Here is a 115343-nt window from a genome sequence, read left to right as displayed (position 1 = left end):
ATCCGCGCCAGGTAGATAATCCCAAAGCACTTCAGATGCTACATAAAGAATTCTGCTATGGCTGTATGAAGACAGAGGGCTGGCCCTTTGATCCAGCGGTCGAAGCGAAACACGGTCCAAAACGGATTCCTGTTATCCCACGGGGGGTACTCTCGTAATGATTATGCCTTATCCGAAAACCTGAGTGAGCTTGTTACAACAAACGTCGACGCTGCCTGAACGGCAAGCTAGCGCGCACTCCTTTTTGAGCACCTGAGCGCTATAGCGCTAACCACGGCAGCGGCGTTGGTGCTCAGAATACATGGACGCGCTCAGATGTTTGCACAAAGAGTGCGCACCAGCCGCGAGAGCGGCGCCGTGCCCTCGTATGAGGGTTAGTTTTCGCATAAGGCCTTAGCGTCCGTTCGACAAGAGGAGGAACGTTGTGCGTGTATTTGTGATAGGCTCGGGCGCGCGTGAGCACGCGCTTGTTTGGAAGCTTTCTCAGGATCAGCGCGTCCATCATATCTATGTGGCTCCTGGGAATCCAGGTATGCAGCCGTACGCGGAATGCGTACCCATTAGTGTCGATAATCTAGAAGAACTTGCAGCCTTTGCCGAGCGCAATAACATCGATTATACGATTGTCGGCCCTGAAGCACCTCTGATTGAAGGTATTGTTGACCTGTTCCAGCGACGCGGCCTACGCGTCTTCGGCCCCACAAAGGCAGGCGCAGCTCTGGAGGGCAGCAAAGCCTTTACCAAGGAATTGCTGACCCAGGCAGGCATCCCCACGGCTCAACATCGGACTTTTACCACATATGACGGTGCTAGCGCCTATCTAGAAGAACATGGTGCGCCCGTCGTCGTCAAGGCCGATGGAAATGCTGCTGGCAAGGGTGCCATTGTCGCGCTAGATATAGAGACAGCACGCGAAGCACTCAAGCAAATGATGGTCGAGCACGTCTTCGGGGCGGCAGGCGATATCGTGGTCATTGAGGACTATCTACAAGGCGATGAAATTGGTGTAACTGCTATCTGCAACGGAACCGAGTTTCTGCCCCTGCCTTTGACGCAAGATCACAAGCGCGCGCTCGATAACGACGAGGGCTTGAACACAGGTGGCATGGGCGCATTTACACCTTTACCATTCGTCGACCAGCAGCGAGGCGAACAAATCCGCCAGCAGATCATCGAGACGACCTTGCAGGCCCTCAAGGTGCGTGGCATAGACTTCAAAGGCGTGCTCTACGCCAATGTCATGCTGACCGAGCGCGGCCCAATGGTACTGGAACATAACACACGCTTCGGTGACCCCGAGACCCAGGCCCTGATGCTCCTGCTCAAGGCTGATCTATTGGATCTGCTAGCCTTCGCCGATGGACAGGTAATCTCGCAAGAGGATCTCTGGTATCCTGGCTACGCGATAAGTCTTACCCTGGCGGCTGGCGGCTATCCAGGTCAGTATGAACGCGGTCTACCAATCAAGGGTATTGACGAGGCAAACAAGATGGAAGGGGTGCAGGTATTTCATGCGGGGACCCGCCTGCAAGATGGACAGCTGGTTACGGCTGGAGGGCGTGTGCTAAGCGTTGTGGCGCGCGGCACTACCCTGCGGGAAGCAACTTCGCGTGCCTACGCTGCCGCCCAATTCATCTCTTTTAAAGGCATGCAATACCGACGCGATATCGCACACCGTGGCCTAAAAGCTCTCGTGGATCAGGAGTAGGGGCACGTGACCAGCGAAATCAATACCAGTTTACAAGCATCTATGGAAACACAACAAACACAGATCAGCGAACGAGCACCGCTCCGCGTGGTGGTGCTCATCTCTGGCTCAGGTAGTAATCTTCAGGCTTTGATTGATGCTATTGAGAGCAATTCCTTGCCCGGCGTCGAGATCGCTCTGGTAGTAAGCAATAAGGCTGGCGCACTCGGCATGCAACGAGCACTCAAGCATAAGATTGCCGCGCTCTATCTTCCCTGGCGCACACGCGAGGAGTGGGAAGCCAAGCTCAGTGATCTTCTGCGCCTCTTCCAGGCTGATATGATTGTGCTGGCGGGCTTTATGCGCATCCTCTCAAGCAAGTTTATCGAGCGCTATCCCCAAGGCATCATCAATCTGCATCCTGCGCTAATCCCCGATGATGGCGCTGGTGAGACCTATACCACCAGCGATGGCAACATCATCCCAGTCTTTCGCGGAATGCACGCGCCACGCCAAGCCCTGGAAGCTGGCGTCGCCATTACGGGGAGCACAGTACATTATGTCGTGCCCGAGGTCGATGCCGGTCCACCAATCTGTCGCCGCGAAGTCATCATCGAGGATGGCGATACAGAAGACAGTCTTCAGGAGCGCATCAAGCTAGTAGAACACCACCTGATTGTCGAAGCAATCAGACTTCTCCAGCAACGCACCTCGTAACCGATACTTCCACAACAAGAAGAGGGTCAATGTTTCACGTGAAACATTGACCCTCTTCTTGTTTTTTAGAGCGATAGAAGCGTTAGCGAGGTAACATCATCGCTGCTGCCTGCTGCGCGAATTGTACAAGCCAGAAGGGGATAACCGTTCCTAGCGCGAGCGTCCCCAAAGCCGCGATGACCAACGAGGTCCAGGCGAACCAATTAAGGCCACGCGCTGAATCTTGCTCCTCGCTCGCGACCTCAACATTGGCAGGCGTCGTCGTGATAGTGGCGCGTGTCTCAGACTTGACGGCTACGGCGGTGCCTCCACCTGAAGCACTCCGCGCGGAAGTAGCACGCGTCGAACGGCGACCCGAGCCCGATCGGGGTGAGCTTGGAACTCCTGCCAGAGCAGGAGTCACTTCGGCTGTGCTCTGCTCCATGAACATGGTCGCGATCACGCGCAGGTAGTAGTACATACCAAGCACACTGGCTAGGACGCCAATGATTAACAATTCGGGATGCCCACCTGCGAGCGCAGCATAGAAGATGTAGTATTTGCCCGCGAAGCCCGCCATCGGCGGGAAACCCGCCAGAGCTAGCAGGAAGAAGGCCAGCAGACCTGCTACCACAGGGCGACGATACCAGAGACCACGCAGATCATTGGCGTCATTTCCCGTATTGTCCAGGCGCTCCAATAGCGAAATCGAGCCAAATGCCCCCAGATTCAGGAAGGTATAGCAGGCCAGATAGAAGAGTAGCGCGCTCATACCCAGCGTACCACCAACCACGATGCCAATCAGCAGGTAACCAGCGTGCGCGATGCTAGAGTAAGCGAGCAGGCGCTTGGCATTGGTTTGCACCACAGCCATCACGTTACCACCCACCATCGTCAAGATAGCGATAGCCCAGACAATCGGAGCCCAGGTGTCATGGAATGGCAAGAGGGCCAGTCCGAAGAGGCGCCCAAAGGCAATCATCGCCGCCGCCTTGGTCCCAACCGACATAAAGGCTGTTACTGGGGCTGGTGCCCCCTGGTAGACATCTGGTGTCCAGGCCTGGAAGGGAATAGCCGAGACCTTGAAGGCAAATCCGACAGCCAGCAGAGCCATCCCCGCCAGAAGTAGCATTGGAGCCTGAGCCGTACCGTTGGCAGCACCAGGCAAATGCGAGGCATAGAAGGCGATTTCCTTAAAGCCCGTACCCCCAGTCGCGCCATAGGTCAAGGCCAGACCATAGAGCAAGAAACCCGACGCGAAGGAGCTAAGCAGGAAGTATTTCATGCCTGCTTCCAACGAGGTCCGACGCCGTGCGATAAAGCCAGAGAGAATATAGAGGGCCAGTGAGAGCATCTCGATGCCCAGAAAGATCATTAGCAGGTTGGTAGCCGCAGCCATCAGCATCATACCAGCACTCGATAGCAGTAACAGGGCATAGTATTCGCCCTGGTGAACCAGTTGCAGGCGCTTGAGATATAGTGGTGAGAGCAGGATACCCAGCCCGGCGGCACTCAAGATAATCAGGTAGGACAGGAGGGTCCCCTGATCCGAACCGACCATGCCATTGAAAGCTGTCTTCTGATCGCCGACGAAGAGAAGGACGATGCTAGCAGCGATAGACCCAGCGATTCCTAAGAAAGCGAGAATCGGCAAAATGGTATAGTTGCTTGGTCCGCTCTCTTTGGTGCGTTTCCCCTCATACGGCAATATGGCATCAACCAGCATCACGATGAGGGCCATACCCGCCAGAACCACCAGCGGCGCGATGCGCCACCAATCATCGGCGGTGACTGTGAATGTAAATGTCGTCATATCAACCTCGGGAGAGGGAGGTCACCATAAAAGCGCCTCCCTCCACGCTCATTTGATGAAGGCATTGCCTAGATTTTGCATCGTATTGAGCACCGGCTGATGCAGCAAGAACGTTAGAGGTTCGGGCTGAAAGCCGATGTAGAAGATCAGAGCCAGCAGTGGCAGAAGCGCCAGGAATTCCCCCATGCGAATGTCGAGAAGGGCTCCACGCCGCTCTGCCTGAGCCACAAGACCCAACGTGGGCGATGGTCCCGTCATCACTCCCTGGAAGAAGCGCAACATATACCAGGCGGCAGGTACAACTACAAGCGTGCCCAGCGTGCCCAGTGTAACATTGTTACGGAAGGCTCCCAGCAACGAGAGGAACTCACCCGCGAAGCTGTTCAACCCTGGCAGGCCAAGCGACGAGAGGGCTGCGATCAGCATAACCGTCGCCAGGACCGGGACACGCTTGGCAATCCCACCGAAGTCGGCGATATTGCGTGTCCCCGCGCGCTCCTCGACATAGCCCGCAATCAGAAAGAGAGCTGCGGTCGTAATCCCGTGATTTACCATCTGCAAGACCGACCCCTCAACCCCTTGTGTATTGAAGGCAAACATCCCCAGCATGACGATGCCTAAATGGCTGATACTGGAATAACCAAGTAAGCGCTTGAGATCGCTCTGGACGAGGGCCAGAACCGCGCAGTACAGGATACCAATGACGGCCAGGATGCTAAAGAATGGTGCCAGAGTATGAATAGCTTGTGGAAAGAGCGGAATGCAAATGCGCAGGAAGCCATACGCGCCAGTCTTTGACATCGCTCCCGCCAGGATAGCAGTCACAGGCGCAGGAGCCTCACTATAGGTATCCGGCAGCCACGAATGGAACGGGACAAAGGGAATTTTCACCGCGAAAGCAGCGGCGAACGCCAGCAATAGCCAGAACTGGGTTGTGCTATCGAAGCGGGCCGCGCAGGTCGTAACGCTACCCGAAGCATCAGTCAGTCCACCGGTCAACGTACCGATATCGAGCGTCACCCCACAGCCAGAGCCAGCCGTGAGCGAGTAGAAGTAGCCCACAGCGATGATACCCGCAAGCATCAGTAGGCTACCCACCGAGGTATACAGCACGAACTTGAAGGCGGCGGCAATGCGCCTCTCTCCTCCCCAGGCTCCTACCAGGAAGTAGGCCGGAATCAACATGAGTTCCCAGAAAATGTAGAACAGAAAGAGATTCGCCGATAGGAAGACACCCAGGATACCACTCTGAAGGAGCAGCAGAAAGGCCATGTAGTTCTTGAACTTCTTTTCCTGACGGTATGAGGCCGCCATACAGACCATACTTAACAGTGAGGTCAGCACAACCAGTAACAGGCTGATACCATCTACGTCCAGGGTATAGTTAATGCCAATCGAGGGAATCCAGACGATATGTTCCTGAAAATTCGACTGGCTGAAGGCTCCAATGCTGGCCTGGGTGTAGAGCAAGGCCAGGATAAGTGCCAGGAGCAAGTTCGCTCCCGCGAAGGCCAGAGAGACCGCGCGAATCGTCTTGCGGCTCTCCTTTGGCAGGCAGAGCGTGACGGCTCCGCCGAGCAGCGGGAGGAAGATCAGTATGGAGAGAATGTATGACTGCATAGTGTTATCCTCTCACCGCGTAATAGAGAACGATCAACAGGACGCCCAGTAAAATCGCCAATGCGTAGTTACGCATGTAGCCAGTTTGCAGGCGACGCACCGAACCGCTGGTTCCCCGCACAAGTCCGGTAATTCCGGCGTTGATGCCACCAAGCAAGCTTCCATCCAGGAAGCGTGAGCCAAGACGTCCAATACCCTGAATTGGTTTGACAATAATCCAGGTCAACGCCTCATCGACATAATATTTATGGAAGAGCAATTGATAGAGCAGGTTACGGCTCTCCTTGTACTCAAACTGCTTGAAGTAGCGCGCGCGGGCGACGAAAAAGCCTAGTAAGGCCGCAACGATACTCAGACCAGCCGAGACCCATTCCAGATTCAGGGTCAATTCTGGAATGGTGACACCCTGAAAGACTGGCTCCAGGAAGTTGCTCAGCGGCGACCAGTTCGGCAGTCCGATCAACGAGAAGGACCCGAGCACGCCGCCAATAACCGAGAGCACAGCTAGGATCGTCAATGGCGACCACATAACGCTCGGCACTTCATAGACATCATAGAGGTTCGCGGGCACGCCATGTCCATGACCAGAGGTTACAGACTCCTCGTCCTCATCTTCCTCATGGTGAACCGGACGCGCTGCCTGTCCGCCGCGATACTCGCCATAGAAGATAGCGAAGAAGAGGCGGAACATATAGAACGAAGTCAGCCCAGCCGTCAGAATACCAATGCCCCATAGCACATAGTAGCCTGGGCTGGCACTACGTAGAGCCTGGGCAAAGATCGCGCCTAGGATCTCATCCTTACTCCAGAAGCCTGCGAAGGGTGGTAGGCCACTGATCGCCCAGGTCGCTGCCAGGAAGGTCCAGAAGGTAATCTTCAGGCGATGGCGCAGGCCACCCATATTGCGCATATCCTGTTCGCCGCCCAGAGCGTGAATAACCGCGCCCGCGCCCAGGAAGAGCAGCGCCTTAAAGAAGGCATGAGTTACCAGGTGAAAGATACCTGCTGAATAGTCATAGACTCCTTCAGCCATGAACATATAACCAAGCTGGCTGATCGTCGAATAAGCCAGAACGCGCTTGATATCAAGCTGTACCAGGGCAATCGTCGCGGCGAAGAGAGCCGTAGCGCCTCCGATACCCGCCACCACATTCAGGGCGACCGGAGCGATATCAAACAGCGGATGTGCGCGCGCGACCAGATAGACACCAGCCGTCACCATCGTCGCGGCATGAATCAGCGCGCTAACGGGCGTGGGACCCTCCATCGCGTCAGGAAGCCACATATAGAGCGGCAACTGAGCGGACTTGGCGGCACAGGCCACAAAGATCAACAATGTGATCGCGATAGCCGTAGCACTACCAGCAGACACGGCATTGACGTGCCCAAAAACGTCCTTGAAGTTGAGCGTGCCGTAGTTCAGGAAAATCAAAAAGATGGCAAGCATCAGGCCGAAGTCACCTATAATGTTGATGACGAAAGCCTTACGTGCGGCAGCCACAGGAGCCGTGCGCTGGTACCAGAAACCGATCAGCAGGAAGGAGGCCAAACCTACCAGCCCCCAGCCAACGAGCAGGAAGAGGAAGTTGTCCGCGCTAACCAGGAGCGCCATCGAGAAAATAAAGAAGTTCAGGTAAGCAAAGAAGCGCCAGAACCCGGGATCATCCTCCATGTAACCCGCTGAATATATATGAATGAGCAGACCTACGCCAGTCACGACGAGCAACATCGTCGCACTCAACGGATCGAGCAACAGCCCGAAATTGACACTGAACGCGCTATCCCCAGTACCCGACGTTATCCAATGATAGACGGCAATATCGCTCACGCGACCAGGGACAGGCGTGCCGATCATCGATAAGAAGTTGATCAGCGCGAAAAGAAAGGCCAGGCCACACGCTCCCCAGGCTATCGTCAGGATCGCGGCGCGCGACATGACTCTGCCAACCAACCCCAGCACAATAAAGCCTAGCAGGGGTGGTAGCAGTACCCATAGAGTAAGATTTATCATACTGCTCCCTCTAGCCTCGCAACATATTCATCTCGTCCACATCAATATTCCGGCGCGTGCGGAAGATGGAGACGATCAGCGCCAGACCCACAACCACCTCAGCGGCTGCCACGGTCAGCACCAGGAAGACGAACATCTGCCCATCCGCAGAGTCAAGAAATGTTGAGAAGGCCACAAGCGATAGATTGACAGCATTGAGCATTAATTCGATAGACATAAAGATTACCAGCGGATTGCGCCTGATCAACACACCCACAACGCCGATGCTAAAAAGTATGGCGCTCACGATCAGATACGCTGAGAGGGCTGGCAATGTAGAAACATCTGGCATATGCATTTACTCCTTAGAGGAGATGATTAGCAATATCAGGCCCTCCGACCAAAGACCAGAGCACCGAGAATAGCGACGACAATCAAGAGGCTGGTAACCTCAAAGGGAAAGAGAAAGCCATGAAAGAGCGACAGGCCAAAGGCTTCGACATTGCCATGAGCCGCTACAGCCTTACTATAACTCTCGGCTTTAATCAGGGCTGTGCCTGAAACATCTCTGAAGATCAGGTAGCTCAACGCGCCCGCCAGCACCACGCCCAGCAGACCACCAACATAGCGCTGCCAGGGAATACGATCCTTCTCCTCATCTCGCGCGTCAGGCGAGAGCATTGTTACCACAAAGAGGAAGAGAACCATGATCGCGCCCGCGTAAATCAGAATCTGCACGACAGCGATAAACATCGCGCCTAATTGCAAATAGAACATCGCCAGGAAGAAAAGTGTCAAAATCAGACTTAGCGCACTATAGACAGCGTTCCTAAAGGCGATGACCCCGATAGCGGATGCGATGGTGGCGATAGCCAGCACAGCGAATGCGAGTATCGTAGGTGTCATAATATGGTTCCTTCAAATCTACTTGCGGCGGTCCACATCCTGTTCGGGATTCTCAAACAGGACCGCGCGCTCAGCCTGATAGTTTCCCAATCCAACAGCGGCGGCGCTAGCATGTGAGCCATCGAAGACTTTGCTCTCCTGCGGCACTGGCTGCTCAGCCTCTTCCGGCGCGGGATCGGCCCAGACATCATTCGAGCCAACAGTCGCACTGCCTTCAGGCTCCAAAAGCTGCTCCTTGTGATAGACCAGATCTTCAGGATAGAAAGAGGCTAGCTTATAGTTTTTTTCCAGCGTAATCGCGCCCGTCGGGCAAGCAGCCTGACAATAGCCACAGAAGATGCAGCGCAGCATATTGACATCGAAGACTCTGGCATAGCGCTCACCCGGCGAGACGCGTTCCTCCTCACTGTTCTCCCCCGCCTCAATATAGATCGCGTCAGCGGGACACGCACCCGCGCAAAGGTAGCAGCCAACACAGCGCTCTAATCCGTTATCATAGCGGTGCAGCACATGACGACCGCGAAAGCGTGGTGCGAGGTCACGCTCTTGCTCCGGATAAGAAACTGTCGTCGGCTTCTTGCCCATATTTTTCAGGGTCGTTGTCATACCCTTGAGAATATCAAAAGACATGTTGTACTCCTTACGCCTCCACCACAGAGGGATCGGGCTTGGCTGTGTCACTCACCGGCGCGACCTTTGGCTCATACTTCACCAGACGAACCGACTCGGGAAGCCTGATACTACCCTTGCTCTCCTCGAAGCGCGTACCCTCGACAAAGCTCTGGCGGCGCACCACAAAGAACATGATGCCAATCACCACCAATCCCGCGAGTCCACTGACCCACCAGGGCCAGTCAAGCGCCACAACGAATCCAGTCATAACAGCGTTGAGCACTGCCAGGGGAAGCAGTAGCTTCCAACCCAGACCCATCAGGCGGTCATAGCGGATACGCGGCAGGGTGGCACGGAGCCACATAAAGATGAACAGGAAGATGGCAACCTTGACGACATAGAAGAGAATCGAGAGGCCGGGAACCAACGTCTCTAGCCCGAAGAGGCTCCAACCACCGAAGAAGAGGGTCGCAGCAATTGAGCTCACGGTAATCATGTTGATGTACTCGGCCATCTGGTACAGGCTCCAGCGCAAGCCCGCGTACTCCGTGAGGTAGCCAGCAGTCAACTCCTGTTCAGCTTCGGGCAGGTCGAAGGGCGCGCGGTTAACCTCCGCAATGCCAGCGATGATATAGACCAAGAAGCCCAGCGGTTGCGCCAGAATAAACCAGACCATATCACGCTGTGCGTCAATGATGTGGACCATGCTCATGCTCTGCGACCACATCAGCACACCACCCAGAGCTAGACCCAGGCTTGTCTCATAGGAAACCATCTGTGCGGCGGAACGCAATGCACCAAGCAAGGAGTAGCGGTTTCCCGATGCCCAGCCGCCAAGCACGATGCCATAGACAGCCAGCGATGACATCGCCAGCACCCAGAGCAGGCCAATATTCACATCGGCAATCAAGGGGTCCCAGATGCTTGTTACGCTGGTCTTCCCACTCCAATTGAGCCCGATAGGAATCACAGCAAAGGCCGAGAGCGCCACGATAACTGAGAGAATCGGCGCAATCATATAGATGCCCTTGCGGGCCTGCCCCGGCACAAACTGCTCTTTGAAAGCCATCTTAAGACCATCGGCGAGCGGTTGCAGCAGGCCAAAGGGGCCAACGCGATTAGGCCCCAGACGCCCCTGAATCTTTGCCAGCACACGCCGCTCAATCAGAGTCATATACGCGAAGACCGTGAGCAAGATGGCGATCACGATGGCACTTTTGATGATCGCGGCTACGATCTCGTTATTAAGGAAATCAAGCATGAGCCACCTCCTGCTCAAGCGAGCGAACGCCCTGCATTCCCAGGTCTTCATGAGTGAGACCGGCATAGAATGGATTCCGTGCCACGATATCGTCAAAGATATCGCGTGGGTGTGCATAGCTCCACTCAGCACCCAGGGCCTGTGCGAGCTGGATCAGAATCTCCCAGTCGGCTTTCGCGCCAGGAAGAGGACGTAACGCTTTGCGAATAAGCTGCACATGGTGGTCAAGGTTGGTCATCGTGCCATCCTTCTCGGCGAAGGTTACAGCGGGCAGCACCACATCAGCCTGCTGAGCAGTCTCAGTGAGCGCTACATCCTGCACAACCAGGAACTCAAGCTCCCGGGGTAGGGACGCCCCCTTGAGATGGCGTAGAGGGTTAGCTCCCATGACCAGTAGAGCCTTGAGCTGTGGGCTGCTCAACATCTCGGCATAGGTCATGCCAATATCAGTTGTGCTCTGATAGCCTGGTAGCGCATCGGGCAGCAGACCCATATCGCGCGCGCCAAGTGAGTTAGCGTCCTCGAAGAGTGGACCCACACCCGCGCCCACACGATTGATATTCCGGGTGACAAAGGCCAGCGCTTGCAGGTCCGAAGCCAGATCCTCACAACCTGGATCAAGCGTCGCCATCTCATCATAGAGAATGATCGCGCCCTTCTCAACGCCACCCGCGCTGACAATCTCCTGCGCCAGTTGGCGTAGCTGCGCTACGACCTCGGCCCCGAAGCTCTGTTCTGCCTCCGAGATCAGCTCACGTTCACGCTCGATCTTGGCATTAATATCCTCATGGCCACCTGTCTTGACTTCACTCGTCGCAAGCACATAGCTAAGCAACAGCTTGGCGACCTTGCCCGCGCCATACTGGGGAATGTCAACCTTGGCTGCTTTGTAAGCGCTATTGCTAAAGCGATCCAATTCGGTCGTCTCCGAATGCACGATACTGATCTTGGCACCAGCACGCATCGCCTTTTTAATCCGTAGATTGAGAACTGGCTGGCGCTGGTAGGGATCGGATGCGATGAGCACGATATGCCCGGCCTTCTCTAGCTCGGCAATACTATTAGTCATCATCCAAGGCTTACCTGTCAGGCGGTCGCGAGCTCCAAGAAATAGGCCATGGTGGTGATCAACATTGCGCGTACCAATAACGTCGCGCAGAAGCTTCTGGAAGAGATAGCTCTCCTCATTCGTCGTGCGTGTCGAGCCAATGCCCCCAATAGAGTTCGCACCATGCTGTGTGCTGATCTCCGTGAGGCGCTGAGCGATATGAGCTATGGCCTCAGGCCAGGAAGCAGGCGTGAGCTTGCCTTCACGGCGTACAAGTGGTGTGCGCAGGCGCTCGGGATTGTTCACAAAGTCGAACTCCCAGCGACCACGATTGCACAGCCAGCCATCATCGATCTCATCGTTGTTGCGTGACATCAGGCGCGTCACACGATCCACACGTACATCAACGCGTGCATTACAGCCAACACTACAGTTGTTGCACACACTGGGCACTCGCTTGAGCTCCCACGGACGAGCCTTAAAGCGATAGCTAGTCGCCGTCAGAGCGCCCACAGGACAGATCTCGACAGTATTGCCGGAGAAGGCGGAATCGAAAGCACTGCCCGGCGCGGTTCCGACCTCCATCTTGTATCCACGCGAGATCATGACCAATCCATTGTCCATCGAAATCTCGCTGCTAAAGCGTGTGCAGCGCTGACAGAGAATACAACGCTCACGGTCGAGGTTGATGTCCTGGCTCATGGGAATAGGCTTTTGATAATGGCGTTTGTTCAAGTCGAAGCGTGTCCCGCCGGGACCATGACGCAATGTGAAATCCTGCAAGTCGCACTCGCCCGCCTTGTCACAGATGGGGCAGTCCAGCGGGTGATTAATAAGCAGGAATTCGAGGGTTCCCTGGCGAGCCTTGAGAACCTTCTCGGTCTTGGTATGCACCACCATCCCCTCAGCAACAGGCGTCGTACACGCCGTCTGAGGAGGCTTGGGCATGTTCTCGACCTCGACGAAACACATGCGACAGGCTCCCAGCGGTGGCATCTTGGGATGATAGCAATAAATGGGCACCTCAATACCAGCCTTCTGCGCAGCGGCCCATACTAATGTTCCGGCTGGAACTTCGACAGGAGTCCCGTCGATAGTGAGGTGTATGAGTTCGTCCTTTTTCTCTTCTGGCATAATTACTACCTGGCTATGAAAGTAAGATAACTTCTTATCGTGTATCCAGGGAGAGCGGACGTAGCAATAAAAGGAATACAATGCTGAATATGTTGGATGATGCCTACGTGCCACTTCCCCGTGGTTACTACCTATCCGAAAACCTGAACGTTGGTTTTCGTATAAGACTTCAGTTGCTCAACATGAGCAGTCAGGTCGCCTAGTTCGCACCAGCAGTCAACGTCGCCTCTTCGGCGCTGATAGTGGCATGATGTTTGTCACCTACCATGCAATGGCCGTGCGTGACATGATATTCAAACTCTTCGCGGAAGAGTCGAATACCGCTAGTAATCAAGCTAGTTGCCGCATCGCCCAGAGGGCAGAACGATTTGCCGCTAATGTTGCCGCAGATATCCACTAGCAGATCGATATCCTTCATCTTGCCCTTACCATGCTCAAGACGCTCCAATAGTTCCGTGAGCCAGTAGGTTCCCTCGCGGCAGGGCGTACATTTACCACAAGACTCATCGCGGTAGAACTCGGCGGCTCGCGCAATGGCCCCAACAATGCAAGTGTCCTCATTAATGACAATCACGCCACCGGAACCCAGCATCGAACCCGCCGCCGCAACCGACTCATAGTCCATTGGGAGATCAAGCTTGTCAGGACCCAGGAAGAAGGTTGAAGAGCCACCAGGGATGACAGCCTTGACCTGCTTGTCATTGAGCACACCACCACCATAGCGCTCATCATAGATCAGAGTGCGTAGGGGAATACCCAGAGGTAACTCATAATTTCCTGGCTTCTTCACCTGTCCGCTGAGGCCAAAAATACGCGTCCCCTTACTCTTCTCTGTTCCAAAGGAGGCATAATAGTCGGCTCCATGCTGAATAATGGCAGGCACAGTACACAGCGTTTCACAGTTATTGATAACCGTGGGACCGCCATAGAGACCAATTACCGCTGGGAAAGGAGGCTTGAGGCGTGGATAGCCCCGCCGGCCCTCCAGCGACTCCATTAGCGCGCTCTCCTCACCGCAGATATAGGCACCAGCACCGCGATGCACAATGACATCGATGCTGTAATCGCTCCCCAGAATATTGCTTCCAATCAGTCCCGCTTCATATGCCTCATCAACTGCCTTCTGTACCTGGTCCGCCGCATAGGGCAGTTCGCCACGCACATAAATGAAGGCCGTTTTGACACGACAGGCATAGCTGGTGATGAGCACTCCCTCAACTAACAAATGCGGTAGGCGCTCCATCAACATGCGATCCTTAAAGGTTCCTGGCTCGCTCTCGTCTGAGTTGCAGCAGAGGTAACGCGGCTTATCATTCTTAGCCAGGAAACTCCACTTCAAACCCGTAGGAAAGCCCGCGCCTCCGCGTCCACGCAACCCCGACTTCTTCAGTTCTTCGACCAGTTGATCAGGATCGCTTTGCAGAGCCTTCGCCAGGGCCTCATAGCCCCCATGCTGCCGGTAAACCTCAATCCCATCAACCCCCGGCACATTGATATTCTTCAAAAGAAACTGTTCTGTTTCTGGCATTGCACATTCCCTCGTAACGGTTTGCTTGCCTTTCATTCGCTTGAGCAATAGCTAGCCGCCGATCAGGCGGCGTTGGCGAATGCTTAAGAACTTGCCTTTCATTCGCTTGAGCAATAGCTAGCCGCCGATCAGGCGGCGTTGGCGAATGTCTACCTAAGACAGTGAGCTGTGCGTGGGAGACTCGGTCTTCGGCCCTGCTTTCAACCCATTGCTCTCACTACGCGGCGGCTTTGTCTCCCGCTCAAGCTCATCAATCAGGGTGTCGGCCTTCTCTAGCGTAACGTTCTCCACGAACTGGCCATTGACCTGAATCACAGGGGCAGAACCGCAAGAGGCAAGGCACTCAGCACCTTGTAAGGTAATATTGCCATCTGGGGTCGTCTCACCACGTTTGATGCCTAACCGCGCTTCCAGGTGCTCCATCAGGCTATCGCAGTTACGCAGATAACATGAAATGCTGGTGCAGACCTTGACAATCTTCTTGCCAGGAGGTTGCGTATGATACATGGTATAGAAGGTCGCGACACTCTCAACATCATCGACTGTGATGCCCACGGCTTCGGCAACCGCCTCCAGACCTTCGCGTGTAATATAGCCCTCTTCCTCTTGCGCGATATAAAGTGAGGGCATAACCGCCGAACGTGCTGCCGGGTAACGCCGAGCTAGCGCACGCATCCGCTCTTTCGCCTTCTCTGAAATCATCTATCAACCTCCCCAAGCACAATATCAATGCTACCGATAGCCGCGACCACGTCTGAAAGGAAACTCCCTTCAACCATGCGTGGCAGTGCCTGCAAGTTGCCAAATGACGCGCTACGAACATGCATACGATAAGGATTGGGACTACCATCACTAACGAGGTAGTAGGCAAGCTCCCCCTTGGGAGACTCAGTGCGCACAAAAACCTCGCCTTTGGGTGGACGATATCCTTCAGTGAAGAGCTTGAAATGATGGATTAGAGCCTCCATGCTACCAGTGATCTGCCACTTGGGAGGTGGAGTGACCTTTTTATTCTGTACGCGATAGGGGCCGGTGGGTAGACCATCAAGGGCCTGCTGAATAATCTTGAGGCTTTCACTCATTTCCAGCATGCGAACCATATAGCGATCATAGACATCGCCTGCGCTACCAACAGGAATATCAAAATCAAACTGCTCATATCCACTATAGGGGAAGACCTTGCGGATATCCCAGACCACGCCGCTACCACGCAATGTCGGCCCGGAGGTTCCGAAAGCGATAGCATCTTCTTGAGTTAGAACAGCGACATTACGCGTGCGCTCCAACCAGAGCTGGTTATTGGTAAGCAAATCATGATATTCGCGCAAGCGGTCAGGGAAGAGTTTTAGGAAGGCACGCACCTGAGCCTCAAAGCCTGTGGGCAATTCAGCCTGCAAGCCACCTGGACAGATATAGCTTGTCATCATGCGCACACCCGAGACAAGCTCGAAGATATCGAGGATTATTTCGCGCTCGCGAAAACAATAGAGGAAGACGCTCTGCGCGCCCAAATCAAGCGCAGACGTTCCCAGCCAGACTAAATGACTGGCAATGCGCTGAAGCTCAGCCAGGATGACACGAGCGAACTTTATCTTCTCGTTGATCTCATCTTCTATACCCAGAAGTCGCTCCACAGCCAGGCTATAGCCCAGGTTATTATTGAGCGGCGCGAGATAATCCATGCGATCAGTTAAGACAAGTGCCTGATGGTAGGATTTGGCCTCGGCGGTCTTCTCTATGCCCGTGTGGAGAAAGCCGATATCAGGCACAGCCTTGACAACGGTCTCACCTTCAATAGTCAGAATGAGGCGCAACACGCCATGCGTGCTGGGATGCTGCGGACCCATATTGATAGTCATCGTATCTTTACGCTGACTATCCTCAAGCAACTGGCCTTCGTCAATAGTGTACGAATACCCGGCGATGGGTGTACTTGTTTTCTCTTTTTGCTGCATAGGCTGTCCTCTATAAGAGTCTGCCGATCAGACGAATGTTTTATCACTCATCTGAGTAAAGCCGCCTGGAGAGGCTACCCGAACACAATTCAAAAATAGAACGCTGTTCAGATAGTGAACACCGGCGGCGTTGACGAGTGTTTTCATTTATTATGCGTTTTATTAAGCTGTTAAAAATGTCAGATGATGCGCCTTTATGCCTTGTCTGGATTGGGCATTGTCCCCGGTTCCTGACTAGGATTTGCGCGGTCGCGATTGTCATTGAATTGACGGCCCTCAGAAGAGCGTAGCGTCTGCTGATAATAGTCGCCAACCCCTGGATCAACGGTATAGGGTACCTGCCCACCCCAATGTGGTTCAGGAAGCTCAAAGCCCGAGATAGGATAATCCTTACGCAGAGGATGCGTGCTCCAATCTTCCGGCATCAAGATGCGACGCAAGTCAGGATGTCCCTCAAAGGTAATACCAAATAGATCGTATATCTCGCGCTCATACCAGTTCGCGCCGGGCCAGATACTAGTAACGCTAGGAACCTCGGGATGCTCCTCACGCTTCTGCCCCACACGTATCTTTAAACGAACGAAGCATTGATGCTCCATAGAGAGAAGCTGGTATACAACGTCGAAGCGTGGTGTACGCTCCGGCCAGTCCACCGCTGTTACCGTTTCAAGGAAGCTATATTGCAGTTGGGTCTTCAAATGTCGACAGACATCCATCAGACACTCTGGCTCAATAATGATTGTTTGCTCGCCACGATGCTCAACGCTTTCAATCACGGCCTGGGGAAACTTCTCTCGCACCGCATCCGCTGTCGAAGCTGCTGTTATGACCATAAAATGAACTTCCTAATGAACTTCTTAGGTCTTATCCGAAAACCAACGCCGCTTGTCGCGGCTAGTGCTCTCGCGCTCTGGTTTTCGAAAGGCTCAGGTCTTATCCGAAAACCAACGCCGCTTGTCACGGCTAGTGCTGGCGCACTCAGGTTCCCGAAGAAAGATTTAATGTAAAAGGGGCTAACCCCCTGGTTGGCCCCACCGTCATAGCTTTCCCTGTTCATTTCTTCAATGTGCACCTACTTACCCTCATGAGCAAGCAGGAACTATTAGACTTACATCTCCACATGTGAACCTGAGGGCCCAGTCAGTTTGAGCCCGCTGTCCTTCAGTGGATCAGGAGGATTGGGAATGCCCTCGCGGATCTTGCGCTGCAACTCATTGAAGGCGAACAACAGCATATCGGGTGTAGGCGGGCAGCCAGGCACAAAGACGTCAACCGGGATGATCTTATCGACTCCCTGAACGATGGCATAATTGTTGAAAACACCACCGCACGATGCACAGGCGCCCATAGAGATGACCCACTTAGGTTCCGGCATCTGATCATAGATCTGGCGCAGGACAGGAGCCATCTTAACAGAACAACGACCTGCGACGATCATCAAGTCTGCCTGACGCGGTGAGGCACGGTAGACCTCAGCACCAAAGCGCGCAATGTCGAAGCGGCTACCACTGGCGGACATCATCTCGATAGCACAGCAGGCTAGTCCAAAGAGCGCAGGCCAGAGTGAGGAGCTCCGACTCCAGTCCAGGACCTTATTGACCTGAGTGGTAAGAACACCAAAGCTTCCGTCCTTCTCATGCATTGGTAGCGGCTGGCGCGGCGTCTGTGTGTTGGAGTAGGTCTGTACTGGCTCCCAGGGATTGGTTATTCCCATGAAAAAGCTCCCTTCCGCCAAACATAGATATAGCCCACCATTAGAATTGCCAAAAAGACGAGCAATTCAATCAGACCAAAAAGCTGTAACTGGTGGAGCAGAACCGCGAGGGGATAGAACGACACAATCTCTATGTCGAATGCAATGAAGAGCATGCCAGTCAAGAGGTACTTGACCGGGAAGCGTCTCTTCGGCGGCTCAATCTCTTGAATGCCGCATTCATAGGGGGCAAGTTTCTCCGGCGTTGGCTTGCGTGGTCCTAGAACATTAGTGACCACCATGACCAGGATACCGAAAAGCACCGCGAGCCCCACCAAGATAAAAATGGGGAGTGTTGTTCCCATAATGTGGAAACCTTCTATTCCTGATAGATGCACGTTTCGCGTAAAAATGCTGCATCGGCTAGTGTCAAAAATACACTTCCTCAGTATCTATTGTAGTACAGTCTTACAGGAGTGTCAAATAAGATATGGCTTCTCAAAGCGCTTGCCATGTGTCATTGCACAAGGATTTGCCTTAAGCTGTGCTAATAGAAGTGGGGGTTGCTTTTGCCCAAAATGCCGTTGGCATTGGAAGAAAAGGAAGCGCGTCAGGTGAACATGTATTGATACATGTTCACCTGACGCGCTTGGCTACACATCCTATATACCTTAGACAACCCAGTGGAAAGTCAGGTACAAAGTGAGAAGGATGAAAAGCATCATAGCCGAAACAAAGACATAATTGAGATGCACGTAGCGATTTTTCCCAAGACCCGCCAGTACGATAAATGATGGGAAGAGTTCCAACATAAGGCGAGGTGTACTTTGCAGGGGAAAGGCTGTATGAATGGGCACGATGATCACAAAAATGAACAGTGTCCATCCTAGCAAAAGATAACTCAAATATTCCTTGCGTAATCGCCAGGGGCCAACAGTTCCAAGGATCAAGAGAATAAGGGGAACAGCCGTGCCATACAGGTCTAGCATGTTACGAATTCCCCAGAAGCCCATAAACCCTTTGCGGCTAATAAAATCAATCGTCGAGGCAAAAGCAAACCAGGGGGGGCTCAAAACACGTACCCAGTAGACTTGAGCATGCGTAAAGGACAGGGGGTCATTAAATTTCCAGAAACAAAAGGCACCAAACAATATGACACTGAATGGAATCAAGGCGATACTCAATATATCCCAGCGAATTGCGCGCACCTTAAACTGGCGCTGGCGCAGATATTCATAGCAGAAAGGAATGGCAAGAAACACTCCAGATGAGCGTGTTAAACCAGCTAGAAACGCGAAGATTGCAGCCCACCACCAATAACCTTTGCGGATTGAATAAAAGCTAATCAACATTAAAGCGATAAAAAGCGTCTCTGTATAGGCTGTAGCGAAGAATAAGGCGGCAGGAAATACCGATAAATAGAGTACCGTTTTATGAGCACGCGCCTCATCAAACTCTTCTTTGACAAGTTGAAAGAGCACAGCCAGCATCACGAACCACGCGGCATTAGAGATGAGCATCCCAGCTAGAAAATAATGTCCTCCTAATGGAAAGCTAAGAGCATACATGAGAAGAGGAAAGAGTGGAAAAAAGGCGGTGGTCTTAACGGAGGTATAACTATGTTTGGCTATCCCTATATACCAATTCACATCTTCTCGGTGCCACATCTGGAGCATTCCACTCAAAGTTTGCTGAGCCTTGAAGTAATCCTTATAAAGAAAGAGAATTGCGCAATAGGAAAGCACCAGGAAAGCAACATGAATAGCAATGTAAAGAGGAAGCACCTGCTTCGCAGCATACCACCATTTACCCCAAAAGCTTGTAGTCGATGCCTCATCTTTTGCAGGTGCAGGAGGGCCATTTAATGTTGTGTTTTCAGATAATTGATCTACGTTCATACGCAGTTTGTCCATTTCGTGCACGTACACCGATTTAGATATCGATATGCTCATTCACATGTGATGTAGCAAAGTGTAATAAACGTAGCTCTAGTTAGGGCTTCTTGCTATCTATCACAAGATACTCCCAACACTTTCAAGAGGTGCTGAGAAATAAAGAGATTCATTTTAGAAAAGATATCAAGCATGAGCGTGGCAGCACCTTCACAGCCTAACCATTGCTGTTTTCCACGTGCTTTCCACCTACTTTTCTATCTACCAAGTCTAGCATGCTTTTGTCAGGCAGGTAAAGGCTAATAGCAATTATGGAGTAGATCATCTAAAAAGCTTTCAGCTTACCTATTTTCCTTTTATGAGAATAGGCAATATATCATGCATTCTAGTTATCAGCAACTTTCCGTGTATTTTGGAAAATATTACTCATCATCTTGAAGTGATAGAGAAGCTGGAGTATGCGCACCAGGAACAAAAGAGGGATAATTTACCTCAACATTTGTGAGTCCAAAAAGCAAAACTGGCACAACACACTCAGCCTGTTCAAGATAACTAGTTCGCGAGGATTTTTCCGGAGGCGATGTTGATGCCTCAGAGTCAAGGGATAGGAAGCGGGGACGAGCGAGAATGAAGCGTTTGAGCATATTCATGAAGAGATCCGCAGCCATGAGAGCGTCAATACCATAATGTTGCGCACCACTTAACAGGCCCTGGCGTATACCATCCTCAAACACTGAAGCAATTGGCATGAGCATACCCGCGTAAAACTGTTTGTACAGTTCCTCACGCGCACGTTCATTAAGCTCATGCTGGATATCATGCAGCATCATTCCGATGTCAATACGGTTAGTGCTAACCAGATAGCGCGCTATTTGACGTAAACGCTCAGGTACATTCTCTTGCAATTGCGCAATTTGTTCCAGCCCAGCCTGAGTCTGCACAATAATTTCCTGGACTACAACAAAATAAAGTTCCTGTTTATCGGAGAAGTAATGATAGAGAGCAGGTTGTGTGAGATCACAGGCATCGGCAATCTGCCGCGTAGAGACAGCGCGATAACCATACTCCATAAAAAGCTGGCGCGCGGTGCGAAGTATAGTGTTACGTGTCTCTTCAATTGCCTCGCCCGCTGATGAACGGCGATGACCGCGTGGCATACCTGGTAAAGTTTCCTCTCTAAATACTCACATAAGCTGCACAAAAACAAGCCGCAGCAAATGAAAGAGGTTCGAGCCTGGGGCAGGCTCTCCCTGGTACGTGACAAAACTATATGACACCGATAGCAAGCATGTCAAGGAGAGGATAGGGACAGAAAGATTTGATCACAAGAGCGAGAGGCTGGATGGAGAAGACCTCTCGCTCGACCAACGAGCGTTCCCTAATGACCGCAAAAAGGAAACGTCGTTTCACAGAGGCATATCGGCCCGCAGGTCGATATGGCTTGCGAAGAAGATACGAAGGGCGTCACGGGGGATACTATTAATCTGCGTGCCACTGCATTCAATGCGGAGATGGCGTGTATGCCGCTCGCGCCTTCGACAATGATTAGTATAGATAATATATGTTAAAGGGGAATTATAACGATGTTAATATATCGAAAAGGAGAGATAAAAACAAAGAGAGTGCCCGGTTATCTATCATCAGAACAATAACTGGGCACCCATTGCCGGGCAGAGAGACGCTCGCGCCTCCAACACATTAGTATTGAGGATAGCCAGGACCGGACGGGGGCTGGTTAGGATATCCACTCGAGGGTGGGTAGCCACCACCACCCATGGCACCACGACGATATGCCTCTAGTTCTCTCTCAATAGGCCATTCCGCAAAGGCCAGGTAAAAGAGTAAGATAATATTCGCCAGCGGAATGAAAGTCATCAACAGGCTCAATGCGCCACTAAAACCAGCCTTGGAAAAGATTTTCCACCAGACAAGCAAACTAATCGCAATCGACACAATACTTATGATCGCAATAACAGCTACATAGCCCACAATAAAAGCTTGGAGATCACTGTCTCTCATACTCTTCTAAACTCCTTTTTTATTGTCAATCAGGCAAGTACCACTCATTGTATATGACTCACTCTGATAGAGGATTGTAACATCCAATTGGCCCGCAATCAGAGCATACCCTATAGGCAATGTAGATACAATGAGACACATCATACGAAAGCTGTGAGCAATCGCACACAAAAACCAACAGATACAAATGTATGGGCTCATGGCGAGCCATCGGAGCGATTGACAAGCCAACAGAGGGCACGTACAATCTGAAATAAGCATTTGAAACGATATTCCAGGCATAGTCTATGAAGCTAGAAACTATCCTCTAGCAACACAGTTATGGCAAAAGCAGTAGTGAATAGGGACGCAGAGAGCGCAATGAGCGACGAGCAGCAATATTCCGAAGCCCATGATCTGTATACACAGGGTATACACTATAGCCAGCAGGTGGGAGAAGAGCATCTGGAAAAGGCCATCTCCTATCTGCAAAAGGCTCTAGAACTCTATAATATTCACCATACGCCTATAGAATGGGGCCAGACACAGAACACGCTGGGAGAATGCTACTCTCTCCTGAAAAAAGGAGGGCGCGAGCTTAATCTCAGGCGTGCTATCACTTGCTATCAGGCGGCATTGGAAATCTATACACGTGATCAGTTTCCGGATGCATGGGCTCAGGCCCAATACGGCCTCGGGATGGCTTATCTCTCACTTCCCAGCCAGGAGGACCCCCAGCCAGGACTAGCAAAAGCACTGCTTCACCTCCAGAATGCGCTTAAGGTCTATACACTGGAAGACCATCCGCTGGCATGGGCCATGACGCAGAACAGTTTAGGCAATCTCTATTGTCTCCTCCCAGATGAGGATCGTTTCTCGATCCTGCAACAGGCCATAACATGCTACGAAAACGCGTTGCGTGTCTACACCAAGAGCCGTTCAGCCGAAAACTGGGCCATGACCCATCTGCGTCTGGGTAATGTGTATGTATTTCTTCCAGGTGGAGACAGGCAAACGCATTTGCGTCGCGCTATTGAGCACTACCGCTCCTCGCTGGAATTCAACACATATGAGCATGCGCCTGAGCATTGGGCAGACATCATGCATAGCCTAGGCAATGCCTACCGCAATCTACCTGCCAGTGAGGGAGAGGGCGAAGAGGACAACCTTCGCCAGGCTATCGCCTGCTATACACAAGCCCTGCAGGTATACAAGCAGGAGGACTTTCCCCTAGAATGGGCGGCAACACAAAGCAACCTGGGCATCACCTATAATCTCCTCCCCGAGAATAACGAGCAAACACGTCTGGAGCAGGCCACCAAACATTTTCTCAACGCTCTGGAAATATATACGTTTGAACATCATGCCGTCGAATGGGCGAAGACACAGAATATGCTGGCTCTCACCTATCTCGATATGCCTGATGGCGACCTGCAAGCCAACCTGAGTCAGGCTATCACAGGCTTTGAAGCGACCTTACGCGTTTACACACGGGAAACCTTCCCTATTGGCTGGGCCAACGTCCAAAGCAACCTGGGGCAGGCCTACAGCCGCCTTGAGAGCGGCGATGTTCAACAAAATCTCTATCAGGCCATTGCCAGCTTTGAAGCCTCATTGCTTGTCTATAATCGCAAAGCCTTCCCTTTCGATTGGGCGCGAGTGCAGTTCACACTTGGCAGTGTCTACGGCTCGCTCTCGGAGAACCGTCAGGATAACCTGCGAAAAGCTGTCGCCTGTTATAGAGCTGCGCTCCTTGTCTACAATCTTGAATATACACCCCAGGAATGGGCTGCTACGCAGAGCAACCTGGGCACTGCCTATTGCCAGTTACAGGACGAACAACGCCAGGCTTCTCTAGAGCGAGCTATTGCCTGTTTCAAAGCCGCGCTCCAGGTCTATCAACGGGAGACAAATCCTCAAGATTGGGGAAAGACACAAAGTAATTTAGGCTTTGCCTATGCCGAATTTGCTCAAGGTGAGCGTCAGCATAATCTCGGCCTGGCTATTGAACACTACGAGGCCGCGCTTCAGATTGACTTTGCCCAAACAGCCCCACTTGAATGGGCTTCCCTAATTTTCAATCTTGCCAATGCCTATCGAGAGTATCAGGAAGGCGACCGACAGAAGAATCTTGAAATGGCAATCGCCCTCTATCAGGCAACACACAAGGTCTACACTCCCAACCTCTTTCCACTTGAGTGGGCCGCCACACAGAATAATAGCGGCAACGCACTTCGTGAGCTCACACAGGGAAATGTTCGCGCCAACCTACAGGCAGCTATCATCTGCTATGAACGAGCCCAGCAGGTCTTTACAAAATTGCACATGGATGAGTACGCGCATGCTGTCAAGGAAAACATAGAATCCGTCCAGAAAGCGCTCCAAAATATACCATAGAGGCTCTTCTTCTCCTTAAAACCCGAATGTTGCTCAAAATAAGCTGTGTTCGTGCAAACGTACATCTTTCTTCACATAAGCTTCGCGCAACGAGCTAGAAGCTCGCCTTGACTTCCCTTATCCTCGCTTTGTATACTCAATGGGTGAGTACTTTATGCATAAATATCTATTGTTGATCTGAGTAAACTGGCATATACACGCCCGCTCGCCTATGTAAGCAGCCAGTACTCGGATAAGGAGGTCCTTCCAGTTATGCGGAAACTCTTGCGCATACTATTACCCTGCTTATTTGTTCTGCCGCTTCTCCTGGCTGCTTGTGGTGGTGATACAGGAGCCAACAATCAAACCAATAATCAAGCCAATGCCCCTGTAACGTTAAACGTTTTCGCCGCCGCCTCCCTCACAGAATCCTTCAAAGAGTTAGCCACAGACTACAAACAGACACATTCCAACGTGACCATCACCTATAACTTCAATGGCTCACAGTTGCTTGAACAGCAAATCGCCAACGGAGCGAACGCCGACATCTTTGCTTCAGCGGATACGACAAACATGAAGAAGGCCAGCGACGCGGGCTGGTAACAACGAGCAAGCTTTTCGCCCGAAATAAGATTGCGGTCATTATCCCGGCAAGTAACCCAGGCAAAATCAGCACACTCAAAGACCTGGGACAAAAGGGCAAGAAGATTGTTGTCGCCGCCCCTAGCGTTCCAGTTGGTAAATATATGCTGCAAGTGCTGGACAAAATGGGAAAATCCTCAGAGTATGGCAGCAGCTATGAGAGCACTGTAAAGAGCAACTTCGTCTCTCAGGAGGAGAATGTTAAAGCTGTTGTACAGAAGGTCCAGATTGGAGAGGCTGACGCAGGCTTTGTCTATCTCACCGACATCACCAGCGCAGTCTCGGACAAAGTGAAGATTATAGAAATTCCTGATACCTTCAACGTCATTGCCGAGTATCCCATTGCCCTCACCAAAGACTCGAAGCACGCTCAGGATGCCCAGGCATTCGTTGACTATGTGCTCTCAACAAAAGGGCAGGCTACATTGACCAAATATCGCTTCATCAGCGTCAATAGCTAAGGTCTTACACAAAAACCAACGCGCTGCCGTGCCCCCATATGGAGGTCGCGGCGCACTCAGGTTTTCTAATAAGGAGTAATACAGACCAGGCGTATCATTCCTATCAGGGATACATATAAGACCATCACATATTGACTCTCATATGTATCCCTTGAACACATAGACACAAGGGTTGCTTGGAGAAGATACATATGGAGCAAGCAAGGACTTACACAGGATGGGGGCGATGGAGTAACGGGCTCTTTCGCGCAGGAATTGGGCTACTCAGCACCCTATTTTTACTCTTCTTGGGAGTGCCACTGCTTGCGCTCCTCTTCCGTGAATCACCATCTGCGATATGGAACGAACTCCAACAGCCTGAGACTCTCCTGGCACTCCGCATTAGCCTCATCACCACAACCCTGAGCACACTTTTTGCTATCGTTCTTGGCCTCCCGGTCGCATATCTGCTAGCACGCAAACACTTTCGCGGGATCGGACTGCTTGAAACGCTGGTCACTATGCCAACTGTCTTGCCACCTGTTGTGGCAGGGGTCGCGCTCCTACTCACATTCGGACGCATGGGCCTGCTTGGCAGCTATCTCTCCACCTTTGGGATCACCATCCCATTTACAACTATTGCTGTTGTCATGGCTCAGACATTTATAGCCGCGCCTTTCTTTATCAATAGCGCAAAAGCTGGTCTGGAGCAAATGGACCAGCGCTATGAGCAGGCAGCCTATACCTTGCGCGCCTCTCCCTGGTATACCTTCTGGCGAGTCACACTACCCATGGTCCGTCCAGCGCTTCTGTCAGGTACCGGGTTAGCCTGGGCTCGAGCACTGGGTGAGTTTGGCGCGACTATCACCTTCGCGGGAAATTTCCCCGGCACAACCCAGACACTTCCCACCGCCATCTATATCGCCTCACAAGACGATCTGGAACAGGCCATCGCCATCTCGATCGTGCTGCTCGCAGTCTCCTTCGGCTTGCTCCTTGCCCTTCGCATCAGGCGGCGCTCCCCATCACTATAAAAACCTGACAGATCTAGGTCGACCCGGTTCGCTTGGCGCACTGTGTATGTTGATAGTAGCACGTACAGGTTAGAACACTATCTGTATACACGCCTTACCGGGACTACATCAACATTGATCGGACCAGTACCGAGGCTATGCGAATAGCCTCTCAGAAAGGGAAGGTTTCAACAATGGGAGAATATGAGCGCTCAATTAAGATTCAAGCCTCCAGGCGTAAAGTAGAAGACTTTATGTCGGATGTCAGTAATCTGCCGAAATACCTGCCAACCACTAAACATGCTGAGCCACAACATGGGGAGCGCGTTCGCGTGGAGGGTGAAGCCCACGGTCATCACTACGACGCGGATGGCTTCTTCCGCATGGATAAGCAGAACAATCGTATGGAATGGGGCTCAGATGGCGAAGAACGCTATCGCGGTTGGCTCTCAGCAAAGGGTGATGAAAACAAGGGTCCAACCGAAGTCACTGTCCATCTATCTTTTGAGCCTTCTCCTAAGATAAAACGAGAGTTACAGGAATCCGCTGGCTCTGAGGATCAGGAGATTAACGAAAGCCTCGACCATGCGTTGCAATCGCTCAAAAACCAGGTTGAAGGCAAGGGCGGTAAAGTCGAAGGGCGCACGGAACGCTAACGCGTCTCGCGTGATATCCGCGATGAAGACACCCGCAATAAGGGCGCGCATACAGTACGAGACCGTACGCGCGCCAACTTTGTTTTTTTAATTATCTATTTGCGCCTTCTGCAACTTACCACTATAATCTGTGTATACAACCTTCCATTCGGTAAAGACATCCAGACCTGCGATTCCGGCCTCGCGGTGACCGTTGCCAGTGCCGCGTGTACCACCAAAGGGTAACTGGATCTCAGCCCCCGTTGTGCCAGAATTGATGTAAAGAATGCCAGTTGTCAGATCGCGTATAGCTCGCTGCGTTTTATTAATGTCCTGAGTATAGATAGCACAGGAGAGACCAAATTTCGTCTCGTTATTTATCGCGATAGCCTCGTCAAACGAGTCGACAGCGATCAGCGAGAGCACAGGGCCAAAGATCTCTTCCTGAGCGATGCGCATATCGGGACGCACATCCTTGAAAAGGGTAGGGCGATAGAAATAGCCGTTTGCCAGTTCCCCTTCCGCTACGCGCTCACCACCCGTCACCAGTGTCGCACCTTCTCGCGCACCAATCTCAACGTAGGAGTGAATCTTCTCAATCTGGCTGGCATTGATGACGGGTCCCACATCTACCTGTTCGTCCAGACCATCACCCAGGCGTAAGCCTTCGATCCGTGGGACCAGTTTCTCTAGCAAGCGATCTTGCACGTCTCGATGTACAATCAAGCGACTACAAGCGGTGCAACGCTGGCCTGTTGTACCATAAGCGCTCCAAAGGATGCCTTCTACCGCCAGATCCAGGTCAGCATCCTCAAGGACAATCACAGCATTCTTCCCACCCATCTCCAGCGAGACACGCTTCAGCGCTTGCGCGGCTTCAACCGCTACATGGCGGCCCGACTCTGTCGAGCCAGTGAAGGAGATAACTGACACATCTGGATGGTGGATTAGCGACTCACCAACCTCCTGGCCAGATCCAAAAACGATATTCACTACTCCTTCCGGCAGACCCGCTTCGTAAAGAATTTCCACCAGACGTTGAGCACTATGAGGTGTATCGGAGGCTGGTTTGAGCACAACTGTATTGCCCGCGATTAAAGCCGGAAAGAGCTTCCAGGTTGGAATGGCAACCGGAAAGTTCCAGGGCGTAATGCAGGCCACAACACCAATAGGATCGCGTAAAGCCATGCCGCTCTTATTCGGAAGTTCAACGGGTACGGTATAGCCAAAGAGGCGGCGTCCCTCACCCGCCATATAATAGGCCATATCAATACCTTCCTGCACATCTCCCTGCGTCTCATTCAACACCTTCCCCATCTCACGCGTCATGGTACGGGCCAGGTCTTCTTTGTAGCGCGAGAGCAGTTCTCCCACGCGGAAGAGAATCTCTCCCCGCCTGGGAGCAGGTACAAGCCGCCAGCGCGCGAAGGCCAAGCGAGCGGCGTTCACCGCGTCATCGACATCGCGAGAGGAAGAGAGGGGAAAATGACCCAGCAACTCACCAGTCGCGGGATTATAATTGGGAAAGGTTCTACCATCGTGGGCTGCCTGCCAGATGCCGCCAATTGAGTTCTTAAAAACAGGTGCAGCGGTAGTCATGAAATTCCTCCTGACAAAGAAATACAGCGCTCCATTGGTATAGCACACTCTAGCGAGAAAACGAGAATGCATGCTTAGAATATAAAGCAATCTTCTCACTGTGAGCTAGAGGCATTTACTATGCTATGCCAAAGCCACAGCTACACGCAAGAGCGGCGCGGAGCGCTGTATAACGTATCTTAGGGAATATTCGATTCTTGAGTGGTCTTCCTTGTCAAACACTTAAGCATATCTGCGCTTGCAGCGCCATTGGCTTTGCGATAAGCAGGAACCCTAGTTCGTTTAAGCTCGTAAACGCTCGCTAGGAAATGCTCCCTTTAAGGGTTGCCAGGAACTCCATGTTATTGCTTGTCTTAGACATATGCTGCATGAGTGCATCCATAGCTTCCAGGCTGGTGCGTCCAGGCTGGTCGGACAGAGTAGCAAACATACGACGCATAACGACGACGGCACGCAAGGTCTTTTCGTCAAGCAGAAGCTCTTCGCGGCGAGTGCTAGAGAGGGAGATGTCAATGGCGGGGAAGATGCGGCGTTCGGCAAGTTTGCGATTCAGGACGAGTTCCATATTGCCGGTACCCTTAAACTCTTCGTAGATCACATCATCCATACGGCTACCAGTATCAACCAGGCAAGTACCAATAATCGTCAGGCTACCCCCTTCTTCAATCTTACGGGCGGCACCGAAGAAGCGTTTTGGAGGGAAGAGAGCGCTTGGATCGAGACCACCAGAAAGGGTGCGACCGCTTGGTTGTACGGCCAGGTTGTACGCGCGACTGAGACGGGTAATGCTATCTAGCAGAATCACAACATCGCGTCCACCCTCTACCAGGCGCTTAGCGCGCTCCAGAACCATCTCAGCGACGCGTGTATGCGCTTCGGTAGGCTCGTCAAAGGTTGAACTAATAACTTCGGCCTTCACAGACCGTTTCATATCCGTGACTTCCTCAGGACGCTCACCAATCAATGCGATCATCAGGTGTACATCATCATAATTAGTGGTGATGGAGTTTGCGATGGACTTGAGGAGCATGGTTTTGCCGGCTTTAGGAGGGGAGACGATCAGACCGCGCTGTCCGCGACCGATGGGAGAAACCAGGTTAATGATACGTCCAGAGATGTTCGAGGCACTAGTTTCAAGATTAAACATCTCGCGAGGCGAGATAGGCGTCAAGACCTCAAAATGCGGTCTGCGTTTGGCGACTTCGGGATCGAGACCATTGATTGCCTCGACGCGGAGCAGGCCATAATACTTCTCGTTATCCTTTGGAGGGCGCACCTGACCAGATACCATGTCTCCTGTTCGCAGGCCAAAACGGCGAATCTGCGATTGGGAAACATATACATCCATATTGCCCGGCAGGAAGCGCTCCTGGCGTAGGAAGCCGAAACCATCCTCAACAATCTCCAATACACCCGCACTAAAGATGTTTCCTTGTTGTTCGGTATTGGCTTGGAGGAGGCGGAAAACGAGGTCTTGTTTCTTGAGGGTACTGTAGCCGGAGAGTTCGAGGTCGCGAGCAATGTCGCGTAGTTCCGGCAGGGTTTTAAGTTCTAACTCGGCTATGTTCACGATATGTAGGGCGGCAAAGCATAATACTGCTTGAGGAAAACGCCCTTTCTCCTTTCTGGGTTGAACCAAGTTGGTTGGTGGGAAAGAAACAACGCTGAAAGCACAATTACAGGGGAAGAGTAGACTTCTCTGTAAAAGCATGATGTGGCATCGAGTAGCTGTGATACTTTGATGAAGTAAGAGGTGCCAGCGAATGGACCAAAGACAATGTACTACACATCGCCATTATCTGGGAATCTGGGACGTTGAATAAGACCTGGGCAGTCTACCATTGGTAACGTGGTACATAGCTTCGGAGCTAGCATGAATATACCATAAGGCACCAAAAGATGTCAAGAGTTAGAGTACACGTACAACACTCATGCTCTCCGGGCCAGTCGCCACACTATACCTCCTTTGTACACAATGCTAGTTCATTCTATATTCGGTGTGGAAAAACATAAAATAGCAGGCTTGCCAATGCGATACTAGCAAGATCCACGACCACGGCGGGAAGAATAGCGAGCACTAAGCCAACTCACCCAACCTGCGTCCCGTTGATTATCATAAAAAGGATACCACTCTCTGTCAATCCAGTCATTACAGTGGGATAACTGCTTTCCTAGTGAACGCTTCTCCAATTCGTTATCTACAACCCCATTCGCATGAGGATGTTGGCATATTCGCGGTCGCGGCGAGCCAAAACCATGCACATAATGCACCAGTTCATGAGCAATTGTGGTTACCAGGACACATTCAGGGACCTTTGCCATTTGTAGCAGCGAGTTTATACCAATAAACGAGAGGCTTTCATCTACTGTCATGCGAATAACTCCCAGGCGTGTCTTCCAGGGATAACAATATCCAATGCGAACTTCATTTACGGGTTGAATATCAGAGAAATAAGTCTGCCAGATTCGGTCAATATAGACATTTAAATCGCGCTCAATAAAAGGCGGTTGCATATCATTTATAGAATGCAACACAGAGGAAAGAGTGGTTGTTGAGAGCATTCGGGGACTCCTTAGCGCAGTAACACAACAGGTACTTTTGAGTCCAGTATAGCAACAATGCTCTAATTATGAACGCAACTTCTTGCATACATGCAATTCCCTCACCCTCTTAGATGGGTTTATATATGCAATGCATATTCGCTTTTCTAGTCAGATTTTTAATATGTTTTATTAACCATGATATTTTAAATGATTTTGAAGTTTAGCAATGAGTTTGGCGCCAGTTTGCGAAGCAGCCTTCCATGCTTATCAAAGCATCTCAGCATGACTTTCTTCTTAGATAAGAGATAGAGAAGAATACGCTCTACCATTCTTAAGATTCGCGTATACCAATTTTAACAAAAGAGCAGCATTCTGGCGTTGCAGGCACTTGAACAAAAGCTTAAAGAGGTCATAAGTAAAATTAGATTCCACTTAAAGTAGTAAAAAGCGCGTTTTAAATTGGCCTTTTTGGCAATATTTCCGTCTTTTTTCCGATATATATAAGCGTGTAGAGAATAGATAGGTAGCAGACGAAGGAGGAGACGAAATGCACTGGACATCAAGCGATACTGTAGCAATTTTAGAAGCGCCATCCGCGCAGGATCTTTCTATGACGCAAGAACCGGCATCTCAGAATATGGCTTATGCGACTGCACCAATCGAGATTGTGAAACCAAAGCAGGTGGTAGCAAAGCCTTCTACAACTGAAAAGGCAAGTGAAGAAGAGTTACATAGCTCTTTTGAGGACGCGCTTGAACAGCGCCTGAATTCAGGCGACTTGCGTTGTATCAGTGAGATGCTAGAAGAGTTGCCTCTCACAACCACAACACGGAGGCTCCCTCATACTGAGCCGCTTGTTTTGGAGAGCGATAGTAAGCAGAAAGAATCGCATACAATAGCGCAACTTAGTTGGAAGAGTTATGTGCTGATTGCCTCGTTCGCGCTTATCTGCATTCTTCTGGGCTTTGACATGATGGGCCTTCTCCTACTTTCGTCGCGCTAAGGACGAGTTGTAGGCAGAGGGCAAATCAACTCCCCTTGTCACCTCTCTCTGGTGCATAATACTCCTCCTATTTATTCCAATTCATGGCTTATATGCAACACTATCATACATTACTGTCGCAGGATCAAAGGAAAGCAATGGAAGTATTTGCGTGTCTATTGCGTTCTATTCTATAGAGGGCTAATCACACATCTCTCAACTGAGAGGCACAAGGGCTACACTTCTTATTCGAGCTACGAGTATGATACTTCTAGTGCGTTTATTTCGTAATATATATATACGGGCAAGAGTGCGGACAATATTGAGGCCCTTCACATATCGCAAGGAGGTTCTGTGCAGCGACGGATAAGAAAGCCACATTTCCCAGCACGCCCCGAGGAGAGCTATGGACATATCACAAGCGCGATAGGTCTGGAAGAGACGGTAGGGCGGCAAAGAGCTAGAAGACAGAACTTTTTTAAACATACACTCTTGTGGATTACAGGTTTGATATGTGTCGCTTTGTTGCTTGGCACTCTAGCCCAGGCATGGTCCAATAGCCAGCTAACACAGAAGCTTCAAAGCGAACAACAACGCTTGCAGGTTCTCCAACGAGAACACGATCAGCTACAAAAGGATGCGGACAAGTACAAGAACCCTGCTGTTATAGAGAACGAGGCCCGTCAACAATTAGGTTATGTGCGACCCGGTGAAAAGCCTGTAGTGGTTGTCCAAGTTCAGAAGCCAGCGGAGACTAAAACCTCATCTGACCACGCCAGGACGACAGAAACAAGCTATTGGCTACAATGGTGGCAAACTTTTTTTGGAGGGAATTAGACCTCAAGATAAGCCAAAGGTCCTCTTACAAGCCTCCAATTCTTGACATTACTTGTATGATAAATGTATAACATCTGTATAGAGATGTTAGAACAAGATTAAACGTCAGGTAGATCATTAGATGAAACAGAAGCGCTTACTTGTCAATTGCATAACCCTTATGATTATTCAGCTCCGACATTGGTTGGAGCTTACAGGGTTTGTAGTAGCCAGGAGAGCGCGTTTCGACGTATGAGGAAGTAGCCATTACCCGTAGCGAAGCGCACAAACATAAGTTTGGTGTTTCGCTTTTTTTATTATCTCTTTATTCGAAAACCTGAGTATGTCATAGATCCCTTACGGGGTCAGCGCTAGCAGCCTGAATAGCGGCTTTGGTTTTCATAAAAATCCTAGCTTGAGTTTTGTTCTTATACACAAAGGAAGGCAGTAACTGGTAATGCGTCCATTAATCGGAATCCCTTGCCACTCAGGAGTTGGTGCTGAATCAGATCGGCCCATATTCTTCAACAACATCGCGTATATACGAGCAGTAGAGACAGCAGGTGGAGTACCCATTCTCATTCCGATCCTCGACGATCTGGCTGGACTCCAGACCCTGCTTCCCCGCCTGGATGGAATCCTCTTCTCTGGTGGCATTGATGTGCATCCGCGCAACTACAATGAAGAGCCACATCCCGGGCTGGGCAAAACAAATCCTCAACTTGATGAGTTGGAACTGGCGCTAGCTCATTGGGTCATCAATGAGAATCTACCAACATTGGGTATCTGTCGTGGCATGCAAATGTTGAATGTCTCTTTGGGTGGTAACCTGTATCAAGACCTGGAATCACAATATCCAGATAGTCTGAAGCATCCGAATTGGGAGCTACCTCGCAATCAAAAGATTCACAATGTCAAAATTCAAGAAGCCAGCCGAATGGAAGCACTTTTAGGCCGTAATGAAATAGGCGTCAACAGCCTGCATCACCAGGCCATCAAGCAGCCCGGCACAGGTGTCATCATCACTGGACGTGCGGAAGATGGGGTGGCAGAATTGATGGAAGTTCCTGAGCATCGCTTTATGCTCGCAGCCCAGTGCCATCCAGAAGAGCTCTGGAACGATGAGCCAGCATGGAAGAATCTCTTTGAAGCCTTTATTGACGAATGCTCGCGTCCTCTTGTCAAACAGATTCATACGGTAAGTGACATTCTCTCAGTAAGCGCCAGGCCTGCGTAATTGCGCACTTCTCATTAGCAATCTTGCGTGTGCCAAAGACGTAAGCCTTACCTACCGGGGGAGAAAGAACAACATAAGACTTATGCCAATGCTGTCATATGCCAACGAGAGTCGAAAGCGGTCTTAGAAAAAAGATGCTGCTTTCGACTCTTGCGTTATATTTATGCGGGGATAGTCGCGGGAGGAACGAGCGAGCCACTCTTAATCATGGTAGCAAACTCATCAGCCTTGGCCTTAGCATCCGCTGGCACATCGCTTGAAGTTGGCGCATAACCAACACCATCATGCTGCAGATCGAAGACAGCAGGGTTATTGCTGAACTTGTTCTTCGAGAAGTCAACAATAGTGCTGTAGACCGAGGTATCAACACGCTTCATAGCACTGGTGATAACGCTCTTATGCAGGTACCCCTGGTCAGCATCAACACCGATACCGAACACGCCTTTCTGATTGGCAGCGTCCAGCGCGCCGACGCCACAACCACCGGCAACCTGGAAGACAATATCGGATTTATTCTGGTTGATCTGGCTAAGGGCCAGGTCCTTACATTTGGCGGTCGCGGCAAAGTCCTGGGAATAGCCAACCAAAACCTTAATGCTAGGATTCACCTTCTGCGCGCAATATTTATAGCCAGCGATATAGTGCACAACAGGAGGAATCTCCTGTCCACCAACGGCGCTAATGGTGTTTGAACCGCTCAACTGCGGAATCTTCGATTTGCCATCCAACTCCATTTGCGCGGCCAACGCCCCAACCAGACATCCAGCTTCCTGCTCTTTGAAGGAGATTGGTGCAACGTTGGGGAGAGAAGTGCAGTCAAACGAGTTCGGGGCAGTCGCGCAACCGTCGATAATAGCGAACTTCTTGGCGGGGAACTTTTTGGCAACCTGGTAGATCGCGCCATCCATCAAGAAACCGACGGCGAATACAAGATCAGCAGCCTGAGCAGCCTGGGTCAGGTTAGAGACATAGTCGTTCTGTGACTGCGACTGAATCACGCGCTCCTGGAAGCCCAACTCAGACTTGGCTTTGGTATAACCCACATAAGAGAGGTGGTTAAAACCATTGTCATTGAGGCCACCAACGTCAGTAACCAGGGCAACTTTCAGAGTAGAGTTGCCATTGGTGCCACCAGTGTTGCTATTGCTACCACCACAGGCAGTTAGCACCATTGTAAATAGAGCGAGCAATAGAGCGATCTGGATAAACCAGCCATACTTATTGCGCACAAACGGGCGACGCATTCGATAGGGTCCTTTCTCCTCTAAAAATAGAGAGATAAGCTTTGGTAGAAAACGTTATGTCGCAGCTGATCATTGCATACAATGTCGAAGCGCTCTTGCATCGACATGCACCAATACAAAAAGCTGCCGACTTCCCACAAAGTGGGGAAGGGTAACCTAAAAATAGGCAAACGGGCACCACCCCTCTTCTGCCGACTGCAAAGCCAGAGATCAGGGTTAATAACATTAGGATTCCCTGCTTAACTACGTCGAATAGAAGAGAATTCTCACATATCTCTATGGAAATGGAGTTGGCACATTCTTTATTGCCTGCTAGCCAGGTTAGTATACCATTTCTGATAGCATGAGGCAATTTGAGATATTCTGATTCAAGCCTCTCACATATAGCTCTATTGCCCACTCCCTTGGCCTTTTGAGAGAAGCGAGAAACGTGAGAGCTTCGACCATACAAAGCAGACAAACGCAAAAAGATGGCAGGGGAAGGTTTCCCCTACCATCTTTTTCATACACTTCTTGTTGCTATGAGCGAATCTCCTCCAGAAGAGAGAGGTTCACAAAGAGATCGCAGCTCTGGCGCAAAGTCGCAGACATTGCCTCATCAAAGGCCGCAACCTCGACACGTACTCCGTGATCGGAGCAATAGTCAAGCATCGGCATGAAATCGCTGTCTCCGCTCACCAGAACGATACAGTCAACCGCTCGTCCATCGACCAGGCGCACAACATCCATGCACAAATCCAGGTCAAGGTCAGCCTTCTTTGCACCGCTCGAGAAAGTCTTGTAGTTCTTGGTCGTAATGCGATACCCCAGACCCTTTACGGCCTGCAAAAACATCTGCTCATCGCCAGCCTGTGGGCTGGTGGGGCAATAGGCATGCGCACGAACCAAGCGACGATTGCCTCGCAAGAAGTCAAGCAATTTGCCAAAATCGACGGCCATTCTTAGCGTGCGTGCTGAATACAGCAGATTCGCGACGTCAACGAAAACGCCAACACGCTCCGTTGAAGGGAATGGTGGTAGAGAGACGGACACATTTGTAGGTGCCTGCGACTGGCGACGCATCTCAGTCACCAGGCGGTCGGACTGTAATTGCAGAGCTTGCACAATCGCGTTCGTGAAATGGTTGAGTGCAGCGGTACTAGGCATATTATCGTGTCCACGGCTACTTGAAGAGCTGGGAGCAGGATAAGAAGGAGAACGATGCACTTCCGCGCGCTGTACTGTGCGACCGCCATCCCGGCTGATGACACTACCGCGTGCTGGCGAAGGTTCGGGACCCATGAAAGGGCCGGGCAGGTCATTGCCCTGATTCATTTGATTAATTGTGTATCCCGAGACAATAGAATAGGCGATATCCCCAGGAACACCAGTCAGTTTGCCAGAGGCAGCGGGCAGCGAACTTGGCTGTTCACGTGGCGGCGTGGGCAATGGGGGCGGAGTTGGGATCGTCGTTTCAGGCGTGACACTTGTGCTACTAGTAGTAGTGCTAGTGCGATGGCGGCGGCGGCGGCGCGTAGAAGCCTTCTGCAATTCCGAATACTCCAGAGGTGGCAGATCTTCAGGAGCCTCTTCTACTACCTGAGAAGCAGTATTCACAAATGAAGGTGTGTTATCTATATTAGACGCTGCCGTAGGTGTTGCCATACTATTTGTTACTTCTTTCTGGCGCTCATGACTTCGACGGCGACCACTTTCTTTAACAGGTGCAGTTGTTGTCATGTCAGAAGCAACCGTATCTTGAGTAGTCTTTTTCGCTGTTTGAGGCTCACGTACTGGCGTGCTTTCATTAACCTTTTCCGGCTGCGCTTCAGGTGCCCGATTCGTCAGAGGCTCTTTCACGCTCTCTTCGGCCCGTGTGGTTGAGGTTGAAGGGACGGCACCATTTACGCTACTGGAATGAGCGCTGCTCGTTGTAGTAGACTTACTAGCAGTCGAGGCAGGACGGTCAAAGCGATAACGACGTGCAGGGCGTGGCGGTGCGCTTTCGGCAGGGGCAGGCTGTACCTGACTCTCTGGCTGAGGAGTAATCTCTTCTGCAGCAGCTTTCTCTTTTTCGCGCTCCTCACGCAGATGTCGGGCGCTATGGCGTGGCAAACGAATGCGGGACGCCGGACGCAAAAGCGGTGATACCGCACGCTCTTTAGCGGGTTGCGCTTCAATCTTATCCTGCTGCACCTCGGTCTCCTTCGCTTCTTCTATCTCAGCGGAATTGGTTGAGCTCTCTTGCTGATTTTTTTCAGCCTCATCTTTGGGAGTTTCGGCCTCTGTCGAAGACACAACCTCTGAGCTGAACATCTCGGCCTGCTGGGGCTCAGCACCTGCTGTTTTTTCAGCCTCATCTAGATTGCGCTCAGCGTTACGTTGCGCTAAAGGAGAAAGCAACGCGAACGCTTCTAGCTGAGACTCGTGGAGCGAAGCATCATAGCGCGCCTGAGCTTCTGCCTGGCGGAACTCTTCTATGAAGGAGGTAAAAGAGCGAACCTCTTCTTCTTTTGTCTCCTGAGACGCACTTGTCTCGCCTTCACCTGTAAAGAGAAGCACAGGTTCTTCAGCCGTTGGCGAATCAGCACCATGCGCAGCTTCAACATTCTTCTCTTCAGCAATGGTAGGAGAAGCCTGATCATTTACAGGCGTTTCACTCTCCTGGCTCACAGTCTCACCAGCTTGAGCAGATGCATCTACGCTTGAGATGGCTTCTGCTTGCGAAGGCTCGACGGTAGCAGAGATCTCAACACCTTGTGGAAGTTCCTCAGAAATGGAGGGAGATGTCTCCTCATCACGTACCGGTTCGGCTTCACTTGTAATGGAGGCTGAAGTATTTTCAGCCTCCTGCTCCGATGATGAGGTAGCAGGCTCAAAGGACGCAGGCAGTGGCACTTCGGTTGTCTTCTCAGCGTGCTCAACAGCATCAGCGGAAGAAGAAGCTACTGGAGTGGTAGACACTTCAGGCTGCTGTGCCTCCTCTGCATTTTGTTGCTTATAAGAGTCTTCTTCAGAAGCGGCAGAAGAGGAATCCGTTAAAGAGGTCTCCTCAACAGGTGTGGCTGATTCGGAAGTGGTAGGCTCAACAGTTATTTCGGGGACAGACGGATGCTCTGTAACGTTAGCATCAACGTCATTGTGGTCAGAATGAGAATGTTTTGTTGTCACTAAGATCTCCAGTCTCAGTCACTACGGACAGAGCGCAGAAATCATCATAGGAAGCATGGACCGGGGGTATCATCAAAATGTAGTACAAACCTTACAGAAAGAATGCATTTGTATGCCTGAGGCAAACAATACTACATTCACCTTCAAGAAGTGTTTGGACTATCTGCGGTTTCGCAAAGTACCCGGTCTGTAATCAGCAGTTATGCGATTGTGCGTAAGTGTATAAGCCGGGGCGGAACTGAAAGCTCTTGCTCGAAGAATATCGCAAAGGAATCCGCCCTCCATCAACTCTTAGCAGTCTTGCCTATGGAATGATGATTGCAAACATAGCAGGCGGGCTTGCCACATAATGGTACAGAGCCGCGCGCAATGAAATCAACCGTTTGTTCTCTGTGCTCTTGTCCGATCTCGCAAAGTCTATGCCGTTAAGAATCAATCTTACTTATGCCCTCATCGATGGATGAAAGACGAGAGGGCGAGGAGCGACGTTCGAAATGTACAATCTCTTCCGCTCCTTCGTTCAAGGTCGCCTGGTTTGTCAAATTACGCTGTTTGTACGTACCGGTATCGTTTGATCCATGTGACTGTGACAAGGATGATGGCGCGGTCTCAGCCTGCGAAGCCCGGCTAACAGAACGCCGGACGGCAAGCATACGCTCGACAGCGGTCACGTTAGAGAGGACCGCGAGCAGGACCAGGGCCCAGATACCTGTATTTGTCAGAAGACCAAGTGCTAGTAGTATGACACGTTCCGGGCGAGCCAGTAATCCGACCTTGCACTCAATACCCAGGCCTTCGGCGCGAGCTTTCGTATAACTCACCATGAGGGATCCGACAGCGGAAACAAAAATCAGAGTAATCAGCCAGCTTTGCTCATTAGCGAAAGGCCAGAACATATCGCGCATGCCAGGATTTTGTAAAGCATACGCGAGAAACCCAAGAAGGATAATACTCTCTGAATAGCGGTCTATAGTCGAATCCAGGAAAGCACCAAAGGTGGTTGCGGAATTCCGAATACGGGCCATTGCCCCGTCAAACATGTCAAAGATGCCCGCAAACAACACCAGCCATCCCCCAATCATCAAAAACCCCTGGGCGATGACTATCGCGGTTATAATGCTAAGCAATAGTCCAATGCCAGTTAACATATTAGGGGTAACCCCTGCATGAGCTAGAGGTTGTATGACATACATGACCAGTTGTCTAGCTCGTTGCTGTATGCGGCTACTAAACATATATCTATTGTATCATACTTCGTCCCGATGGGACTAGCTCTTTTTGGTTAAAGATGGGTTTTTTATGAAAACTCACGCTCACAAATGAGCCCTCCCGCGCAGTGCGGCGCTAGCGCAAGAGCAGTAGGCGAATCCAAGCAAGCGCTTAAGACATTTCAGCACTCTTCAGGGTAGCGCAGAAACATCCAGAACTAGAATTTTGCGCAGGCATTTTACCTGAAAGTCTTAGGTAAAAAGTTTACAGCCCCACTTCTTCTCATCCTCTGAGAAACGCCTTCAAAAACCTTTTATTATAACAGAAACTTGGGCTTCATACCATTAAACATGCACATTAGAACCATGCGCCACTACTTGAGGAGAGGATATAGCTTGTGAGAGAACACATAATCCTCTCCTTCTCTGGAGACTTTCTCCTTAAGCGATCTGCGCGACATCTTCGACTGGCTGCTCATTACGCTGTTTGTTATTCAAGCGATAGAGTACCCATTGCACATATGCCTGCATGTTCCAGAGCTTACCACCGGGGCTGTGAGACCACCCTTAATTGTGTTACGAAGTTCCTGGGCGGTCTGACCCTCAAACCAGGTTACGCCGCTACCCACAGCACTTAAGGAGTGTGCATCACTATTTCCTAACTCTGGTAAACCATATACCTGGCGATTAACACTCATTGCTACCCGATTGGCATAGATGCCACAGAAGCTCGCGTTCCAGGTTTCAACACCATCAAACCAGACATCCTTTGAGGCATGGATGCGATCCATAACACGACGCTGGCAGCTATGGCGGAAGAAACGATGGAGAGGATGAGCTACTACGGCCAGTCCTCCCTGCTCATGGATAAGGTCAATACTGCGCTCCATACTCAAACCAGAAGGGATACGCTTTTCAATAAAGAGACCCAGCAGATGGCCTTCTTTCGTGGTTACTTCCTCACCTACGATAAAATCAAAGCGGTATGATCCTTTCGACCAGAGGTCGCGTGCCCTCAACGCACCTTCGATAACATCATGATCGGTTATCGCGATGACATCGAGAGCGGTATTATGCTCAACATGATGTAGGATCTGCTCAATGGTAGCGCTGCCATCGCTGTATGTGCTATGCATATGCACATCGGCTTTGCCAAATTTATTGGCTTCGCGCGCCTGCTGCAACGTCATTTGCTTGCGGCGGGCCAACATAGCTGTCCCCAATGAAGCTTGAGTATTGTCAGTTGTAGTATGAATAGCCATGTAGCTCCTTCTCTCCATTACAACAAAGTGCATATGTGTCGGTCCGTTCTCATAACAAACCATATCACACGCTTGTTAAATTTCTCTCTTAATGAGACGTAAAAAGAATGCAAAGTATGTAAAGCTTGAACCGTTTTGTTAACATAACCGTCTATCCCTATGAGAGATAGGCAAGGAAATGATAGGAATGTATGAGCACAGGTATCTCGTAGATGGCAACCAGGCACCATTGTGCTGTTAGTCATTCGCTCCTGCATCCGCTTCAATAAGAGCGCTACCCATAGGTAGTGCATCCAGAATTTGAGAGGGATCAATAAGCCTCTCCAAGCGCTGAAGGCCTTGCCGGAAGCGTGCAACATTGAGGGAACAATACACCTGACGACCGGTTCGACGCGTCTGGATTAAACCAGCACGCCGCAATTTACGCAAATGCCATGAGACCAGAGGTTGGCTAATATTGAGCATCCCAGTCAGGTCAGTCACAGAGATTTCGGGCTGACGGGCTAGGTGATAGACAATAGTCAGGCGTGCAACTCCCCCTAGTGCTTTGGTCATCGCTTTCAGATCTCGCCAGTCTTCCATAACCCGCTCTTTGCTCTCCTTTGAAACTTTATCGCCCTCGTTTACCTGAACTAGCAACGTGTCCACTTCCCATCTAATTACTCTCTATCGACCTCAATGAGGTGGCGCTAAACATATAAAACTTTATTTATATTTTATATAATGCGCTATCTTTATGTCAAGGCATACATTACTACCTCAAATATTTGCAGGATGAATCTCTGTTGACAGAGTTTTCTATCTCTCATGCCATACTCTCGGCTCGCGGGTACAAAGGTTCATCCGGTAAGCTAAAAACTTCACTGAGACGAACAGAACCAGGATGCATTGCCTTTGTTGCCCTCTGCTCCGAATGTGATAGCAATTGTGCTATGATGAAGAATCATGATTTTGGTTGACAACCAATAGTACTAGAATAAATGGAGGCTCAGGCATTTCTTGATGAAAATAGGTGTAGCATTACCCATAAATGAGCAGTCGAGCTACGAAGAGATCCGAGCACGAGGTGTACAGGCCGAGGAGGAAGGTCTGGACTCTATCTGGTTCTTCGATCATCTTCTCTTCCGTGAGCCTGATGGAGCGACACGCGGAATTTGGGAATGCTGGACGCTGATGAGCGCTCTGGCCGAAGCAACAAAGCGCGTTGAGTTAGGAACACTAGTCCTCTGTACGGCCTTCCGCAATCCTGCCATTCTGGCAAAAATGGCGGTCACGCTTGATACCATTAGTAAAGGTAGGCTGATTCTGGGCCTGGGAGCAGGCTGGCATCAGCCTGAGTTCGATGCGTTTGGTCTGCCCTTTGATCATCTGGCAGGACGCTTTGAGGAGGCACTAAAGATTATCGCGCCACTTGTACGCGAGGGGAAGGTAGATTTTGAGGGCAAGTACTATAGCGCGAAGAATTGTGAGATCATACCTGGCAATATCCGGGCTGGCGGGCCTCCCATCCTGGTTGGTGCTTCTCGTCCCCGTATGCTCGAATTAACCGCGCGCTACGCAGATATGTGGAATGCTTGCTGGCTTGGTCCAGTGCAGGGATTGGAGCCACGCCTGAAACCAGTACAGGAGGCGTGCCAAAAGGTAGGGCGCAAGCCCGAGGATCTAGGCTTGACGGTCGGTATCAATGTCCGTTTCAGCGAACCAGGCGAGCAGATTGCGCCTGATGCTGACCGCGAACGGGTTATTGTGGGCACAGTTGATGAAGTTGCACAGGCACTTCATGGCTACAAGTTGGCAGGTGCGCAACATCTCATCTGTCACCTGCATACCGCTGAGAGTGAGCATTTTAGGAAACTGGCACAGGCTGCTCAACGCTGCCGTGAACTTTGATTTTTAACAATGAAGAAGGCCCGGATCAGATGATCCGGGCCTTCTTGCAGGGTGGGTGACCAGGGACTCGAACCCTGAACCTGTCGATTAAGAGTCGAATGCTCTACCATTGAGCTAGTCACCCTCAGGACACGGCATATATTATCATAGCTAACGCTTTAAGTCAAGCACTCTGGCAGCCAATTTTCAGGGTTGCACAAAAGTCGTCAGTTGTCTCATTCGCTTCATTCCGCATGCGAACCTCAGGCCAAGGTATATACCTAATATTAGTGCCCAGGCAGCACACATATTTTCGAACACTGTTCATAATTTGAACAATATTCGAGGAGATGAGATTGCTTCAGACGAGAGCTTCAGAAGGACTTTGCTCCGCCAATGGCAGAGAAAAGCTGATCCGCGTGCCCTTACCACGGGTACTCTGAGCCCACACTTTGCCGCCATGTGCGGTGATGATGGCGCGTACAATTGAGAGACCTAGCCCACTTCCACCTGTAGCACCTGTTCGCGAGCGGTCGGCGCGATAGAAGCGCTCGAAAATATGTGGTAGGTCCTCAGGATTGATACCTACACCTGTATCTTCGATCCAGACCTCCATCGATTGCCCCGATTCTCCAAGTCGCGCGTCAACGGTAATCGAGCCCCCCGAGGGAGTATGACGACGCGCGTTATCCAATAGGTTAAGTAGCACCTGGGCGATGCGGTCGCTATCGGCCTGGACCAAAGCCGCATCAGGCGCGATTTCACTGCGGATAGTAATACCCGCGTTCTCGCACTCTGGCTCGATCACAGCCAGAGTCTCATCGATCAGCTCCTGAAGCGAGAGAGGGGCAAGATCGAGACGAGTATGCCCCGACTCAAGCGAGGTCATCTGCTGCAGGTCAGCAACCATACGACGCAAGCGTTGAACCTCACGGCCAATACGTTGCGCAGTCTCTTGCCGAGCCGTCGGATCTTGAATTATGTCATCGGCTAGAGCCTCACTAAAGCCCTGAATGGCAGTCAAAGGCGTCGCCAGATCATGAGCGATATTAGCGAGTAGCTCGCGGCGAGCTTGTTCTTGACGGCGTAGCTCGTTAACATCGGACTCGATAGTGTCAGCCATCTCATTAAAGGTTTGCGCCAGCAACCCTAGCTCATCTTGAGCGGGAGGCACAGGCACACGCTGGGCATATTTGCCCTGTTTCATATGTTCAGCCGCGATGGTCAAGGACTTCAGTGGGCGAGTTAAACTCCGGGTGAGCCAGAAACCAAGGATCAAGACGATCGAGCCAATGATGATCGCGGTGGTCGCGATTGTGTTATTGATACGATTGACCAGCTTGTTTGGGTCGGCCTTGGGATCAGAAATAAACAACGCACCAATGATCTTTCCATCAATTTTCATCGGGACGCTGACATAGAGCGCAGGATAGGAGCCAGCAGGAGTAGAGACATTTAAGTAGCCCTCAGCCTTTTGTCCGTTCAACGATTGGCGTAGCGCATTGCCGAGGGTAGGGTCTACGCATGAATTGAAATTGAACGGCTGAAAGCAGAAAATATCCTGCCCATTGGCATCCACAAGTTTCTGAATCTCGGGATCACTTGATGGCAAAGTTCCATACTTTTGCCCCCAGGTATATCCCTGCTGGCGATATTTGTTCTCGTAATAGCTAGCAAAATAAGCAGCCTTTTGGGAGAGGTTTTCTTGCTGCGCTTCACGGTAGAAGTTCTGTACGGCAAGCGAGATAACAACCGAGAGAATCAGGATAGCTCCGGAAATCATCGCGAGTAGACTCAGAATCAGTTTTGTGCGCAGACCAACCCGCGTGAGATCAAAATCATTTATCATGCTTCCTCTTGCGCGATAGGCGGTGGAGTATCAACTCCAGGTGGAACAAACTTGTATCCTACCCCCCAGACAGTTTGAATAACCTGTTGCATCTGACCAGTCGATTCCAGTTTCTTGCGCAGAGTACCAATGTGGACATCGACAGTACGCCCATCTCCCAGATAGCTATAGCCCCAGACCTGATTTAAGAGGGCCTCGCGCGTAAACACCCGATCCGGAGATTTCGTCAGGACGGCTAGTAGATCAAACTCCTTGACGGTCAACGAGAGCGCCCGCTGCCCAATGCGCACGCGCCGCGCGGGGATATTGATAAGAAGGGGCCCATAAGAAATTTCTTCCCCAGAAACACTTTTCTCATCCTGGTGCAGCCCCTCGCCTTCCGCGCCTGCATTCGAAGTAAGGCCTGCTCGTCGTAAAATAGCCTTGACCCTGCTCACCACTTCACGCGGACTAAACGGCTTTACCAGATAATCATCTGCACCCAGATCAAGACCCTTGATACGGTCTTCCTCGCCCTGGCGCGCAGTCAGCATCAGGATGGGTGTATTTGCCCAGGCCCGGATGCGGCGACAGACTTCCATACCATCAAGAATCGGAAGCATCAGATCCAGAATGACCAGGTCTGGCTTCTCGCGCGCGTGTAATTCTATACCAGCGATACCATCACTGGCGCTCACTACGGTATATCCTGCTTGCTCAAGGTATAGGCGGAGCACCTGGACAATATTGGCTTCATCTTCAATTACAAGGATCTTCATGGAGTAGTTCGCCACCTGTTTCTATCAACAACCTGGAATATACATGTTTACTATAGCAGACGCATATCAAATAATTTTAAGAAATATGTAAAGCTTTATCGGCCCTCTTCTGAGGCCTACTAAGCTTTATATGAAATCCACCACCGCTATCACGGCTCGCGCTCAGGTTTCAATAAAGGAGCTATCGTGCTTTGAGGTGCCCCAGGCGCTCCAACGCCATATAGGCTGCCGCGATCTGCCCCTGAACCAGGAATTCGCCACGATGAATCAGATCTAAAAGCTCAGCAGGGGTAACAAGGAAATTTTCAATAACCTCTAGTGGATCAGGTTTGGGAGTACCTGTCTTTCGCACGTCACGCGCCAGGTACCACCAGATACGAGTCCGCGCGCCTGTTGGATTCGCATACATATGCGCGAGCAACTCCATATCGTGAGAGCCCACACTATAGCCAGTCTCCTCCATCAATTCTCGATGCGCTGTCAAGGACGGGTTCTCATACTCACCAGGATCAATACCACCTGCTGGGAACTCTAACACAACCTGACCTATGCCATGCTTATACTGGCGATTCAAGAGAAAGCGCCCATCTTCCGTGACAGGCACAACGCCAGCCCAACCAAAGTTCTCGATAATATAGTAGTCATCTACAATGGGGCCATCAGGAACCTCAACCTGTTCGCTACGCACGCGCAGATAAGGTGTATCTAGAAGCTGACGGGTTGATAGAACTTTCCATGGTTGATGTCTCTCGTTCAAAACAGTATTCCTCCTCATGGCATCATAATTTATACATCACCATTGTAGCACTGTTTGAACGTGTTTATCTTCGACTTTTAGTTGATCTACGAGGACTGAAGCCTGTCTTTTCCCACCACTTTCTCGCTATCCATTCTATTAAGTAAGGCGAGCGTTCTAGTTGTTGCTGAAAAATATTTTCGCGAAAATATTTTTCAGCAACAACTATGGGGCTCAAGGCTTCTAATTACCGCTGGAGCAGGGTAAGATCAGGCTTTTTCAGACTCAAGCAAGCATCTGATAGTATTCATCAGTGAATCCAGTTCAAAGGGCTTCTCCATACCGATAAGCTGGCGCTGCTCCAACTCGCTCATATGCTGTCCCAGACTAGCACTGGTAATGATGGTAGGAGTTCGCGAGAGATCTTTCATTGCATGCAATCGATCATACAACTCAATACCCGTCATTTCGCGTAGCAAGTAATCAATGAGCAAGAGATCGATTTGAACATCCTGTGCTAAACTCAATGCCTCATGGGGAGTGGTAGCCAGAATAGTATAGAATTGAGGCTCTTCGGCAAGTACTAGCTTGATTACCTCACCTATTGCTTCGTCGTCTTCTACAACGAGGATCACCTTTAATGCTTTCTTATCTATCTTCTGCTCATTTGTCATATGTAACCTTCAATTCCGCTAGAGACAAGGGTTTCAAAGCCTACAGCACGCTTCTACGCCTCTGTTTCGGCTTCTGAAAGCCGATCCTTGAGCGAGAGAACAGTAGCTTCTCTGGCAGCCTCGCCCGAGCGAGTGAGTAATAGGAATAAGGCACAGGTTCATACAAGTGATACGCCAAGGGGTATCACTCTAGATGATACTATCCCCTAAATAGTTACCTGATTGCCTTCTCTATCGCAATCGACTACCAGCAATGAAACTGAAGGTTCTTAGGAAGCAGATAAATAATCCGCGAGCGATGAGCAAAATGCAATAGCTCTAGTCACGAAAGCGGATATGGAAGAGAAATTCGCGGTTTCCATCACGACCCAGAATAGGAGAGTCACTTATCCCCAGCACCTGAAATGTCGTATGTTGTGGAATCCATTCCTGCAATTCCTGCAAGACGCGTTGATGTACTTCGGGATCACTAATCACGCCACGCCCACGGTCGACCTCGGCCTTCCCGGCCTCGAACTGTGGTTTGACCAGCGAAGCGATCCAGGTTTCAGGCGAACGTGCAAGCAGCGCTTCCAGTGGAGGCAGTACCAGTCGGAGCGAGATGAATGAGACGTCGATGACAGCACATTGCATAAGCTCTGGGAGAGTATCAAGATGACGGATATTAGTACGCTCCATAACAACGACTCGTTCATCGTTACGCAGAGACCACGCCAGTTGTCCATGCCCTACATCAACCGCATACACACGCCGCACGCCACGCTCTAGCAGGCATTGTGTAAAGCCTCCCGTTGATGAACCAACGTCTATCGCGACTCGATCAGCCGGGTCCAATTGAAATTCATCCAGCGCCTTTTCAAGCTTCAATCCACCCCGGCTGACATATTTCAGTTCGGGCGCGACCTCCGCGAGACGACACTCAGTATCTAGAGGTATCATCGTACCGGGCTTATCGACCATACGCTCACCCGCATAGACCTGTCCGGCCATAATCAGGGCGCGCGCACGCTCACGACTTGGCACCAGCCCCCGTCTGACCAGAGCCACATCCAGCCTCTCTTTATTAGCTGCCATAGTATGACATCCTCCCACTTATCCATACAGGCTATACAGTTGTTACAAGGCCCGGCTCTGAGTTTGATTATAATAATTTAACGCGCCAGCCCCTACTAGGCCTACGTTGGCCCCAGTTCCGCCGAGACAATACGCGCCAGCTCACGTGGAACCTTCATTGCTCGACGCCTCACAATCGCAAGCGCAGGAGCAAGCAGTTGGTCTCCCATCTGCATCAAGCCACCACCCAGCGCAATGACCTCAGGGTTAAAGAGATGAATGATGTTTACCAATCCTACACCCAACGCTTCAGCGGCCTCATCAAGCACTCGCCGCGCCAGGGGGATGCCCATAGAGGCCCCCTGAGCAACCAGGCGCGCATCGACACGGAATGTCTCATGAGTCGACTCACCAGGAGAGCTGTTTTGTTGGCGCGCCAGGGCCAGAAGTTCTTCACCCTCGCCACGCCCAATGGCCTCCAGCACACGGCGCGCGATTCCCGTACCCGAGGCAAGGCCCTCCAGGCACCCAACGTTGCCGCAGCCACACAGTTCCCCGCGCCAGTCAACGGTGATATGCCCCAGTTCACCAGCCGTTCCAGCCGTGCCCTCTAAAATTCTCCCGTCGGCAATCACACCGCCACCAATACCAGTGCTAATGGTGAGATAGACCATATCCTGGCTTCCACGTCCCGCGCCAAAAAGGTACTCGCCTAACGCACCTGCGTTAGCATCGTTTTCCAGATACACAGGCAGCTGATACTGCTCCTCGAAGATCTCACGCAACGGTATATTACGCCATCCAGGGAGGTTGGGCGGTGATAGAACCACGCCCGTACGATTGTTCAGTGGTCCTGGGGCAGCAATACCGATGCCCACGATTTCCTTACGCGAGAGATGTGCCTCGCTCAAGGCTTGATCTACAGCCCGGAAGAGACGAGGAACTACGCGCTCAGGAGTCCCATTCTCTCCAGTCAGCATACTCACTCGTGAGAGTAGCGTCGATCCCTGTAGGGCGGCGGCACGAATCTGGGTGCCACCGAGGTCTACTCCTACAACCAAGGGATAAGAGGTATTTTCACCAGTCATATAGGCTCCAAGGTGTCTGCGTTTTGGTTAGATGATACTCTATTTCTCGCCCTCACGACAAGCTTAGTTATTTCCATAACCAACGCTCATCTCCTGCACTCTATAGTACATTTATCCATTGAAAGTTACTATCTTCCATATATTACCGTTTGCTTTATATGTAAAGCACAAAACAGCATATTTGACTCTATAATCTATGATTTTGACTAAACAGGTGTCTTGTTAGCTTCCCAGGCCTTCCCAAAAGGTAGGAAGTCTTGACCAGACATCCTGTTATCTGTGGATGGAAGGGATGAGAGATGACGATGATGCCAGAATCGAACCAGCCTGCGCGTGGACTGCGCGACTTTGGGGCCTTTCAGCCTGTACCACAATCAACCCCATTTCCCCAAGCAACTCCAGATACTCCCCCGCCCGTGCAAGAGGTTACTCACATACAACGCTTCCCATTTTCATACGCGCGTCAGGTGCAAGAGATCGGTAGTAGGCTTCTTCGGAGTGAGCAACTAAGAACGCTCAAAGTACGTCCGCGCCTGATCGAGATTATCCTACGTGGAGGAGTCAGCATACTCGCGCTTGGGCTTCTGGCGCAGCATGTCTCCTGGACAAAGTTGTTTGCAATCTACTCACGTCTGAACCTGGAGATACTGCTTATGGCCCTGGCTCTGGGAGGGGCAGGGTTCCTGGTAAGCACTTTTCAATGGCATCGCCTGTTACGAGCAGAACGTATCCGCTTTGATCTGGCAGACCTCATTAAGATTGCCTTGGTAGGCTATGCCTTTCGTGTGCTCCCCCCACCTAATATCGATGATGATACGATGAAAGCAACCTACGTTGGTAAATGCACAAATAATCCTACCGGCGCTTCCAGCGCGACAGTACTCTGCCATATCACTGGTTTTCTTGGAATGCTTGGCCTTAGTATTCCAGCCTTCATACTACGCCCTGAACAATTTCCCCTGACGATTAAGATGTGGTTTATTCTTCTTTCTCTGGGTGCGGGGATCGCGATCAGCGGAATGCTGCTTATTTCGATCATGTTGCCAGAAATGATCTATAGCAAATGGCTAGAATATCGCCTGGTACGCTTTATCCTACGTATAGGCAACACCCTTTGCATAAGCCTGAATCAGCCACGCGCCCTTCTGGTCGCAACTGGTTACAGTCTGCTCTCCTGGACCTGTTCAATTTTGAGCTACGAAGCCTATATGCTAGCGCTAGGGCAACAGCTTCCCCTCTCTTTCTATTGCGTAGCGGTGCCACTTGTTTTTATGATCGCGGCATTGCCGATTTCATTTCATGGCCTTGGCCTGCGTGAGGTAGCATTTACACTTGTCTTTATGGCTGCTCCAATGCCTCTAGAAAGCGCGTTCAGCCTGGCACTTCTGGCTAATGTGCAAACGCTCGCCTTCGGTATGCTAGGTGGATACTACTACTATACCCTTGGGCGTACATCACAAGGCATTGTGTAGAATAGCGCGAACAAAAATATCGTCATATAGGAGATATGGTCAGATGCCGAAAATCGTGGCAGAATACAAGCGGGACTATTGTTCGTCATATTTGACTGATTGAACGCATGTTCCTTATACTATATAATACCTAATTATCCGAAAATCTGAGCATGCAGGTGTTAACCATCCTGTAATGTCCCCAATTGAGGGGATTTTCGCATAAGAACTACTATATAGATACTTCAGGAAGAGCAGCGCGGTAGAACACAAACGCCATAGTCACAGCTACCGATCTCGCTTGCAAGCTTGCCACACATGGAGGAGGCGCCAATGGGGATAGACTTCGCACATTTGCATGTACACACCGAGTATTCCCTGCTTGATGGCTTAAGCCATATCAACAAGCTGGTGCAACAAACGCGAGACCTGGGAATGAAGCATCTGGCGATTACCGACCACGGCGCAATGTATGGCGCGCTCGAATTCTATAAAGCCTGTCAGGCTGGAGGCATTCACCCTCTCATCGGTTGCGAGGCCTATCTCACCGAAGATATGCACGATCACTCCAAGCGCTATAGCGACGACTACTATCACCTGCTCTTACTCGCCTACAATAATACAGGTTACCGTAACCTGATGAAGTTGACGACCATCGCCAATACAGAGGGATATCACCTGCGACCTCGCATAGACAAAAAAGTACTTGAAACCTATGCTGAGGGCTTAATCGTCACTTCGGGCTGTCTCTCAGCCGAGATTCCCAAACTCCTCCTGGCAGAAAAGCAGGAGGCAGCCTACCAGGCAGCACGCTGGTACCAGAACGTCTTTGGACTTGAAAATGTGTATCTAGAAATTCAGGAGCACCACGGCACCTGGGATAATGATACCCCCTCGCCCCAGGCACGCTTGAACCAGCTGCTCTACCAGATGCATAAGGATCTTCATATCCCACTTGTCGCCACAAATGATCTGCATTATATCCGCGCACAGGACGCGCACACACATGATGTCCTACTTTGCATCCAGACGGGCAAACAGATTGACGCGCAGAAACGCTTCAAGTTCGATAGTCAGGAATATTATCTCAAGAGTCCCGCTGAGATGCTTCAACTCTTCCCTGAATTGCCAGACGCACTCACCAACACAGTACGCCTGGCGGAACGCTGCGAGGCAAATCCACTACTCTTGAAAGCCAATCTTCCCCTGGTTGATGTACCACCCCAATACACCAACGCAAATGACTACCTCTATGCCCTCTGCATGGAGGGCGTCAAGTATCGCTTTGGCGAAATGAGCGAACCAGTCAAGCGTCAACTAGACTACGAGTTCAGCATCATCATGCAAAAGGGATATACAACATATTTTCTGATGGTATGGGACTATGTAAATTACGCGCGCTCACACGGTATTCGCTGCTCCGCGCGTGGCTCGGCTGCTGGTAGCCTCCTGGCCTATGTGCTGGGCATCACTAATGTCGATCCCCTACGCTATCAGTTGCTCTTCGAGCGTTTCCTCAATCCCGAGCGCTCGGATATGCCCGATATCGACATGGATTTTCCCGATGACAGACGTGAAGAGGTCATTAATTATGTCGCGAGCAAGTATGGGCCAGATTGCGTCTCACAAATGGTCACCTTCAATACAATGGCAGCACGTCAATCGGTGAAGGACGTCGCTCGAGCGATGGGTCGTCAGGAGCTAGGAGATCGCATCACACGCCTCATCCCATCAGGCCCTAGAGTCACTCTTCAGGGCTCACTCGACAGCGTACGCGACCTGAATGCCACTTATGAACAGAACACAGAAGCACGTGAGGTCATCGACGAGGCTCTAAAGCTAGAGGGAGCCGTTCGCAATACCGGCATTCACGCGGCTGGCATTGTCATCGCGGGTGAGCCCCTGGAGCACTTTGTGCCCCTACAACGGCGCGACTTCCGCGACCCCAGCAAAGGACTTATCACGCAGTACGAGCAGGCACACCTGGAAGAACTGGGGCTGATCAAGTTTGACTTCCTCGGTCTCTCCAATCTCACCATCCTCGACAACACACTCAAGTTTATTAAAGAGGCGCGTGGCGAGGAGATAGATCTTGAGAAGCTACCACTAGATGAGACCAATGACCCAGAGCAGAACCGCAGGCGCGCGAAGGCATTTGAATTGCTGGCTGCAGGTGAGACAACTGGCATCTTTCAGCTTGAGGGCGCGAAGATGCGCGAGTATATTAAGCAGCTTAAGCCAACCAGTATCGAAGACATTACCGCTATGGTTGCGCTCTATCGTCCGGGGCCAATGGATAGCATTCCAGATTTCATTAATGCCAAGCATGGACGCACGCAGGTAGCGTATCTCGACGAACGTCTGAAAGAATGGCTCGAGGAATCCTACGGCATCATCGTCTATCAGGACCAGGTGCTCCTCATTGCTGTTCATCTAGCAGGCTTCTCATGGGGAAAGGTCAACAAGTTCCGTAAGGCCCTGAGCAAAAAGATCATGCAGGAGGTTGAGAGCTATAAGGAGGACTTCATCCAGGGCTGCATCCATAACGGAATGCGACCAGATATCGCTGAGAAGCTCTTTGAGTTGATTCTGCCTTTTGGTGGCTATGGCTTTAACAAAGCCCATGCCGCCAGCTATGCCGTCGTCGCCTTCTACACAGCCTACCTCAAAGCCAACTATACTGCCGAGTTCATGGCTGCGACTATGACTACCGAGGCAGCAGATGCACGCAAGATCGCCAATGCCATTGCCGAGTGCAAGCGCATGGACGTTAAGGTTCTAGGTCCCGATGTCAACAAGAGTAGCAAGGGCTTTACCGTCGAGGTAAACAATGTGCGCTTCGGCCTACTTGCTATCAAAGGTATTGGTGACGCTCCGATTGACGCAATCATAGAGGCTCGGCAGAAAGATGGCCCCTTCACCTCACTGGCTGACTTCTGCACACGCGCGAATCCCCAATCTGTAGGTAAAGGAGCCATAGAGACATTGATTAAAGTGGGGGCGCTGGACACGCTGGGAGCACGCCATATACTGCTGGCTTCACTGGAGCGCGCTATGCAATATGGCAAGAACGAACGCGAGGCCAAGGAGCGGGGCTTACTTAGTCTCTTTGGTGATATTGAAGGGTTTGATAACGCGCTTGCCTTCAGTCTCAACACAAATGTTGAAGAGCCTCCCGCACAACAGTTGCTTGACTGGGAACATGAACTTATTGGCGTCTATATCACACAGCATCCCCTAGCACACCTGAGTGATGCCCTGGCAACCTATGGTCTTACCCACAACCTGGGGCAGATTACTGATGAGCTAGATGGGCGTAAAGTAATTGTCGGTGGCATGATTAAAGAGGCGCGTCGCATTGTAACCAAGAAGGGCGACGACATGTGTGTTATACAATTGGAAGATATGTATGGCTCACTTGGCGTCACCGTCTTTCCACGAGTCTATGAGCAAACGCGAGAGCGTTGGGTAGAAAATAGTATCGTTATTATCAAAGGTTCTGTTCAGGTACGACGCGACGAGCCAGGCATTTTATGTGATACCGTTGCGGTCCTGGAGGTAGAGCAGAGCGAGGCACCACGTAAAGCATATCAGGTCTGGCTCACGCTCCAAATCAGTGGCAGCGATACCCAGGCTATTGAGCAAGACATGCTCAAAGTGCAGGATATCTATCGCCACATTCAGGAGCGACCCGGACGCGATCACTATGAAATCCTGGTGAGCAACACTGAATGGCAGGTACGTCTGACACCCAGCGATAACACTATGCACTATAGCGAAGAGCTACGCAACAAACTTGAAGAGATCCTGGGCAAAGGCTCGGTCGAGGCAACCGTTGCCAGCTAAGAAGCAAGAGAACTAACGGACAATTTTACTTTTACCTACCCGAAAGCACTCTTCTTTGACAGCAACTATCATGACTCGTTATAGTAAATAGAAACCTTTAACCTAATCAATCCGTACTAATTCTAAACAGCTAAAGAAGCATGTACCGCATAGTAGTACTATTCAGGTGTTCTCAACCGCTATCTACAGACGTTTTGTCTCTTCCTGCCAGACATCAGGAAGTTTATGTATATCAATCTGAATAGAATACATAAGTTTAGAAGAGAAGGCTATTATCGTGGGGTCAGAATATCGCGAGTCGCCACCAGACTCAAGCCAGAAATACCATCAGGCATATCACAATATTTATGCCAACGAAACTCAATTGCCTAAAGCCCCTCAGAAGGGCATAGCTTTGATAGTCAGTACAAGGCGGAGGCACCTCGACCGATAGTCCAGGACTCTTCTCGCCATGAAGACTATCCCGGCAGCCAATATAGAGAGCCAGTTTATCGCGAGCATGTTTCTGGTTTTCTAGGCTCACCCTACGCGCCCTCCTCACCGCAACCCCATAACGGGCAGGCTCCATACCAACCTGTTGCCTCTTTCCACGTTGGGACACAACCAAACCAACCATATCAACCCTATTATCCTCATGGATATTATCCCTACAGGCAACCACAACCCATTCCGGGTCCATATGGTTATCCCTATGGCTATTATGGATATATTCAGCCCGCACCCAAGGAGCCAGGGCGCACATACCAGCTAGTTATGGGTATTGTGACCGTGGTGGGGGCATCCCTGGCTTTTATCGGCGGCATAATCAGCCTATTCTTTTTGATTTTTACCTCTGTGATCTTCTCTGCAACGTCTAGTTTGCCAGAGGATCAACGCTTCCAGGTAATCGGCGCTTTGAGCGCATTTGCGGTCGTAGGCATTATTGGCGGGATGGCCTGCGGATATCACAGTATTATGGCTATGCTCAAAAGACCGTCGCTAGCTTTTAAACTTCCACCATTCTGGACCTTCCTGATTCTCTATGTGGTACTAATTGGAATCGCCATCGCCATGATCACAAGTGGAATCGCAGTCGCCAGCGTCCCCTTAACGATCTTTCTCATTGCGCTCGCGGGCATTTTCCCAGCTCTGGCAATCATCGCGCTCGCCATGCGCCATATTCGTAAACCCAAAACGCTTCCTTGGCCTACGACCTGGCGACGCTTTACCGTAGCCTTAATTAGTGGGGCTACACTCTCGATCATGCTGGCCCTGCTTCTGGAGCTATTGCTGGGGGCGCTCGTCCAACAGGTTATAGGCGCATCAGGGAAATTCCTTGATAACACCGATCAGTTGCCCACAGATCTCAAGAGTATTATCGCACTCCTTCTGACATTAGCAGTAATCGCTCCTCTCGTTGAAGAAGCCGTCAAACCTATAGCGGCACTCACGATGTTGGGCCGGATGCGCAATGCAGCCGAAGCCTTTGTGATGGGCATGGGCTGTGGTATCGGCTTTGGCCTTGTCGAGACCATCATGTACATCAGCTCTGGTTATCAAGACTGGCTACAGGTTGCGGTTCTACGCAGCACGGCTTGCCTGTTGCATGGCATGGGCGCTGGCATGGTTACGCTGGGCTGGTACTACATCTCACATAAAAACTCAACGAGGAGATTTAATCGCTTCCTCCTCGGCATCGGATGTGCTGTATATGCGGTGGTGCAACATGCCATCTGGAACGGTTCAGTAGGTCTGGCCTTGCTTCCTTTCTTTCCTAAAGACAACTTTCAGGTTGGGCCATTCTCGTTAAACTCTGATTGGGCTATGTACCCGATCTATATCGTCCTATCAGCTCTGATGATTGCCTTCCTCCTTTTCGTGACGCGCAAATTACGCCCACAGAATCAGGAGCAGACATCGCCCAATTCCCAACAATCACAGGGGCAGCCACCCACTACCACACCACAGCCAGCCCCCATCGTCTAAGCCGAAACAGGGACGCTACTTTACAAAAACGTTAATGTGGGAAAACAAGGTGTTTGTCCCTTGTTTTCCCACATTGAACATGGTATAGTGTAAAAGTAATACGCATCAATTCTTCACTTATAAAAAGGAGCCATGCATGTCAGCCACAACATTCTCCCGCTTCGGCGCAGTAGCCTCTTTCTGCCGCGTAACTGATGGGACAGAGTGTTGTCAGCATACTTGCATTGCTATGACCTCCACACTCAGCGCATAACCTCGCTTAGAGGACCTTCAATTTCCCATCTCTATATCGCCTTACGTGATACGTTTATCCTATGTTGTAGTGGCATGCGCATGCCACTACAACATAGGATAAACGCACGCGAATAGGTTCGCATAGACAGCTAGAGTGCTACATTCGTGCTTCACTCATTCACCTTCTCATAGGTGGCTATGAAGCCGCGCCATGACTTCCTTGTGTTTTCCTTACATTCTAAATAACTAGGAGTCATACACTCTATGCATCTATCGCGCTTAAAGCTAAAAGCTTACCCGGTCTATCTGTTAATGGTAGGCACCTACTCACTTGCTGGCGCCATCATGTTTACACTCAATCTGGTGTACCAGGTTGAGATCGTCAACCTCAATCCCCTGCAACTGGTGTTGGTTGGAACAACCCTTGAGACAAGCTGCTTTCTTAGTCAGATCCCAACCGGCGTGATCGCTGACGTTTATAGCCGTCGCCTCTCGGTGATTATCGGCTTTGTTCTGACGGGCATCGGCTTTCTCATTGAGGGCTTGATCCCAAACTTTGCGTTTGTCTTATTGGGCAACATCATCTGGGGCATAGGTGCGACCTGCATTGACGGCGCGCAGGAAGCCTGGGTCATTGACGAGGTAGGCGAGGAGCATGCCGGACGCATCTTCACCCGTGGCTCACAGGTAAGCCAGGTCGCAGGCCTGCTGGGTATTCCCATCAGCATCGCCCTCGGCAGTTTACGCCTTAATGTACCAGTCGTCACAGGTGCTATCCTGATCCTGTTTCTAGGGCTGCTGCTACCTCTTATCATGACCGAGAACAACTTCGTTCCTACTCCACGTGAAGATCGGAACTCCTGGCAGGCTATGGGTCGGCAATTCATCGAAGCCAGGCGCGCGCTCCAGATCAAACCAATGCTTATCAGCATCTTTGGAGCTGGGCTCTTTATAGGGCTGGCAAGCGAAGGCTTTGACCGTCTAAACCAGATTCACTTCCTGCAAGACTTTAGCCTCCCCACCATTTGGGGTCTGACACCTGTCATCTGGTTCGGCATCATGAGCGCGGGTAGCTCACTCCTGGGTATCGCAACTACAGAGCTTGTTAATCGCGGCCTCAATATGAACCGCACTCGTTCGCTTGTGCGAGCCTTGACCGTTATTGACTCGCTGCTTATTGTATGCGTCGTAGGCTTCGCGCTCGCTGGTAACTTCTACCTGGCGTTGCTAGCCTTCTGGGGTGCCAGGGTAATGCGTACAGCTCAGCAGCCCCTCTATAGTACCTGGATCACGCAAAACGCCGATTCACGTATACGCGCGACGATTTTCTCGTTTGCTGGCATGGTCGACGCAATTGGACAGATAGGTGGTGGTCCCATTGTTGGCTATATTGGCGAGCGCGCCTCCATTCGTGCCGCGCTCACGGTCACAGGCTTGCTCATGACACCTATTCTCTTCTTCTTCCTGCGCGCCTTCCGTTTACTCAATCGTGAAAACGCCTCAAAACAAGAAGAGAATTTAGCCGAACCTGTAACAGAACTGGAGATATAGGGAAAAGGTAAGCCTAGAGGATTAGTACGAAGGTCTATGCATTTTGCGACACCGTAGTGACAAATCACTACGGTGTCGCAAGCTTGCAGCTACTTCGTTTCAGGCTCACGAAGCAAGGGATCGGCATGGCGATGAATGAGCTTCCAGGTATCGCCTTCACGGCGGAAGATTTCAGTTATGCGCAGGTTGAAGGGAATCGCTTCCGATTTGCCTTGCAGGCGAGCGGAGGCACGCTGAAAACCAACCCAGTAAGCAAGTCCATCACTCGCCGCCATATGTAGGATCTCTATCTCGCCCTCACTCCCCCGCTCAAAGCTCCTGGCATCCTGTTCATACTGAGACCAGACCGCGTCAGCCCCCTGAAGAGCGTCGCCTGATGGCTTAAAGAATGTGGCTGGCGAGTAATGCGCGACGATATCACCAAGCGGGGCTGCATCTCCATTAATATAGGCCAATGCGATATCGCTACGTTGTTTCATAAATTGCTCAAAGTTGTGCTGATCGTTGTTCATTCTTTCTCTCCTCACTCTTTCATAAAGTGCGCTCTTCTTGAGACAACCCCCATAAGAGCACTTCTTCGCATCTATAGGAGGAGTATATCCAATGAATGGCGACGATCCTATGTCATAATTCCCCATATGAATGAGCAATTTCTAACGCTTCCCGCTGAACACGTGCACGCAAAGTTTCTGGTGCAATTACGCGGGCGTCCGAGCCAAGGCTTAATAATACACTGACAAGCCAGTCGTACTCTTCTAACCGTAGATGCATCTGGAGCCGCCCCTCCTCTTCACCAACAAGCCGGATATGGGCTGTAAGATGTGGCTCTCGTTCCAATCGTAAGACTCCGCGAGCCGTTAGATGGATACAAATCTCTGGATATGTGGGATGAATATGCATGATAGATGACGAAGACGGCTTCCATTGTGGCGGCGGAGGAGCAGGTTTCACGTCCAAAAAGCGGTCAACGCGGAACACACGCACCCCTTCACGCTCATAGGAATATGCCTCACAGTACCAGAGACCAGCTTCAGTTCGGACGCGCTGGGGCAGGAGCGTTTGCTGCGAAACACCTTTCTCAGAGCGATAGGTCACCTGAAGCCATTGCGTCTGTCGGGCACTCTCCAAGAGGTGATCTAGAAATGGAGTCGCATACGGACGCGTGGGAATATCGAGAGAGAGGGGTTGCGTCAACTGATCAAGAGTCTCGCGTTCGCGCTGGGGCAGGAGCGTCTGGACCTTAGCAAGCAGCGACTCACGTTCACGTTTAAAAGGTGTCTCGCTCAACTGAGAAAGGCTACTCAACGCTAGTCGTAACAAAAGGGCCTCATGCAAAGTCAATGCAAGCGGAGGCAAGGTATAATCCGGAGGCAAGGTATATCCACCCGTAATCCCCAGTTCAGCCGCGATTGGAATACCCATTTCACAGAGGGCGTCGATATCGCGCTGAATTGTGCGTCTGGACACTTCAAAGTGCCGCGCAATTTCGCTTGCCGAACGCTTTCCCCCCTGCAAAAATAACAAAATCGCGGTCAGGCGCTCAATCCGGTTCATAACTTATCCTTCGCACATCCAACCATTGGCTCGCTCATTTATCATCTAACATGTCAATTTCTGGCAGGCACATAGGTCAATCCGCTAGAAATCAAACAGATGAATTCCCGTGTATTCTTTCGCGCTCAACCTCTCTCAAGTCCCTCATTTTTCGGCCTGCCATGCTTGTAGTGTAGCATCACAGAATGCCGAGCACAAACTTTTATGGGGTGTGCAAATCTAAGATTTTTCTAGTTCTCCTCTCCGAGGTACCCAGCACGCTATTGAGTACCACAGGCGCTGAGGGTTCTCTGCCTAACAAAATTGGAAAGCTCTAAAGCTTGTACAGGGTGTAGTTCATTTTTTTGCAAGCGCCATCATGGATGCAGGGAGGGCAAGAGATGATACAATAGAAAGCAAGAGCAGAAGCCAAACAAGGAGGTTGCCACATGGGACATTCCCCGCTCGCAGACGTCTGGCGTGCGCTGAGTGCAAGCGTCTTTGAAGAGATGGAAGGCTGGCGCCAAGAGCACCCCCAAGCCACCTTCAAGGAGATTGAAGAGGAACTCGATGCCCGACTCTCAGGATTGCGCGCCCACATGCTGGTTGACCTGGCCCAGCACAGTGAGAAGCGCGATTGGAGTGGACAAGAACAAGGGCAACGGCCCCGTTGCCCACACTGTGGCATGCCGTTGCAAGCGCGAGGCAAGCACGAACGGATCCTGAGCACGCAAGGAGGAAAAGACGTCAAGCTCTCACGCAGCTATGGAACGTGCCCGCAGTGTGGAAGCGGCTTTTTTCCCCCTCGATGAGGAGTTGGACCTGCCCTGCAGTGGGTTGACCCCGCATGCCCATCAGGGACTGGTGCTCTTGGGAGCCGTTGTCCCATTTGCCCAGGCGGCCAAGCACCTGCAAACGCTGCTGGGCGTGCGCGTGAGCACGAGCACGGTGCGACGGCTCACCGAGGAGGCAGGAACGTGCCTGCAGCAGTGGCAGGATCAGCAGGCGCATCCTCTGACCGGCTCCTCAAGCCAGGAACCAGTCCATTCCCGCTTGGCACTGGCGACTGATGGCGTCTTGGTGCCGATCCGGCCAAAGGAGTGGGCCGAAGTCAAAATGGTGACCATCGCCGAGGTGCGCGAGGGAAAAAAGAAGCAGGTCGCCCACGGTGAGCATCTCTCGTATTTTGCCCGCTTGAGCGATGCCAACACGTTTGCCGATCTGGCTTCCTACGAGATGCGCCGACGAGGAGTGGAGCGTGCCGGCGAGGTGGCAGCGCTGCAGGATGGGGCGGAGTGGATTCAGAGCTTCGTGCAAGGGCATCGAGCTGATGCCATACGCATTCTCGATTTTGCGCATGCCGCCCAGTATGTGAGTGAGTTGGGGGAACTGGCTCGCAGTCAGGGAGCCGTCCTCTCAGCGTCGTGGTTGCAAGAGCAGTTGCAGACCCTCAAGCAGCAGGGACCACGCACGGTTCTGGCCACCTTAGAGCAGCTCTGCCTCACGTTTGCAGCCCCAGACATGCACGAGAAGCTGAGGTACCTGCGCAAGCGAGAGGGCCAGATGGACTCTCCGACCTATCAACGGGCGGGCTGGCCCATTGGCTCGGGGATGGCAGAGAGTGGCAACAAGCTCGTGGTCCAGGCTCGTCTCAAAGGAGCAGGCATGCATTGGAAGCGGGAAAACGTCAATCCCATGCTGGCCTTGCGCACGACGTTGGGCAGCGACCGCTGGCTGCAAGGGTGGCATCTGATTCGGGGAGGCTGGCACCAGAGCCGCCAAACGCGTGCAAGCCAGCGGCGAGCAGCAGGAGTGGTCCGAGCTAAGACGCGCTTGTGGCTCACATGGCTGCGCCTGCCTCTGCCTCTGCTCCTCGCTTGCTTTCCCTCTCCCCCAGCACCTCCGCGTCCTGTTTCCCCCAAAGGGCGCACCCAAGCCCAAAGACGTTGGGGACGCAATGTCGTGCGACCATGGGGATCGTAGGGGGTTGCAAAAAAATGAACTACACCCGCTTGTACATAAAAGCTTGACATAACGTTTATTGCTATGTTAAGCTTTTATGTACAAGCTTTTATTATAAAGGCGATGAAAGGGATAGATTAAATAGCTTCCCAACGCCCAGAGAGCGATACCACGGCTGGGAGTATCGCGGTTGGCCCTGTTTAATGACCCCCTTGAGCCAAGCAGTGAAACGCCGGAATCTAGTAGGCATAATAGCTGTATCTTCGGGATTGCGCCCGTTAACGCGCTACGATTTTCGCTTACCCTCCAGAAAAATAGTAAGCAGGTAAGTTGAATCGACTAAGGCCCCGCATTAACAGGGGCAAATGGTGGTGGTACCACGACAAGGCAAATGCATATTCTGCCCTCGTCCTCCAAAGGATGAGGGCTTTTTGTTTGTCCGCGACCATCAATCCAGCATTATAACAACGCAGAAAGGAGATCAGGTGGAGAGCGACGACGGCGAAGATGACAATAACGCCAACGCTAAAAACCTTCCGGGAAGTACCTGACAACTGGACGTCTGCATGACTTCAGATATGACTTCCTGGGCAATTACAGACAATAACAAAACAGCATCACGGTTAGAAGGAGCATATCATATGCAGCAGACAAGGACACTCACGACTCAGGTTAGAGGACATATTGGTGAACGTATTCGAATTCAGGGCTGGCTTCAATCCTGGCGCCAGCTTGGCGGTATCCACTTCCTGGTCATCCGCGATGGTTGGGGACAGATTCAAGCGGTTGCTGAGAGCGAGGAAGAGATAGCCCCTCTCATTAACGTCGAAGCCAGCGTAGAGAGCCTGGTCGCAATTGAAGGGCAAGTAGAGAGTGTAGCCCAGGCCCCAGGCGGCGTAGAACTGCATAACCTGACTATCGAGGTCATCGCACCGATACGCGAAGTACCACCTGTAGCCCTTAACAAGCGCAAGATCAACGCTCAGATTAGCACCTTGCTCGATCATGCCGTGGTTGCGAACCGGCATCCCTCGCGCCGGGCAATCTTCCGCCTGGCTTCGGCGATGATGCAAGCATTCCGCTCAACCCTGACAGACCGAGGCTTTACTGAGATTCAGACGCCCAAACTCGTCGCATCCGCGACTGAAAGCGGAGCCAACGTCTTTAAGGTGGAATACTTCGGACGCACAGCCTATCTGGCGCAGAGCCCACAGTTCTACAAGCAGAATATGGTTGGTGTTTTCGAGCGCGTCTTTGAGGTTGGCCCAGTCTTTCGCGCGGAGGAACATGACACCACTCGCCACCTCAACGAGTATGTTAGCCTGGATGCTGAATTTGGTTTTATCGAGAACCACTTTACTGTCATGGCCCTGCTACGCGATATCCTGGCTAGCATCCTCGGAGCATTTCAGGAACAGTGTGCTTCTGAACTAGACCTCCTGAAGGCAAGCCTGCCGGAGGTTCCAGAGGAGATCCCATATATCCACTTTCAGGATGCACAAGAGCTTATCCTGAAGCTTCATAAAGTGGACGTGCGCGGTGAGCCGGACCTTTCACCACAGGATGAACGCTGGCTTGGCGAATGGGCACAGAAGGAGTATGGAAGCGCGTTTCTTTTTGTTACAGGCTATCCGATGAAGAAGCGGCCCTTCTATACTCATCCGGACCCGGAGCGACCTGAGTTTTCGAACTCATTCGACCTGCTCTTCCGAGGTACGGAGCTAGTCACAGGAGGACAACGCTTACATCGCTATGAGGACTATATAGCGGCCTTAGAGCAGGCCCAGATGTCGCCTGAGCCCTTCGAGCATTACCTTGAAGCATTCCGCTATGGTATGCCTCCACATGGAGGTTTCGCTATCGGCTCAGAGCGCCTGCTCATGCAATTGCTAGGCGCGCCCAACGTACGCCTGACAACGACCTTTCCTCGCGATATCCATCGCCTCGTACCATAGCATTTCTCCCCAGGGCCCCGGTACATTGCATGCGGTGTACTGGGGCTTCTAGCCTGTAGAGCCGCATGCATTACCGTTATCCGAAACTTACCCAAATATGGACAAGCCATATTTCGCGTTCGGTTCCTGCTTCAACGAACAACGTGCCTGGATCTACCAGGTCTTACAGGATCTCCACAGGCGTGCATTCCGGTGTAACTCACCGTACGAGGAGTAATTATAGCAGAAATGAAGGAAGAACGCAAGAGCAACAAATGCCAACGGAAAGAGATATTTGTCTACTCTTCAAGAAACTTGTTTTAACCCTCTAATTGAGTTTATTGACGTCTTCAATATAGAGTCAAACACCACCCATTCCAAATAAAACAAGAGAGCTTATCCACTCTATATGGTAAACAAATCAAAAGAGATAAACGGACTCAATGCTATAATAGAATACTAGAGACCGTATAGCCACTAGCAAAAGCGTGAGGAGCAGCATCTAATGGCAGAATCAGGAGATAGACCCGTCTCTGGTAATGAGAGCAGGCCCAAGCGACCACTAAGCCTGGGGGCAGGCGCGGTAGTGGTCTATGACAACAAAGTCTTGCTAGTACGTAACCTCCACGGCGTCACTCGAGGCAAATATCTACTTCCCTCGGGACGCGTTAAAGCTGGCGAGTTACCGGATGTCACGGCTGTGCGAGAGACGTTCGAGGAGACACACTTACGGATTGAGATTGAGGGTTTGTTGGGAGTACGCTTATGGGTCATGGATGATGGAGAACATAACTACTTCTTTATGTTTAAAGCACACCCCATTTCGCCTATCAGCGAACTCTATCCTGACCCACAAGAGGTAGATGACGCTCGCTTCTTCTCGCGCGCTGACATGGAGGCACTGAATCCAGAGGAAACCTGGTCAGGGGCACTCGCCATTGCATATAAAGGATTGGACCAGGAGGCTCTCGTCTGGCCGAATCATGCTCATCTCTCCAACTCGTCAGGAGTAGAGGGCGATGACCACTGGCGCATCTGGCTTTAGTGAGATGTAGAGGAAGGGATAATTGCATGCGAGTGCGACTGTTTAAGCTACCACCCGAGGATATTGAGGCTCAGGAGGCACAAATCCATGATGTATACCGTCAAGCCTTTGCGGCTCCTCCCTACAATAACACAGAAGAGGGGGTACATGGCTTCGCGCGAACCTTGACCCATCACATTCGGCGAGATGGGTTGCGCTTCTACACAGCGCGCGACGTGGAAGCAGATCAACTCGTTGGCTTCATCTATGGCTATACCAGCCGCCCCGGTCAGTGGTGGCATGATACCATTGCAAGCTCAATGACGCCTACTATGGCTCAGGAGTGGCTCACCTATGCACTAGAACTGGTAGAACTGGCAGTAGTACCAGATGCACAGGGCTATGGACTTGGAGGACAACTACATGACGCGCTGTTGCGCGATGTGCCTCACCGTACCGCGCTTCTCTCGACCTATGATGGTGAGACACGAGGAATGCAGCTTTATCGCAAGCGTGGCTGGCTTCCGCTCCTCCCACAATATTATTTTCCCGGCGGCGAAAAGCCCATGGTTATCATGGGACGGCAACTCCATCCATAGATTTCCTCACTAGCGCCGTCAAGCTTGCCCCACAATCGAGAAGGAGGTATGATCGCATTTAAGCAATAGCTTAACGCGACCATACCTCCTCTTCAGATTGCATCAATGAAAGGCCACATCAACAGCTCTCATTAGCCTCCGGCTGGTCCGCCATCGAGACCGGGCTTTGTCATGCTAGCTGGATCGAGAATACGATTCAGATCCTCTTCAGAGAGGTTGGTCTGTTCGCGCGCGATCTCCCGCACAGTCTTACCAGTCTTATGCGCCTCCTTGGAGATAGCAGCGGCGGCATCATACCCAATCACTGGGGCTAGCGAGGTACAAATCGCCAAACCTCGCTCTACCATTTCGGGCCCCTTCGTCGTAGCTTTGAGACCCTTAATGCACTGGCGTGTAAAGTTGCGCGCGGAAGCAGCCAGCAAGTTAATCGACTGCAAAAGATTATAGGCCGTTACCGGCATCATCACGTTAATCTCGAAGTTACCTGTCTGCCCCGCGATGGTGATCGTCGTATGATTTCCCATTACCTGCGCGCAGACCATACAAACAGACTCCGCGATCACGGGGTTGACTTTACCCGGCATGATTGAGCTACCAGGCTGGACGGCTGGAAGTTCGATCTCTCCAATGCCTGCACGCGGACCAGAGCCAAGCCAGCGAATATCATTCGCGATCTTCATCAGGCTTACCGCCAGGGTATTCAGCGCACCACTTGCCTCGACAATACCATCTAGTGTGCTCTGGGCCTGGAAATGGTTACTGGTCTCATGAACGTCAACGCCATTCATGCTGGAAAGAACTCGCGATACACGCGCGGCAAACTCGGGGTGTGTATTGACGCCAGTTCCAACCGCTGTACCACCCAGAGCCAGTTCCGAGAGTTCGCTCTGGGCATGGCGCACACGCGTGATTCCTCGCTCAATCTGTCCAGCATAGCCCAAAAACTCCTGACCCAGTCGAATCGGAGTCGCATCCTGTAGGTGCGTACGCCCGGTCTTGACGACAGGCATAAACTCGTCGGCCTTCTCTTGTAAAGCTTGCTGAAGCTCCTGAAGCGCGGGTATAAGATCATGCTCCAGACTTACAAACGCTGAGAGGTGGATCGCTGAGGGAATGACATCATTTGAGGACTGACCAAAGTTTACATGATCATTTGGATGTACTTTGCGTGATCCACGCGAACCACCAAGCAATTCACTGGCACGATTTGCGATCACTTCGTTGGCATTCATATTGGTTGAGGTGCCTGAGCCAGTTTGAAAAATATCCAGCACAAAGTGTTCATCAAGCTTGCCCGCAATCACTTCCTGAGCCGCTTGCGTAATCGCTTCGGCAATGGTGGCATCGACCGTTCCCAGGTCGGCATTTACCTGCGCGGCAGCCTGTTTAATTTGCCCCAAGGCCTGAATAAAAGCACGGGGGAACCGCAAATCACTAATGGGAAAGTTTAACACGGCACGCTGAGTACTAGCTCCATAATAGGCATGTATGGGAACCTGCATCTCGCCCATCGAATCGCGTTCGAGACGGGTTTCTTGAGTCATAGTCATGTACATCTCCTCATCGAGCGTAAAAGTGGTAATTACGCTGCCATTATACCACGCCCTCTTCCTGAGACAGGGTGGCCTATCCCGCCGCCGGCATAGACTTCGAAATAAGGGCAAGAAAAAGCATCAGCCCCGGGATGTGATCCCGGGGCTGATGCCGTCGCATAAGGTTTGATAAGGTGGCTATTCCTTAGTCACCAGTATAACCGATGACATCCGAGCCACCAGTACGGTCGTGGTAACCAAAGTACATCAAGCGCTCAACCACAATGGTACCGCTCATCGCCTGAACAGTCGACGAGTTATTGCCATCTCCGAAAGGAGCTATCGCGTTGCTCACATTGACGAGAATGATCTTGTGCGCCTTCACCACAAACTGCTGCTGGAAGACAGAGCCGCTACCAAAGTAGGTAATAACGACAGTCTCGTCATTGTCAGTTGGGTTCAGGATGCTGACGTATTGTGTGAAGGTCGAAGAGATAAACCCTTCAGAGAAGGAGTAGACCGACTTCGGCGTGGGCGTTCCAATCACATCTGTTTGACCAGATTGTAAGGCCGAACCGTAGTGGAATAACTCTTCACGATCCACAACTACTGGCTGATCCGAGCTCACCTCCGCACCAAAGTCAGAAGGCAGGCCGGCATTGCTCTTATTCACATCCACTGTGTACTGTGTATGTGGAGCAACAGTGGCCGTGATAGTCTTCGGACTCGTAGTAGAGTCACTCTTATAGACCAAATTCAGCGAGACGTTAGCAGGAACATCACCGTAGTTCGCGATCACGAAGTACTGCTGGAAGTTCTTGCCAGTATTGCCCTGAGCAAAGTACGCGGTTGTCGCCGGAGCGGTCGCACCAACCTCACTGGACGAGCCAGTCGTCCAGCCACCAGATGTAGCAACATTCGTCCTGATATACAGAGGACGCTCAACCACGACAGGCAGGTCAGATGTAACGCTTACCGCTGTCTTAGTCTTGAAGCCCACGGCAGTAGGAGTACCTGTACCGCGCTTGAGCGCACCAACAGGAATAATCTGTGTACGGCAGGCAGTCTGACCAGCATTACCACAATGACCATCCTCATAGGTGATAGTCACGTTCGCGGTCTGCGTTTTGCTCGGGTTCAGAATACTAATGTAGGTCCAGGCTTGCGTGGTCTTGTTTTGCGTCGTATCAGCCAGCGGGAAGTAGTAGCTGGTACCTGGCTGCGAAGCACCCATGGCATCCGTACCACCCTTGATGAGACCACGATAGTTAAAGTACATAGGGCGTTCCGCTACAATACCGGGGCCGCTCGTCACCTCAACAATGGCCGAGAGTGCATACTGCACAGTCTTCAGGTCTGACAGGCCAACCTCTGCATTCACGTTTACGGTGTAGCGCGTGCTGGCTTTCACAGTATAAGTCTTAGAGAGAGCCGTCTTAGTCGCGAACAGGTAGGTCACCTTTACCTGGGCATCGGTTGTCGCATCGGGATTCTGGAGGGAGATGAACTCCTGGAAGCCATCGCTACCACCAACGCTGCCCTCAGCGAAATACCAGATTTTGCTCGCTGGAGCCTGGCGCGCGCCCTTTGTGGCATTCGCCATCGTGACCAGATCATTCGCCAGGTTGGTCGCATTAAAGCTGCCCAGACCCGTCGCCATGTCATAACCAGTGGTAGCTGGATACTTACCTCCCTGTAGCCCTTGATAATCGTTATTACCAATAGTAACATCATGGAAGTCGCTCGTATACTTTGAGTCAGTGATCTGGTATAGATATGGGTTGATAAAACCTAGATTATACCCACCACTCTTCACCGACTGCTCATTTGCGAGGGCCACGAAAGCAGCCCACATAGGAGCCGCTGCGGAGGTCCCAGCACCTAACCACCAGTTATTTTCGGCTGAGCAGCCAAGAGACGATATTGTACAATATACGAGATAATATTTATCTCCACCTGCATGCAAAGACACATCAGGAACTTGGCGCATTAGGCTTGAATCTGTGCCTGTGCCAGTCTGCCATGCAGGATGAGCCCAATAGGTGCTTACGCCACCACCACTGGTACTGTCTGAATAGGCTGTCTCGTTCCAAACACTCTCGATTGTATATTTGTTGTTCGCATCTACTGTTAAAGATGTACCTCCAACACCTGTGACATAGGGCTGGCTGGCTGGATCGCTAACACTAAGGGCATTTTGATTGGTACTACTACGTTGGCAGCCCGAACTCCCATCGTCACCAGAGGATGCAACGATTGTTTGTCCCTGAGCAGCGGCAATCATAAACAGGTTATTTGAAGCTTCAAGCGTGTTTTGTGATCGATTTGCTTCGCATAAGCCCCAACTTACACTCACTACCGGAGTGTTATCACTAATGATTCGCGCCCACTCGCTAAGGTAACCAGGGACATCATTACTGGCTTCATAGATGCGTAACTGATTCAGTTTGGGAGCCATACTTAATACAATATCTGCATCTAGAGCAACTTCAAACATCCCCCCATCAGAACGGATGTTGCCAGTGACTGGTATAGTCTGGATGCTGGTTTGGCTCTTACCGTAACAATTCGTGAAAGCCTTAATATCGTTTAGATTAAAGGTAGCAAGCTCAAAAAGTGCAATTGACTGCCCCTCACCTCTAAAGCCCTTGTTATAAAGGCCGTCATAATTGTAAGCAGTCGCTAATTGAGAAGGAGTGTAGTAATTAGCATCACTTGAAGCAGCGTAGCATGTTACAGCATTAGGTTCAGCAGCATTAGAGCTAGTATTAGCTTTAACCTCTGTTTTCTTCACGGGTGAATGAGTAAATTTAGCATAGTTATCCAGGCCGACAATACCTTGCACTAAGCCCGCCATGGTTGGGGGCAAGGTAGGATCGTTGGCATTGGAGTAGAATTGTGTCCCACTAGGGTCCACATAGTTGTTGATCTGAACATGGAAGGCCGTTTCGGCCTGGGCGGCGGTGCCACTGAAGGAGATCAGCAGGCGATTTGAGTAGGTCTGCGTGACCGTGAAGCCCTGCGATTGCAAGTAGGCAATCACGGCATCGTAGGACTCCTGGGTTGGTGTAAAGGAGTTCTTTACCTGATCGGCGGTCAGGTGACGACCATAGTTGACTGATTTCTTATCCTTGGTGTCACGTAGCAGGCTTTCCAAAGCCTCTTTGTTGCGCAACTTGAGGCTGACCGCCATCGAGAGTGTCTGGTTGGTCGTAAGTGTGCTGACATTCTTGCTGTTCTTCACGACAGAAGGAACGGAGCCAGGAATGGACGAGAGTTGGTTCGCTGAAGCCGAACCAATCATATTGGGTAGAATCGTAGCTCCCAGTCCGGCGAGGAGCGCAAGCGCGACAGCTGAGCCAATAAGCCAGTATCGCATTGAGCCAGGCTTGCGCTGAGTGCCACTCAAAAGAGCTTTGAACGGCATAATATAACCCCCTAGAATAAACACAACAATTTTTTGAGACAGCGCACCCCAAATCGATATTTATCAATACACTGCTGATAGCAAAGGAGATAGAACAAAAATCACAGAGAATGGGGTACGCCGTAGCGTAAGTAGAGAGGAAGTAGTGCTCAACTACTTACCAGAGGAACACATTACAAAAAAGCATTCTTAGAGCATTTTACATACATGGCTTCTTTGCCTGAACAAGATAGAATGCATAGTGGTCGCCGAGAGTACCAACCTTATGCGCACCAGTAAAATTCTCTCGCATAGAAGAGATTAACATAAATGTTTTCTCGAAAGCAATCCTCCAGGCAGTAAAAGAAAAAGGTACTATACTACAGCCATAGCTCTTCAAAAGCACAAGACACACAGATATACAGCAAGTACTTTCTCGCATCTTTGACTCGTATTACCAGATCCATTTTTAATCGCCATGAGCCGCGATCATGATACAATGATCAGCAGCACCTGGAATGAGATGACCTGCGAGAACCATACCTGGCGGGTGAGAACAGGTATAAAGGCATAGAAGTTACTTGCCCATCCTGTCAAGTCCATACAGCATAGCTTTTGAGGAGAGCCAGGTGCCATGAAAAGTGAGCGGAACGATGCCCAATCTTAGTGAAATAAAATATTGCCCGGTCTGCGCTACGCTACTAATTGAGAAGGAACTCTTCAATGCCCGTCGCCTCGCCTGCGAAAACTGCGGTTTTATCTTCTTTCTGAATCCCAAGGTGGTTGTCGTAGTCGTTATCCAGCGTAATGGACGTTTCCTGCTGGGAAAGCGCAATATCGATCCTGGCAAAGGCAAATGGGGCTTTACCGGAGGCTATGTCGACCAGAACGAGAGCGTAGAGGAGGCCGCTCTACGCGAGGTCAAAGAGGAAACCAATCTTGACATACAGTTAGAGGGTCTCATTGGCGTCTACAGTCAGCATGGTAGTCCCCATATCATCATCGCCTATCAGGGAAGGATTCTCGACAACAATATTCAGAACCTCACGCCCCAGGTTGAGGAGGTCAGCGAATTAGGCTTCTTCGCCCCCGACACACTCCCAGATCTGGCGTTTCCCTCCAATCGAAGCATCTTACGCGATCTGCTCAGGCGTAATCCGCGCTCATAGGTTGCTCTCAGCCTCCATCAATTAAAACCCATCATGCCCTTCAGAAACAACCTATAATAGAGAATGGAGGATAAAAGTCCTCTTTCTCACATTGTTGCGGTGAATCAGATCATAGACAGAACAGGTGGATTCTTGATATGCTTTCATCAGAGCTTGTAACCCGTTTGCATCAACATGGTATTATTGATTCGGGCGAGGTAGCCCTTCGCGAGGAGCTAGAAAAACATGCGGAAACTTACACATTGATTCGTCTGGCTGCCTGGCCTGCTCGACGCTGGAAGTGCCATTATCGTTTGATGATGGGTGACAATATACATGATGCTCAAAGCGCTCCTGAGGCTTACGCACTCGCTCTTCTCTCCTTGCTGGAGGGCCCTTCAGCTCAGGCAGAGCCGCAACCCAGCCATTCATAAATACGACTCCGATGACAACCAATTAGTAATGTATCCCATGCCTAAATGTAGGACAAATTGCGAAAGTGTGGCTATAATAAGAGTGCGGATCGTTCATTTTATGAGCAGTTATAATAAGGGTAGATTCAAGACTACCCAGCAATAACATATCGTTACTTCTAGTTACGTCTAGTTGATACATGATTAAGAAAACCTGGGCGCGTCGGCATTAGCCGCACTCGCGGCGTTGGTTTTCGTTTAGACCTTAAGAACACCGTTTTGTAGAACCGTGAAAGGACTAACAACCACTATGCTACGTACCATGTGTAAAGGGAAAATCCATCGCGCCACCGTTACTCAGGCCAATCTGAACTACGTCGGTAGCATTACAGTTGACCAGGATCTGTTGGATGCGGCGGGCATCTACCCTTACGAGAAGGTACAGATTGTAAACATTAACAATGGGGCTCGCCTGGAAACCTATACTATCGCTGGCGCACGTGGATCCGGGGTCATTTGCTTGAATGGTGCCGCTGCTCGCATGACCTCCGAAGGTGATCTGATTATTATCATTAGCTATGCAGACTTTACTGAAGAAGAAATCCGTACTATGACTCCGCATATCGTCTTCGTTGATGAAAATAACCGCCTGACCGAGAAGAAAGACGTTCCACTGTACGAAATGCTGCCTGAGCCAGAGACCGAAGTTGTGTTCTCCTAAGGATCATAGCTTCAAGTAGTCTTTTCATTCAACTGAGAGGTTGGATGAATTACTACTTACATCAAGCCTACCAAACGTTTGTAAGGTTCTCACCTCTCCAATACAATTTCCTCATCACATTAGCAGGTTCAATGCATCTCCCAACAAGCACACAATACGAGTGTTATGTACTATAATAGCCCTATGCGAATCACATCACTTCAAACGCAAGCTAACAATCCCGAACGCGTTAACCTTTTTGTCGACGACAGGTTTCTGCTCGGCATAAACGCGCTCCTCGCAATGCAGTTAGACTTGAGAGTAGGGCAGGAGATCAGCCAGGAACAGCTTGAGCAAATTCAGAACAGCGAAGCACTTCAGCAATCCGTTGATCGCGCTCTCAACTATCTCTCCTTTCGCCCGCGTAGTCGCCAGGAGGTTCGCAACTACCTGAGACGCAAAGGAACTCCACCAGAACATATCGAGGCGGTCTTCGAGCGCCTCGACCGCATGGAGCTGGTTAATGATCGCTCCTTCGCTTCCTTCTGGTTAGAAACGCGTGAGCACTTCAGTCCGAAGGGAGCACAAGCTCTCAAAAACGAGCTTCGTCAGAAGGGGTTACAGCGCGATATCATCGATGAGATGGTAGATGATACCAATGATGAAGAGCGGGCCGCGCGGGCCGCTGAAAAGAAGGCTCTTGCGCTGCTCCGCCAGCCTGATATAGACTATGCAACCTTCTACCGTCGCCTGGGCGGCTTCCTACAGCGTCGTGGCTTCAACTTTGAGGTTACAAAACGTACAGTCAAACGTATCTGGGAAGAACAGCGAGAGGAAACTATCGACGATGAGGAGTAAAAAAGGATGGGGTTGGAGATGTCTCCAATCCCATCCTTTTTTACTCCAGTGAAACGCTTGGCGCTGAGAATCCTACCTCAAATCACGCATTTCAATTGTTGTAGATCCAACCTGGGTCTCCAGGCATGAGACCGGGGCCCGCCATATTTTCGTCATTATCATCCGGGTCATCAATGTTGGAAGAGCTCTTCGGCGTTGGTACACTAGGCAACTGCACCGAGGGCATATCCGTCGGGTTGACGCTAACCATGGTGATCTGTTGCACGTTGCCGGGCAACGTATCACCATACGAGTTTTGGATTGCTACACTCTTTGGATCAATACCAGCCTGGGTTGAGATATACGCACGCGCATCTTTGACTTTCAACCCCTTAATATGCGTTTGTATATCCTGGATCGCACTGGAAGAGAGTTTATAGCGAGCCACGCTGGCAATTGGGATCAACAGCGTCACAGTTCCCCTATCATCAATACTCTTGAGTACAGGCTGCCCTACACGCGTCGTAGAGCTAACAAGTTCGAAGTTAGTTCCCGCATCCTGGAGAAGTTTCTGGCGCGCGATTCCCTGGGCATCACTATTGCTATAATAGCTCAGCTTACCCTCTTCTGTCAGCGTAATTGAAACGCTAGAACTCTTCTTACCAACCTCGGGTTCGTAGGAGCTATCCCTATCGCGGAAGATTGGTTTTCCAATTGCCGTGGCATTGCGAGAGCGAACCTCATTATTCAGTTCCTGCGTAAGCTGACCAATCAAATCTTGCTTGGTCTCGATACCTAACTTGACGACATCATCGCTGGACACTACCGTTGGGCAATTAATGAGGCAGAGGAAAGGGCGACCTGTGGCAGGTCCCGAGCGGGTCCCCGTCTTGGTCTTGCTTATCTCGCTTACAGGGATAGTACCTGCATTAGTATCACTATTCTGCTGACCAGGCACAGCTTTAATAGTGTAAACTTTGCTAATCGCACGCACCTGGGGACTAAAGGAGACACGTGCCGAGATCGCACTTTGGAACGCATACAGGGACATACCAATGATAACGACGATGATAGCCACAATAGCAATGGGGATAAGTGCTCCCAAAGAACGTCTTGGACGCGGAGGGCGCGGTGTATTGCGGCCCCCTGATTTCGTGGTAGATGGCGTAAGGCGCAATTGCGCAGGATCAACAAATGAAGTCGGCGCGTCATAATCTCCCCCCTGGAAACTTCCCGCATCTCTAGGTGGAAGAATAAACTCTTCGCGAGTCAGCACCACCTTTTCCTGTGGTGGTCGAGAGTTATGCTCTAGATGAGGATCACTCGCTTTATTTTCCGCACGCGGTACATTCCCTGCAACAAGTGGATTCAGAGGTTTTTGCGTGCCAGAAGTGGCAGGCTGGGCAGCAGGCGTCGACTCATTGTAAGCGTGCGGTTGACTCACGCCAGAGGTGCTTGCTGAGATGTTATCCCGCTGCACAGGCGTAAATGGAACACGCGGCGGTATACTCTCACTTCGAGCCTCAGTAGATGAGACCGCTGGAAATTTATCAGACAACCCAGAGGGGCGTTGCTCGGGTGAAGCACGCAACAAGCGATATGCCTGCTCAAAAGCCAATAGCAAGATGTCGGCGCTAGCAAACCTGCGCGTAGGGTCAGGCTCCATACAGCGCGTCACAACTTCAGCCAGTGGTGAGGGCAGCTTAACTTTGGTGCTGCTATCAGGTAGACGACCCGTAATCATCTGAGAGAGAATGACCCCTAGAGAATAGATGTCGTTGCTGGGTGCGGCGATGCCATCTATACGTTCAGGAGCCATATACGCCAGAGTGCCAACTTCGTGATCCGCCGTAGTGAGTGGTGGGCTAGCCAGCGCTCCCTGCAACGAGGCAATACCGAAGTCAATCAAGCGAACATACACCTGATCGCTATCTTCGGCACGATCCAACAAAATGTTGTTAGGCTTCAAATCGCGGTGAATCACACCGCGTTTATGGATATAGGCAATAGCCTGGGCTAGCGCCTTAAAAAGCTGATAGATCTCTCCATAAGAAAGCGGTCCTTGCTGAAGGCGTTGGGCAAGCGTCCCTCCTTTAATATAAGGAGTTACGAGGAAGAGGCGTCCTTGCTCCTCACCAAACTCGAAGAGGGGCAGAATATGTTCATGTTTGAGGTGAGCGCTGACTTCCGCTTCGCGCAGGAAGCGCTTACGCGCTACGCCATCATATGCCAGGTCGGAGCGGATAATCTTGACTGCAACCTCTCGACCAAAGGCGGTACGTTGGCGTGCCAGGTAGACCTCTCCCATTCCACCTACATCTATGCGACGTACAAGGTCATAGTTACCAAACTTCTGTGGTCCTTGTTGACCGCCCGTCGTGCCTTGCGGCTCTCTAATGTTTCCACGCTGTTCTTTCATAAATTACACAATTGAGGAATATATGAAAACGTACTCTTCTATAATTAACTACGAATGTCCGAAGAAGAAGTCGCATGCAATACAAATTGCGGTTGGCTTCATGCTACTATGTTCCCTCCCACCTCAAAATTTAACGCTATCTGAGCATTCTACCAATTTTTGCCTATTATGCCATTGTACTTGATTTTGCTTCTTTTTGCAGTATAGCACCGAACCCAAGAGATTGAAAGTCCAATAGGCCATCATTCAGGAAAGCGGACAATCTGGTCATGGTTCAGTAAGAAGTCCTGAACAGGTACAATTAAGTACGGCATATCTAGAACACGAGTATGATAAAGAGAGAAAGGGGTATAGCGCTCACACACTGGCACCTGATCCCGCACTGGCGCATTGTAGATCTTTTTGTCTCTTAGCGGCCCTCCCCAGGCAAAAACCAGGCGCGAAACCCTTGCACATTCGTTATTGATGGTGTATTATGTATTGCGGTTCGCACTCTCACAAGAAGAGTGCTAATTCAAGGGAAAACCCTCTCACCGCCACTTTATAAAGAAACCAGTAAACAGGGAGAAATGGAGTATGCCAACTGTGAGTGTAAAGCTTCGACCACTTGGTGATCGTGTGGTAGTCAAACCCCTGGCTCGTGAAGCCGTCACAAAGAGCGGTATTGTTCTACCGGATACCGCTAAAGAGAAGCCTCAAGAAGGCGAAGTGCTAGCAGTTGGTTCTGGCAAAGTGCTAGACAACGGCAAACGCACGACACTTGAAGTCCAGGTTGGGCAGACAGTCCTATTTGCCAAATATGCAGGCACCGAAATCAAGCTCGAAGGCGAGGAGTATCTGATCCTACGCGAGAGCGATATTATGGGTATTATCGAGTAACTCCTTATATGAAAACGAATGTCGCCGTCGCGACTGGCCCTAACATGCTCAAGTTTTCATATTAAGACTAGAAGCCTACATAAAAAGAGAGAAGGTAAAACGCCCTCTCTCATCAAATAGAACCACTTTAATGAGGAGAGATGCATCGTGGCAAAACGTGTACAGTTTGATGAAAAAGCACGCTATTCTCTGAAGCGGGGTATGGATGTGCTGGCCGACGCTGTAAAGGTCACCATTGGCCCCAAGGGTCGCAACGTTGTGCTGGACAAGAAGTTCGGCGCCCCCACCATCACAAATGATGGTGTAACCATTGCGCGTGAGATTGAGTTGCCTGACCAGTTTGAAAATATGGGCGCTCAGTTGCTCAAAGAGGCCGCGACCAAAACCAATGATGTCGCTGGTGACGGCACAACCACAGCGACCGTTCTGGCGCATGCCATCGTGACCGAGGGTCTGAAGAACCTCGCCGCTGGCGCGAACCCCATGATCCTGCGCCGTGGCCTGGAGAAGGCTTCCGAGGCTGTTATCAGCGAGATCAAGGCTATGAGCAAGCCTGTCGAGACTCGCGAGCAGATTGCCCAGGTTGCTTCTATCTCCGCCGCTGATACAGAGATCGGTAACCTGATCGCCGAAGTCATGGAGAAAGTCGGCAAAGACGGTGTTATCACCGTCGAAGAGGGCCGCGGCATCGAGATGGAGAAAGAGTATACCGAAGGTATGCAGTTCGACCGTGGTTACATCTCGGCGTACATGACAACAAATAACGAGCATACTCTGGCAGAACTCACCGACCCCTACATCCTCGTCACCGACAAGAAGATCAGCGCTATCGCTGACATCCTGCCCGTACTGGAGCGCGTTCTCCAGAGTGGTCGCAAAGAACTTGTCATCATCGGCGAGGACATCGACGGTGAGGCCCTGGCAACCCTGGTTGTCAACAAGATGCGCGGTGCATTCAACGTTCTGGGCATTAAGGCTCCTGGCTTCGGCGATCGCCGTGAGGCCATGCTTGATGACATCGCCATCCTGACCGGCGGTACCGTCATCACCGAGAAGAAGGGCCTCAAGCTTGAGAATGCCACACTTGAGGATCTGGGTAGTGCCCGCACCGTCACTTCGACCAAGGACATCACCACTATCGTTGATGGTGCTGGTTCAAATCAGGCTATCCAATCGCGCATCGCTCAGATTCGCGTGCAGATCGGCGAGACCACCAGCGATTATGACCGCGAGAAGCTCCAGGAGCGCCTAGCGAAACTGGCCGGTGGCGTTGGTGTCGTCAAGGTTGGCGCCGCAACTGAGGTGGAGATGAAAGAGAAGAAGCACCGTGTTGAGGATGCCCTCTCTGCCACCCGCGCCGCCATTGAAGAAGGCATCATCCCTGGCGGCGGTTCCGCGCTGATCAAGGCCATCAAGGTACTTGATACCGTTCAGGCTGCTTCTGGTGAAGAGGCGACAGGCGTCAGCATCCTTCGCCGCGCGCTCGAAGAGCCCCTGCGCCAAATCGCCAAGAACGCTGGTCTCGATGGCTCGGTTATCGTTGAAGGTGTTCGCGCTGCTGAAGGAAACAAAGGTTACGATGCCTTCGCGAATCGCTACGTCGATATGTTCGAGGCTGGCATCATCGACCCCGTAAAGGTCACTCGCTCGGCCTTGCAGAACGCGGTTAGCATCGCGGGAATGGTTCTCTCGACCGATACCCTGGTCTCCGAACTTCCCGAGGAGCAGCCAGCAGCGGCTGCCGGTGGTATGCCCGGTATGGGTGGTATGCCCGGCATGGGCGGCATGATGTAATCCCGCTCAGCGAGCCACATAAAATACCAGGGAGAGCACCCTCGAGCTACGAGGGTGCTCTCCCTTTCCTTTACAGACCAACAGACATGTCATATGCTACGCTATACATGCGTTCTGAAGAGTATTGGAAAGGTATAATATCTACGCCTATCAATTTTTATGCCGAGGTTAATCGCAATACCTATCGAGATCGTCATCATCTATTTTGTTATCGCAACAACTTTTTTTCAGCAACGCATCAACGCCCGTCCACATCGTCTCTAGTAAAAGGAGAATGCGCCCTCTATGATGAGCTCATCATAGAGGGCGCATTCTCAGCCTATTCTTTTAGAGCGCTACCAGGGATGTTGACCTGTCTGATCTTTACAGATCATAGATCTTAGAGAATTTCTCAGTCAGGTAGCGGACAAAGTAGCCTGGGTCAGCCTCTTCGCCAACGATGCGTTTCAGCAAGTTGGCTGGCTTAAAGGCCGCGCCATACACATACATATGCTCTTGCAGCCAGGTTAACGCAAAGCGTGTGTCTCCCTGTTCCAGGCGCGCATCAAAATCAGGGAACTTGCTACGGAGCGTGGAATAGATCTGTGCGCCATAGAGATTACCTAGAGTGTACGACGGGAAGTAGCCAAAACCGGAGGCCCAATGGACATCCTGTAACACACCGAGACTATCGGTTGGTGGTACCACACCAAGATACTCTTTGTACTTCGCGTTCCACAGCGATGGCAGCGACTCAACAGCAATATCCCCGTTAATCAAAGCACGCTCAATCTCGAAGCGAATGATGATATGCAAGTTATAGGTAACTTCATCGGCTTCGGTACGAATCAGGCTTGGTTCCACATTGTTAAGCGCATATGCGAAAGTCGTGGCATCAACACCCTGGAACTGCTCAGGGAAGGCGCTTTGTAATGCGGGGAACTGACCGCGCCAGAACGCCTCAGAGCGCCCAATGGCGTTCTCCCAAAGGCGCGACTGCGATTCATGCACTCCCATCGAGGCCCCATTCGCTAGTGGTGTGCGCAGTAGCGAAGGAGCGCAGCCCTGTTCATAGACAGCATGACCGCCTTCGTGCAGGGATGACATGATGGACCAGGGGAGATTCTTTTCATCATAGCGCGTTGTCAGGCGCACATCCAAAGGCGAACCAAAGCTAGTGGTGAAGGGGTGAGCCGAGACGGCGATCTGACCGCGATTGAAGTCATAGCCCATCCCTTCGAGCAAGCGTTTGTTGACTTCTTGCTGCTTCTCTATCGGGAAGCTCTGAGAGAGGATGCTCGTATCAACCTTCTTACCACTCTCCTGAATGCGCTTTAAGACAGAGGCGCTAACCTCACGTACAGGCGCGAATAGCACGTCAACGCGGCTGGCAGTAAGTTCGGGCTCATAGAGATCAAGCAGAGCATCGTAACGACACTCTTTATAGCCGAAGCGATCCGCGATTTCACGCTGAAACTCTACTGTACGCTGAAGCCAGGGTGAGAAGCTAGCGAAATCGTTGTGCTGACGCGCCTTCACCCAGGCATCGAAGCTTTTCACACGCACGCGCTCCATCTCTTCAACCATATCGCGTGGTAGCTTCGTAGCCTGGTCATAAGAACGGCGTGCCTGGTACACCAATCCACGATCGGCATCGGTATATTCTTGCTGCTTCACGACATCTTCTAGTGCAGCCAGCAGTTCGCCTCCACGAGGATCGGTCACACGCTCATGAATCAATCCTTGCAGGGTAGCCATCTGATGAGCACGCACCTCGCTCGCGCCCTCAGGCATACCTGTCTGCTGATCCCAGTCGGCCAGCGCGGCCATTGAGCCAAGGTCAGCTATCACACCTACCTGCTTGAGCAATTCGCTTATCTGCTCGTTGCTAGTAGTAAAGTGCATATTCCCATGTTCCGTCATTGTTACAATTTATCCTCTCGTTTATAAGTTTTCTATGAGCACTGGCTCCACCGCGTCGGCAAGCGGGAAGCCAAAGATGCGAGAATAGAAGTAGAGTTCAGCCTCCACGGAGCGCTTGATATTCTCGGCTCGACGGAAGCCATGCTGTTCACCCTCAAAGGGCATATAGGTAACAGGAATTTTCTTCGCGCGTAGCGCCTCGACCATGATTTCTGCCTGGTTGGGCGGAACAATCTTATCTTCTAACCCCTGCAAGAAGATCACCGGGCACTCTAGCTGGTCAATATAGTTAAGGGGAGAACGCTCATAGTAAGTCTGCTCAGCTTCGGGATAGGGGCCTACCAGGCCGAATAAGTACCGCGATTCAAACTTATGTGTATCACCTACAAAGGTTGTAAGATCGCTCACACCAAAGTGGCTCGCGCCAGCGGCGAAGGCATCGCGGAATGTCACCGCGCAAAGAGTGGTGTAACCACCCGCGCTCCCACCATGAATGAGCAGACGTTTACCATCAGCCAGTGACCGCTCTACGAGATAGCGCGCGCCATACACACAATCATCAATATCGACAACTCCCCACTGGCCCTTCAGGCGCTCGCGATAAGCCCGGCCAAAACCGGTGCTTCCTCGATAGTTCACGTCCAGCAACGCGAAACCGCGACTGGTCCAATACTGCTTACCTAAATTTAACACATTTGAGGTCGCACTGGTGGGGCCACCATGGATCTCAACAATCAAGGGGGGAAGCTCGCCATCAGGAGCCTGGTAATCGGGATTGGTCGGAGGATAATAATAAGCGTAGGCAGTCTCCCCATTTGATGTTGGAAAGGCGATGGATTGCGGACGCGAGAAATAGCTGGAATCAATAGTGCTCTCACCTGGACTGCGAAGCACTTCCAGCTTTTCATCGGCAAGGCGATAGCGCGCGATCACCGAACGCTCGGTAGGAGAGGCAGCTGAGAAGGCAACATAGTCAGGTGTAATGGCCAGAGAGCCGAGTAACGTATAGGGCAGTTCGATCTCTGTTAGGGTACCTGTGGTAAGATCAAGACTCGCCAGATGGTCACCATCCTGAGAGTAGCAACAAATCAGGCGCTCCTCCGAGACAAAACCATAGGTTACCATATTGAAAACCCATTGCGCACGACCAAACTCGGCTTCCAGGGGATAGACAGCCTCAACCGCGTCTCCTCCACGCTGGCGATAGATATTCCACCAACCCGTACGATCAGAGATAAAATAGAGCGTTCCATCAGGTGACCACGTAGGCTGAAAAATTGACTCACTCGCGCCACCCGCAACATAGCTGGCATAGCCGATAAAGCCGTTTGCGTCTAACTCTCCTACCCAGAGTTCGGTTCCATCCCAGGGCATATTAGGGTGATTCCAGGTCAACCAGCATAGACGCTTGCCATCGGGACTCAGACGTGGTGTCGAATAGAAATCATTGCCCGCTACCAGCGTATGCGTCGCTCCACTCTCATTAAGAGCAACACTCACCAACATGTTCACGGCCTCGCGCTGAGGGTTGGTGTGATCCTCGCAGACACAGATCAGGCGTTCACGCTGAGCATCAATGATCGGGTCTGCATAACGCTTGTTGGTCACGGCGGTAAGTGGTTCTGGCTCACCACCCAATGGCTGGCGATAGAGACGCTGATCGCTAAAGTTGGAGAAATATACAGTATTGCCATGAACAGTGTAATCACCACCACCATACTCATGCACACGTGTACGCGCGTTAAATGGCTGAGGAGTAATATCTTGCTGCGTTCCATCGGCACATCGGCGTACGATGACGCCTCGACCACCTTCCTGTGGACGTCCCTCGACCCAGTAGGTATCTTGCCCTTGCAAGAACACCTGACTCAACCTGACAGTCTCCGATACGAGCACATCGGTAGTAAAAGGAGATGCCCAGGCACCATAGGGGGCAACTTGTGGTTTTGTCATGTTGTTCTACTTTTCTCCAAAATATAGTTTACGCGATCTTAAAAGAGTGCGCGCTAGCTGCCAATCAGGCAGCGTTGGTTCTCGGATCAACCCAGGCGCGCTCAGGTTTTCTAATTAATAAGGAACGCCTGAATCACCAGAAATACCCTATCTTCAGGGCATGGGTGAAAAAAGCAACACTCTTTCACGAAAAAGAGAGAATACCAGGAAGGACATTGATTTGGCACTGTCTTTTCCCTGGCAGATCTGGTAGGACCAGGGCAATACGGAATATGGATTGTGGCAAAAACATTTGCAGTCAGTGTACAAGCCATATCGATACGAAGGCAAGCTCAACAATTGAGAGCCTCTATCGCATTCACTCTTCGATGGCTCCCAGTGTGCGCAACATAGCGCGTTGGGCCGGTGAGATACCTGTCACCCCTCGAATATTCATGTCCTCATAGGGACGCTCCCTACGCAATGTCTTGTAACATTCGCCCGTCGCTACATTCCAGAGCCGGATTGTACCATCGTAACTACCACTGGCAATACTCTCCCCCATTGGGTGAAAGGCTACGGAATAGATACGTTTACTGTGCTCATATCCAGACCAGAGCAAACGCCCCTCCTCAACATCCCACAAGCGCAAACTATTATCGTCCCCACCACTGGTCAGATATGCACTATCAGGGCTAAACGCGACTGACCAGATCCAGTTGATATGCCCTCTGAGCACACGAATACATTGCCCGCTTGCCAGATCCCAGAGCCTCACGGTGCTATCATCGCTACAGCTCGCGAGGAGTCGTCCATCGGGACTAAAAGTTACTGAGCGCACACGCTTCTCATGCCCTGCTAGCTGATAGCGCAATTCGCCACTCTCTTTATGCCAGAGTCGAATGATGGCATCTTCACCACCACTAGCAACGGTAGAGCCATCGGGGCTAAAAGCAACTGTCCAGATACGGCTCTTGTTCTCTTGCAATACACGTATACAGAGACCCGTATTCACTTGCCAGAGACGTACCGTCTGGTCATCACTTCCGCTCAGGAGTTGTGTTCCATCGGGGCTAAAACAGACCGAACGGACCCAGTTTCCGTGCCCACCCAGGGTACGCAAACAATAGCCAGTATTCACATCCCAGAGGCGAATAGTCTGGTCGTCACTGCCACTAGCGACAATGTTACCCTGTGGGCTATAGGCGACAGTATAAATCCAGGTGCTATGCCCTTGTAGCGTTTTGATGCTACGACCAGTATCAACGTTCCAAAGGCGCACAGCCCTGTCATCACTTCCACTGAGCAGACGCAAACCATCAGGACTAAAGCAGACCGAGCGCACGCGACTACTGTGCCCCTGTAAGGTCTTGAAGCATTGACCATCCTCACAACTCCAAAGGCGAATGGTCTGGTCATCACTTCCGCTCACAAGCATCTGATCATCGGGGCTATACGCGAGTGCCCATACACGATTGTTATGTCCACGCAACGTCGAGCTACATTCACCACTCTCCACATCCCAGATCCGAATCGAGCGGTCATCGCTTCCACTGGCAAGACGCTTACTATCATAGCTAAAACGCACAGGCCAGATACGTCCAGTATGCCCATAAAAGATTTTCAAGCACTGTCCTGTCCGCAAATCCCAGAGGCGTACCGTCTGATCCTCGCCTCCGCTAGCCAGGTAGCAACCGTCAGGACTGAAGGTAACAGCATGTACTCGCCCCTTATGCCCACGCATAACATGTAAGCATTCACCACTCTCTACATCCCACAGACGAACCGTGTAATCGCTACTTCCACTGGCAACATACCTGCTATCATGGCTATAAGCGACCGCCCATACACGACTCTCATGACCACGGAAGGTATATAAACACTCGCCCTTTTCAATATCCCACAGCATAAGCGTCATATCATCACTAGCACTGATGATCAGATCATCTTTTGGACTGAAGGCGACGGAGCGAATGCGATTGGTATGCCCAATCAAAGTCTTCAGGCACTGTGTCGTACGTGTATCCCATAAACGTAAAAACTGATCATCACTACCACTGATGACCTTAGAGCCATCGTGGCTAATATCAACCGCGCGCACCCAGTCAGTATGCCCCTGGCAAATACCTAAAGGAGCACCCGTATGTGCGTTCCAGAGACGCACATCGCCATTGGCTGTTCCTGCGGCTAGTTTGCTACCATCATCACATACCGCAACCGAGAGAATACTTCCGAAAGTATCGCTAAATACACAATGCTCCAGTTGCGACGAAACGAAGTTCACCTTGGGTAACGAGACATCTTGCAGATAAGCATTCCAAACAACTAAATTCGAGAAGTCGTAACTGCGTAAGTCAATTTTCAACTGCACCAGTAAGTTTAAGAGATTGCCAGCCGTATACTCTGGTGTCTGAGGACGCTGATTCTGTAAGTCCTTGAGCATCTCCTTCAGACGTGCCTCACACTCCATCTTGCCAAGTTTCGTCAGTAATTGTAGTCCGATTGGCTCCAGGAAAAGGCGAATCTGGTTATTACGAATATGATCCTTGGCTTGTGCGCGAATAAGTGCGTGACTGGTCAGAAGGGAATATTGTTTACGCTCGATCTCTTGGCATACATTCTCAACCAGAGCATCAGTCACATACTCCATAATCACAGGCTGGAGCGTGAAGCGCGATCCATTGCTATTCTCAATCATAGAACGCCGTCGCAATGAATCAAGCGCCGCCAGCAACTCACGGCGAGGAACCGGTCGCACAATTTCTTTCGAGATATCATTGAGTGAGACAGGCTCACAGGCCAGCGCTAACCAATAGATCATCTCCTGTTCCTGATCTGAGAGACGGTGGAATTGTTTATCAATGAGATCATAGATATCTCCAATGACCATCCCACGCTCGGAGAGGAACTCTGAGATCTCTCCGCCAAAGATCTCGCGGATCGGCGCGGCAACCAGTTTCAATGCCAGAGGATTTCCTGCATAGACATGGATCAACTCCATGAACTCTTCGTCGCTGCCAACCAGCTCGCGCTCTTGCAAAATGAGACGGCCCTCTTCCAGGCCGATACCTGCCAGTTGCAATAAATGAGCGGAAGAGCGTGTCCAGAATTCGATCTCTCGCGGAAGCTCACGGCTGGTCAAAATAAGGCAACTCTTATGGGCATTATCTGCGACATACTCAACCAGCTCGCCATACCCCTCATAGCCCGGACGGTAATTGCCCGCGCTCTGCCCACTCACCAGGATGGTCTCCACATTATCAAGGATCAACAAGCAACGATGCTCATGCAAGTACGCTCCCAATCTCTCAATCAGCTCGCCAACATCATCGGGCAGCTCCACCTGCTCCAAGCCAGAAAGGAAACGGATACAGTCGACGAGGAACTCCTCAAGCGGCAAGGCATTTTGCAGCGTGCGCCAATAGACGAATTCAAACTGGTCCTTAATCCGCTCTTTGAGCATAGAAGCAAGCATTGTCTTGCCCACACCACCAATTCCCAAAACAGATGCCACACGACAACGATCATGTTCAATCCATTGCTCAAGCGTCTGCAGCTCCCGCACGCGCCCATAAAAGCTTGCTATTCTAGGTGCCTCGCTTGTATGCTCCTGCACGCCTCCTGAACTCATCGTTGTCGTTCGCATCTCAACTGATATGACAGTTTTCTCAAAAACCGCGCGCTCATCATCAATTTCTGCGACAGCTAGAGGTGTTTCCGGGCTATGGAGGGTGGGCATAGAGAGTGGCTTCGCTGGCGTTTCCTGAGTAAGTAATGAGCCGCTAGTAAGCGCTAACGTTTGCTCATACGCCAGGAGCAGCTCCTGCGAAGGATGACCATATCCGTTTTCTACTGATGAGAGTCGGCTCTTAGTATAGCCAATCAAACGAGCCATATCGGAGATACGAATACCCTTCTCCTGTCTCGCTAGGCGCATTCTAGCTCCAATCGAGACTGCCTCGCCATTCTCAAGCTCTATGCGTTTTTCTTTTCTGCCCATGAATAGGTTCCTCCTCCCACACAGTATAACGTAAAAATGAACAAAACAAAATAGTTTTGTAGGATAAATACGATCAAAAACCTATTGCATAATAATAGTTTTCTATGTTATTATTGTTCTGTAACAAAGAGAAAACAAAAACAATGGCAATTGCTGATTGAGAACAAAAAAACAATTCTTCGTAAATGTTGAAACATAGTCACACAGCAAGATGCAAACAAAGGCCAGCCATAGGGAGATTCAAGGAGACCAGATCAATGCAAACGACAACACTGGCTTCGGAAGGCCCCAGTCTCTTATCTGGTTTAGTGAAGCAGAACGTAGACCAGTTTTTTGAGAAGTACGATGCCTATATTAAGGCTCAGGCACAACACAGATTCAACAAGAAGAACAGTATGGCAAAGAGCGAAACCTATGACCTGGACGTGGACGACCTCACGCAAACATTACGCTTGAACTGTTGGCTCGCGCTCAGGCAGAGGCCCATTGAGAATCCTCGCGCTTATATCAGCCGTGCGGCACATAACGAGACTGTCACACTGGCACGCCAGTATAAGCCATGCCAATCTCTTCCTCTGGATGATGATGGCGAGTTCTTTCAGGGAAGAGTCAATAAGACTTTCAATACACAGGCTCCTGATCCAGCGGAAATCGTGGAGCGCAACGAGGACGAGTGTTGCTTACTTGAAGCCGCCATCGAGGCTATTCTTAAGCTTCCTCAAACTCAGCGTTATGCCATGCTCAGTTCGATGAAAGAGCGAGTAGAAAATCCTCAGGATTTACACCGCCTTTGTCGCAGACATAATATCGATCTGGACGCGATTCAGTGGCCTGAAAAGCCTACTGAAGTGCAGCGTATGCGCGCCTCACTTTCAGTCGCACGCAAAAACAAGGACATGCAGAACCTGCGCTCCTTCCTGGTGCGCTCTCTGAAAAACAGCACAAATTAACACCCATTAGACCTGTTGACAGGATGATAGTTATGCCTTACTTTATACTAGTAATAGGACACCCGTGGTTGTCACCTATCACCACGATGAGATTACTTCATTTTCGCCTGCGCAATCGCATCAAGGTACTACTTTCCCTGGCGCTTGACGAACGTTTTTATAGCAAAGTAAGGCAGCAAAAATATGGGCAATTTGACTAGTTTGCCAGCCAGAGCGCATCACCCACAGGTGCGCCTGCGTAAAGATGACCTTCACTTCCTCTTTGCCTCCGACGTAAGCCAGGAGCGTAAAGAGGTTGTTTTGAATCAACTTGGTTCACTCCGCTCGATGTTTGAGCAATTCCTCGCACATGAGCGACAACTTGAACCACCCGACGACGCGACATTGATAACGAAATTCGATATGTGTAGCGATCCTACACAAAGCCCTGAGACACTATTGAAGCTTCTTCACGAACTGGCGCCGGGCAATGGACACATAGGGCAGCGGCAGATAAATCTGCTCGCCGACCATTTGCGAGCACGCGTTGAGAGATTCTTACAGCGTATGGGGCTCTCTTTGGACCAACTCCACACCCATGACCATGTATTTGGCAGTGGCGGCGACTTTTGTAAGACAATTCATGCCAGCACCGCTGCCGCTATCGCCGCCGCGCCCCTGGTTAAGATCTGTAAAACTGGTACAACGAATGTCACTTCCTGCCATGGAAGCGCACAAGCGATGGAAACCTTTGGTTACCATCACCGGCAGATCTCTATGCAGACGCTAAATCAGGAACTAGACCAGTTCGGCTTTACCTTTGTGCCTCTCTCCGCGCTTGATTTTCCTTATTCACCAGCTCTCAAGGAGGCTCGCGAGCACCTCTGGCACGAAGCGATGGACACGCTCACGCGCCATGATACTGTTGGCTCCCCACAATGGCATGAGACACTACGCACTACACCAATCACACTCGATATCTTTAAGATTGTCTCACCCAACGCTCAAGTGCTACGCCCCGCACACCACTCAACAGGCATATGTAGCCTGCCTATGCTCCCCTATGTGCTCTCGCTCTACTTGCATCTGAATAGCGAAGGTATGATTGTTCACTGTTATGATGGCATTGATGAACTCTCCAATGCATCCAGTCAACAAGATCCGAGCATAGCGAATAATCTCCTCGTCCACGTGACGCGAGATGAGGTGATATTTGAGGAATGCTCACCTGAAGATATGGATTTGAAGCGAGCTTACATAGAGGAAATACAGGAAGAGGTTGACCTGGAGGCATCCCAGAACGAGACCTGGCACATTCTTTCAGGAGAGAAAGATGGTCCTAAGCGTGACTTCATCGTTATGAATACGGCACTACTCCTGATCGCCCATGAGCAACACTCACCATCCGAAGGTTATATATGCGATCAACTGCGGCTCGCCATCAAGCGGGTTGAAGAGATTATCGATAGCCATCAGGTAGCAGATAACTTCTCCGCCCTCCTCAATGCCCATCAACATCACAACTATCGCCAGGAAAACGCATCTTAAAAAAGACCTTATAATATGTTGCATGCAACATATTATAAGGTGGTGCCAAGAGTAAAGAAGTGTGAGCCTTATGTTTTAAGGCAGCATTGCAGATTTCAGGGGCGTGCCATAGGCACGCCCTTTCCTTTATATTATATGCCAGAAGATCTTTGTCAATCAGGCAAGCTCACGCAGAACCTTTAGAGCCTCATCGACATGTTTTTGCGGCGCGAACTGAGATGAAAAGACATGCTGCACAACACCCTGCTTATCGATGATGTAGGTTACACGGCCAGGCAAGAGACCAAAGGTCGCGGGAACACCATAGCTCTTACGCAATGCTCCGGTCTTGTCGCTAGCAAGAATAAAGGGCAGACTATAACGCTTGGCAAATTTATCGTGGTCCTCACTCGAATCCGAGCTCACACCAATCACCTCAGCGCCCGCCTCCTTAAAGACCTCATAGCTATCACGAAATGAACAGGCTTCCGCTGTACATCCTGGAGTATCAGCCTTGGGATAAAAATAAAGCACAATATTCTTTTGTCCAAGCAGTGACTTTAAACTTACCTCCTCGCCCGTCGAGGTTGGGAGAGAGAAGTCGGGTGCCTGGTCTCCAACTTTGACGCCACCCGAGGTTCGGCTTTGCGTACTCACACGCATTCTCCTTGCAATCTATGCTCAAGCATAACCATTTATAGTATGATAAACAACTGCGATGGACATTTCATTCCTGCTTCGCATTTTCAGGCTCGCGCGGTTTTCGCACTATGTGGCTTTACCATAGTGTTCACTAAATGCTGCAAGGCCGTTGCTGGATCGCTACATAGACCAGAGTGGACCACAGAAGTCTGGATGATGGCACTACGAGGAGCAACCAGCCAGTGAAAGCGCTCAGATAGAGTCAGGCGCGCGATAGGTCCTCCCTCTTCTTTCCCCTCGCAAATCAAAGAGATGGTCTCTAGATGCTCTCGAAGCACCTCAAGATCAAGATCTGGGTCCAGAGCAAGCACACGCCGCTCATCTAACGCAATCAATGCCTCCAGGAACTGACGCGTGCGGCAAAAGAGGATGACGCCCACATTTACGCACTCGCCTCGCTCGACACTCGGCATAACCCGCAGCAGGGCATAATCATATGAGCTGAGTACGGGCATGTAATGCCTCCTCTACAAACACATGTGACGCGGACAGACGATCCTGCAAATAAGCGATATACGCTTCTCGCCTCACCTTGGAATCGGAATACACAGTATCATCTTCAAGCCAGGAATCAGGAATGGAGGCAATAATATTTTGAATACGCTCTGGAGTTAAATACGCTTTTAGCTGCTTATCTACTTCTTGAAGAGCGGTCGCGTAGGGCAGGAGAACATGATCCTTGATTGAGGTAAATGGCGTGCGACTACGCTCCATATACTCAACTGGCATATGGTGAAAATATAATGCAGACCCATGGTCGATGAGCGCCAGGCGACGATGCCAGAGCAGCATATTCGTATTGCGCGGCGTGCGATCTACGTTGGTAACGTACGCATCAAACCAGACAATAGACGAGGCTAATACAGGATCAAGCATGAGAGCATCGCGCGGATCAAATGCCAGCGCTCCCGGCAGATAATCCAGAGCGAGATTTAGTCCAGCACTCTGCTTGAGCAAGGCCTGGATCTCAAAATCAGGCTCTGAACGCCCAAGCACTGGATCTAATTCTACGAAGACAATCTCAGGAATTGGCAATTGTAAGGCACGGCCAATCTCGCCAGCAACCAGTTCGGCGATCAGCGCTTTAGGTCCCTGACCTGCACCACGAAATTTGAGCACGTAGAGGCCATCATCATCGGCCTCCACAATAGCAGGTAGTGAGCCACCCTCGCGCAATGGGGTGACATAGCGCGTAGCGGTAAGTGTTCTTAACATGAGGCTATTGTAACATAGAAACGTACTATTTCATCTCAACTGCTATTATCCCTTAGTCAAAAAGACATAGAATGATGAATATTCATAATCCTGATGAACGAATACACAAATACATTACCCATGAGTACTAGACCAGGCCCCTACATTTGTGCCAGGCATAACTAGAAAAAGAGCGTCCCTGTTATTATTTGTCTATTCTTTGCTCTATATCGTATGTAGAGATCGCTCGCGGGCACCTGGAGAGCCTGGTTTCACGCTTGCAAGCTCGCCTCTCCGCACATGAGCGCTATTTTAGCTATTAATACGGATGTCTATTATAGTCCGTATTTATTCCTGGCATTCCCGCAATGCAGCGTAATGACTGTTAGCAATACCAGATTTTCGTAGTCAAGCATTCAATAGAAAGTGGTATCATGACAGACAACAAGCCAGATGTCGTACTGCTTCCAGCAGATGAAGGATCTGATGAGGCCTTTAATCAACCAGAGATCACAGAGGAAAAGGTTCATTCGAGCGCTACACAGATTACCTTGAAGAGCGGCGATGCTTTTCTAGTCGCGAATGTGCGAGGCGATCTATTAAGCGCAAATCAAGCTACGGGACTCTATTGGCATGGTGCCAGATTCCTGCGCGAATGCAATTTCTTTCTTGAGGGGCAACCTCTAGTGATGCTCTCACATCACGTCTCGCATATGGGGAACACTGGTCAGGTTGATTTAACCAATCCAACATTCAAAGCCGATGCTAACACTCTTATTGAACAGGGTGAAATCTATGTCAGCCGCTTGCTTGAACTTCATCACGAAGAATTGATTCAGACCTTTACCATCACAAGTTTTCGTGAGCTTCCCCGATCACTCAGATTTAGCCTGAAGTTTGGCAGCGATTTCTGCGACCTCTTTGAGGTACGTGGCCTGACACGCGAGCAACATGGTCAGACGCAACCAACGATTACGACGGAGGAAGCTGTCACACTCAGCTACCTTGGGCTCGACGAGGTGACACGCGAGACGCGTATAGCCTTCTCCCCAGCCACTACATATGCCTACGAAGATCGTATTCACTGGTCACTTTCCCTCGAACGCGGAAAAGCCATCACCATTAAGGTGCGTATTGGAGTATGCGAGCTGAATGCAGAACGCTTCGCCAAACATATTGAGGTTGAAGGTTCTCGTCCACTTGCGCAGCCAACAGTACAAACTGATGATTATCTCTTCAATCGTCTGCTTACGCGCGGTATGAACGATTTGATGATGTTGAGCACTCTCACACCTTATGGCTACTATCCATACGCGGGTATCCCCTGGTTCTGCTGCCCCTTCGGACGTGACGGCCTGATTACCTGTCAGCAATATACGCCCTGGTTCCCACAGGTGACAAGGGGAACACTGGCTTTCCTTGCCGCTCACCAGGGCACAAAGGTTGATGATTTCACTGAAGAAGAGCCTGGCAAGATTCTGCATGAGATGCGTATGGGCGAGATGGCAAATTGTCGCGAAATTCCCTACATTCCCTACTATGGTAGCATCGATGTTACGCCGCTCTTCCTCTGCATCCTTGGTGAATATATCCGCTGGACCAATGATCTTGACTTCCTGCATAGCCTCTGGCCCCATGCCCAATTGGCTGCACGCTGGATCGCCGATTACGGCGACAGGGATGGAGATGGCTTCATTGAGTATCACCGCACCCTGGAGAGCGGCATCGCCAATCAGGGTTGGAAGGATTCATGGGATTCAGCTTCACATAGCAATGGTGATCTGGCACACTCCCCGCTAGCACTCTGTGAAGTACAGGGTTATGCCTTCGCCGCGTATCAGAATATGGGATACCTGGCTCGAAGATTGGGACATGAGGCAGAGGCGCGCGGCTGGGAACAACGCGCGAGCGAACTCCAAGCGCGCTTTTTGCAAGCCTTCTGGTGGGAAGAGGAACAGAGCTTCTATATGGCGCTGGATCGTGATAAACGCCCCTGCGCTATTGTAACCACAAACGCAGGACAATGCCTCTGGAGTGGTATCGTTCCCCAGGGCAAAGCCCAACTTGTGACTGAACGCTTAATGCGTGAAGATATGTTTAGTGGCTGGGGTCTACGCACGCTCTCAACCACAGCAGCTCGCTATAATCCCATGAGCTATCATAATGGTTCGGTCTGGCCTCACGATACGGCTATGGTGGGTGCTGGCTTCGCTCGCTACGGTAGAAAAGACGAGGCAGCACAGCTCCTCAAAGGACTCTACCAGGCCAGCCACTACTTTGAAGATGCGCGATTACCAGAGCTCTTCTGTGGCTTTATCCAGCGCGAGGGCTTTGGTCCTACACGCTACCCAGTCGCCTGCTCACCTCAGGCATGGGCGACTGGTGCTCCAGGGCAGATCTTGAATGAACTCCTCGGTATGCACGCCGACGCAGAACATCACCGCCTCATACTTGAGCAACCCACTCTTCCTCCCTGGATCAATACTTTGGAACTACGTGATCTCTATATTGGGGAGCGGCGTGTACATCTCCGTTTCACACGACGAGGAGCACATACTGAAGTCGAACCTGGCGAGGAGAACGAGGTCGAGCTACAGATACTGTAACCTTGCCAAGGGACCTCTCCACAAGGTATAAGGGTAGAGTGCGACAACTATGATCTAGACATAGCTATCACACCCACATTCCGCAGGGTAATTGACAGGAAAACTGAAATTGGATAAGGTAATCTCAGAACGCGCAAGGAGTAGAAAAAGCATGCAACGAGCTGAGGATTACCAGAACGAACGTTTGGACCATTTGGGCATTGTGGCGGGCGTGTGCCAGGAATTGGGCTTGGCGCAGTGGTTGGATGCCTTGGAACCCAACCAACAGCGCGCAGTGAGTTACGGGACCTCCACTGTCGCCATGATTCTCAATGGATTGGGCTTTGCCAATCGTCAGCTCTATCTGGTGCCACAATTCTTCGAAAATAAACCGGTCGCGCACCTCTTGGGAGCCGGCATCAGCGCGGACATGCTCAATGATGATTGCCTGGGACGTACCCTTGATTGGCTCTATGAGCACGATGTGACCACGGTGTTCGCTGGCATTGCCCATCAGGCCCGGCAACGTTTTGGGATAACAGCCCAGCACGTGCATGTGGATACGACCTCGTTTTCGGTGAATGGAGCCTATGAAACCGAGCAGGAACATGAGCACGTCATTGCAGTCACCTATGGCTACTCGCGCGATCATCGCGAAGATCTCAAACAGTGGATGCTGGCTCTGGCGACCACCCATCAAGGGGATATTCCGCTCTTTTTGCAGCCGCTTTCGGGCAACCGCAGCGATAAAGAGAGCCTGATCAAGGTGATTGCCGACCTGCATGCCCAATTGCAAGAGACAGAACCCGAGGAAAACCCGCTCTACGTGGCCGATAGTGGCCTCTACAGTGCAGAGAACATGCGCCAGCTCAATCAAACTGGGGTACGGTGGGTCAGTCGCGTCCCCGAAACGAGCAAAGAAGCCAAAGCCGCCGTGATGCAAGACGAGGAGGCGTGGCAACCCAGTGCCGATGGAATTCGTCACCTGGTCGTGCAGCACATGGATCTGCCTCAGGGGCCTGAGCGGTGGATCATCGTTCGCAGTGATGCTGGGATCAAGCGAGCGTTGCAGACGGCGCGCAAGCAGGCCGACAAGCAACTGGAAATGTGGAGCAAGAAGGTGTGGCATGTGAGCACGAAGGCATTTGCCTGCCGAGAGGATGCGCAACAGGCCTGGGAACAAAGTCTCAAAGGGCTGCCGCAGTGGCTGGATGCCTCGATGGAACTGAAGAGCCAGGCGGTTTTTGAAGGACGAGGCCGTCCTGCACGCAATGCGCAGCCAAGCGGGGTGCGTTGGAGTGTCACGCCCCAGGTTCTCCTCAACGAAAGCAAACTGTTGGCCTTCGCCCAGCGCAAAGCCTGCTTTGTCATTGCCAGCAATGTGGTGGATGAAGCCGAGATATCCAACGATGCGTTGATCAACCTGTATCTGGAACAGGGAAGCGTCGAACGGGGCTTCCGGTTCCTGAAAGATCCCTTGTTCCTGGCGTCCTCGGTTTTTGTGAAAAAGCCAGAACGCATCGTGGCCCTGAGCTTGATCATGGTGCTTGCCTTGTTGGTGTACCGTCTGGCGGAACATCGCTTGCGTGAGCAATTAGAGGCAACTGGGCAAACTATCCCCAATCAAGTCAACAAGCCCACGGCTCGACCGACGATGCGCTGGGTCTTCCAATGCTTTGAAGGCGTTGAATTGTTGCACATCCGCACCGCAGCCACCACGCAATCGCTTGTCCTCCGCTTGCAACCATTGCATCATCAGATCCTTTCTTTATTGGGGCCTGCCTCTCAACAATTCTATTTTTTTTCAGATTAAAACTGCGGAATGTGGGATCACACTCTACTCTCCGTTTTTATGCGATATAAACACATCAGGAAGAGAAATATATGCTCAATAAAGAACTCCAACATGTCCTGACCCAACGCCCACTGGGACTGGTATTTGACTTTGATGGTACTCTAAGCGAGATCGCCCCCACCCCCTCCGAGGCCAGGCTCTATGCTGGAGTAGCAGACTTACTTACCGATCTCCAGCACTATGCCGAGGTCGCAATCCTGACGGGACGCGCCGTCGCTGATGGCGCAGATCTTATCAATCTCAAAGGCATGGCATACATAGGAACACATGGGCTAGAGTGGAGCGAAGATTTACCGGCGGGACCTGAACACATTCAACTCATCGCCGAGGCTCAACCCTACATTGAGCCCGGACAACGCCTGCTTGATCTCGTGCAACGCGAGACACAAGATGATCCCGGTATTATCGTACAACGCAAAAGCGTTGGTGGTTCTATTCACTATCGTCAGAGCGCCGACCCTATCAAAGCACGCCAACTCCTATTCGATCTTCTAACTGAGCCCGCGCGCCAGGAAGGCATGCTCCTGGGAGAGGGAAAGCTAGTTGTTGAGGTCCTCGCGCCCCTTAAGGTCAACAAAGGTGAAGCACTCAGACGCTTTGTGCAGCGGAAGCAGCTACGCGGGGTTATCTTCGCGGGCGATGATCGCACCGACCTCTATGCTATACGAGAGATACCACAGTTGCGCCAGGAGGGTATCGAAGGGCACGCTATTGTTGTTCAGCATGCTGATACGCCATCAGAACTGCTGGAGCGCGCCGATGAAATCGTGCTTGAGGTTCATGGCATGGTTGAACGTCTCAAAGAAATTCATCGCTATCTGGCAACCATGCACAACAACGCATAAAGCATCTCAGAATTGAAGGATAGAAGGGAGAGAAGAAAAATAAAGGTCCGCTCTTCGGTGGGAACGCAACCATTGCGTCCACCGAAGGTACTGCTTGTAGTATTCTCGATTTCTAGAGTACTGGAACCTGCTTGTTGGCAACGCAACAGAAGCAATTCAAGCGGAACATCTAGTAGGCGAGCCTGTTAATTCTTATACGAAAACAAACACCATTGTTGTGGCTAGCGCTGTTGCGCTCTGGTTTCCGGATAAGAAGTTTAACCTACATTGGCAACCACATCCGTTGTGGCTTCTTCGGCTTCGTCTGCGCCTTTTCCGGTTACAGCGCGATCAAGGAGGTCATTGATATCGCCAATCTGCTTAGCAAGCCAGGCCGTAAGGTTATTTTTTTCCACAGCCTGAGTAGCAAACATGGCCTTGGCGTGACGTTCCTCTGGTGGAAGCATCAGCGCCTTATAGAGAGCCTGCGATGTTTCTAAAACATCGGTAGGGGAGGTTGGAACAGAACCCTTTGCCAATTGCTGGAACGCGCCAACAGTCCTCGAAAGAACCAGAACACCATCCTTTTGATTCACCACGGGGCCCTCTTTGGCCACCAGGTTCATACCATCAATAATGGGGTTCACTAGCAGAACATCATAGAACTGCATTGCGGCTAATGCACGGACCCGATCATTGCCAAAGAAGGCATGAATGGGAGTCCACGCATCGGTACTGTACTTCTGATTGATCTCCTCAATAATGGCCTGCACTTCCAACGACGTCCGACGATAGATTGGCAAGGACTGGCGTGAAGGAACCAGGTAAGCCAGGAAGTTGACCCGTCCCAGGAGTTCTGGATGCTCTTCAAGCATATAATCATATGCCTGGAAACCTCGCAATATATTCTTCGTTGGTTCAATGCGGTCGGTACGCATAATCGTAAACTCGTTGAGTAACGGTTTTACCTCCTCAACGGCACGTTTACCAGCAGCGCTTTTCACCACATTGCGTTCCTCGGTCACAGAGATCGAGATTGGATACGCACGGGCCTGCGTGCGGTGACCTTGCCACCAGAGGGCTCCCTCTTCAAAGTCTACGACGGCACCTTCCAGAATGGTGCGAGCGCCCTCCAAAAAGTTACGCGCGTCACGCTCCGTCTGAAAACCGATGATATCGTTACCTACCAGGCCAGCATAGATAGCCTGAGCAATATTACCCGGCAGAAAGTGCCAACAACGAATATCCGGCCAGGGAATGTGAATGAATTGCTGGATAACAATGGAGGGGTGAACCTTACGAATTAACGAGGATACCAGATAGAGGTGATAGTCATGCAGCATGACTACTGGCAACGAATCCTCACGCTCAATCTCAGCTACGACAGCATCGGCGAGAGCCTGATTGACTTCACAATATCCATTCTCCCAGGAGTCTTGCAATTGACGCACATTACTCTGTACGGGATCATACATATAGTGTTGGAGAAACCAGAGGAGTTCGTTACTAATCTTATCGTAATGCTTGCGATAGGTTGCCTTAGGAACGGAGACATAGTGCAATTGCATCTTTTGACCACGTAGAGGTGAAGGCATAACGCCTCCATGCTGCTCCATCTCCTTTGCGGCCAAGCGGTCGCCTTCGGTCATGGTCATCGCCACCCAGGTCATGTTCATCTGGTTTCCGACATCAATAAGTGCCGTTACCATTCCACCAGCACCACGCCTTGCTTTAAGCGTGTTATTCTGGCTTAGTTGAAACTCGACGGGACCACGATTGGAAGCGATAATCAGACGACGCGCATGCTTCAACTGCGGAAGATGGACATCCGTCTTCATCCGCGTGGGCATGAGTTTGTCCTTTCTAACAGAAGCGTTCTGTTGTGGCCTGGAAGATCACGTTACGATTGCATTTTCCAGGTGAGAAGAAATTTTCCCCTTCTTATCTCAAGAGTACACCCGGCACATACTGTGCATGTGGCCATACCGAACAGGCTGCTTACATGAAAACCAATGCGATTGTCATGGCTAGCATTAACACACTCGGGTTTTCAAATCGTAGAAAGCAAGAAAGTATTCTGCAAGACACCAAGTGTAATGTTACCATACAATGAAGCAGAATTACCAGCATGATTCAACGTGAGCGACCATAAAACAGCTCCACATGCCTCTTCACGAACTAGAGTAAATATGTAGTGGGGATCTACAACTCTCTTGAAACATCGTATGGTTCCTTCACAAGTGATACGAACCAGATGTTTTGAAAGACTCAGCAAAAGATGGAACCCCATCGATGTAGACGCGAAATAGAACTAAGAACTAAAAACAAACAGGCAATAATCCTATCTTAAATAGCATACTTCTACCTCTATTACTCAGCAATTACAAGAAATGGGCTAATCTTTTTAGAGCCTCTCCGCTTTACCGTTGCTTCGCCTCCTTTTGAGCACCAACGGGGCGAATATAAGCTTGATAGGGATAAATCTGAAGGCCCTGCAAACTTTCTTTCGCTGATTAAATAGGTACTATGGTACCGACTGGCATCCATTCTTACTTCTCAACTCGTTGTAGAAAGGTGAAAGCAGGCATTATTGTTGTATGTCATTTAGGTGCCTGAGCAAAGTTAGCCACCAATAAGGCAATGTCAGCGAACACATCTAGTACATTCAGGTACCAGTTACAATACCCCAAAGGGTACCCTATTTTCACTGGTAAAAATAGACCCTGCGCCATGTTTATCTCTGTAGAAGATGCATCAACATCACCCATAACTACCTGCCTGCGAGACAAAACTTGCAGTTATGTAGGACACATGCTAGAATCTGCCCTGCATGAGACCAAGTGAAGTATCACAGAAATAGCACTCTGTCGAACCAGCGGCAGAACCGAGAGGAGCGCACATTGGAAGAGAGGACAGGCAATAGCTGGCTAAAACGCTTACTGGATTTCATTAATCCACTACGCGACCCAAGCTTGATGGTCGCCGCTGTATTAACCTTCATAGAAGAAGCGGGACAACGTGACCCATGGTACATGATTGTCATTCTAGCGCTCATTAACTGGTTGGCAGTACGAGGTATCGTCTGGCTGGTCGTCAATTTTACTTTTGCCTCGACTTTCCTGGTTCGTCGCTTCTGGTGGGCCATGAAACATCCCCGCCTGGCATGGCGCATTCTGGATGCGGTTGGGCATGAAGAGATTGTTATTGGAGGCCTCCCCTCCGAAGGTGTGCTTCTCCAAGATGGAACCGCTATCATGGGTCCGATGCTTGGGGCAAGTGGCATTCAGGTCCTCGGCGAACTACCCGCAGGTACAGAGTTACCACTTGGCCTTCCTGGTCCCAACGGACAGATGGGGCAGCCAGCTACAGATGGGCAGGGCTTTCCGGCTGCTGGCTTCTTCCCTGGCGCTGGCTCATTTACAGGTGTCAATGGTTTTGGGAACCCCGCGTTAGGCAACAATAATTACGTCAGTACACAGAGCACCGATGGTCTTCCACGTGGCTTCCAACAAGGCCCTTCCGAAGAGGAAGAGCAATTGCGCCAGCAGTTGGCCTCCTATGCACGCCTCATCGATGATTGGATTCAATTCACGGAAGAAAAATGGCGTACAATTAGTGATGGACAGCTTGGATGGAAACCCCTCCGTGGTCGCTGGAGCAACTGGGATGATATTTTCCAGGACGTATATGCCGCTAAAACGTCCGATCCCATGGCCCAGGCCGCGCAGGCCGCAGGCGAATCCACATCTCGCCGCTTTGACTCGTCACGCGAAAAAGGATCAGCTGCGTCAGCGGTAGCTTGCTTTATGCGTGATATGATGACATTGCGCCAAGGGTTGGAAATGACGCGGCCTTCTATTGAAGTAGCGGCTGAGACTCCTCAGGAGAGTATGCAACGACAAACGACGTCCTCTCCGCTCAATTCCCCCTTCGGTGGCGGCAATAGCGGCAACCTTACAGGGTCAACGGGGAGTTTTTCGCCACGTAATTCTCTTATTCGTAAGCCCGCACAAATCTTCGTCGATGCCGATTCACAGAAGTAGGACTAGTAGGACATGTATACATACTCTTCTCCCCGTCTAGTGACGGTGCGCCCAGAGATGGATCGCCTGGATCAATATGCTCCAGGCGAATCGCTGGAGGCTTTTAGCGCCCGTACCGGCATTCCTCTCGGGGATATTATTAAACTTAATAGCAATGAAAGCCCATATGAGCCCGCTCCTTCGGTTTTAAAAGCTCTTAGCAATTTCAGTAGTTATAACCATTATCCTGATGCTAATTCCGCCGCTTTGCGTTCCGCCCTGGCAACCTATGCCGGCGTAGAGGAACATCATATTGTCGTCCATCATGGTAGCTCTGAACTTATCAATCTTCTCTGGCATCTTTTTCTCTCTGTGGGTGACAATGTTCTCTGCTGCCCTCCTACCTTCTCACTCTACACTTCAGTGACTAGCTTCTGTGGCGCTCACGTTCTGGAGGTGTCTCGTAAAGAGAATTACGAGGTTGACATCGATGCCGTTCTAACAGCACTTACCCCGCAGACCAAGCTGATTGTGCTTACATCACCCAATAATCCCACTGGTAACGCTATCAGTGAGCAAGATATATTAACACTTCTCGATACAGGGCGCATCGTAATCCTGGATGAGGCCTATGTCGAGTTCTCCGATAGACCTCGCGGCTTCGCGCACCTCGTTCCGCAATATGAGAATCTGGTCGTGATGCGCACTTTCAGTAAGTGGGCCGGGCTGGCGGGTTTGCGTATCGGTTACGCCCTCATGCCCGATTGGATCCAGGCTTACATGCGACGCGCGCAGTGTCCCTTTGAGGTCAATATCGCCGGGCATATCGCTGCTATCGAGACGCTAAAAGCTCTTGATTACACTCTAAATGATGTACGACGCATCGTGGAAGAGCGTGAGCGACTCTTCGCGATGCTCTCACGCTATTCCTTCTTTACACCCTTCCCATCTCAGGGCAACTTTATTCTGACTCGCGTGGACGAAAGCCAGGTCAAAGTGAATGAGATTCGCTCAGCAGTTGAGAAACAAGGTATCCTCTTGCGCTACTTCTCTCAGCCCGCTATGCGCAATTTCATTCGTGTAACAGTGGGCAAACCTGAACATACCGATAATATCGACAAAGCTCTACACACACTCCTTTAACCAGTTAGAGTAATACTCCCTCAAGCCATGCAGAGTATCTTTTCAGGCATCTGCATGGCTTGTTATAAAAACGCCGCCACATGGTTCCACTTCCGGCTGAGTTTGTGTTGTATAGCATCTGAGTATCTCGGGCGGTCACGCTCGGGCAAATGAATGGCTTGCCCATAAACCCCACTTCGATGTACAATAGCCACGACGAGAATGTAGAGTAACACATTACGTCCACTACTGGCGTTTTTACCACTCCTTAAGCTTTTGAGCGGAAACCATCTCTCATTCGAGGATACAATGCCGCTAATGCGCTCAGGTTTTCGCGTAAGGAGTATTTGATATTGCACCGCCAGCATACAGCATATGCGAAAAGAGCGTCGGTGCCGCTTGCTCTAAAAAGCATTCGCCAACGCCGCCTGAGCAGCGGCTAGCTTCGCCGCCACATGGCTCCACTTCCTGCTGGGTTTGTGTTGTGCGACATCTGAGCATCTCAGGCGGCTGCGCTCAGGCGAATGAATAGCTTGCCAATAGGCGTTAGAACTTGTTTGCGTGGAGGATTTTTACGGTATGCCACTGAATACAGATGACTTGACCACTATCGAAGAGGTCTCAGCACGTGAGATTCTCGACTCACGTGGCAATCCTACAGTTCAAGTTGAGGTGCTTCTGATGGGTGGGGCGCGTGGGATAGCCGCAGTCCCCTCCGGTGCGTCAACCGGCGCTCATGAGGCCGTAGAGTTGCGCGATGGTGACAAGAGCCGCTATGGCGGCAAGGGAGTACTCCAGGCTGTCGCGAACGTCAATGACCAAATTAGCGATGCCCTGGTTGGCCTGGATGCCACAGATCAGTCCATGATTGACGAAATTATGATTGAGCTAGACGGCACATCCAATAAGGGAAAACTAGGCGCGAACGCTCTGCTTGGTGTTTCACTGGCTATCTCCAAAGCAGCCGCGCAGGCACAACAGCAGCCACTTTATCGCTACATTGGTGGTGTCTCCGCTCGCACCCTTCCCGTTCCCATGCTCAATATTTTGAATGGCGGCAAACACGCCGATAACTCGACCGATCTACAAGAATATATGGTGCTGCCCGTGGGGGCATCCTCCTTCCGCGAAGCCCTGCGCATGGGTGCCGAGGTCTATCAGAGCTTGAAGAAGGTGCTGCACAGTAAAAAGCTCAATACCAATGTTGGCGACGAGGGTGGCTTCGCCCCTTCACTCTCCTCCAACCGCGAAGCGCTGGAATTGCTCGTGCAAGCGATTGAAACCGCTGGCTATAAGCCCGGTTCCGATATCTTCCTGGGTATGGATGCGGCGTCAACAGAGCTCTACCACAATGGTAAGTATGTATTGGAGCGCGAGGGACGCACGCTCAGCTCAAAGGAGATGGTTGATCTCTATGAGCAATGGGTTGGTGAGTATCCCATCGTGAGTATCGAAGACGGTCTGGCGGAAGATGACTGGGAAGGCTGGTCGATGCTTCGTCAGCGCCTGGGCGGGCGTGTTCAGCTTGTGGGCGATGATCTGTTTGTGACCAATACCACACGCCTCAAGCGCGGCATTATCGAGGGCTCGGCAAACTCTATCCTGGTGAAGCTCAATCAGATTGGTACTCTGACGGAGACCCTCGAAGCTATCGAGATGGCGAAACGTGCTGGTTATACCGCCGTCGTCTCACATCGCTCCGGCGAAACTGAAGATACCACCATCGCAGATCTGGTGGTGGCGACAAATGCTGGGCAGATCAAGACTGGCGCTCCCGCACGCAGTGAGCGCGTCGCCAAGTATAATCGTCTTCTGGTCATTGAGGATGAACTTGGAAATGAGGCAGCCCGCTATGCTGGCTTCAGCGCATTTTATAATGTCCCAGCCCTGTACGCCAAAGCATAAGCGCGCTATAGTATAAATAGAAACCCGGAAAGTGAGGAGCCAAGAATGGCTCCTCACGACGCATGTTTCCGAGATACCCATCTATTATATGGGGCATCTAAGCGCGCTAGCCGCGTTAGTTTCGCGGAAGACCTTATTTGCTCCTTATCCGAAAATCTGAGCGCGTATGTTACAACGAACATCAATGCCGCCTTAACAGCAGCTAGCGCAAAGCGCTCAGATGTTCGTGCAAGGAGTACGCACTAGCCGCAACCAGCGGCGCTGAGCCCTCGATTGAGGGTTGGTTTTCGCATAAGACCTTTATCAGAGAGAGAAGATGTATGCCAAGTACCAGTACGTCACAGGAGCGGCGCACAACTAACGCCATCCACTATAAATACAGCTATATTGTACAGAATGCCGAGTATGGCTCCGATGGGGCTATTGTCCTTCTACATGACCTTCCCGCTGGTGCCTTCGCCTGGGAAAATGTTATGCCACAGTTGGTAGGGCTAAAGCGCGCAGTATATGCTATCGATATGCTCGGCTACGGCAATTCCGATCATCCATGGCCCGCCGATACCTCCACCTGGGGTCAGGCCGATGGACTGGCGCTCCTCTTTAAGAACCTGAATCTCAAAAATATTATCCTGGTTGGGCACGGAGTCGGTGGTGGTGTAGCTCAAATTCTTGCTACACGCCTTTATCATGAACAGGTTGCCGCTCTGGTTCTGGTAGATACAATTGCCTACCTGCATGCCTTTAGTGAAAACTGGCCTCTGCCAGAAATGGCAAAGCGCCAGGATTTCGATGCTCCCAAAGAGGCTTCCCTTGAGGAGGTTATTCACGATCTGCGCAATACCCTGGGAAGTGGTGTTGTGAAGGTGAAAGAATTCGCCAATGTCATCGATAAGTACATTGAGCCCTGGAACAGCGAGGTGGGCAAAGAGGTGCTGTATCAACACATTCGCCTGCTGATCCCCTCTTACACCAACGCAGTATCAACCGACCTGGCTGTCTTCCAAAAGCCAGTTCTCATCATCTGGGGTGAGAAAGATCAACAGATGCCTATCAAAATCGCTGAGCGTTTGCATCGCGAGATTGCTCATTCCAAACTGGCTGTCATTCACAATGCAGGTCATCTAATTCCCTTCGATGCTCCTGAGGCTGTAGCTTCAGAGATCAAAAGCTTCGTTGAGGCACTCTAACCCTCCGAGGCAGGTCATAACACAGCGAGGTCGTTGCGCTTGCAACGACCTCGCTGTGTTATGATGCCTTTCGCCTCTTCCCATGTTTCCTCTCATCCGTAAGTGGTCCGCGAATGGCTGGAACTGTGTCCGACACTTCTCGCTGCTTGACAAGATATTGCTCCGAACAGCGATTATACTCCTCAACAGCCAGCATATACGCGTTAAACATACGCTCAAGGGCTTGGGGAGGAGCCCCATCTTGCTCCGCTCGCGCCAGTTCATACCATTTCTGCTGCATACGCTTTTCAGCGCGCTCAATAGTGTTAGAAGTCATGCGTATCGACGCTTTCTGGAAGAGTGACAGGTGCCCTGGCACTAAGAGGCCTTGTTTTGTTGCTGCTGCGCCTTGAACTCTTCCGTTAATTGCTGGATTAAATGTTTCGCGCTCAGAACTGTCATCGAGGAGAGGTCGGAGGGCTCGGGCTTGCTCAGGTGTTGGCAGAGCTTACGAATGCTAGAGACCTGCCGCTCAGTCGCCGCTGACTCAGGGGTAAGTGCTTCACCCTTCTCCGCTCGTGCGCCATTGGCGACAGCAGCGGCAGCATTCCCATTTCCGTTTCCATTTATATGCGCGCCATTGCTCCGCTCCACTGGTGCGTCGACGATCCTATGTTCTTCATTCAGCTCGGGGGCAAATTGAGTGCCATAGCCAAGCGCCGCCAGCGCACGACCTATCGAGCCCGACTCGGCCTTTTCGAGGTAATCGGGGAAGGCGGCAGCTCTCTCCATCTTGGTGCCAGTCGCAACTCCACCCTTGCCATCACGTACTACTGCGCGAAAAATGGCAATGCCTTTCGCGGTCTTAATGACCTTCTCGCTACGACGCTTCTCCGCGTTCCAGACAAACGCCTCTTCTTCTGTCTCTTTATCGATATCCAGGTGCACTAACTCAGTTTCAATCGTTCCTTCTGGGCATTCTTGTCTGAACCAGACCAGGCGCCACTTCACTTCCAGGTACTCAGAGGTCCCCTTGCCGTTCCGAATGTTAATCAAATGTTCTCTGGGATTAAATGGCTGACTATTATTCATTCCTCATTCTCCTACTCGAAAGTCAATCATTTGTTGCGCTCTCATAAGATCCTAAGCGAAAACCAACGTCACTATCGTGACTAGCGCTACCGCGCTCAGGTCTTCGGACAAGGAGTAAACTACAACCCCTGGACAAAATACAATGGACGCGCGCAAATCCCTGCCCGTATCTCGCATCTTCGCTCATCTGTCCACAACCAGACAGTACTCACCTTCACGGCATGTAGTCACCCATCAATCCACACATGGACGCCGCCATGTCTTCTCAAAATTTGAAACTTTGTTCTAATTCGTCTTCACATTATAGAACAGCCTTGAAGTGGCTGTCAAGTTGACAGGTGGTGTTGCTATATTATTCTTTCTAACTTCCCTAAAAAGGGAAGTTATTATTGAGAACGATTTTCGCCAGCTACCGCGTAATAGTATAATGATAGGAATAGGATATTCAGCGATTGAGTAGTAATGTAAGAGGTAGGCAATGAATGCCATAGCACTGTATAACGAGATTCAAACCACTCTCCATCAAGGCAAACGAGTGGTGGTCGCTACCGTGGTAAAGACCACGGGCGCGGCTCCATGTGAAATTGGAAGTAAAATGCTCATCGCGCAGGATGGGACCCCCCAGGGGAGTATCGCGGGACCCATTACCGATAAGCAGATAGCGCAGGAGAGCCTCAAGGCGCTACGAGAGGATCGCTCACATCTGGCACATATTCATATCGACGCAGACAATGGTGAGGCGGTTGGAAGTTGTGGCGCGACCTTGGAGGTCTTCTTCGAGGTACTACGTCCCGAGCCCCGTCTCATCATTGTGGGCGCAGGTTATGTGGCTCAATCTCTGGCACGCCTCGCCGCGACACTAGGTTTTCGCATAGTGGTCGTTGACGATAGGCGCGATCTTGCTGATCCGCAGGTCTTTAGTGATAAAGTTCAGTTGGTCTTTGGCGATATCCCCACTACTATTCGTAAGCTCGAACCAGATGAATCAAGCTGGCTTGTCATCGTCACCAGAGGGCACACTCTCGATAATGATGCCTTACGCGCCGCACTACAAACTCGGGCCGCTTATATCGGCATGATTGGGAGCACTAGCAAGGTAAAACAGATCTTTCGCCATCTTCGTGAGGAAGGAATCTCACGCGCGCAACTGGAGCAGGTTCACGCTCCCATTGGTCTCGATCTAGGCGCGGAAACTCCCGATGAGATTGCTTTGAGTATCGCGGCTGAGATGGTTATGTTGCGCCGCCAGGGAAGTGGCCTGCCCCTTAAGTCGCGTCACCAACTTCTAGACGATCAGGTACTCCAGGTATAGGCCCTCTATCACAATAATCCACCCATAAGCTTGCGCAAGCTTATGGGTGGATTATTGTGATAGAATCTACTCTATTCACGAACAGGCTCAGGTCCCTGTGTCGTCTCATCATGGTGAGCGCCACCAGTCATCAACACACCCATTTCTTCATCTGAGGTATCAGGGCTAACAATGTCAACGATACGCCCTTCGTACATGACCGCAACACGGTCGGAGAGTGAGCGTATCTCATCTAATTCGGCGGAGACGAGGAGTACAGCCTTTCCGGCGTCTCGCTGCTCAATCAGGCGACGATGGATAAACTCAATCGCACCAATGTCGACGCCACGTGTAGGCTGCGAAGCGATCAACGCCTGGGGATTACAAGACAGCTCACGCGCGATGATGACCTTCTGCTGGTTACCACCAGAGAGGGCCTTTACTGGGATCTCAACCGATGGAGTGCGTACGTCAAAGTCCGCTGCTAGCTTGCGCGCCACTGAACCAATCTTACGCAGGGAGAGAGCGAAGCATTTCCAGGCGAACTCAGGCCAGCGCTGGCGACCCAGAATCATATTGTCAGCAATCGACTCACTCAAGACCAGGCCACTCTCACGGCGGTCCTCCGGAATATGTGCCAGGCCCATAGCACGCTCGTCGCTCGCGTTCATATTGGTCAGGTTTACCGTCTGGCCGGGCTTCCCATCGTTGATTGGTGTAATCGTAACCTCGCCAGTTGTACACTTTCGCATACCGGAGATCACTTCAACCAGTTCAGACTGTCCGTTCCCCTCCACACCCGCGATACCCAGAATCTCACCAGAGCGCACCTCCAGATTGATATTGTGTAGCACTTCCAGGCCCAGATCAGACTTCGCGCAGAGATCTTTGAGCTGAAGAATAGGAGCCCCTGGTTGTGCTGGCTCTTTCACGACCTGGAGCAACACGTCGCGTCCAACCATCATACGCGCGATCTCGCGACGATCTGTCTTGCTCGTTGCCAGATTCCCAACGTTCTTCCCACGCCGTAGGACGGTGATATTGTCGGTCAGTTCCAGCACTTCACGTAGCTTATGCGTAATAAAAATGATGGTCTTGCCTTGCTTGACTAAGCTACGCAAGACGCTAAAGAGCTCATCTGTTTCCTGGGGTGTCAGCACGCCGGTTGGCTCATCCATAATCAGGATGTCCGCGCCACGCGCCAGCACCTTCAGAATTTCAACGCGCTGTTGTAATCCCACTGAGAGGTCTTTAATCTTCGCGTCAGGATTGATTGGCAGTCCATATTGCTCGCCCAAGCTCTTGACTTCTGTACGCGCTTGCTGAAGGCTCAATGTTCCGCCCAGGCCGCCCGGCTCACGCCCAAGAATGATATTCTCCGCCACAGTCAGGGGCGGAATGAGCATAAAATGCTGGTGGACCATACCAATACCCAGGCGCATAGCATCGCGAGGGCCGTGGATAGAGACCTCCTGGCCCTTGACAAAGATCTTCCCTCCATCGGGATGGATAAGCCCATAAAGAATATTCATCAATGTTGATTTACCGGCTCCATTCTCACCCATCAAAGCATGGATTTCGCCCTGACGCACAGTGAGATTGGCACGGTCATTCGCGATCACACCGGGCCAGATTTTGGAGATGTCGCGCATTTCGACCGCGTAAGGAGCATCACTCTCCTGTGTTGGTTTTACCAGAGTGCTTTCCTGCATAACTCTTCTCCTATTCCGTACCCGGCTCATAAGGAATCCCATCCGCAGCAGGGGGAATCGTGCGCCCAACCAGCCCCACAAGCGCGAGCAAGGTCAGGATATAAGGTAGCGTACTTAACAGGTTGGGGTCGATACCGGGCCCCTGTAAGCGTGAGACCAGAGCCTCACCCAGGCCAAAGACCAGACAGGCACCAGCAGTCCCCCAGGGGGTATATTTGCCAAAGATCATCGCCGCCAGGGCGATATAGCCAGTACCAGCCGTCATGTTCGAGTTGAAGATGCCTGCGATACCCAACGAGAGGAAAGCGCCAGAGAGTCCCGCCAGAGCACCGCTGGCCACTACGCAGATATAGCGAATCAAGCGCACATTCACGCCTGCCGTATCAGCAGCCTGGGGATGTTCGCCGACAGCGCGAATCCGCAAACCAAAGTTGGTGCGGAAGAGCAAAAACTGCGTTCCAAGCAAGATCACGATAGCAACATAGAAGATGATGTTCTGCTGAAAGAGCACCGGCCCCACAAAAGGGATCGTCGAGAGTGGGCCAAGCGAGACCTGGGGAAGACGCAAAGAATCGCTCAAGGAGGGTATGCCCTGACCAGCAGTCTGAACAAAAAGCACATAATTCGTCAGGCCAAGCGCGAAGAGGTTAATAGCGATACCACTCACCGTCTGATTGGCCTTAAAATTGATCGAGACAACAGCATGAATCAATGCAATCAAGCCACCAGCGATGATAGCTCCCACGACACCTAGAAATACGTTGTTGCTGGCACGAGCCACAGCTACAGCAGCGAAGGCTCCCGTCAGCATCATTCCTTCCATGGCAATATTGATGATGCCACTACGCTCTGAGAGCACGCCTCCAAGCGCTGGCAGAAGCAACAGCGCGGCGAATTGTAGCGTCGCGGCCCACAGGTCACTGGAGCCCAACACGCTTAAGATTAAACCAAGCATTACTAGTGGCCCTCCTCAATACGTTCAGACGATTGTTCTTCCACATTTGGGCGCTCTTCAGGTGTATTGTCACTACTGGTGATCGCAGTCGCAGGCACTTCTAGCTCGCGCTCTATCACCGTCTCGTTCTCCACAACAATCAAGGGGTCACCAACGATAGGCCCTGAGAGAGGTACTTCAATGGCTGGCGCCACCGCGCGCTTCGAGCGACTACGGAGGGCACGTATAATGGCTGGTAGGAATTCTGAAGCGATGCTAAAGAGTACCAGAGCCTGTAGCATATATGCCAGATCACCGGGCACATTCGCAAAAAGCTGCATCGTGGTGCCACCCTGACGCAAGCCACCAAAGAGTAGAGAGCTTAGCAGGACGCCAATCGTCGTAGTGCGACCAAGGAGCGCGACACCTAGCGCGTCAAAACCCGTTGGGTCAATCGCAAATGTAGAGCCCAACAATTGGTAGGGAGCCTGTCCCATTAGATGGAACGCGCCTGCGAGTCCCGAGAGCGCGCCTGCCATCGCCATCGCCAGGAAGAGGTTGCGCCCGGTACGGATACCAGCATATTTCGCGGCCCTGGGGTTGTTTCCTATAACGCGTATCTCATAACCGAAAGCCGTGCGTGTGGTGATGAACCAGTACGCAACCAGAATCACCAGGACAATTAGCAGGCTCACATCAGTCAAATACTGCTCAGGATTCTCAATAGGGGGAAGAAATTGGCCTAATGTCTGATTATAGAACACTGTGATCGCAGGCAATTGAGCCTGTGCGGGAATGGCTGGTGTCTGTAAAGACTGCTGTGGAGCTTTAAAGGGACCAGATATCAGATAATCGGTTCCATAAAAGGCGATCCAGTTCAGCATGATAGTTGTAACGACTTCATGTACGCCGCGCCATGCCTTAAGTAGTCCAACAATACCACCCCAGATACCACCAGCTACCATGCTACCGATAATCATCAAAGGAACAAGAATAATACCGGGTAGGCCCGAAAGGGCAAAGGCAATAATACCAGCGGTCATCGCACCCACCGCGATTTGCCCAGCCGCACCAATATTAAAAAGGCCCGCCCGATACGAAATGGAGACGGAGAGACCCGCCAGAATCAGCGGTCCAACACGAACCAGAGTGTACGACAGGCTCGCAGGATCGCCAAAGGAGCCCTGCAAGAGATACTGATACGCATTGACAACGGTATTTAACCTGTCTTCAAGCGATCCCGGAGCGGTAATCAGAATCAAAATACTCCCTGCGACCATCGCCAACGCAACGGCGAATAGAGGGCGACTGAGAGAAATCCAGACTCTGTATAACCAGCCAAGCATTTTCGACGTCGAAGAACGCGCATGGCTCTCTCCGAGCCGACCTGGTGGTAAGGCCATAAGGCTTCCTCCAAAATAGAAGACGGCATGGTATGCCGCCAGGTATAGATAGGTAAGGAAATCTGTATCGACAAATATGATAACATTAGCTGTGGAGATAATACAAGCATAAAGCTGATATCTCATAGCGATACCAAATAATACACGTTGTGGCATTCGTATAATTATGGGTAGCCTTTACCAATTTGTGCATTCTGCCCAATCCCTCCGCATCCCAAATTCATGCGAATCACTAGATCATCCTCGACACGCTTTCAACCGGATGCTATACTTCTCAGGAAGAAACTACTACCATTGCCAGCAGCCACTTTCTCGTATACCATTTATGGCTATGGTCTTAAACAAAATCCAACGCCGCCCTCGCGGCTAGCGCAAACGCCTTTTTCCTGGAAGATATGACACAAGAACAATTCGAGAAATCGACAAGTGAAGCCACGTCGCTCCTGCATAATAATCGCGAACTGGCAGTGTTATATGATATCGCCAGCTACTTAAATCATATCGTTGATGTACATGAGGCACTGCAAGAAGTGTTAGCCCGCGTCACTGAATTACTCGGGCTACGTACGGGCTGGGTCTGGCTACTCAATGAGTGGGGTCATACCTATCTGGCAGCCTCACAGGCACTTCCACCCTATCTGGCTGACCATACCGAGCGCATGACGGGTTCCTGCCAGTGCCTGGATACCTTCTTAGGCGGGGAACTATCAGGGGCCTCAAACATCGACGTCCTGCGTTGTAGTCGCCTGAAAAATGCCGAACGGAACAGCGATCCATCGGCACTTGGTCTACGCTTCCACGCGAGTGTTCCCATATACGCGGGAGATACTCGTATTGGTGTGCTCAACGTCGCCAGTGAAGACTGGCGTGGGCTTCAGCCCGAAGAGCTACAACTCCTGCACATCATCGGTGATCAGATCGGCCTGGCGATCCAACGCGCTCGTATCTCAGCGCAGCATATGCACGCGGCGGCGCGCTTAGCGACTATTGAAGAGCGCAATCGTCTGGCAAGGGAGATCCACGATACCATTGCTCAGGGTCTCGCCGCCATTACCCTACAATTAGAAACGGCAGACGCGCTAACCGAAGCCAGGCCAGAACGAGCTCAGGTTGCCTTACAGCGTGCCTTGCGCCTGGCACGCAACAATCTGGAGGAAGCACGCCGCTCTGTGATGGATCTACGCGCCGCTCCCTTACAGGGACGCACGCTTCCAGAGGCCTTGCAATCACTGGCAAATGACGATAAGATCATGGGAGAACGCACTGGCCAAACCCAGGTGAGTTTCTATTACGAGCCTTCACCACTCTTCCCACCGCTTCCCGCTAACGTCGAATCTGGCTTGTATCGCATCGCCCAGGAGGCTTTGAATAATGCCTACCAGCATGCACAGGCCAAACGAGTAGAAATTACACTTGAAGCCAACGAGCACCAGGTCCGACTCGCTATTAAAGACAATGGGCGGGGCTTCGACCTCGATACCATTGCTGCTCAGGAAGGCCATTTTGGACTGACAGGCATAGGTGAGCGCGTCAAGCTGCTTAATGGTACACTGTGTATCGAGAGCGAACCAGAGCAAGGAACTCATATATATATCATACTCCCTTACTAAGGCCAGCCAACGCCGCCTGATCGGCGGCTAGCGCCGGTGCGCTCAGGCGGCGTTGGCGAATGCTTTTAGGGCATATTCTTAAAAAGAACGCATCACCAGAGAGAAAGGCGCAGAGGACAACACATGATTCGCATTTTACTGGCAGATGACCATCCCATTGTACGCGAAGGGTTGCGCGCGGTACTTGAAACGCAGCCCGACTTCGAAGTTGTCGCGGAATGCGCCAATGGGGAAGAGGCCATTCGTCAGGCTGAAGCACTCAAGCCGGATATACTCCTTCTCGACTTGGAGATGCCAATCATGGATGGCGTGGAAGCCATTAAGCAACTTCGTCTGCGCCATCATCCAGCCCGCACCATTGTCTTTACAGCCTTTGATACCGATGAGCGCATTATCTACGCCATTCAATCGGGGGCAGATGGCTATCTCCTCAAAGGTTCACCCCGCGATGATATTTTTAAGGCGATTCGCCTCGCGATGGAAGGTGGCTCTCTCTTACAACCGCTAGTAGCCTCCAAGCTCCTGCGGCACATGGGGCAGCGTGAAGGAAACGGCAGGCCCGCTGATGACCTGCTCCAGGTAGAAGAGCTTACTGAGCGTGAATTGGAAGTCCTACGCCTGCTGGCTCAAGGCATGCCAAATAAAGAGATCGCCTCGCAACTTGTTATCAGTGAGCGTACCGCCAAGTTCCACGTAAGCTCTATCATGAGCAAGCTAGGCGCGACCAACCGTACCGAAGCCGTTGCTCTTGCCGCACAACGCGGCCTCATCAGCCTCTAAAAGAGTAGCCTCCTTGACAATGAAAATTTGAGAGGTGTGTGCGAAGCAGTATCAAACTATCGCGGCAATATAACAACCAACAACAAGGAAAAAGGCCATATGTAGGCGCTGCACTGGCTAAAGCGCAGCGCTCACGGTCCTACACCCTAGCGCTCTTCACCTGTATAGATACGTACATAGCTGCGATAGCGCCCCTCATCAATGATCTCATCCTCTACCGCCTGGATGATAGCACAACCTTCCTCATCAATATGGTTACAGTCATCATAGACACACTCACCCAGGTAGGGGCGAAACTCCACAAAGCAGCGCGGCAGATCCTCCATCGAAACATCCCAGGCCGCAAGCGCGCGAATGCCAGCCGAGTCTGCCAGCCAGCCGCCCGTTGAGAGAGGATATAACTGCGAACCGGTGGTCGTATGGCGTCCTTTACCTGTGGCATCGCTAATCAAGCCAGTTCGTAACGCCATATTCGGCTCTAATGCATTGACAAGCGAAGACTTACCAACGCCGGAAGGGCCAGTAAAGAGGCTGGTATGATCCTTCAACAGCGCCTTCAAGCCTTCGATTCCCTGTCCACTATACGCGCTCGTCCAGACGACAGTGTATCCAAGCCTCGCATAGAGGCTGGCTGCCTCTTCCACGTGCGAATCATGGGGCAGATCAGCCTTATTCAAACAGATGATCGCACTTAAATTCGCGGCTTCACAGATGACCAGGTAGCGATCCAGAAAGGCAAAGTGAGGATCGGGTTGCGCAACTGCCAATACGATAAATACCTGATCGAGGTTCGCTAGTAGCGTTTGGGGAATGGCTTTCTTATCGGTTGAACCTGCATCGAGGCGCGAGAGTTCGCTCTGACGCGGCAGAATTTCTTCAATTAACCCGGTATGCTCATCTAATTTGCGGAACTTTACATAATCGCCAGCAGAGAGGCGCGATTGGATAGGGTTTTCAGCTTCGGGAGCGGGTTTATGCTGTTTCTCGCGCTCACGCTCAGCGCGTCGCATCTGATAGACATTTAATTTACGCCCTCCCACAACATTCTGAGTTTGAACGCGGGCGAAGGCTTTTTTCAACTTACCACGTAAGGTACAACGAAAGATGCCATTGTCGGTATGCACATCGTAGATACCATGCGCGCCCGTCAACACAATACCTGTCAGCAGAATTGGGTCATCAATCAAGCGTTTTCCTCCAGGAAGCATCAGTGCATGCTTCAAAACAGCAAAACAATAAGAAGGTAACTGCCGTAAGGAGGAAGAGTGGAATCTCTCAGCCGGGGGGAAAGCATGGCTGAGATGCGTCTCCGGTGCAACAACCAACCGGAATAGGTGCAGACGGGCAGGTCGAGCTAGCGTGAGCCAGGCGCCTGTGAAGATGGAGCGATCAGGAAAGCCTGGCGGGGCAATTGCTCTCGCTGCTGTCGATAACACTCGCCTCGTACCGGACAGAACAGGTGCATTCAAGCACAGCATCACAGGTCTGGTGCTTTTTCATATGAACGACACCTCCTTTTTCACTGGCCGGGCCAGAATTTGAACGAACGATTCCTTGTATCAAGAGTATACGAGACACAAATTGCGTTTGTCAACAAGGGAGATGAGGAAAGAAAGGAGAAGGGATACGCCACGCTGCGTAGTTCACTGAGCACCCAGTGAATCAACCCTATGTAACTGTCTACGAATAAAGACTGGGTAGGCACTGTCGGACGATACGTAAGACTATAGATCCACGAAGTAGACCTATCTATCAAGCCATCAATGTTGATCGTAATAGAGGATACGACCGCAATTCGTACACACCTGAAGCTCGACGCTGACACGCGCTTGCTGCAATTCGCTGGGAGCGAGCAGGGCGCGGCACCACTGACAGGCATCTTGCTCCACCCTAGACACGGCTCGCCCCTGCTTGGTGCGGCGCATCCTTGTGTAGCGATCAATCAGGGCAGATTCCAGGAGAGAGGCGAGCTGAACTCGTCGCTGTTGCAGATTAGTACTCTGAATTTCAAGCTCTCGCTGCTGTACGATCTGCGAAGCGTTGTCCTGCATCCAGACATCCCTGGCTTTCTGTACCTCGTTAACCTTGCGCTGTGCCGTTTCCTCAAGGGCCTCAGTCACATCCACAAGCTCTCGTAGGGCCTCTTCCTGGCGAGCCTGTTGTGCCTGAAGTTGTTGGACTTCCAATTGTACGGCTTGCAAGTCACGGGTATTTGCGGCTGTTTCTCTCGCGAGACGCTGTTCCTGCTCGCGAAGACGAGCATTAAGATCTTCAAGCTGCCATTCGGCATCTTGTTGTGCCTGATAACTTGCTTTCCATTGTTGCTCCGCACTCACCTGTTCGGAGCCGAGTTTACGCAGCGTATAATTGCCCTGAAGAGCGTGCTGAAGGGACTGTAGTTCAGCATTCACACGGTCTAGTTCGAGGTCTAGTTCCTGTAACTGAAACAACCGCGCGGCAAGCTGGATCGTGCTCATGAGTAGGGTTTTCTCCTTTCAGCGCGTCCGACGTTGATGCCTTTCATTCGCCTGAACAAAGCTAGCCGCCGCTCAGGCGGCATTGGCGAACGTCTACAAAAATGCCATAGAATAATATTGTACTGCTATACCAGAAGAACATCA

87 protein-coding genes, 1 tRNA gene and 2 pseudogenes (1 of these 90 running past the window's edge) are annotated in these 115343 nt (G+C 51.2%); 38 read left to right on the top strand and 52 right to left on the bottom strand.

The window, feature by feature from the left end; translation table 11 throughout:
- The 3 genes from purF to purN all read left to right on the top strand — a co-directional run.
- Nucleotides 1–158, top strand: partial view of an amidophosphoribosyltransferase gene (gene purF, locus K3T82_RS12555; RefSeq protein ID WP_220193792.1) — the 3' portion only. Its footprint begins 1348 nt before the window's first position; 158 of the gene's 1506 nt are visible here — the last part of the coding sequence; the start codon falls outside the window, past its left edge; it ends in the stop codon at nt 156–158.
- Nucleotides 159–424: 266 nt separating this feature from the next.
- Nucleotides 425–1708 carry a phosphoribosylamine--glycine ligase gene (purD, locus tag K3T82_RS12550; protein WP_220193791.1) on the top strand — a complete coding sequence of 428 codons (1284 nt, stop codon included), beginning with the start codon at nt 425–427 and terminating at the stop codon, nt 1706–1708.
- A 6-nt stretch (nt 1709–1714) separates the two neighbouring features.
- The gene (gene purN, locus K3T82_RS12545; RefSeq protein WP_236031121.1) at nt 1715–2404 is read left to right on the top strand and encodes a phosphoribosylglycinamide formyltransferase; all 690 of its coding nucleotides are present in this window, start codon (nt 1715–1717) and stop codon (nt 2402–2404) included.
- Between the two features lie 82 nt (nt 2405–2486).
- Here the strand turns inward: purN and K3T82_RS12540 are convergent, their stop codons facing one another.
- The 8 genes from K3T82_RS12540 to nuoG are packed head-to-tail and all read right to left on the bottom strand — an operon-like array spanning nt 2487 to nt 12767.
- Nucleotides 2487–4196, bottom strand: a complete 1710-nt coding sequence (locus K3T82_RS12540) for an NADH-quinone oxidoreductase subunit N (protein WP_220193790.1) — start codon at nt 4194–4196, stop codon at nt 2487–2489.
- Between the two features lie 48 nt (nt 4197–4244).
- Nucleotides 4245–5816, bottom strand: coding sequence for a complex I subunit 4 family protein (locus tag K3T82_RS12535; protein ID WP_220193789.1), 1572 nt, complete (start codon nt 5814–5816; stop codon nt 4245–4247).
- A 4-nt stretch (nt 5817–5820) separates the two neighbouring features.
- Entirely contained in the window at nt 5821–7827 is a 2007-nt protein-coding gene (gene nuoL, locus K3T82_RS12530) for an NADH-quinone oxidoreductase subunit L (protein ID WP_220193788.1), read from the bottom strand.
- Between the two features lie 10 nt (nt 7828–7837).
- Nucleotides 7838–8158 carry an NADH-quinone oxidoreductase subunit NuoK gene (gene nuoK, locus K3T82_RS12525; protein WP_220193787.1) on the bottom strand — a complete coding sequence of 107 codons (321 nt, stop codon included), beginning with the start codon at nt 8156–8158 and terminating at the stop codon, nt 7838–7840.
- A gap of 35 nt (nt 8159–8193) precedes the next feature.
- Nucleotides 8194–8712 (bottom strand): NADH-quinone oxidoreductase subunit J family protein, encoded by a 519-nt coding sequence (locus K3T82_RS12520; protein ID WP_220193786.1) that lies wholly within the window; start codon nt 8710–8712, stop codon nt 8194–8196.
- Between the two features lie 18 nt (nt 8713–8730).
- Complete coding sequence (nuoI, locus tag K3T82_RS12515) at nt 8731–9342, bottom strand: NADH-quinone oxidoreductase subunit NuoI (protein WP_220193785.1); 612 nt, start codon at nt 9340–9342, stop codon at nt 8731–8733.
- Between the two features lie 10 nt (nt 9343–9352).
- Entirely contained in the window at nt 9353–10585 is a 1233-nt protein-coding gene (gene nuoH, locus K3T82_RS12510; RefSeq protein WP_220193784.1) for an NADH-quinone oxidoreductase subunit NuoH, read from the bottom strand.
- Nucleotides 10578–12767 carry an NADH-quinone oxidoreductase subunit NuoG gene (gene nuoG, locus K3T82_RS12505; protein ID WP_220193783.1) on the bottom strand — a complete coding sequence of 730 codons (2190 nt, stop codon included), beginning with the start codon at nt 12765–12767 and terminating at the stop codon, nt 10578–10580. Before nuoG ends, nuoH begins: the two co-directional genes overlap by 8 nt.
- 80 nt (nt 12768–12847) lie before the next feature.
- Here nuoG and K3T82_RS49085 point away from each other — a divergent pair, with 80 nt between their 5' ends.
- On the top strand, nt 12848–12970 hold the full coding sequence (locus tag K3T82_RS49085; protein ID WP_268886631.1) for a hypothetical protein: 123 nt from the start codon (nt 12848–12850) through the stop codon (nt 12968–12970).
- Here K3T82_RS49085 and nuoF read toward each other — a convergent pair.
- From nuoF to K3T82_RS12460, 9 genes and pseudogenes are all read right to left on the bottom strand, one after another.
- The gene (gene nuoF / locus K3T82_RS12500) at nt 12967–14295 is read right to left on the bottom strand and encodes an NADH-quinone oxidoreductase subunit NuoF (protein WP_220193782.1); all 1329 of its coding nucleotides are present in this window, start codon (nt 14293–14295) and stop codon (nt 12967–12969) included. The two genes, K3T82_RS49085 and nuoF, sit on opposite strands and share 4 nt — an antisense overlap.
- Before the next feature lie 153 nt (nt 14296–14448).
- Nucleotides 14449–14997, bottom strand: coding sequence for an NADH-quinone oxidoreductase subunit NuoE (gene nuoE, locus K3T82_RS12495; RefSeq protein ID WP_220193781.1), 549 nt, complete (start codon nt 14995–14997; stop codon nt 14449–14451).
- Nucleotides 14994–16154, bottom strand: a complete 1161-nt coding sequence (nuoD, locus tag K3T82_RS12490) for an NADH dehydrogenase (quinone) subunit D (RefSeq protein WP_420799302.1) — start codon at nt 16152–16154, stop codon at nt 14994–14996. The genes nuoE and nuoD overlap by 4 nt, the downstream gene beginning before the upstream one ends.
- Before the next feature lie 290 nt (nt 16155–16444).
- Nucleotides 16445–17083: an NADH-quinone oxidoreductase subunit C gene (locus K3T82_RS47670; protein ID WP_220193779.1), complete on the bottom strand. Its 639-nt coding sequence runs from the start codon at nt 17081–17083 to the stop codon at nt 16445–16447.
- A 353-nt stretch (nt 17084–17436) separates the two neighbouring features.
- Nucleotides 17437–17892, bottom strand: a pseudogene (locus K3T82_RS12480) (NADH-quinone oxidoreductase subunit B); the annotation flags it as partial.
- A gap of 62 nt (nt 17893–17954) precedes the next feature.
- Entirely contained in the window at nt 17955–18308 is a 354-nt protein-coding gene (locus K3T82_RS12475; protein WP_220193777.1) for an NADH-quinone oxidoreductase subunit A, read from the bottom strand.
- Between the two features lie 306 nt (nt 18309–18614).
- A complete protein-coding gene (locus K3T82_RS12470) occupies nt 18615–19841 on the bottom strand; it encodes a hypothetical protein (protein ID WP_220193776.1) in 1227 nt (408 codons plus the stop codon).
- A gap of 416 nt (nt 19842–20257) precedes the next feature.
- Nucleotides 20258–20992, bottom strand: coding sequence for a TetR/AcrR family transcriptional regulator (locus K3T82_RS12465; protein ID WP_220193775.1), 735 nt, complete (start codon nt 20990–20992; stop codon nt 20258–20260).
- A gap of 541 nt (nt 20993–21533) precedes the next feature.
- Nucleotides 21534–21854 carry a hypothetical protein gene (locus K3T82_RS12460; RefSeq protein WP_220193774.1) on the bottom strand — a complete coding sequence of 107 codons (321 nt, stop codon included), beginning with the start codon at nt 21852–21854 and terminating at the stop codon, nt 21534–21536.
- 321 nt (nt 21855–22175) lie between these two features.
- On the opposite strand from K3T82_RS12460, the gene K3T82_RS12455 reads away from it, so the two are divergent.
- From K3T82_RS12455 to K3T82_RS12435, 4 genes and pseudogenes are all read left to right on the top strand, one after another.
- On the top strand, nt 22176–24230 hold the full coding sequence (locus K3T82_RS12455; RefSeq protein WP_220193773.1) for a tetratricopeptide repeat protein: 2055 nt from the start codon (nt 22176–22178) through the stop codon (nt 24228–24230).
- Nucleotides 24231–24482: 252 nt separating this feature from the next.
- Nucleotides 24483–25312 (top strand): annotated as a pseudogene (gene modA / locus K3T82_RS49880) (molybdate ABC transporter substrate-binding protein).
- 191 nt (nt 25313–25503) lie between these two features.
- Nucleotides 25504–26325 carry an ABC transporter permease gene (locus K3T82_RS12440; protein WP_220193771.1) on the top strand — a complete coding sequence of 274 codons (822 nt, stop codon included), beginning with the start codon at nt 25504–25506 and terminating at the stop codon, nt 26323–26325.
- Between the two features lie 173 nt (nt 26326–26498).
- Nucleotides 26499–26960 (top strand): SRPBCC family protein, encoded by a 462-nt coding sequence (locus K3T82_RS12435; protein ID WP_220193770.1) that lies wholly within the window; start codon nt 26499–26501, stop codon nt 26958–26960.
- Between the two features lie 87 nt (nt 26961–27047).
- Here the strand turns inward: K3T82_RS12435 and K3T82_RS12430 are convergent, their stop codons facing one another.
- The 3 genes from K3T82_RS12430 to K3T82_RS12420 form a co-directional block, all read right to left on the bottom strand.
- Nucleotides 27048–28538, bottom strand: coding sequence for an aldehyde dehydrogenase family protein (locus tag K3T82_RS12430; protein ID WP_220193769.1), 1491 nt, complete (start codon nt 28536–28538; stop codon nt 27048–27050).
- A 301-nt stretch (nt 28539–28839) separates the two neighbouring features.
- Nucleotides 28840–30108 carry a transcription termination factor Rho gene (rho, locus tag K3T82_RS12425; protein ID WP_220193768.1) on the bottom strand — a complete coding sequence of 423 codons (1269 nt, stop codon included), beginning with the start codon at nt 30106–30108 and terminating at the stop codon, nt 28840–28842.
- 467 nt (nt 30109–30575) lie between these two features.
- Nucleotides 30576–31100 carry a hypothetical protein gene (locus K3T82_RS12420; protein ID WP_220193767.1) on the bottom strand — a complete coding sequence of 175 codons (525 nt, stop codon included), beginning with the start codon at nt 31098–31100 and terminating at the stop codon, nt 30576–30578.
- A 529-nt stretch (nt 31101–31629) separates the two neighbouring features.
- Here K3T82_RS12420 and K3T82_RS12415 point away from each other — a divergent pair.
- The 3 genes from K3T82_RS12415 (at nt 31630) to K3T82_RS12405 (ending at nt 34117) form a co-directional block, all read left to right on the top strand.
- The gene (locus K3T82_RS12415; protein ID WP_220193766.1) at nt 31630–32085 is read left to right on the top strand and encodes a hypothetical protein; all 456 of its coding nucleotides are present in this window, start codon (nt 31630–31632) and stop codon (nt 32083–32085) included.
- Nucleotides 32086–32418: 333 nt separating this feature from the next.
- Entirely contained in the window at nt 32419–32901 is a 483-nt protein-coding gene (locus tag K3T82_RS12410; RefSeq protein WP_220193765.1) for an FtsB family cell division protein, read from the top strand.
- Nucleotides 32902–33337: 436 nt separating this feature from the next.
- Nucleotides 33338–34117: a gamma-glutamyl-gamma-aminobutyrate hydrolase family protein gene (locus K3T82_RS12405; RefSeq protein ID WP_220193764.1), complete on the top strand. Its 780-nt coding sequence runs from the start codon at nt 33338–33340 to the stop codon at nt 34115–34117.
- A gap of 161 nt (nt 34118–34278) precedes the next feature.
- On the opposite strand, the gene K3T82_RS12400 is transcribed toward K3T82_RS12405, so the two are convergent.
- From K3T82_RS12400 to K3T82_RS12380, 5 genes are all read right to left on the bottom strand, one after another.
- The gene (locus K3T82_RS12400) at nt 34279–35361 is read right to left on the bottom strand and encodes a BMP family lipoprotein (RefSeq protein ID WP_220193763.1); all 1083 of its coding nucleotides are present in this window, start codon (nt 35359–35361) and stop codon (nt 34279–34281) included.
- Nucleotides 35362–35880: 519 nt separating this feature from the next.
- Complete coding sequence (locus tag K3T82_RS12395) at nt 35881–38511, bottom strand: LabA-like NYN domain-containing protein (RefSeq protein ID WP_220193762.1); 2631 nt, start codon at nt 38509–38511, stop codon at nt 35881–35883.
- A gap of 425 nt (nt 38512–38936) precedes the next feature.
- Entirely contained in the window at nt 38937–39659 is a 723-nt protein-coding gene (locus K3T82_RS12390) for a CDP-alcohol phosphatidyltransferase family protein (protein WP_220193761.1), read from the bottom strand.
- 554 nt (nt 39660–40213) lie between these two features.
- Nucleotides 40214–40981 (bottom strand): PHP domain-containing protein, encoded by a 768-nt coding sequence (locus K3T82_RS12385; RefSeq protein ID WP_220193760.1) that lies wholly within the window; start codon nt 40979–40981, stop codon nt 40214–40216.
- 237 nt (nt 40982–41218) lie between these two features.
- Complete coding sequence (locus K3T82_RS12380) at nt 41219–41563, bottom strand: ArsR/SmtB family transcription factor (RefSeq protein ID WP_220193759.1); 345 nt, start codon at nt 41561–41563, stop codon at nt 41219–41221.
- A 420-nt stretch (nt 41564–41983) separates the two neighbouring features.
- Between K3T82_RS12380 and K3T82_RS12375 the strand changes: the two genes are divergently transcribed.
- Nucleotides 41984–42871 (top strand): LLM class flavin-dependent oxidoreductase, encoded by an 888-nt coding sequence (locus tag K3T82_RS12375; RefSeq protein ID WP_220193758.1) that lies wholly within the window; start codon nt 41984–41986, stop codon nt 42869–42871.
- 52 nt (nt 42872–42923) lie between these two features.
- Here K3T82_RS12375 and K3T82_RS12370 read toward each other — a convergent pair.
- The 7 genes from K3T82_RS12370 to K3T82_RS12340 all read right to left on the bottom strand — a co-directional run bounded on the left by K3T82_RS12370 (nt 42924) and on the right by K3T82_RS12340 (nt 49008).
- Nucleotides 42924–42995, bottom strand: a tRNA-Lys gene (locus tag K3T82_RS12370).
- Between the two features lie 216 nt (nt 42996–43211).
- Nucleotides 43212–44699, bottom strand: a complete 1488-nt coding sequence (locus K3T82_RS12365; RefSeq protein WP_220193757.1) for a sensor histidine kinase — start codon at nt 44697–44699, stop codon at nt 43212–43214.
- Nucleotides 44696–45457, bottom strand: coding sequence for a response regulator transcription factor (locus K3T82_RS12360; protein WP_220193756.1), 762 nt, complete (start codon nt 45455–45457; stop codon nt 44696–44698). The genes K3T82_RS12365 and K3T82_RS12360 overlap by 4 nt, the downstream gene beginning before the upstream one ends.
- A 181-nt stretch (nt 45458–45638) precedes the next feature.
- Nucleotides 45639–46214 carry an NUDIX hydrolase gene (locus tag K3T82_RS12355; protein ID WP_220193755.1) on the bottom strand — a complete coding sequence of 192 codons (576 nt, stop codon included), beginning with the start codon at nt 46212–46214 and terminating at the stop codon, nt 45639–45641.
- Nucleotides 46215–46462: 248 nt separating this feature from the next.
- The gene (locus tag K3T82_RS12350; protein WP_220193754.1) at nt 46463–46867 is read right to left on the bottom strand and encodes a response regulator; all 405 of its coding nucleotides are present in this window, start codon (nt 46865–46867) and stop codon (nt 46463–46465) included.
- Between the two features lie 318 nt (nt 46868–47185).
- The gene (locus K3T82_RS12345; RefSeq protein WP_220193753.1) at nt 47186–47941 is read right to left on the bottom strand and encodes a TlyA family RNA methyltransferase; all 756 of its coding nucleotides are present in this window, start codon (nt 47939–47941) and stop codon (nt 47186–47188) included.
- 101 nt (nt 47942–48042) lie between these two features.
- A complete protein-coding gene (locus tag K3T82_RS12340; RefSeq protein ID WP_220193752.1) occupies nt 48043–49008 on the bottom strand; it encodes an ROK family protein in 966 nt (321 codons plus the stop codon).
- 299 nt (nt 49009–49307) lie between these two features.
- Here K3T82_RS12340 and K3T82_RS12335 point away from each other — a divergent pair, with 299 nt between their 5' ends.
- The gene (locus tag K3T82_RS12335) at nt 49308–50480 is read left to right on the top strand and encodes a lysylphosphatidylglycerol synthase transmembrane domain-containing protein (RefSeq protein ID WP_220193751.1); all 1173 of its coding nucleotides are present in this window, start codon (nt 49308–49310) and stop codon (nt 50478–50480) included.
- A gap of 312 nt (nt 50481–50792) precedes the next feature.
- Nucleotides 50793–54305, top strand: a complete 3513-nt coding sequence (locus tag K3T82_RS12330; protein ID WP_220193750.1) for a DNA polymerase III subunit alpha — start codon at nt 50793–50795, stop codon at nt 54303–54305.
- A 310-nt stretch (nt 54306–54615) separates the two neighbouring features.
- Here the strand turns inward: K3T82_RS12330 and K3T82_RS12325 are convergent, their stop codons facing one another.
- Complete coding sequence (locus K3T82_RS12325) at nt 54616–54984, bottom strand: hypothetical protein (RefSeq protein WP_220193749.1); 369 nt, start codon at nt 54982–54984, stop codon at nt 54616–54618.
- 74 nt (nt 54985–55058) lie between these two features.
- Between K3T82_RS12325 and K3T82_RS12320 the strand changes: the two genes are divergently transcribed.
- Nucleotides 55059–56270, top strand: a complete 1212-nt coding sequence (locus K3T82_RS12320) for a PrsW family glutamic-type intramembrane protease (RefSeq protein ID WP_220193748.1) — start codon at nt 55059–55061, stop codon at nt 56268–56270.
- A 498-nt stretch (nt 56271–56768) separates the two neighbouring features.
- The gene (locus tag K3T82_RS12315; protein ID WP_220193747.1) at nt 56769–58055 is read left to right on the top strand and encodes an MFS transporter; all 1287 of its coding nucleotides are present in this window, start codon (nt 56769–56771) and stop codon (nt 58053–58055) included.
- A gap of 89 nt (nt 58056–58144) precedes the next feature.
- Here the strand turns inward: K3T82_RS12315 and K3T82_RS12310 are convergent, their stop codons facing one another.
- Both K3T82_RS12310 and K3T82_RS12305 read right to left on the bottom strand, forming a co-directional pair.
- Nucleotides 58145–58567, bottom strand: a complete 423-nt coding sequence (locus K3T82_RS12310; RefSeq protein ID WP_220193746.1) for a YybH family protein — start codon at nt 58565–58567, stop codon at nt 58145–58147.
- Between the two features lie 112 nt (nt 58568–58679).
- Nucleotides 58680–59609: a helix-turn-helix transcriptional regulator gene (locus K3T82_RS12305; protein ID WP_220193745.1), complete on the bottom strand. Its 930-nt coding sequence runs from the start codon at nt 59607–59609 to the stop codon at nt 58680–58682.
- Nucleotides 59610–60037: 428 nt separating this feature from the next.
- Here K3T82_RS12305 and K3T82_RS12300 point away from each other — a divergent pair.
- The 4 genes from K3T82_RS12300 (at nt 60038) to K3T82_RS12285 (ending at nt 65107) form a co-directional block, all read left to right on the top strand.
- A protein-coding gene (locus K3T82_RS12300; protein ID WP_220193744.1) for an ISKra4 family transposase occupies nt 60038–61571 on the top strand; the annotation gives its coding sequence in 2 pieces (ribosomal slippage) (nt 60038–60382 and nt 60384–61571; 1533 coding nt in all).
- A gap of 620 nt (nt 61572–62191) precedes the next feature.
- Complete coding sequence (aspS, locus tag K3T82_RS12295; RefSeq protein ID WP_220193743.1) at nt 62192–63505, top strand: aspartate--tRNA(Asn) ligase; 1314 nt, start codon at nt 62192–62194, stop codon at nt 63503–63505.
- A gap of 484 nt (nt 63506–63989) precedes the next feature.
- A complete protein-coding gene (locus K3T82_RS12290) occupies nt 63990–64529 on the top strand; it encodes an NUDIX domain-containing protein (protein WP_220193742.1) in 540 nt (179 codons plus the stop codon).
- A gap of 26 nt (nt 64530–64555) precedes the next feature.
- On the top strand, nt 64556–65107 hold the full coding sequence (locus K3T82_RS12285; protein WP_220193741.1) for a GNAT family N-acetyltransferase: 552 nt from the start codon (nt 64556–64558) through the stop codon (nt 65105–65107).
- A 131-nt stretch (nt 65108–65238) separates the two neighbouring features.
- On the opposite strand, the gene K3T82_RS12280 is transcribed toward K3T82_RS12285, so the two are convergent.
- Together K3T82_RS12280 and K3T82_RS12275 are read right to left on the bottom strand one after the other, a co-directional pair.
- A complete protein-coding gene (locus tag K3T82_RS12280; RefSeq protein WP_220195105.1) occupies nt 65239–66651 on the bottom strand; it encodes a class II fumarate hydratase in 1413 nt (470 codons plus the stop codon).
- Between the two features lie 193 nt (nt 66652–66844).
- Nucleotides 66845–70066, bottom strand: coding sequence for a S53 family peptidase (locus K3T82_RS12275; protein ID WP_220193740.1), 3222 nt, complete (start codon nt 70064–70066; stop codon nt 66845–66847).
- Between the two features lie 632 nt (nt 70067–70698).
- On the opposite strand from K3T82_RS12275, the gene K3T82_RS12270 reads away from it, so the two are divergent.
- The 4 genes from K3T82_RS12270 to K3T82_RS12255 all read left to right on the top strand — a co-directional run bounded on the left by K3T82_RS12270 (nt 70699) and on the right by K3T82_RS12255 (nt 73164).
- Nucleotides 70699–71214, top strand: coding sequence for an NUDIX domain-containing protein (locus K3T82_RS12270; RefSeq protein WP_220193739.1), 516 nt, complete (start codon nt 70699–70701; stop codon nt 71212–71214).
- Between the two features lie 137 nt (nt 71215–71351).
- Nucleotides 71352–71627 (top strand): hypothetical protein, encoded by a 276-nt coding sequence (locus K3T82_RS12265; protein WP_220193738.1) that lies wholly within the window; start codon nt 71352–71354, stop codon nt 71625–71627.
- Between the two features lie 289 nt (nt 71628–71916).
- Nucleotides 71917–72327, top strand: a complete 411-nt coding sequence (gene panD, locus K3T82_RS12260; protein WP_220193737.1) for an aspartate 1-decarboxylase — start codon at nt 71917–71919, stop codon at nt 72325–72327.
- Between the two features lie 183 nt (nt 72328–72510).
- A complete protein-coding gene (locus K3T82_RS12255; protein WP_220193736.1) occupies nt 72511–73164 on the top strand; it encodes a RecX family transcriptional regulator in 654 nt (217 codons plus the stop codon).
- A 91-nt stretch (nt 73165–73255) separates the two neighbouring features.
- On the opposite strand, the gene K3T82_RS12250 is transcribed toward K3T82_RS12255, so the two are convergent.
- Entirely contained in the window at nt 73256–75562 is a 2307-nt protein-coding gene (locus K3T82_RS12250) for a serine/threonine-protein kinase (RefSeq protein WP_220193735.1), read from the bottom strand.
- Nucleotides 75563–76138: 576 nt separating this feature from the next.
- On the opposite strand from K3T82_RS12250, the gene groES reads away from it, so the two are divergent.
- The gene (groES, locus tag K3T82_RS12245) at nt 76139–76441 is read left to right on the top strand and encodes a co-chaperone GroES (RefSeq protein ID WP_007912946.1); all 303 of its coding nucleotides are present in this window, start codon (nt 76139–76141) and stop codon (nt 76439–76441) included.
- Nucleotides 76442–76588: 147 nt separating this feature from the next.
- Nucleotides 76589–78235, top strand: a complete 1647-nt coding sequence (gene groL, locus K3T82_RS12240) for a chaperonin GroEL (protein ID WP_420799262.1) — start codon at nt 76589–76591, stop codon at nt 78233–78235.
- Nucleotides 78236–78598: 363 nt separating this feature from the next.
- Here groL and K3T82_RS12235 read toward each other — a convergent pair whose 3' ends face one another.
- From K3T82_RS12235 to K3T82_RS12225, 3 genes are all read right to left on the bottom strand, one after another.
- Nucleotides 78599–80137, bottom strand: a complete 1539-nt coding sequence (locus K3T82_RS12235) for a carboxypeptidase M32 (protein WP_220193734.1) — start codon at nt 80135–80137, stop codon at nt 78599–78601.
- A gap of 21 nt (nt 80138–80158) precedes the next feature.
- Entirely contained in the window at nt 80159–82090 is a 1932-nt protein-coding gene (locus K3T82_RS12230) for a S9 family peptidase (protein WP_220193733.1), read from the bottom strand.
- Nucleotides 82091–82448: 358 nt separating this feature from the next.
- Complete coding sequence (locus K3T82_RS12225) at nt 82449–86069, bottom strand: WD40 domain-containing protein (RefSeq protein WP_220193732.1); 3621 nt, start codon at nt 86067–86069, stop codon at nt 82449–82451.
- Between the two features lie 257 nt (nt 86070–86326).
- On the opposite strand from K3T82_RS12225, the gene K3T82_RS12220 reads away from it, so the two are divergent.
- Together K3T82_RS12220 and K3T82_RS12215 are read left to right on the top strand one after the other, a co-directional pair.
- Nucleotides 86327–87019 (top strand): RNA polymerase sigma factor, encoded by a 693-nt coding sequence (locus K3T82_RS12220; RefSeq protein ID WP_220193731.1) that lies wholly within the window; start codon nt 86327–86329, stop codon nt 87017–87019.
- 183 nt (nt 87020–87202) lie between these two features.
- Nucleotides 87203–88546 (top strand): hypothetical protein, encoded by a 1344-nt coding sequence (locus K3T82_RS12215; RefSeq protein ID WP_220193730.1) that lies wholly within the window; start codon nt 87203–87205, stop codon nt 88544–88546.
- A 156-nt stretch (nt 88547–88702) separates the two neighbouring features.
- On the opposite strand, the gene K3T82_RS12210 is transcribed toward K3T82_RS12215, so the two are convergent.
- From K3T82_RS12210 to K3T82_RS12200, 3 genes are all read right to left on the bottom strand, one after another.
- Nucleotides 88703–89188 (bottom strand): peroxiredoxin, encoded by a 486-nt coding sequence (locus tag K3T82_RS12210; RefSeq protein WP_220193729.1) that lies wholly within the window; start codon nt 89186–89188, stop codon nt 88703–88705.
- Between the two features lie 83 nt (nt 89189–89271).
- Complete coding sequence (locus K3T82_RS12205; protein WP_220193728.1) at nt 89272–89682, bottom strand: DUF3037 domain-containing protein; 411 nt, start codon at nt 89680–89682, stop codon at nt 89272–89274.
- Entirely contained in the window at nt 89660–90442 is a 783-nt protein-coding gene (locus K3T82_RS12200) for a HipA family kinase (protein ID WP_220193727.1), read from the bottom strand. The genes K3T82_RS12205 and K3T82_RS12200 overlap by 23 nt, the downstream gene beginning before the upstream one ends.
- Before the next feature lie 413 nt (nt 90443–90855).
- Here K3T82_RS12200 and K3T82_RS12195 point away from each other — a divergent pair, with 413 nt between their 5' ends.
- From K3T82_RS12195 to otsB, 3 genes are all read left to right on the top strand, one after another.
- Complete coding sequence (locus K3T82_RS12195) at nt 90856–93027, top strand: amylo-alpha-1,6-glucosidase (RefSeq protein ID WP_220193726.1); 2172 nt, start codon at nt 90856–90858, stop codon at nt 93025–93027.
- Nucleotides 93028–93178: 151 nt separating this feature from the next.
- Complete coding sequence (locus tag K3T82_RS12190) at nt 93179–94819, top strand: IS1634 family transposase (protein WP_220193725.1); 1641 nt, start codon at nt 93179–93181, stop codon at nt 94817–94819.
- Nucleotides 94820–94890: 71 nt separating this feature from the next.
- Nucleotides 94891–95706 carry a trehalose-phosphatase gene (gene otsB / locus K3T82_RS12185; RefSeq protein ID WP_220193724.1) on the top strand — a complete coding sequence of 272 codons (816 nt, stop codon included), beginning with the start codon at nt 94891–94893 and terminating at the stop codon, nt 95704–95706.
- A 257-nt stretch (nt 95707–95963) separates the two neighbouring features.
- On the opposite strand, the gene K3T82_RS12180 is transcribed toward otsB, so the two are convergent.
- Nucleotides 95964–97535 carry an alpha,alpha-trehalose-phosphate synthase (UDP-forming) gene (locus tag K3T82_RS12180; RefSeq protein WP_220193723.1) on the bottom strand — a complete coding sequence of 524 codons (1572 nt, stop codon included), beginning with the start codon at nt 97533–97535 and terminating at the stop codon, nt 95964–95966.
- Between the two features lie 1050 nt (nt 97536–98585).
- On the opposite strand from K3T82_RS12180, the gene K3T82_RS12175 reads away from it, so the two are divergent.
- The 4 genes from K3T82_RS12175 (at nt 98586) to K3T82_RS12160 (ending at nt 103921) form a co-directional block, all read left to right on the top strand.
- Complete coding sequence (locus tag K3T82_RS12175; RefSeq protein ID WP_220193722.1) at nt 98586–99728, top strand: hypothetical protein; 1143 nt, start codon at nt 98586–98588, stop codon at nt 99726–99728.
- Nucleotides 99729–99740: 12 nt separating this feature from the next.
- A complete protein-coding gene (gene hisC / locus K3T82_RS12170) occupies nt 99741–100850 on the top strand; it encodes a histidinol-phosphate transaminase (RefSeq protein WP_220193721.1) in 1110 nt (369 codons plus the stop codon).
- 579 nt (nt 100851–101429) lie between these two features.
- Nucleotides 101430–102734: a phosphopyruvate hydratase gene (gene eno / locus K3T82_RS12165; protein WP_220195103.1), complete on the top strand. Its 1305-nt coding sequence runs from the start codon at nt 101430–101432 to the stop codon at nt 102732–102734.
- Nucleotides 102735–103054: 320 nt separating this feature from the next.
- Complete coding sequence (locus K3T82_RS12160; RefSeq protein ID WP_220193720.1) at nt 103055–103921, top strand: alpha/beta fold hydrolase; 867 nt, start codon at nt 103055–103057, stop codon at nt 103919–103921.
- 58 nt (nt 103922–103979) lie between these two features.
- Here the strand turns inward: K3T82_RS12160 and K3T82_RS12155 are convergent, their stop codons facing one another.
- Nucleotides 103980–104237: a hypothetical protein gene (locus K3T82_RS12155; protein WP_220193719.1), complete on the bottom strand. Its 258-nt coding sequence runs from the start codon at nt 104235–104237 to the stop codon at nt 103980–103982.
- 41 nt (nt 104238–104278) lie between these two features.
- Entirely contained in the window at nt 104279–104992 is a 714-nt protein-coding gene (locus K3T82_RS12150; protein ID WP_220193718.1) for a hypothetical protein, read from the bottom strand.
- Between the two features lie 478 nt (nt 104993–105470).
- On the opposite strand from K3T82_RS12150, the gene K3T82_RS12145 reads away from it, so the two are divergent.
- Nucleotides 105471–106304 (top strand): XdhC family protein, encoded by an 834-nt coding sequence (locus K3T82_RS12145; protein WP_220193717.1) that lies wholly within the window; start codon nt 105471–105473, stop codon nt 106302–106304.
- Between the two features lie 71 nt (nt 106305–106375).
- Here K3T82_RS12145 and K3T82_RS12140 read toward each other — a convergent pair whose 3' ends face one another.
- The 3 genes from K3T82_RS12140 to K3T82_RS12130 are packed head-to-tail and all read right to left on the bottom strand — an operon-like array spanning nt 106376 to nt 110332.
- Nucleotides 106376–107995, bottom strand: coding sequence for an ABC transporter ATP-binding protein (locus tag K3T82_RS12140; RefSeq protein WP_220193716.1), 1620 nt, complete (start codon nt 107993–107995; stop codon nt 106376–106378).
- Between the two features lie 10 nt (nt 107996–108005).
- Nucleotides 108006–108950, bottom strand: coding sequence for an ABC transporter permease (locus K3T82_RS12135; RefSeq protein WP_220193715.1), 945 nt, complete (start codon nt 108948–108950; stop codon nt 108006–108008).
- 2 nt (nt 108951–108952) lie between these two features.
- Nucleotides 108953–110332 (bottom strand): ABC transporter permease, encoded by a 1380-nt coding sequence (locus tag K3T82_RS12130; protein ID WP_220193714.1) that lies wholly within the window; start codon nt 110330–110332, stop codon nt 108953–108955.
- A gap of 395 nt (nt 110333–110727) precedes the next feature.
- On the opposite strand from K3T82_RS12130, the gene K3T82_RS12125 reads away from it, so the two are divergent.
- Together K3T82_RS12125 and K3T82_RS12120 are read left to right on the top strand one after the other, a co-directional pair.
- Nucleotides 110728–111942: a GAF domain-containing sensor histidine kinase gene (locus K3T82_RS12125; protein ID WP_220193713.1), complete on the top strand. Its 1215-nt coding sequence runs from the start codon at nt 110728–110730 to the stop codon at nt 111940–111942.
- Between the two features lie 123 nt (nt 111943–112065).
- Nucleotides 112066–112722 carry a response regulator gene (locus tag K3T82_RS12120; protein ID WP_220193712.1) on the top strand — a complete coding sequence of 219 codons (657 nt, stop codon included), beginning with the start codon at nt 112066–112068 and terminating at the stop codon, nt 112720–112722.
- A gap of 146 nt (nt 112723–112868) precedes the next feature.
- On the opposite strand, the gene rsgA is transcribed toward K3T82_RS12120, so the two are convergent.
- Complete coding sequence (gene rsgA, locus K3T82_RS12115; protein WP_220193711.1) at nt 112869–113909, bottom strand: ribosome small subunit-dependent GTPase A; 1041 nt, start codon at nt 113907–113909, stop codon at nt 112869–112871.
- 573 nt (nt 113910–114482) lie between these two features.
- Entirely contained in the window at nt 114483–115199 is a 717-nt protein-coding gene (locus tag K3T82_RS12110) for a zinc ribbon domain-containing protein (RefSeq protein WP_220193710.1), read from the bottom strand.
- Between the last annotated feature and the right edge of the window lie 144 nt (nt 115200–115343).

Origin of the sequence: Ktedonospora formicarum (genome assembly GCF_016587355.1) — a bacterium.
Taxonomy (GTDB): Bacteria; Chloroflexota; Ktedonobacteria; order Ktedonobacterales; family Ktedonobacteraceae; genus Ktedonobacter; species Ktedonobacter formicarum.
The sequence above is the reverse complement of the archived record's forward strand: the minus strand, read 5'-3'. Positions and strand labels throughout refer to the sequence as shown.

What these genes read in the sequence shown, in the direction of transcription:
- K3T82_RS12540 (WP_220193790.1), bottom strand. Translation starts at nt 4,196, where the DNA reads ATGACGACATTTACATTCACAGTCACCGCCGATGATTGGTGGCGCATC.
- K3T82_RS12535 (WP_220193789.1), bottom strand. Translation starts at nt 5,816, where the DNA reads ATGCAGTCATACATTCTCTCCATACTGATCTTCCTCCCGCTGCTCGGC.
- nuoL (WP_220193788.1), bottom strand. Translation starts at nt 7,827, where the DNA reads ATGATAAATCTTACTCTATGGGTACTGCTACCACCCCTGCTAGGCTTT.
- nuoK (WP_220193787.1), bottom strand. Translation starts at nt 8,158, where the DNA reads ATGCCAGATGTTTCTACATTGCCAGCCCTCTCAGCGTATCTGATCGTG.
- K3T82_RS12520 (WP_220193786.1), bottom strand. Translation starts at nt 8,712, where the DNA reads ATGACACCTACGATACTCGCATTCGCTGTGCTGGCTATCGCCACCATC.
- nuoI (WP_220193785.1), bottom strand. Translation starts at nt 9,342, where the DNA reads ATGTCTTTTGATATTCTCAAGGGTATGACAACGACCCTGAAAAATATG.
- nuoH (WP_220193784.1), bottom strand. Translation starts at nt 10,585, where the DNA reads ATGCTTGATTTCCTTAATAACGAGATCGTAGCCGCGATCATCAAAAGT.
- nuoG (WP_220193783.1), bottom strand. Translation starts at nt 12,767, where the DNA reads ATGCCAGAAGAGAAAAAGGACGAACTCATACACCTCACTATCGACGGG.
- K3T82_RS49085 (WP_268886631.1), top strand. Translation starts at nt 12,848, where the DNA reads ATGCTGAATATGTTGGATGATGCCTACGTGCCACTTCCCCGTGGTTAC.
- nuoF (WP_220193782.1), bottom strand. Translation starts at nt 14,295, where the DNA reads ATGCCAGAAACAGAACAGTTTCTTTTGAAGAATATCAATGTGCCGGGG.
- nuoE (WP_220193781.1), bottom strand. Translation starts at nt 14,997, where the DNA reads ATGATTTCAGAGAAGGCGAAAGAGCGGATGCGTGCGCTAGCTCGGCGT.
- nuoD (WP_420799302.1), bottom strand. Translation starts at nt 16,154, where the DNA reads ATGACTATCAATATGGGTCCGCAGCATCCCAGCACGCATGGCGTGTTG.
- K3T82_RS47670 (WP_220193779.1), bottom strand. Translation starts at nt 17,083, where the DNA reads ATGGTCATAACAGCAGCTTCGACAGCGGATGCGGTGCGAGAGAAGTTT.
- K3T82_RS12475 (WP_220193777.1), bottom strand. Translation starts at nt 18,308, where the DNA reads ATGGGAACAACACTCCCCATTTTTATCTTGGTGGGGCTCGCGGTGCTT.
- K3T82_RS12470 (WP_220193776.1), bottom strand. Translation starts at nt 19,841, where the DNA reads ATGAACGTAGATCAATTATCTGAAAACACAACATTAAATGGCCCTCCT.
- K3T82_RS12465 (WP_220193775.1), bottom strand. Translation starts at nt 20,992, where the DNA reads ATGCCACGCGGTCATCGCCGTTCATCAGCGGGCGAGGCAATTGAAGAG.
- K3T82_RS12460 (WP_220193774.1), bottom strand. Translation starts at nt 21,854, where the DNA reads ATGAGAGACAGTGATCTCCAAGCTTTTATTGTGGGCTATGTAGCTGTT.
- K3T82_RS12455 (WP_220193773.1), top strand. Translation starts at nt 22,176, where the DNA reads ATGGCAAAAGCAGTAGTGAATAGGGACGCAGAGAGCGCAATGAGCGAC.
- K3T82_RS12440 (WP_220193771.1), top strand. Translation starts at nt 25,504, where the DNA reads ATGGAGCAAGCAAGGACTTACACAGGATGGGGGCGATGGAGTAACGGG.
- K3T82_RS12435 (WP_220193770.1), top strand. Translation starts at nt 26,499, where the DNA reads ATGGGAGAATATGAGCGCTCAATTAAGATTCAAGCCTCCAGGCGTAAA.
- K3T82_RS12430 (WP_220193769.1), bottom strand. Translation starts at nt 28,538, where the DNA reads ATGACTACCGCTGCACCTGTTTTTAAGAACTCAATTGGCGGCATCTGG.
- K3T82_RS12420 (WP_220193767.1), bottom strand. Translation starts at nt 31,100, where the DNA reads ATGCTCTCAACAACCACTCTTTCCTCTGTGTTGCATTCTATAAATGAT.
- K3T82_RS12415 (WP_220193766.1), top strand. Translation starts at nt 31,630, where the DNA reads ATGCACTGGACATCAAGCGATACTGTAGCAATTTTAGAAGCGCCATCC.
- K3T82_RS12405 (WP_220193764.1), top strand. Translation starts at nt 33,338, where the DNA reads ATGCGTCCATTAATCGGAATCCCTTGCCACTCAGGAGTTGGTGCTGAA.
- K3T82_RS12400 (WP_220193763.1), bottom strand. Translation starts at nt 35,361, where the DNA reads ATGCGTCGCCCGTTTGTGCGCAATAAGTATGGCTGGTTTATCCAGATC.
- K3T82_RS12390 (WP_220193761.1), bottom strand. Translation starts at nt 39,659, where the DNA reads ATGTTAACTGGCATTGGACTATTGCTTAGCATTATAACCGCGATAGTC.
- K3T82_RS12385 (WP_220193760.1), bottom strand. Translation starts at nt 40,981, where the DNA reads ATGGCTATTCATACTACAACTGACAATACTCAAGCTTCATTGGGGACA.
- K3T82_RS12380 (WP_220193759.1), bottom strand. Translation starts at nt 41,563, where the DNA reads ATGGAAGACTGGCGAGATCTGAAAGCGATGACCAAAGCACTAGGGGGA.
- K3T82_RS12375 (WP_220193758.1), top strand. Translation starts at nt 41,984, where the DNA reads ATGAAAATAGGTGTAGCATTACCCATAAATGAGCAGTCGAGCTACGAA.
- K3T82_RS12365 (WP_220193757.1), bottom strand. Translation starts at nt 44,699, where the DNA reads ATGATAAATGATTTTGATCTCACGCGGGTTGGTCTGCGCACAAAACTG.
- K3T82_RS12360 (WP_220193756.1), bottom strand. Translation starts at nt 45,457, where the DNA reads ATGAAGATCCTTGTAATTGAAGATGAAGCCAATATTGTCCAGGTGCTC.
- K3T82_RS12350 (WP_220193754.1), bottom strand. Translation starts at nt 46,867, where the DNA reads ATGACAAATGAGCAGAAGATAGATAAGAAAGCATTAAAGGTGATCCTC.
- K3T82_RS12345 (WP_220193753.1), bottom strand. Translation starts at nt 47,941, where the DNA reads ATGGCAGCTAATAAAGAGAGGCTGGATGTGGCTCTGGTCAGACGGGGG.
- K3T82_RS12340 (WP_220193752.1), bottom strand. Translation starts at nt 49,008, where the DNA reads ATGACTGGTGAAAATACCTCTTATCCCTTGGTTGTAGGAGTAGACCTC.
- K3T82_RS12335 (WP_220193751.1), top strand. Translation starts at nt 49,308, where the DNA reads ATGACGATGATGCCAGAATCGAACCAGCCTGCGCGTGGACTGCGCGAC.
- K3T82_RS12330 (WP_220193750.1), top strand. Translation starts at nt 50,793, where the DNA reads ATGGGGATAGACTTCGCACATTTGCATGTACACACCGAGTATTCCCTG.
- K3T82_RS12325 (WP_220193749.1), bottom strand. Translation starts at nt 54,984, where the DNA reads ATGGACCCGGAATGGGTTGTGGTTGCCTGTAGGGATAATATCCATGAG.
- K3T82_RS12320 (WP_220193748.1), top strand. Translation starts at nt 55,059, where the DNA reads ATGGGTATTGTGACCGTGGTGGGGGCATCCCTGGCTTTTATCGGCGGC.
- K3T82_RS12315 (WP_220193747.1), top strand. Translation starts at nt 56,769, where the DNA reads ATGCATCTATCGCGCTTAAAGCTAAAAGCTTACCCGGTCTATCTGTTA.
- K3T82_RS12310 (WP_220193746.1), bottom strand. Translation starts at nt 58,567, where the DNA reads ATGAACAACGATCAGCACAACTTTGAGCAATTTATGAAACAACGTAGC.
- K3T82_RS12305 (WP_220193745.1), bottom strand. Translation starts at nt 59,609, where the DNA reads ATGAACCGGATTGAGCGCCTGACCGCGATTTTGTTATTTTTGCAGGGG.
- aspS (WP_220193743.1), top strand. Translation starts at nt 62,192, where the DNA reads ATGCAGCAGACAAGGACACTCACGACTCAGGTTAGAGGACATATTGGT.
- K3T82_RS12290 (WP_220193742.1), top strand. Translation starts at nt 63,990, where the DNA reads ATGGCAGAATCAGGAGATAGACCCGTCTCTGGTAATGAGAGCAGGCCC.
- K3T82_RS12285 (WP_220193741.1), top strand. Translation starts at nt 64,556, where the DNA reads ATGCGAGTGCGACTGTTTAAGCTACCACCCGAGGATATTGAGGCTCAG.
- K3T82_RS12280 (WP_220195105.1), bottom strand. Translation starts at nt 66,651, where the DNA reads ATGACTCAAGAAACCCGTCTCGAACGCGATTCGATGGGCGAGATGCAG.
- K3T82_RS12275 (WP_220193740.1), bottom strand. Translation starts at nt 70,066, where the DNA reads ATGCCGTTCAAAGCTCTTTTGAGTGGCACTCAGCGCAAGCCTGGCTCA.
- K3T82_RS12270 (WP_220193739.1), top strand. Translation starts at nt 70,699, where the DNA reads ATGCCCAATCTTAGTGAAATAAAATATTGCCCGGTCTGCGCTACGCTA.
- K3T82_RS12265 (WP_220193738.1), top strand. Translation starts at nt 71,352, where the DNA reads ATGCTTTCATCAGAGCTTGTAACCCGTTTGCATCAACATGGTATTATT.
- panD (WP_220193737.1), top strand. Translation starts at nt 71,917, where the DNA reads ATGCTACGTACCATGTGTAAAGGGAAAATCCATCGCGCCACCGTTACT.
- K3T82_RS12255 (WP_220193736.1), top strand. Translation starts at nt 72,511, where the DNA reads ATGCGAATCACATCACTTCAAACGCAAGCTAACAATCCCGAACGCGTT.
- K3T82_RS12250 (WP_220193735.1), bottom strand. Translation starts at nt 75,562, where the DNA reads ATGAAAGAACAGCGTGGAAACATTAGAGAGCCGCAAGGCACGACGGGC.
- groES (WP_007912946.1), top strand. Translation starts at nt 76,139, where the DNA reads ATGCCAACTGTGAGTGTAAAGCTTCGACCACTTGGTGATCGTGTGGTA.
- K3T82_RS12235 (WP_220193734.1), bottom strand. Translation starts at nt 80,137, where the DNA reads ATGACGGAACATGGGAATATGCACTTTACTACTAGCAACGAGCAGATA.
- K3T82_RS12230 (WP_220193733.1), bottom strand. Translation starts at nt 82,090, where the DNA reads ATGACAAAACCACAAGTTGCCCCCTATGGTGCCTGGGCATCTCCTTTT.
- K3T82_RS12225 (WP_220193732.1), bottom strand. Translation starts at nt 86,069, where the DNA reads ATGGGCAGAAAAGAAAAACGCATAGAGCTTGAGAATGGCGAGGCAGTC.
- K3T82_RS12220 (WP_220193731.1), top strand. Translation starts at nt 86,327, where the DNA reads ATGCAAACGACAACACTGGCTTCGGAAGGCCCCAGTCTCTTATCTGGT.
- K3T82_RS12215 (WP_220193730.1), top strand. Translation starts at nt 87,203, where the DNA reads ATGGGCAATTTGACTAGTTTGCCAGCCAGAGCGCATCACCCACAGGTG.
- K3T82_RS12210 (WP_220193729.1), bottom strand. Translation starts at nt 89,188, where the DNA reads ATGCGTGTGAGTACGCAAAGCCGAACCTCGGGTGGCGTCAAAGTTGGA.
- K3T82_RS12205 (WP_220193728.1), bottom strand. Translation starts at nt 89,682, where the DNA reads ATGCCCGTACTCAGCTCATATGATTATGCCCTGCTGCGGGTTATGCCG.
- K3T82_RS12200 (WP_220193727.1), bottom strand. Translation starts at nt 90,442, where the DNA reads ATGTTAAGAACACTTACCGCTACGCGCTATGTCACCCCATTGCGCGAG.
- K3T82_RS12195 (WP_220193726.1), top strand. Translation starts at nt 90,856, where the DNA reads ATGACAGACAACAAGCCAGATGTCGTACTGCTTCCAGCAGATGAAGGA.
- K3T82_RS12190 (WP_220193725.1), top strand. Translation starts at nt 93,179, where the DNA reads ATGCAACGAGCTGAGGATTACCAGAACGAACGTTTGGACCATTTGGGC.
- otsB (WP_220193724.1), top strand. Translation starts at nt 94,891, where the DNA reads ATGCTCAATAAAGAACTCCAACATGTCCTGACCCAACGCCCACTGGGA.
- K3T82_RS12180 (WP_220193723.1), bottom strand. Translation starts at nt 97,535, where the DNA reads ATGCCCACGCGGATGAAGACGGATGTCCATCTTCCGCAGTTGAAGCAT.
- hisC (WP_220193721.1), top strand. Translation starts at nt 99,741, where the DNA reads ATGTATACATACTCTTCTCCCCGTCTAGTGACGGTGCGCCCAGAGATG.
- K3T82_RS12160 (WP_220193720.1), top strand. Translation starts at nt 103,055, where the DNA reads ATGCCAAGTACCAGTACGTCACAGGAGCGGCGCACAACTAACGCCATC.
- K3T82_RS12155 (WP_220193719.1), bottom strand. Translation starts at nt 104,237, where the DNA reads ATGACTTCTAACACTATTGAGCGCGCTGAAAAGCGTATGCAGCAGAAA.
- K3T82_RS12150 (WP_220193718.1), bottom strand. Translation starts at nt 104,992, where the DNA reads ATGAATAATAGTCAGCCATTTAATCCCAGAGAACATTTGATTAACATT.
- K3T82_RS12145 (WP_220193717.1), top strand. Translation starts at nt 105,471, where the DNA reads ATGAATGCCATAGCACTGTATAACGAGATTCAAACCACTCTCCATCAA.
- K3T82_RS12140 (WP_220193716.1), bottom strand. Translation starts at nt 107,995, where the DNA reads ATGCAGGAAAGCACTCTGGTAAAACCAACACAGGAGAGTGATGCTCCT.
- K3T82_RS12135 (WP_220193715.1), bottom strand. Translation starts at nt 108,950, where the DNA reads ATGCTTGGTTTAATCTTAAGCGTGTTGGGCTCCAGTGACCTGTGGGCC.
- K3T82_RS12130 (WP_220193714.1), bottom strand. Translation starts at nt 110,332, where the DNA reads ATGGCCTTACCACCAGGTCGGCTCGGAGAGAGCCATGCGCGTTCTTCG.
- K3T82_RS12125 (WP_220193713.1), top strand. Translation starts at nt 110,728, where the DNA reads ATGACACAAGAACAATTCGAGAAATCGACAAGTGAAGCCACGTCGCTC.
- K3T82_RS12120 (WP_220193712.1), top strand. Translation starts at nt 112,066, where the DNA reads ATGATTCGCATTTTACTGGCAGATGACCATCCCATTGTACGCGAAGGG.
- K3T82_RS12110 (WP_220193710.1), bottom strand. Translation starts at nt 115,199, where the DNA reads ATGAGCACGATCCAGCTTGCCGCGCGGTTGTTTCAGTTACAGGAACTA.